This window comes from Shewanella gaetbuli (genome assembly GCF_023284065.1).
Taxonomy (GTDB): domain Bacteria; phylum Pseudomonadota; class Gammaproteobacteria; order Enterobacterales; family Shewanellaceae; genus Shewanella; species Shewanella gaetbuli.
This window is the reverse complement of the sequence record NZ_JAKIKP010000004.1, coordinates 230,685-312,452: the sequence shown is the minus strand read 5'-3', so window position 1 is coordinate 312,452 and position 81,768 is coordinate 230,685. Positions and strand designations below refer to the sequence as shown.

Genomic DNA, 81,768 nt, shown 5'->3' with positions numbered 1-81,768 from the left:
TTGGCTAATGCAAGCAGATTCCGGCCCACAAGCATTGCCGGAATGACGGTTGGCCACATTGAGTAATGACAGTTGGTCTTATACGTCATCCTCGAGATCTTTTGTCGAGGATCTGCAGTTTGGCTAATGCAAGCAGATTCCGGCCCACAAGCATTGCCGGAATGACGGTTGGCCACATTGAGTAATGACAGTTGGTCTTATACGTCATCCTCGAGATCTTTTGTCGAGGACCTGCAGTTTGGCTAATGCAAGCAGATTACGGACTACAAGCATTGCCGGAATGACGGTTGGCCTCATTGAATAATGATGGTTGGTCTCATTGAGTAATGACGGCTGGGCTTATTAGTACTGACGGTTGGTCTTATACGTCATCCTCGAGATCTTTTATCGAGGATCTGCTGTTTGAAACTTAAAAGCCAATCATATGATTGGCTTTTAAGCGTTGAATAAACCGTAAGTTAGTTATTCAACTTATTTTTTAGCATCTAAATAACGTTCTGCATCTAATGCAGACATACAACCTGTGCCCGCTGAAGTAATTGCTTGGCGATAATGTTGGTCCATTACATCACCACAGGCAAAAATACCCTCGATACTGGTTTGGGTAGCATTACCTTGTAACCCACTGTTTACTTTGAGGTAACCGTTATTCATTTCTAATTGGCCTTCAAACATTGAAGTGTTTGGGCTATGACCAATAGCAACGAATACACCTGCAACTTCTAGATCTGTAATAGAGCCGTCTTTGGTGCTTTTCTTCTTCAGACCTGTTACACCCATATCGTTACCAACAACTTCTTCTAAAGTTTGGTCTAAGTGTAGAATAATATTGCCGTTGGCAACTTTATCCATTAAACGATCAATCAAAATTTTCTCAGAGCGGAAAGTGTCGCGACGGTGAATCAAATGCACTTCTGAAGCAATGTTACTTAAATATAATGCCTCTTCAACAGCGGTATTACCACCACCAATAACGGCAACTTTTTGGTTGCGGTAGAAGAAACCATCGCAAGTCGCACATGCTGAAACACCACGGCCCATGAACGCTTCTTCAGAAGGTAAACCTAAGTATTTTGCTGATGCGCCTGTGGCAATGATTAATGCATCACATGTGTATTCTGCATTATCACCTTTTAAGCGGAAAGGGCGCTCAGTAAGCGTCACTTCGTTGATGTGATCAAATAATATTTCAGTTTCAAACTTTTCAGCGTGCTCTTGCATACGAGCCATTAATCCTGGCCCTGTTAGCCCTTCAGCATCACCCGGCCAGTTCTCAACTTCAGTTGTGGTGGTAAGTTGTCCGCCTTGTTGCATGCCCGTGATCATTACAGGCTTTAAATTTGCACGAGCTGCATATACTGCTGCAGTGTAACCCGCTGGGCCTGAGCCTAAAATTAACAGGTTACTATGACGAACTTCACTCATTGTTTCTCTCCAAATATGATTATGCTTGATGCAATTAACGCGATTGTAGGAAATTTCCCATGGCGGGTAAAGTGAATTGCTAGCAATGTTTTCGATTACGCTAATCTGTAGTGTCAATCTTTGTTGTCGACTCTAGGCTACAAAGCCTGTGAATATATTCATGTCACTGAAAACGCTCATTCATTATGTTATTCACAACGGTCAAAATAACTTAATAACTGATATGGCAAGAAGGTAAGTTGTTTTTTTCAAGATAGTTCTGGTGATACTCTTCTGCAATATAGAAGGTTTGTAATGGGACAATTTCAGTAACAATATGTCGTTGGCCCCACTTACCACTTCTAGCCAATGCCAATTTAGAAGCTTCTGCCAGCGCTTTTTGCTGCTTATCATGGAAAAAAATCGTGCTTCGATATTGGTTACCAATGTCTCCGCCTTGCATATTGAGTTGAGTTGGATTGTGGTTTTTCCAAAACACGTCTAGTAACTCTTCATAGCTCACTAATTCAGGATCAAATTCAACTTGTACAACTTCAGCATGTCCAGTTGTGCCTGTTTTAACTTCTGAATAAGTTGTAGCTGAATCTTTGCCCCCCATGTAGCCACAAGTCGCATTAATTACGCCGTTTATTTCACGAAAAAAATATTCAACACCCCAAAAACAACCGGCACCAAAAGTTGCTAACGCCATAACTTACCCTTAATAAACGTATAGAAGTCTAGATGGCCATAATTGTGATGAGTTTATATCTCGATTGCAAGTATTCTTTACGCAAATATTTAGACTTTGTAGCGGATCAATTTATTTTGCCTTTGCTTGTGGTAATATCGCGCCCCAAATAGCTAATGCAGCAATTGGCAATATAATAAGAAGAAGGAGTTCATTTTGAGTTCAGTGCTTATGGACAGCAAAAACTTTTTATCATTTACGTTAGATAATCCACTCTTTATCGACGATACTCAGCATTTCCAATTAAGTGATCATACCCAGGTTGATATACTAGACACCGGCGTTATCGTGTTCACTCCGCTTAATAACCAGCAAGCAGTAAATAAAGATATCGTTTTGTCTTGTGCTGTTCATGGTAATGAAACTGCACCGATTGAAATTTGTAATCAACTGATTACAGCGATTCTTGAACAACAAATTACCGTGACACATAGAGTCCTTTTTCTGATTGGCAACCCTCCAGCCATTATTAATAAAACCCGTTTTGTTGAAGAAAACATGAATCGCTTATTCAGCGGAGCGCACTCAAAAGGTGAAGGGTTGGTTAATCAAGAGCGCAAAAGGGCTCAAGCGTTAGAACAATATGTTGCTGACTTTTTTAATCAAGGTGCAGCAAATAGCCAACGCATTCATTATGATTTACACACGGCAATTCGCCCGTCTAAACATGAGAAGTTTGCTATATATCCTTATCGTCCGGGACGAAGTTATAGTGCCGAGCAAATGATGTTTTTGGCAAAATGCGGTGTAGATACCATACTTTTTCATCACGAACCGACTACCACATTCAGTTATTATTCATCTGAGCAATTCAATGCAGATGCATTTACTGTTGAGTTAGGTAAGGTCATGCCTTTTGGTGAAAATGACATGACACGTTTTCATGATACTAAACAGATGTTGACCCAATTGATTAGTCAAGAAAGTGTAAATTTACCTCAATATGACGCCACTCAACTGAATTTGTATAAAGTGTCACGGTCTATCAATAAACAAGCAGATGACTTTGAGTTTTCCTTTGCCAAAGATGCGCCTAATTTCAGTCGCTTTGTAAAGGGCGAGACGCTTGCTACAGAAAATGGTGCTGACATAAAAGTTGAAGCGGAAGTGGAAGCGATAGTGTTTCCGAACGCAAATGTGCCGATTGGACAAAGAACAGTATTATGCTTGGTGCCAACACAAGATGCGCCAGTTAGCTAATCGTCAAAGTATGGCGTAAAGCAAAATATACAAATAAAGTGACTAAAAATGCATAACTTAAACGAAAAACTATTGAATGGTAGTTTACGTTAACGTAATGTCAGACCGCAATCTATAATTAGAGTGTTGCCATCAGGTAACACACCACAAGAATAAGAGCATAATTATGAGCAACGCAACACTGAACAACGAAACAGTGCATCGTGTCAGCTTTCTAGACAAGGCGTCATTGCACATTCCAATTCTGCGAGTTTTACAAGCAGATGGAACGACCTATGAAAATGCAGTTCTTCCCGTCATTGATAAAGACATTGCAAACAAAATTTACGATACCTGTGTTTTCACCCGTGTTTTAGACGAACGTATGCTAGGTGCACAGCGCCAAGGGCGTATTAGCTTTTATATGACATGTACCGGTGAGGAAGCCGCGATTGTAGGGAGTGTTGCAGCCCTCGATCAAAACGATGTCATTTTGGCCCAGTACCGTGAACATGCGGCAATTCGTTATCGAGGTTTCTCAACTGAACAATTCATGAATCAAATGTTCAGTAATGAAAAAGACTTGGGTAAAGGCCGCCAAATGCCAATTCATTATGGTAGTCAGGCATTAAATTATCATACTATTTCTTCGCCATTAGCCACTCAAATCCCACAAGCTTCAGGTGTTGCCTATGCCCAAAAGCTGAAAGGCGAACGTAATGTTACTGTTTGCTATTTTGGTGAAGGTGCTGCATCAGAAGGGGATTTCCACGCCGGTTTAAATATGGCTGCAGTATTAAAAGCGCCAGTTATATTCTTCTGCAGAAACAATGGTTATGCTATTTCGACGCCTACTGATGAGCAGTTTGCAGGTAATGGTATTGCTAGCCGCGGTGTCGGTTATGGTATGCACACTATTCGAGTGGACGGAAATGACATGCTTGCTGTTTTAGCCGCCACTCAACAAGCAAGAGCTTATGCTTTAGAGCACAATGCGCCAGTATTGATTGAAGCGATGACCTATCGTTTAGGTGCACATTCTTCTTCTGATGATCCATCGGGTTACCGTTCTAAAGATGAAGAAGCAAAATGGCAATTACATGATCCGGTAAAACGTTTCAAACTTTGGTTAATTAATAAAGGTTGGTTAACCGAAGAAGAAGACGCTAAAGCACATGAACGATATCGTGAAGAAGTGTTAGCCGCAGTAAAAGTAGCCGAAAAGCTACCTGTACCACATTTGGATGAAATCATTGAAGATGTGTATGACAAACCTACTCCAGTGCTAAATAAGCAATTAAAAGAGTTGAAACAACACATTAAGAAATATCCAAAAGCCTATCCAAAAAGTGCAGGGAGAATATAAGCCGTGGCTCAAATGAATATGTTACACGCCATTAATGAGGCGTTATCAATTGCCATGAAAGCTGATGAGCGCATGGTTGTTTTTGGTGAAGATGTGGGCCACTTTGGTGGTGTTTTCCGTGCAACTTCCGGTTTACAAGAGCAGTTTGGCCGTGACCGTTGCTTTAATACGCCTTTGACAGAGCAAGGTATTGCAGGTTTTGCTAATGGTTTAGCCTCACACGGTATGACCCCTGTGGCTGAGATTCAGTTTGCTGACTATATCTTTCCAGCTTTTGATCAAATAGTGAATGAATCGGCTAAGTTCCGCTACCGTAGTGGTAATGAATTTAATGTTGGCGGGTTAACCTTCCGTACACCTTATGGTGGCGGTATTGCGGGTGGACATTACCATTCACAATCACCAGAAGCTTATTTTACTCAAACTCCAGGTTTAAAAGTGGTTGTGCCAAGAAACCCAGAGCAAGCTAAAGGACTATTGTTAGCCGCAATTCGTGATCCTAATCCGGTGATCTTCTTTGAGCCTAAACGCTTGTATCGTGCTTCAGTGGGTGAAGTGCCAGAGGGCGATTATGAAATCGAACTGGGTAAAGCTGATGTGGTTAAGCAAGGTACAGATATTACTGTGCTGGCTTGGGGTGCACAAATGGAGATCGTTGAAAAATCCTGTGAAATGGCTGAAAAAGAGGGCATTTCATGTGAAATTATCGATTTACGCACTTTATCACCTTGGGATATCGATACGGTTGCTGCATCTGTTAAAAAGACAGGGCGATTAGTGATTAACCATGAAGCGCCATTAACCGGTGGTTTTGCGGGTGAAATAGCTGCGACGATTCAACAAGAGTGTTTCTTATATCTAGAATCGCCCATTAGCCGAGTTTGTGGTTTAGATACACCGTATCCATTAGTCCACGAAAAAGAATACATGCCAGATGAGCTGAAAACATATGAAGCCATCAAGGCCACAATGGCATTTTAGGAGTGGTCATGATTAAAGATTTTATTTTACCCGACATCGGTGAAGGTGTTGTTGAGTGTGAATTGGTTGAATGGTTAGTCGCCGAAGGTGATACGGTTGTTGAAGACCAACCTATTGCAGATGTAATGACTGATAAAGCCTTAGTGCAAATTCCAGCGCCCAATGCAGGTGTGATTGCTAAGCTATATTATGCTAAAGGTGATATCGCTAAAGTACATGCGCCTTTATATGCTGTAGACATTTCTGATAGCAACGAGCCATCTGTACCAACTCAAGAAACGGTGCAAGTTGAACAACAGACACCAGCATCACCTGTAAGTGAATCTGTAGCCTCTAATGCCACTGAAGACTTTTTATTACCTGATATCGGCGAAGGTATTGTTGAATGTGAATTAGTCGAGTGGTTAGTTGCTGAAGGCGAAACAGTGGTTGAAGATCAGCCAATTGCTGATGTGATGACAGATAAAGCGCTGGTACAAATTCCTGCCATGAAAGCGGGTAAAATTGTTAAGCATTATTACCGAAAAGGTCAACTAGCTAAAGTACATAGCCCTTTATACGCTATTGAAGTGGAAGGCACTGCTAACCAATCTAGTGCAGTTGAAGCTCCCGTACAACAAACTGCCACCGTTAGCCAGCCTGTAGTTGCAGAACCTATTCCACAAGGTAAAGCGTTAGCAAGCCCAGCGGTTAGACGTATGGCTCGTAGTTTAGATATTAATATTGCTGATGTGAAAGGTTCTGGAAAGAATGGCCGCGTTTACAAGCAGGATATCGAGCTACATCAGCAAGGTGCAGTTACTTCAACAGCAAGCGCTTCAGACAAGGGTACAGCAAGCACTAATACCAGCGTTGCAGTCGTTAATCATTCTATAGCAGACCGAGTTGAGCCTATTAAAGGTGTTAAAGCGGTTATGGCTAAAATGATGGTTGAGTCAGTCTCTTCTATTCCTCACTTTACCTATTGTGAAGAGTTTGATTTAACTGAGTTAGTTGCCTTACGTGAAAGCATGAAAAAACGTTATTCAACTGAAGAAGTTAAGTTGACGATGATGCCATTTTTCATGAAAGCCATGTCTTTAGCCATCAATGAGTTCCCAATCTTAAACAGTCAAGTTAATGCTGATTGTACTGAGTTAACGTATAAGTCACGCCACAATATTGGTATGGCTGTTGATTCAAAAGTGGGCCTATTAGTTCCCAATGTAAAAGACGTGCACTTAAAATCTATTCTAGAAGTGGCCGCTGAAATTACTCGTTTAACCACAGATGCCAGAAGTGGCCGAGTGTCACCGGCTGATTTGAAAGAAGGGACTATCTCTATTTCAAATATCGGTGCCTTAGGTGGAACAGTGGCAACGCCAATTATCAATAAGCCAGAAGTGGCGATTGTGGCACTAGGCAAATTGCAAAACTTACCAAGATTTAATGAAAATGGTGACGTTGAAGCACGTAAAATAATGCAGGTAAGCTGGTCAGGCGATCACCGAGTAATTGACGGTGGCACCATTGCGCGCTTCTGTAATTTGTGGAAACACTACCTAGAAAATCCACAAGAAATGTTAATGGCAATGCGTTAATTTTGTTATGACATAAACAGGGTTAATAATATCTAAAGGACGCGTAATGCGTCCTTTTGTTTTACAGCTAGTTTTCGTATAATTCGCAGCAATAGTCACATTATTGGAACCGTTATGAGCTTGTCGGCACCTCAAATCGAAACGATTGATTATCCTTTTCCGCCAAAACCTGCTGTGTTATCTGATTCAGAGAAACAAGCCTATAAGGCACGAATCAAACAGTTATTAATAGATCAAAATGCGGTACTGGTTGCGCATTATTATACAGACCCTGAAATTCAAGCATTAGCAGAAGAAACAGGCGGCTGTGTATCAGATTCACTAGAAATGGCACGCTTTGGTCGCGATCACCCAGCTAAAACGTTAATCGTTGCTGGAGTTAAATTTATGGGTGAAACTGCAAAAATTTTAAGCCCAGAAAAAACCATCTTAATGCCAACACTAGAAGCAACTTGTTCATTAGATTTGGGTTGTCCAATTGAGCAATTTAGTGCGTTTTGCGATGCTCACCCTGATCATACTGTTGTAGTATATGCTAATACTTCTGCGGCGGTGAAAGCCCGAGCTGATTGGGTAGTTACATCAAGTATTGCATTAGAAATTGTGGAACATTTAGATTCTCAGGATAAAAAAATTATCTGGGGGCCAGACCGTCATTTAGGCTCTTATATTGCCAAGCAAACCGGTGCTGAAATGCTGATGTGGCAGGGCGATTGTATTGTTCATGACGAGTTTAAATCAAACGCCCTTAAAGAACTCAAGAAACAATACCCAGATGCAGCTGTATTAGTTCACCCTGAGTCTCCAGCAAGTGTGGTTGCTATGGCTGATGCTGTTGGCTCTACTAGTCAGCTAATTAAAGCGGCGCAAACGATGGAGCACGATACGTTTATTGTTGCGACGGATAAAGGCATTTTTTATAAGATGCAACAAGCAGCTCCAGGCAAGAATTTAATTGAAGCCCCTACAGGCGGTAATGGCGCAACTTGTAAAAGTTGTGCACATTGCCCTTGGATGGCAATGAATGGTTTACAAGCCATTGAGGCTTCATTATCAGATACAGATAAAACTGATCATGAAATCTTTGTCGACGATGAATTACGTGAAAAAGCACTGATTCCGTTAACCCGCATGCTCGATTTTGCTAAAACGCTAAATATGAAAGTGAAAGGTAACGCTTAATTCATATATAGCCATTTATAGTTGTTGAATACCAAAGCCCTAAACTCATGTTTAGGGCTTTTTTATTTTTAAGCTCAAACTCTTAGTTTTATAATAAAAAATTATCATAAGCATAAAATATGATAATTTTTAGTTTTAATCATAAGTGCATATACTTTCTCCATCGAAACAAAAACCAGTTTAATTGAATGCGGAGTAAGTTATGAAAATGAATCATGTAGGTATTATGGTTGGTGACATGGATAAAGCTGTTGAGTTTTATACCAAAGCACTGGGTTTAACAATCGTAATGAACAATACAAAAGTGATTGAAGAACGTGAAACGGCCATTGGCCGTATGTGTATTGCAGTATTTGGTGAAGGCTTTAAAGGCTTTAATATCGCTCATTTATTAACGTCTGATGGCATTGGTGTTGAGTTATTTGAAATGAAACAGCGCCAAGAGCGCCATGAAGTTGATTTTACTCGTTTAGGCATTTTCCACTTTTGTTTACAAACTGATGATTTTGCTGGCGCTATTGAGCGCACTGAAAAATATGGCGGAAAAGTGCGCATGGACATTATGCGTTACCACCCCGAAGATGACTCAAAGCCTGCCAAAATGGTTTATTTAGAAGATCCATTTGGTAATTTATTTGAACTTTATTCGCATACTTATGCTGAAACCTACGCAGCCGACTACGAATAAACCTAAAGGCATATAGATCTTGATTAAGTCGATGTTGTTGATAAAAAAGCCCCAATTGGGGCTTTTTGTGTTTTTTAAGCATTAATTTATAATCACTACAACTAATGATAAATTATCGTTATGACAAACTATTAAGGTTGCTAAATGTTAAATCAACAATGGTTATCAACATTTATTGTATTGGTTGAAGAAGGGCACTTTACCCGAACAGCTGAAAAATTGTTTATGACACAACCCGGTGTAAGCCAGCATATAAAAAAACTAGAACAACAAGTGGGTTGCCCGTTGATTATTCGGGTGGGTAAACGGTTTGAGTTAACCGACGCGGGACTGGCTATTTTTGAATACGCTCAATTAATGAAGCAACAGCAACAGGAATTGTTAACGTCGGTCATTAATGATGATGCAACCATAGGGGACTGTAAAATTGGTTGTTCAGGCTCTATGGCATCATTGTTATATCCGCATTTGATTGAGCAACAGCAAGCTTATCCACAACTTAGGATGAGGTTAGAAGCTGGGCCAAATAAAGGGACTATAGCGGGGGTATTGTCAAATCAATTAGATATTGGAATTGTAACCCAGCAGACCGATAAAAATACCTTGTTGAGCAGGCATATTGGCGAGCAATCGCTTTGTGTTGTGATACCTAAAAAAATTGCAAGCGCTACGGTTGAGCCTATTGTTGATTATCATTTTCTTGAACAACTTGGTTTAATTGACCATCCTGATGCACATTTTTATTGGCAACAAATTGCCAGCGAATATTTTAATGATGCGCGCAATAAAGAAATCAAAACTACTGGTTATGTGAATCAATTAAACCAAATATTATTGCCTGTTGCTAAAGGATTAGGTTTTACCGTCTTGCCAGAGTTTGCAATGAGAAGCTTTACCAGACAACAAGATATTCGAATAGCAGAAGTTGCGCCCAATAAACCGCTTACATTATTTGAGCCCTTGTATTTAATTCACAAACGACATAAACCATTAGCTAAACGTTATTCAAAAATAGTCGAACTTATCATGAGGATTGTTTAGTTAAATTATTTACCAACAACCTCATTTAGCGCGGTATTGACATCAGTATAGCTAAATTGGAAGCCTTCATTTAACGCTTTAGCCGGTAACACATACTGACCCTCAATAAGCAATTGAGACATTTCTCCCATTGCTAAAGACAAAGCCAAAGGTGGTGTGGTAATAACGGCAGGGCGGTTTAATGCCTTGCCTAATGCACGTGAAAACTCAGCATTACTAACTGGATTTGGTGCTGTGGCATTATAAACGCCTGTGGCAGAATTGGTGTTTAACATCCATTGAAATAAACCAACAAGATCATCAATATGAATCCAACTCATTCCTTGTTGGCCTTTTCCGATTGGGCCACCTAAGCCTAATTTAAATGGAGGTAACATTTTGGCTAAAGCGCCGCCATTCTTACCCAGAACGATGCCAATTCTTGCGATACAAACTCGGGTTTTATCGCTGTTTGCTTCTAAAGCAAATTCTTCCCATTTAGCACACACTTGATGACAAAACTCATCATGGAATGAACTTTTCTCATCGACAGGATTTTGACCTTGCTTTCCGTAATAGCCAATAGCAGAAGCACTGATGAATACCGCAGGAGGTTGTTGGCTAATTTTGATTAACTGTGTGATTTTCTGGGTAATTCCCCAACGGCTATTACAAATGATTTGTTTTTGTTTTTTGCTCCAACGTTTTGCTACAATAGGTTCGCCTGCTAAATTAATCACCGCATCAAAGTCATTTAAGTTTTGTAGTTGTGAAATATCTTCAATATAACAATGTTTCGAGCCTAAAGTCTTTTGAGCACTTTTTACGTTGCGAGACACAATTGTTAGTTGATGAGCATATAATTGCTTAACCAACTGCTGGCCAACAAATCCTGTTGCGCCGGTTAGTAAAATATTCATAGTGTCCCCCGATGGCACTTCAAATTAGCAAAGTGCTTTAACCATTATGAACGATAAAGTGTATCTTAGTGGTTTATGGCAAAAGCTCTTTGCAGTACGTCAAAAACGAAGGGTTAGATCACTTATTCTTAGTGAGGTTTTTGATAGCACAATTCCATTGATACAGAATCTGCAAACCTTAAAGCATGGGGCTTGTCTATTTCAACACTGGCGAATTCAACCCAGTCATGCTCACTGGCAATACTTAAGGTTTGGTTGGTCAAATTTTCGAGTAATGCAAAGCGATTATTTTCAATTAAAGCAATGATTTTTTTCGTAATAGTGCGATAATTAAGAGCATCAGCTACATTATCACTATTTCGTGCTTTATCTGCGCAGTAATGAATGATGACATTAACGATAACATCTTGTTGATTGTTAATTTCTTCTTCTTTAATACCGATATAAGTACGTAAGCGGAGATTTTTGATTCGAATAATTGCCGTATCTGGTTTCATAACTACTTCTATTGTTTATATTTGTTGTCAGATGATACTAAACATACACACTTTTAGTCTTGGGTTGCAATAAGGATTTATTTTTATGAAAGGTATACAGGAATCATCCATGGCAGTGCGTAGCTTTGTTGTTATGGCCTGCGTCGTGATTATTCTGGCAGGAATAAAAACAGCTAGCCCCATTGTGGTGCCTTTTGTTTTGTCAGCATTTTTAGCCATGATTTGTAATCCTGCCATCAATTTAATGTGCAGGTTTAAAGTACCTAAAGGCCTCGCTGTTCTGCTGTTAATGGTTTTTATCGTGCTGTTAGGTTTATGGTTAGCCAGTTTAGTGGGCAGTTCTATTAATGAGTTTTCTAAACAATTACCACTATATCGGGCACAACTCATTGAACAATTTGCGTGGATACTAGAAAAGCTGCAAGCACTTAATATTCATATTTCGCGAGAAAAAGTACTTGAATATTTTGACCCAGGCATGGCTTTAAGTATGACCACCAATATGTTGTCAGGTGTCGGCAATGTAATGGCCAATTTATTCCTGATCATTTTGACTGTGGTGTTTATGTTATTTGAAGCTCAAGATATGCCTAAGAAGTTTCATTTTGCTTTAGATGATCCTGACATGCGAATGAAGCAAATTGATAAGTTTCTTCACTCAGTTAATCAATACATGATGATCAAAACCTTGGTCAGTTTAGGCACTGGTGTCATCGTTGGGGTGGGGTTATCAATTATTGGTGTTGACTATGCGTTGTTATGGGCGGTTGTCGCATTCTTATTTAATTATATTCCTAATATCGGGTCAATTATTGCGGCTATTCCTGCAGTATTACTGGCTTTTATTCAATTTGGCCCAGGAGCTGCTGGTGCTACTGGTCTGCTGTATTTAGGCACTAATATGGTGATGGGTAATGTCATTGAACCTAAATTTATGGGCAAGGGCCTTGGCTTATCAACTTTAGTGGTGTTTTTATCATTAATTTTTTGGGGGTGGTTATTAGGCTCAGTGGGTATGTTGTTATCTGTTCCATTAACGATGGTGGTTAAAATAGGCTTAGAGTCAAGTCAGTCAGGGATGTGGCTTGCCATTTTATTAGCCGATGAAGTAGATGACAAAAGTGAAGGAGAAACTCAAGTGCTCACTGTTGAAAGTCACGATGAAATCGAAACATCTTCGGCTCAGGATAACGAAACGGTCAAATAACAAATTATTTTAGAATACTTTATAGAGAAACAAAGCAAATATGTCAGCACTGATCACTGCCCTAAACCTATTTAACATCACGCCTGAAGTGCAACGAGTTTTCCATGGTCGTGGAGGCTTATACGCTGGCGAAGAGCATTTATGTTTAGACTGGTATCCACCAGTTTTGTTATTAACCAGCTTTAAACAACTTGAAGAATCGCAACAGCAACTGTTGTTGAGCCAAATTCAGCAATCTTTTGCACAGAATCACCCGGACACTGAATGTAATTTAGTTTTTCAGTATCGCAACATGGGGCAAACACACACTCAGATCATTGCAGGCGAAGTGCCTGAAAACCATGTGGTAACTGAAAATGGGGCGCGTTTTCAAGTGCATTTGTTACGAGGTCAAAATCATGGCTTGTTTTTAGATATGGCCAATGGTCGCCAGTGGGTAAGACAGCATGCCAAGCATAAAAAAGTGCTCAATTTATTTGCCTATACTTGTGGTTTTTCCGTTGCAGCCTTACAAGGCGGCGCAGATGAAGTGGTCAATATGGATATGAGCAAAGGGGCACTAAGTATCGGTAAACAAAATCATTTATTAAATGAACTTCCCACTGGAGCGCGTTATTTAGGTCATGATATTTTTAAATCGTGGGGCAAACTAACAAAGTTAGGTCCTTACGATTTAATTATTGCGGATCCCCCAAGCAATCAAAAGGGCAGTTTTGTCGCAACTAAAGACTATCAGCGTTTACTAAAACGTTTACCTAGCTTGCTTGCAGACGAAGGCCAAGTGCTATTGTGCTTAAATGCACCTGAATTAGGTTGTGATTTTTTAATGCAACAAGTTGAAAGCACCACCAATGAAATAACTTTTGTTGAGCGATTAAATAATCCAGCCATATTTGCAGACGTTGATGAGCAAAAGTCGTTAAAGGTTTTGCTATATCGTAAAGCCTAACGCCTCATTAGATATTAAAACATGAATTGAGAGCCTGCTTGAGTTAATCTCGCAGGTTTTTTTATATCTACAACGTGATCTGTGTCACATATGATTTTTAATCTCATTCATAAAACAACAACAAATGTGAATGACTTGTTAAAGTGGGTTATGCTGTATCTAAGAAATTTTTGAATGGTTGGTCAAATTTAAATCATTTTCTTGTTGTGAAAGCGTGATTTAGGAATAAGTTTTACTGAATAGATGATCTAGATCAATTAAACACTTGTTTACCAATTTGTGAGTATATAGTTTGCAAATTGTTTAGCGATAAAATTCAATTAATCCGAAATGGTGATATATAACAGCACCATATTCGCAATCCTAACCACTCTTGGAGGTTCCATGAGTCAAGAAACAAAAGATGAAAAAAGTTTAGAGCTTAAAATATTTATCTTCTTAACTGTTTTTCTAGCCCCCATTTTATCCGCAGCATTAGTTAGCGCATTAGGTTTTACAATCTGGTTTAGTCAAATTTTAACTGGCCCTCCAGGTGTAGGTTAAATTAAAAAATTTTATTTTAATAAGAGTGTATTAGATGAGTAATGAACTTCACGTAACCAGTTTGATTGTCCAAGTAAAGCCGGAAAAAATGGCAGAAGTCAGACAACAAATTATGGAAATAAAAAATGCTGAGTTATCAGCAAATAATGAAGTCAAACTTGTTGTAGTAATAGAAGGCCCGAGTCAAAAGTCGTTAATGGATGATATTTCAACAATTAATGCATTGCCAGGCGTGCTATCTGCAACCATGGTTTACCACCAAAGTGAAGAGCTTGAAGAGGGTGAGAAATGAAAATGAACAGACGTGATTTTATGAAAGCCAATGCTGCAATGGCGGCCGCAAGTGTTGCGGGTCTTGCACTACCGGCTTCGGCAAGTAACCTGATTACTAGCTCAGAACAAACAAAGTTAGAATGGAACAAAGCACCTTGTCGTTTTTGTGGTACAGGCTGCTCGGTCATTGTTGCTACTCGTGATGGTAAAGTGGTTGCGACTCATGGTGATGCGAAATCTGAAGTTAATAAAGGCCTAAATTGTATTAAGGGTTACTTCTTATCGAAAATTATGTATGGCCGCGACCGTATTCAAACACCAATGCTGCGTATGACCAATGGTAAATACGACAAGCATGGTGAATTTACGCCGATCAGCTGGGATCAAGCTTTTGACACCATGGCTGAAAAATGGAAAGAAACCATCAAGAAAAAAGGCCCAACTGCCGTCGGTATGTTTGGTTCTGGTCAGTGGACTGTTTTTGAAGGTTATGCCGCCGTTAAGCTAATGAAAGCAGGTTTTGGCTCAAACAATATTGACCCTAATGCACGTCATTGTATGGCATCTGCAGTAGTTGGCTTTATGCGTACCTTTGGTATGGATGAGCCTATGGGCTGTTATGATGATATGGAAGCGGCAGACGCTTTTGTATTATGGGGCTCAAATATGGCTGAAATGCATCCAATCTTATGGACTCGCGTTACCGACCGTCGTTTAAGTGCACCACATGTTAAGGTTTCGGTATTGTCTACGTTTGAACATCGTTCATTTGATTTAGCAGACTTACCGATTATTTTTGAGCCTCAAACTGACTTAGCGATTCTTAACTTTATTGCTAACTACATTATTCAAAACGATAAAGTAAACAAAGACTTTGTTAATAAACATGTGAACTTCCGTAAAGGTACTACGGATATCGGTTATGGTTTACGTGCGACTCATCCACTACAGAAAAAAGCTAAAAATGTAGCAACTGCCGGTGATTCAACACCTATTGATTTTGAAGAGTTTAAAAAATTCGTTGCCGACTATGATGTTAAATCGGTCAGTAAGCTATCAGGTGTTTCAGAAGATAAACTAATAGCCCTCGCTGAGCTGTATGCTGACCCAGATAAGAAAGTCACCTCATTCTGGACCATGGGCTTTAATCAACATACTCGTGGTGTGTGGTGTAATAACCTAATTTATAACATTCACTTATTAGTCGGTAAAATTGCAACTCCAGGTAACAGTCCATTCTCATTAACAGGCCAGCCATCTGCATGTGGTACAGCCCGTGAAGTGGGGACATTCTCACACCGTTTACCTGCAGACATGGTTGTGACTAATCCTAAGCACAGAAAACTCGCTGAAGATATTTGGAAAATTCCAAGTGGGATTATTCCACCAAAACCAGGCTATCATGCAGTAGAGCAGCATCGTAGATTGAAAGATGGTGATTTAAATTGTTATTGGGTTCAAGTTAATAACAATATGCAAGCTGCACCAAATATGAATGAGGAAGGCCTACCTGGTTATCGTAATCCAGACAACTTTATCGTTGTGTCTGACGCTTATCCAACGGTTACCACTCAAGCCGCTGACCTTATTTTACCTGCGGCAATGTGGGTTGAAAAAGAGGGCGCTTACGGTAATGCAGAACGTCGTACTCAGTTCTGGCATCAATTAGTTCGTGCACCGGGCGAATCTAAATCTGATATGTGGCAATTAATGGAGTTTTCAAAACGCTTCACTACTGATGAAGTGTGGCCAGCAGAAGTGTTGAAAGCTAACCCAGAATACAAAGGCAAAACCTTATATCAAGTACTCTATCAAAATGGCAATGTTGATAAATTCCCATTAAGTGATTCAGACCCTAAACACTTAAATGATGACGGTAAACATTTCGGTTTTTATGTCCAAAAAGGCTTATTTGAAGAGTACGCTACCTTTGGCCGTGGTCATGCGCATGACCTAGCTGACTTTGATACTTATCATAAAGAGCATGGTTTACGTTGGCCTGTGGTGGATGGCGTTGAAACTAAATGGCGTTATCGTGAAGGTTCTGACCCGTATGTCAAAGCTGGTAAAGGTTTTGATTTTTATGGTAAGCCAGACGGCAAAGCAGTTATTTTTGCTCTGCCATATGAAGCACCAGCTGAGTCACCAGATGAAGAGTTTGATTTATGGTTGTCAACTGGACGTGTACTAGAACACTGGCATTCAGGTTCTATGACACAAAGGGTTCCAGAGCTTTATAAAGCGTTTCCTGATGCAGTATGTTTTATGCACCCTGATGATGCTAAAAAGCGTGGATTACGTCGCGGTGATGAAGTGAAAGTTATTTCACGACGTGGCGAAATTAAAACCCGTATCGAAACAAGAGGACGTAATAAGCCACCTGTAGGATTAGTATTCGTACCTTGGTTTGATGCTAGTCAGCTGATTAATAAGGTCACCCTTGATGCGACAGATCCTTTGTCGAAACAAACTGACTTTAAGAAATGTGCAATCAAAGTCGTTAAAGCCTAAGGAGTGTAAAATTATGAAAGTATCTACATTTTTATCTGCAATTGCGCTCCTTGGTATGTCTTTATCGGTTGTTGCTGCAAGTGTACCCGATGATCAAGTTGCGACATTACGTAAAGCGCCTTTGAATGTTGAGCCTACACCGCCGATAATGCAAAAGGTGATTAACTCAGACGTAAAACAAGTGCGTAATTACCCAATGCAACCGCCAGTTATTCCGCATAAGATTGATGGCTATCAAATTGATCTTAAAGTGAATAAATGTATGCAATGTCATGCTAGAAATAGCACTGGTCATTCTCAAGCGCCAATGGTGAGTGTGACTCACTTTATGGACCGTGATAATAACTTTTTAGCAGAGTTATCTCCGCGTCGTTATTTTTGTACTCAATGTCATGCGCCACAGTTAGATGCAAAACTACAAGTTGAAAATGACTTTGTAGATATTGACCATCTAATGAAAGCTAAATCAACTGACAAGCAATAGGAGCAATTATGTTGGCTAAATTGTTTGCAAAATTAAAGTTAATTTGGCGTGTTGTAAATAGACCTAGTGTGCATTATAGCCTTGGATTTCTCACGCTTGGAGGCTTTGTTGCTGGAGTGATATTTTGGGGTGGATTTAATACTGTTTTAGAGGCGACTAACCAAGAGCAATTTTGTATTGGTTGCCATGAAATGGAAAATAATGTCTATCAGGAATTGCAAAGCACGATTCACTTTACTAACCGAAGTGGTGTACGTGCAACCTGTCCAGATTGTCATGTTCCTCATAATTGGACTGATAAAATTGCCCGTAAAATGCAAGCTTCCAAAGAGGTTTGGGGAAAAGTATTCGGCACCATTAATACCCGTGAGAAGTTCGAAGCAAAACGTCGCGAGTTGGCAGAACATGAATGGGATCGTTTAAAAGCGAATGATTCTCTTGAGTGTCGTAACTGTCACAACTTTGATTACATGGACTTTACTCGACAATCTCAGCGTGCGGCACAAATGCATTCAACATCTCTAGCAAGTGGAGAGAAAACCTGTATTGATTGCCACAAAGGTATTGCTCACCAATTACCTGACATGGCAGGCGTAGAAGGTTTCTAACTTCTTGGCAAATAATAAAAAAGACCAGCTTGCTGGTCTTTTTTATTGGCAAAAAATAATTGACTTTTTTTCTTGTAATAACAGTTGTTTATACTATGATTAATCAATAACAATTATAATTTTATTACATTAGGAGTCATCTCATCAGTGAAGACTTTTATTGCTCCCACGTGGTTAATTTTTACGTCTCTGTTGCTGTCATCATCTGCAACTTCAGCTGACTTATTTTTAAAAGCGGCTGATAATACATCGGTTGATAGTATTCAACTCAATGCAGAAGATGAGAAAAAAATTACCACTTTGATATCGCTATTGCAGCCCACCTCATTGACCTCTTTAGAACAACAACAAGAATTACGTTGGTTTGCGCAACAGTCTAAACCTTTCAAAGGTTTAACGATAAGAGTGGTATCTGAAAGTATTAAAACCCATGTTTACGAGTCTGAAGTTTTGGCAAGGCTGTTTTATGAGTTAACAGGCATTCATGTGATACATGAAATTACTGAAGAAGATGATGTAATAAAAAAAATCACGGCTCAAATAGAGACTGGTTTAAATCTATATGATGCTTATATCAATGATAGTGATTTAATTGGCAGCCATTTTCGTAATGGCAATATCACCAGTATTACAGAGTTAGTTAGCTTTGATGATGGCAAATTGACTCTGCCAACACTTGATATAAATGATTTTATTGGCATAAAGTTTACAACAGGGCCTGACGGCATCATTTATCAGTTACCTGATCAACAATTTGCTAATCTGTACTGGTACCGCAGTGATTGGTTTGAAGATGTAACATTTAAACGTCAGTTCAAATCAAAATATGGCTATGAGTTAGGCGTACCTCAAAATTGGCAAGCTTATGAGGATATAGCTCACTTTTTTTCTAATGATATTAAACATATTAATGGCGTTAGAGTTTATGGTCATATGGATTATGCTGCCACAGACCCTTCTTTAGGTTGGCGAATATCTGATGCGTGGCTTTCTATGGCGGGCGTTGGAGATGTAGGTTTACCCAATGGGCTTCCAGTAGATGAGTGGGGAATTAGAGTTGAACAGTGCCACCCAGTTGGTGCAAGTGTGAGTCGGGGAGGCGAATTAAACGGTCCTGCCGCAGTATATGCTATTGATAAATTTGTATCTTGGTTAGATTTAGCTCCGCAAGAAGCGAGAAAACTCACCTTTAATCAAGCCAGTAAATGGCCGAAAACAGGCCAAATAGCGCAACAAATATTTTGGTATAGCGCGTTTGTTGGCGAATTTATTGACCCCGAGTTAGCCATTGTCAATGAGGATGGCACCCCTAAGTGGAAAGTCGCGCCTTCACCAGTTGGTAAATATTGGCAAACTGGTATGAAATCAGGGTATCAAGATACCGGCGCATGGACTTTTATAAATAACACGCCTAAAGAAAGGCAACTAGCCGCATGGCTTTATGCCCAATTCCTTGTTTCTAAATCAGTGTCGTTACACAAAACGTTAGTGGGCTATACGCCAATTCGTTTGTCAGATATTGAATCAGAGGCAATGAGCCAGAAAGCGCCATATTTAGGTGGTTTAGTTGAGTTTTATCGAAGTGAAGCCCGAAATGTTTGGACGCCAACAGGAACCAATGTGCCTGATTATCGGAATATGTCGGGGCATTGGTGGCACTATATCGGCAAAATAGTAGAGGGAAAATTATCAACTCAGCAGGGCTTAGATGCCATCGCTGATGAGTTTGACCGCCATTTAACTGAGTTAAGTCAATCAAGCTCCAATACAAAATGTGTACCAAAGGTTAATAGTCCTAAGCCAAGCGATTATTGGTTTAAACAACCTGGAGCCCCCAAAGCTGCACTAGAAAACTCAGTTAAGGGAAAAACACTACCCTATAAGGAGGCTATCCTTGTTTGGGAATAAATGGTTTGTAAATAAGCGGTTAAAAAATGAACGGCACTTATCCATTATAAGTGTACTGATGTGTATGTTTTTTAGCCCTATGGTATTTGCTGATAAGTTAACTATTTATACTTATTCTGAAGTCCCTTTTGCTACACAAGTTAATAACACTAAACAAGGTTTAGTCATTGAGTTTTTAGAGGCATTATTAACTCATGCAAAAATTGACTATCAAGTACAGTTGCTACCTCTAAAACGTGGCATGGCCTTGGCTGAGTCGAAAAAGAATACTTGTGTATTACCAATAGAAAGAAATCAACAGCGTGAATCACAATTTAAATGGTTTGCGCCCGTGATGATTTCTCGTTATGGATTATTTAGCGATAAATCAATAAACACTCCACTTATTACCCTCAGTGATGTTAAATCCAATAGTATTGGCAGTTTTTTGGGCAGTGGCATAGGTGAGTATTTATCGAATGCAGGCTATAAAGTACAGCTTACGACCAATGATGCATTGAACCTTAGAAAGTTACAGCGAAAACGAATTGATTTTTGGGCGGCTGACATCGTAACCGCTAAAGCATTGATGGCAGAACAAAAAATTGATTTTGGTGAGCCAGAGTTAATATTTTTTACTTCGATCAGAGCAATGGCGTGTAATAGTGAATTGGATACAGAGGTTGAAAACCGGCTACAGAATGCCCTTATTCATTTATATAAAACTGGCTACATGTCAGATTTAAATAAAAAATATGGTTTAACCATTGGGTAATTTGAAGGAGATTCAATTTTTAGAATCTCCTTTTACAATCACGATTTTTGTGGTTTATTCAGCTAATTGCGACACAATAATATTAGATAAATAATCAACAAAGTTATGGCCATTATGAGCCAACATCTTCGGGAACATTGAAATAGGAGTCAACCCGGGGAAAGTGTTAATTTCATTGAGCAAAATTTCATTATTTGCCGTTAAAAAGAAATCAATTCTCGATAGGTGACGTAACTTCATACCTTTGAAAACTTTGAGTGCATACTGCCTAATTGTATCGCTCAATTCATCAGAAATATTAATCGCTTCAACATAGGTTTTGGCTTTGCTATTAGAGTCATACTTTTCATCAAAGGTGTAAAAACTATTCGAGTCACAAACAATCTCCCCTGGTTTAGTGGCAATTAATTGTCCTTGATACTCGTAAACAGCTACTTCAAGTTCTCTGGCAACCACGGTTTGCTCAATAATCACATAAGGAGAGTATTCAAAAGCTTGTGTCAAGGTATCGACAATTTTGTCTTTATCGTCGACTTTGTAACAACCGACAGATGAACCTTGAGACGCGGCTTTAATAAATAAAGACCCCCATTGGTCAAATGCATTCTGTGCTTGAGAGATTGCTGCATCATCAAGTTGATGTAAGAAAATATATGGTGTATTTGGAATACCCAAGGCACTAAACCACATTTTAGCGGTAATTTTGTTAAAACAATTGCTCGATGCTTCAGACTCACAACCGAAATACGGTAGTTTAATGAGGTTAAAGTAAGACTGAATATCGCCTGTTTCAGCTGGGTAGCCATGAATACAAGGGATGACATAATCTACCGGCCATGGAGAGATAGCCTCATTTTCAAAGCGCACCTCACGGCGGTTTGTTAATTCACATAGCTGGCCATCAGTAGATTTATATTGACCATTTTTGTCTAATTCTATTCGTAATACCGAGAATTTATCTGACTGGGCAAGCGATGTTTCAAAAAATTTAACTGACATAAGAGAAATATCATGTTCAGCACCGCCGCCGCCGCATATTAGTAGCAGATTAATTTTGGGCATGTGAGCTCCTAAAAAGATTGGGTTATGAATTCCCCTAAAAAGACCGCCTAATGATAAAGATTTACTACAGATAATGGCAAGTTAGCTATGCAATTATTTACCTTAATTAACGTACTTAAGTTCAGGTTTTGAATAACTGGAGTAATTTTATTCAATTTGTCAAAGTTAAAACGATTGTGGCATGGTCTACACAAAAAAAGCCAGCAATGCAGAGCTGACTTTTCATCATTTATAGAGAGTTAAACGATTAACTTATTTAGCCGTTAATTTTTGCTTTCTGTCCCTTGAAGCTTGAGCTAAATCCCGTAATAACTTTTCAGAATCTTCCCAATGTAAACAAGCATCAGTAATACTTTGACCATAGGTTAATGGTTGGCCCTCAACGACTTTTTGGTTGCCTTCTATCATAAAGCTTTCAGCCATAATACCTGCAATAGCTGTTGAGCCATTGCGCATTTGCTGCATAATGCTGTCTGCCACTTTAAGCTGATTTTTATGCTGTTTTTGGCTGTTGCCATGACTAAAGTCAACAACAATTCTTTCGCTTACGCCTACGTCAGCTAATTGTGCACGTACACTTTCAATATCAGCCGCTTCATAGTTAGGTTGTTTACCACCACGAAGAATAATATGGCCAAAAGGATTACCGTGAGTACGATAAACGGCCATAGCACCGTCTTTATCTGGTGAATAAAAAATGTGTGGAACCTGTGCTGCTCGAACGGCATCGACGGCTATATTGATATTGCCATCAGTGCCGTTTTTAAATCCAACGGGACATGAAAGGGCTGAAGCCATTTCACGGTGAATTTGACTTTCTGTGGTACGCGCACCAATAGCACCCCAAGTAATAAGGTCAGCAATATATTGGCCATTAACCATATCTAAAAACTCGGTGGCAATAGGCAGCTTTAATTCAGTGATCTGCTGTAGTAACTGCCTAGCTAATCTTAAGCCTTTATTAGGACTAAAGCTGCCGTCTAGATCGGGATCAGATATTAAGCCTTTCCAACCGACAATAGTGCGCGGTTTTTCAAAGTAAACGCGCATAACAATACATAGGTCTTGTTTTAATTCATGGTGTAATGCTGATAAGCGTTTAGCATAATCTAATGCCGCTTCGGTATCATGAATTGAGCAAGGGCCAATGATCACCAGTAGTCGCTGATCTTCACCAGAAATGATTGCTTCAACTTCACGACGTTGCTGAACCAAATAATCAGCAGCATCTTGTGTAAGAGGAAATTCAGACGCAAGTTGTGCGGGTGAAATTACTTTACATAAAAGGGAGGTTCGTAGTTCGTCTGTTTTAATGGTCATTCATCTTACCGCTAAATCGTGAGATGCTTGAATTATTTAGCATCATAATGAACAAGATTATAACCTCAATTGATAATTAGATGCGAGTTTAGCGGTTAACTTGTCGGTGAAATTACATCATGTTAATGCTACTTAGTTAACAATCTAGATGTTAATTGATTATCTTAATAAAAAAGCGGCTAAAAGCGAATGGAATGTAATCGTCTTATAGCCACTTGTTAGTAGTGTGCACTATTGTTTTGATAAGGAAACAAGCAATACAATAATGATTAAAACATATGTCGTTCTAAGCCAGTTATATCAAGTATTTTAGTGGCAATCTCTTCTACCGAATGATTAGTCGTGTTGACATAGGGAATCCGTTCTTTCTTATAGAGCATTTCAACTTCTTTAACTTCTAAACGGCACTGTCTTAAAGATGAATATCGACTGTTTTCCATTCTACTTTGACGTATTTCATGTAAACGAGCAGGGTCAATAGTCAACCCAAAGAGTTTTGACTTATTACGTTTAAGTGCTTCAGGCAACTTAAGATTATCCATATCATCTTCAACAAAAGGATAGTTTGCCGCTTTAATACCAAACTGCATTGATAGATAAAGGCTTGATGGGGTTTTACCACAGCGTGAAACCCCTAATAATATGATGTCGGCTTTGTCCATATGTTTCATGGTTTGTCCGTCATCATTATCCAATGAATAATTAATCGCCTCAATTCGGGCTTCATAACCGTGATTAGACTTACCATGTGTCCGATGTGATACCGGCTGTGCTTTCACCCCTAAATGTTGTTCTAATGGCGCAACAAAGGTATTCAAAAAATCATAATCCACTCCTTCAGATGAATAAATCACGTTGCGAATTTCTGGATTTACGATGGAATGGAACACTAACGGTCGCTCGCCTGTTGTAATAAAACAATCATTTATTTGTTGCTTCACTTTCTCGGCTCTTTGTAAGCTTTCAACAAATGGAATGGTAAGTGCTTCAAATTTAATAGGAAACTGCGAAAGCACCGCGTGACCAAAAACCTCTGCTGTGATCGCGGTCCCATCTGAGATATAAAATACTTTTGGTGTCATTATGACCTCTTGTAGTAATAAAATTACAAATAAAATTAAACATTTACGCGTGTTGTGGCTGAGTGTAAAATGCATTCGCCCTCATGTGAAGTGGCCACTGAAATAAAAACTTGCGGAGATAAAACTGTGCAGCAATACGTACTCTGGTATCAAGAATTAGGCATGGGTGATGTGAACAAGGTCGGCGGTAAAAACGCATCCCTTGGTGAAATGATAAGTAATCTTTCCAATGCAGGCGTTCAAGTACCTGGTGGTTTTGCAACTACCTCTCATGCGTTTAATGAGTTCCTTGAACAAAGTGGTGTTAATCAAAAGATTTACGACATTTTAGAGACTTTAGATGTAGACGATGTAACAGCACTAGCGAAAGTGGGTGCACAGATCAGACAGTGGGTTATTGAAACCCCATTCCAACCAGAATTTGAAGCGGCAGTGCGTGAAGCTTATGAGCAACTAGCAAGTGAAACGTTAGATGCTTCTTTTGCTGTTCGTTCTTCTGCTACTGCTGAAGATATGCCAGATGCTTCATTTGCTGGCCAGCAAGAAACTTTCTTAAACGTTAAAGGCTATGACGCTGTTATTTTGGCTATTAAGCATGTATTTGCTTCGCTATTTAACGACCGTGCAATTTCTTACCGTGTCCATCAAGGCTATGAGCACCAAGGTGTCGCGTTATCTGCTGGTATTCAGCGTATGGTGCGTTCAGATAAAGCTGCCTCTGGTGTAATGTTCACCATGGATACTGAGTCAGGTAACAATGACGTTGTATTTATCACTTCATCTTTTGGTTTAGGTGAAATGGTTGTACAAGGTGCAGTAAACCCTGATGAATTTTATGTGCACAAGCCAATTTTAACCCAAGGCCATGACGCGGTTGTTCGCCGTAATATTGGTAGCAAGCTTATCCAAATGGTGTATTCAGATGATGCATCACACGGCAAGCAAGTTAAAATTGAAGATGTTGATGCTGCTCAACGTCGTTCGTTTTCAATTAATGACGCCGAAGTGATGGAACTGGCTAAACAAGCCATGGTGATCGAAAAGCATTATGGTCGCCCAATGGATATTGAGTGGGCTAAAGATGGCAATGACGGTAAACTTTATATTGTTCAAGCTCGTCCAGAAACCGTTCGCAGCCGTGAAGATGTTCAATTAATTGAACGTTACCACTTAAAAACCAAAGGCGATGTGATTTGTGAAGGTCGCGCAATTGGTCATAAAATTGGTACCGGTGTAGCTAAAGTTTTAGCTTCGATTGATGACATGGACCAAATTCAGCCAGGTGATGTATTAATCACAGACATGACAGACCCAGATTGGGAGCCTATCATGAAACGCGCCAGTGCGATTGTGACTAACCGTGGTGGACGTACTTGTCATGCTGCAATTATTGCTCGTGAGTTGGGTGTTCCAGCGGTTGTAGGCTGTGGCAATGTTACTGACTTAGTTAAAAATGGTGAAGTGGTTACCGTTTCTTGTGCTGAAGGTGATACTGGCTTAATTTACTCTGGTAAACAAGAGTTTGAAGTGGTTACCAATCGCGTTGATTCTTTACCAGAATTACCAATGAAAATTATGATGAACGTGGGTAACCCAGATCGTGCATTCGATTTTGCGCGTTTACCTAATGAAGGCGTTGGCTTAGCACGTCTTGAGTTCATTATTAACCGAATGATTGGTATTCACCCTAAAGCACTGCTTGAGTTCAATCAGCAAGATGCTGCATTACAAGCTGAAATCAATGAAATGATTGCTGGCTATGAGTCTCCGGTTGAATATTACATTGCTCGTTTAGCTGAAGGTATTGCTACTATTGCGTCTGCTTTCTACCCTAAAAAAGTGATTGTACGTATGTCAGACTTTAAGTCTAACGAGTACGCAAACTTAGTTGGTGGTGAGCATTATGAGCCAGAAGAAGAAAACCCAATGTTGGGCTTCCGTGGTGCAAGCCGTTATATCTCAGAATCGTTCCGTGACTGCTTTGCATTAGAATGTGAAGCGATCAAACGCGTTCGCAATCAAATGGGCTTAACCAATGTAGAAGTGATGATTCCATTTGTTCGCACCTTAGGTGAAGCGTCACAAGTGATTGAATTACTGAAAGAGCAGGGGCTAGAACGTGGTAAAGATGGCTTACGTGTAATTATGATGTGTGAGCTTCCTTCAAACGCAATTTTGGCCGATCAATTCTTAGAGTATTTTGACGGATTCTCAATTGGTTCTAACGACTTAACGCAGCTTACTTTAGGCTTAGACCGTGACTCAGGTATTATCAGTCACTTGTTTGATGAGCGTAACGAAGCCGTTAAAGCGTTGCTTGCCATGGCAATTAAAGCCGCCAAAGCAAAAGGCGCTTACGTTGGAATTTGTGGCCAAGGTCCATCTGACCATGCAGATTTTGCCCAGTGGTTAGTAGAGCAAGGTATTGATACAGTTTCATTAAACCCTGATACCGTTATTGACACTTGGTTATACTTAGCTGAAGAACATGCATAACTGACCCACTTATGAATATGCATTATAAAGGGTTAAATTTTATCAATAGTTAACCTTAATATGCATTTTTATCAAGTTGATTAAAAAGCCGCTTTTTAGCGGCTTTTTTTTGTTTATAATGGACTCAATTAAAATAACTATGAAGTCTGCCATGTTACCTCTACTTTCACATCAACAAACTTTAGAACCTGTTTATCTCGCCTATTTAGAGGCTTTGGAACAAAGTGATTTTAATGGTGAAATCGACAAAAGATACAGTGCCAGACTTGTACAAGCCACCGATAATTCTGTTTATCAGTTTTTACCTCAAGCCGTAATCTACCCTAAAGCGCAGAAAGACGTTGAGTTGGTTTTACGACTTGCTAACCAACCCGAGTTTAAAGCGGTTACTTTTAGTGCGCGTGGCGGCGGTACTGGTACTAATGGTCAGTCATTGACCCATGGGTTAATTTTGGATGTGTCGCGTTATCTTAACCAAGTAATAGAAGTTAATGCCGAAGAAGGTTGGGTTAAAGTACAAGCAGGTGTAGTGAAAGATGCGTTAAATGATGCACTTAGACCGCATGGCTTTTTCTTCAGCCCTGACTTATCAACTTCAAACCGTGCCACTATTGGCGGCATGATCAATACTGATGCATCAGGTGCTGGTTCATTGGTTTACGGTAAAACATCAGACCATGTATTAGGGTTAACCAGTGTGTTAGTAGACGGCAGTGTGCTGCAATCTTCACCACTAACGAAACAATCTGTCGACCATTCACCCACTGAAAATGCATTTGCAGACAAAATCATAAGTGAAATTGCCAAAGTTTGTTTTGACAAGCGTGCCAGCATTGAATCCCGCTTTCCAAAACTAAACCGATTTTTAACGGGTTATGACTTAAAACATGCTTGGAATGATGCATTAACCGAGTTTGATCTTTCTCGTATTTTAACGGGGTCAGAAGGCACACTTGCAGTAATTACTGAAGCTAAATTAAATATTACGCCACTGCCTAAAACACGCATGATGGTTAATATTAAATATGACTCTTTTGAGTCGGCACTTCGTCATGCACCGTCATTAGTTGAAGCCAATGCAACCGTGGTGGAAACAGTTGATTCTAAGGTTCTTAATTTAGCTAGAGAAGATATTATTTGGCATAGTGTTGCTGACTTAATCACAGATGTACCTAACAAGACCATTGAAGGATTAAATATGGTTGAGTTTGCGGGTGAAGATGATGAAGTCAAAGCTAAACTCGCCAAATTAGAAGCCACACTTTCAGAGCAGTTGGCTAATAAACAATACGGTCTAGTGGGTTTTCAAATTACCGCTGACAAATCAAGTATCAACCAAATTTATGCCATGCGCAAAAAAGCAGTGGGGTTGTTAGGAGCAACTAAAGGTACTCGAAAACCGTTGGCCTTTGCTGAGGATACTGCGGTTCCACCAGAGAACTTAGCCGACTTTATTATGGAATTTAGGGCGTTACTTGACGGCCACAATTTACAATACGGTATGTTTGGTCATGTTGATGCCGGTGTGCTTCATGTACGTCCAGCGTTAGATATGTGCGATGAAGCCGATGAAAAATTACTAAAAGTTATTTCGGACCAAGTTGCTGCGCTAACGCTAAAATACGGTGGTTTAATGTGGGGTGAGCATGGTAAGGGAGTTCGAGGCGAGTACGGCCCTGATGTATTTGGTGAAGAGCTTTATAGCGTACTAGAGCAGGTAAAGGGTTTATTTGACCCAGACAACCGTCTTAACCCTGGAAAATTAGTTTCACCTCCAAACAGTGGTGCACTGCAGTTTAATGTCGACAGTGTTAAGCGTGGCAGTTTTGATAGACAAATCCCGGTTGAAGTCAGAACAAACTTTCCTGACGTAATGAACTGTAATGGTAACGGGTTATGTTTTAATTACAGTGCATACTCACCTATGTGTCCATCCTTTAAGGCGACAGGTGATCGTATTCAATCGCCAAAAGGTCGTGCAGGGTTAATGCGTGAGTGGTTAAGGTTACTTGAAGCTGAAGGTGTGAATGTTAATGAACTGGCTATAGCAAAATCAGCTAGCTTTTTGCAGCGAGCTCAAAACACCTTAAACGCCAAACGAGACTATGATTACTCCCATGAAGTGATGGAGTCTCTAAAAGGGTGCTTAGCTTGTAAAGCTTGTTCGAGTCAGTGTCCTGTTAAGGTTGATGTCCCCAAGTTTAGAGCGCAATTTTTTGATATTTACTACAAGCGCTATCTTCGCCCAGTAAAAGATTACTTAGTGGCTGGTATTGAAGACTCACTCCCCCTAATGGCTGCAATGCCAAAAGTAACCAACTTTGCTTCGCAAAACCCGCTGAGCCAATGGGTGATCAAAAAAGCTATTGGATATGTTGACTCGCCAAAATTATCAGTGCCTACGTTAAAGCAGCGTCTTGATGGCCACCCGAGTCGAGGTTATGAGTTAGAGGATTTGTATGCGATTCCAACAGATCAACGGGATCAATATGTATTAGTGGTGCAAGATCCTTTTAACTCATTTTATGACGCAAATATTGTTTACCGCTTTATTCAATTAATCGAAAAGCTGGGCTTTAAACCAGTGTTACTACCGTTCAAACCAAATGGTAAGCCTAGTCACATTAAAGGCTTTTTAAACAAATTTGCTAAAACTGCTCAAGACAGTGCCGACTTTTTGAATAAAATACATTCTTTGGGAATGCCATTAGTGGGGTTAGATCCTGCGCTGGTACTTTGCTATCGCGATGAATATCAAGTGGCTTTAGGCCATAAACGTGGCCATTTTGAAGTGCAACTTGCAAATGAATGGTTAATGACGGTACTAGACAAAACTCCAGCCATCGAACAGCAAAATAGTGCCGAATTTACTTGGTTCAGCCATTGTACTGAATCAACCGCTAAACCGAATACGGCCAAAGAGTGGCAAGCTATTTTTGCTCACTTTGGTGCAAAACTTCACAGTCTAAACTTGGGGTGCTGCGGTATGGCTGGCACTTATGGACACGAGTTAGATAACCTTGAGAGATCAAAATCATTATTTGAATTGTCGTGGCAGCAGAGTATTGACAGCATTTCAGATAAAAACCGTATTTTAGTGTCTGGCTATTCATGTCGAAGCCAAGTTAAACGCTTCGCAAAATTTAGCCCTCAACATCCTATTGAAGGTTTATTGAGCTTATTAAACAATCAATAATCAGACTAAATAATGAAACCAACGCATGAAAAAAATATCGCTTCAGTAACAGAAGCCGTTAAGCAACTAACGGGACACTCGACTGCCGAACTGTGTAGTGATGAAGTATTGTTTACCATTGTTTCTAATGGCAATTGGTTATATCAAAACAGCCCCTTGCCACAGAAGTTTGCCCGAATGTTTAGCGGCATTTTACATTGTATTCAAGGCGAATACTTTTTAATTACTCCAGTAGAGAAGGTTAAAGTAGTCGTAGAAAGTTGGCCGATGGTATTGGTGGAGGTTGATGCCACTGCAAGTGGTTTTTGTTTTCGCTCCACCCTTGATACAGAGTTTAACGTGGATAAATCTGCTATCGAGCTACAAGACAGTCAGATTTTAGTTCACTTAAGCCGAGGCTTAGTCGGGGTGTTAAATCGCGCTTGTTATTATCGATATATTAATGATTTTTTATCAGTTGACTAAAACACTCATATCTAGCGTATGCTAGTAATATACAGTCTGAAAATACATTACAGTAATTTAAGACATCTGAACCTAAGAGTGATTTGTGGAGGTATCATTTGAAACGTTATGAAAGTTTAAATTATTTGGTATCACATCTTAATCTGAGTTTACAGCAGTCGTTAGATGGTAGGCTAAAGCGTTATGATTTGGATATAAAACTTTGGCCGGTTTTGTTTACTTTGTGGCAAGAAGAGGGCTTGAGCCAAACTGAGCTATCTAAACGTTGTGATGTTGCCAATTACACCATGACTCGATTACTTGATCAGTTACAGGTTCAAGGGTTTGTGACTCGCCACCAAGAAGCCGATAACCGTCGTGCTTTTCAAATTTTCTTAACTGATGAAGGTAAGGCTTTAGAGCATGATCTTATTCATGAAGCCGAATGGGTAAACGAGCAATTTTTGGCATTACTCACTGAACCAGAGCAAGCTGAATTAATGAGACTTCTAAATAAAATCAATAAAATATAATTAGTCTGTCTGTTTTTTATATTATCAGTGTTAACATGTTTTTGCTTAAACGAACTGAGATTCGTTATACACTTGAAAGGAAGCAAAGTCATGGCTACAACTCACGACATTATCACTGAAACTGATAGACTTATTTTACGCCCTTTTACGGCGGCGGATATTCAGGCATTGTTTTTAATGAACAGCATCCCTGAAATGCTAAAATATATTATTCCCTCCACACCCTTGACTGATTTATCACAAGCCGCTGATATTTATCATAATGTCATCAAGGCAGACTATACTAAACATGGCTTCGGTCGCTGGGCTGTTCATCATAAAGCGGATAATAAAGTTATTGGATTTTGTGGTCCAAAATTTTTACCTGAATATAATAAAGTTGAATTAGGTTATCGATATTTCCCTCAGTATTGGGGCAAAGGTATTGGTTATGAAGCTGCACAAGCGGCCGTTGATACCTTTGACCAATTCAATATCGAATTATTTATTGCTTTGATAATAGATGGCAACCTTGGTTCAGAAAAGGTGGCAAAAAAAGTGGGCATGACGCTTTTTGATCAAGATGAATATCAAGGCCATAAAGTACATGTGTATCAGCGTATACTTTAACAGTGCTTAACTGCACAATTTAAAGCCATAAAAAAACCAGCAATGATGCTGGTTTTATGTTTAAAGTTATTGTGGGTCAGTAAATTAACCCAAGTGCTTAACTGAGAGACTTATTCGTCAGCGTGGTCACAAGTGTCATTAGTACAATGACCGTAAAGATATAAACTGTGGTGTGTCAGTTTAATGTTATGACGCATAGCAATCTCATCTTGACGGCGTTCAATCACTTCATCAGAAAACTCAATCACTTTATCACATGTTAGACATACTAAATGGTCATGGTGTTTTTGAGTCGACATTTCAAAAACTGCTTTACCCGATTCAAAGTGATGACGGTTAAGAATGCCTGCATCATCGAATTGGTTAAGAACGCGGTAAACGGTTGCTAAACCAATTTCTTCACCGATATCTAATAATTTTTTGTATAAGTCTTCAGCGCTGATATGTTGATTATCAGGATCTTGCATAAGCTCTAGAATTTTTACTCGAGGTAGGGTAATTTTCAAACCGGCTTTTTTAAGCGCTTGATTTCCATCTGTCATTGCTAATCTCTTGATTGCAGAACCTATCAGGTTCGTCCGTGGATAATATCTTCATTATAAGTGTTGAATATAAAAACATAAACCACTTAAATGGTTTAATCTAGTTTAAATAACAATTTATCTGCTTCAAAATGGTTAGCGGGTGAAAATTGTGATAATAAACTTACTTCTACTAAGGGATTATTGCCATTTGTTATCTGTCGAGCAACACTGTTTTTATACAGCACATAGATCAGAACTTAACAGTATAAATTACCTTACACTGCAAAAATAAATAAAAATAAGGAAGCATTATGTACCGGAATATTGTGGTATTAACCGGCGCGGGAATATCAGCAGAATCAGGCATTAAAACATTTAGAGATCAAAATGGTTTATGGGAACAACACCATATTGAGGATGTTGCGACACCTGAGGGTTATGCTCGAGATATTGATTTGGTTGAACGCTTCTACAATAATCGATGGACACAATTACATTCTGGTGATGTACAAGTGAATGCGGCTCATGTAGCACTTGCTGAATTAGAGCAACAGTTTAGCGGTAACCTGTTACTTATTACTCAAAATGTTGACGATTTACATGAACGAGCTGGTTCAAAACGTTTACTACATATGCATGGTGAGTTATCCAAAGGTCGTTGTCCAAAGTCGTTACAAACGTTTGCGCTACGTGAACCTTTTGGGCCTGATAATTGCTGTACATGTTGTATCCCAGCAATACGGCTACGTCCTCATATTGTTTGGTTTGGCGAAATGCCTTACGGCATGGATAGAATTCATGATGCGTTAGATAACTGTGATTTGTTTATTGCCATAGGTACGTCGGGCACGGTTTATCCAGCGGCTGGTTTTGTAGATAGTGCCAATCATCATGGTGCTCAAACTGTTGAGGTGAACTTACAGCAACCCGATAGACACAGTCAGTTTCAATATCACTTTACGGGTAAAGCGGGGGATATTGTGCCTAAACTCGTTGCTGATATTCTAGCGGGAAAAACAATAGGCAGTGAGTCAGTCGCATAATGAAAGCTGAAGTTGATAGTAACAAAAATGTTCGATTCAAAAACGCTATTAAACAAGCCATTATCATGCGCGGTTTACCGGGTAGTGGTAAGTCTTATTGGGTAGAGCAGTTTATTGCTTCGCAGCCTTTGGATAGAAGATTGAACATTAAACGCATGGGTTATTTTTCAACTGATGCTTTATTCATTCAACAGGGAAAATACCATTTTGATGCCAGAAAGCTGTCTGAGTATCACCAAATTAATTTAAGCCTGTTTATTGCTGCTTTGGCTAGGGAAGAGCCAATAGTTATTTGTGATAATACTAATGTGTGTCATTGGGAATATATCGCCTATAAAACGGCAGCAGAAGCATTAGGCTATAGAGTTAAGGTTATTATAGTTGGCGATCCTAAATCTCCGGAACATCAATTATTATGTTCGCAACGTAATCAGCACAATGTCAGCCATAGTCAGATTATAAAAATGGCTAAAAATTTTGAGATAGATTAGCTTCTTAAAGAAATAAAAAACCACCATTATTTTGGTGGTTTTTTTGAGTGTTTTTAAGTAGCTACTTTATCCCGCACCAATTCTCTAGGCAGATTATTTTTAAGCCTATGACCTAAATGCTTAACAACCCCGAGTGGAATGAAATGATAACTAACGAGCATCTCTCCATGACTTTGTTGTGCAAGCCATTGTTGTAATGCAGACGAAAAGCTACTGAACTCGATATCTCTACCCATTAAAAATTGCTGAGCTTGTGATTCATTTAATTCAATACTTCTAGAGTCTGTTTTTTTGTCAGATTTAACTCCAACCGTCAATGCAATAATCGCTTCGTGACGAACTTTAAAGCCTTTTTTAAGTGCGTCTGCAAGTTTTAATCCTATTCGTTGAAAGCGCATTTTTCCAATCAGTGGTAAGAATTGATTTGGGAATAACCAAAACTCATCATCTCGTTGCATAACAGTAGTATTGTCGGGTAATTCAATAGCAAAATTTTGGCTTAAATATTGTGTTAATGCAGCAAGTTGATTGGCTGGTGTTTGTTGAAAAGGGAAGTTTTTTTGTAACTTAGGTTGCTTTTTTATTCGTTCAACCGATGATGTTTTACGAATCTTAGCAACAAAAAAACCTTCACTATCGTATATTTGCGGCCATACATGTAAAAAACCTTCTGAGGTACAGGCTTTATCAGCATCATCAAACAAATTAATTAATGGTATAAACTCAACTGCGTGCGGGTAAGCTTGTTGTAAGTGATAACAAATTTGCTGGTTTTCAATTTGGCTCAATGTACAGGTTGAGTAGACTAAGGTTCCACCAGGCTTAAGTGCTAAAAAAGCAGACTCAATAAGATCTTTTTGGGTATCAGCGATAGCTTCAACATCTTCAATTTGCCAGTTTTTAAGTGCATTGGGGTCTTTTCTAACAGTACCTTCACCACCGCAAGGAGCATCTAATAATATTGCGTCAAAAGTTTCATATAAGTACTCACCAAATACGCGCCCATCAAAATGCGTTAGTGCGACATTTTTAGCCCCCATACGAAGCACATTAGCGTGTAAAATTTTAACTCTACTTGCTGAATACTCGTTGGCAACAAGTAAGGCTTTGTTATCCATCAATGCTGATATTTGAGTGGTTTTTGACCCCGGTGCGGAGGCAACATCTAGAATAGTTTCTGCATTGGTGAGTTTGTCAAATAATGCTGTTGGTGGCAGCATCGAACTCGCTTCTTGAATATAAAAAAGCCCCTGAATATGTTCAATAGAATTACCTAATTGTGCCTCATCAGTTACGTCAATCCAAAATCCATCTTTACACCATGGGATGGGGTCAAAGTGCCAGCCCTTGTTAGACATTAATTGAATAAAGTCAGCTGAAGAAATTTTAAGGGTATTCACTCGAATGGACTTTCTTAATGGGGTATTGCAACTTTCAATAAATTCATTAAGTGACAAGTGAGAGGGCAATTCGCGAGCGATATGTTTGATAAAATTGGGATTTAATTGAACCATAATACAGACATTGTTTACTCATGTGACAGAATGATCCTCATTACCTAAATAAAAGGCCTATGAGAGCGATATAGTAATGTCCTTGCGAAATTTGAATTTTTGCAGAAATATTGAACTCTACCCAAAAGCAAAAACCCGCATAATTTATAATTTTTCGAGCCAAATGTCGATGAGTTTTTGAGGATAGTCTTTTGCAATAAGCGATAAAAAACGGCTAAGTCTTCGGATGAGTGCTAGCTTATCTTAACTGATATAAGTAACGAGAAAAGTGTAGTGAATATAGTATCTATCTTGAGCAATGCCACTTAACATAGTCGTTGTTATGAAATATTGCCTAAAAATATTTTAAAATGCTATCGAGTTTTAGGCAATATAATTAACTAAGATATAGAGTTATTTTATTAATTAAATGTTACTTACTCCATTACACTAAATCGATAAACAATTTGATTGGAGTAGGTGGTTCCTGGCTCCAAAATGGTTGACGGAAAATTGGCTTTGTTTGGAGAGTCTGGGAAAAACTGAGGCTCTAGACATAACCCTTCTCTATATTGATATTGAGTACTATCTTTACCTATAGTTGTTCCATCTAAAAAATTACCTGAATAGAATTGTAAACCAGGTTGGTCTGAAAGTATTTCCATTATTCTTCCACTATGAGGATCTGATAATGTAGCAATAGTTCTGACTGTGCCGGCTTTATAATCATCTAATACAAAATTATGATCATAGCCTAATCCATAAACAAGTTGTTGGTTCTTGTCATTAATATTTAAACCAATTTCTTTTGTTTCTCTAAAGTCAAAAGGAGTGCCTTTTACTTCAGCAATCTCACCTGTTGGTATTAGTGTTGCATCAACTGGTGTATAGTTTTGTGCATTAATTTTTAATTTGTGGTTTGTAATAGTACCATTTACTGCCAAATTGAAATAACTATGACCAGTTAAATTAACGGGTGTAGCTTTATCCGTTTCAGCTTCAAATTTTAACGATAATTGATCATCATCATCTAAAGTATATATAGCCGTTGTTGATAATGTACCCGGGTATCCTCCAGCACCATCAGGACTTACCAGCGTTAATTTCACACCGACCTCATCATTTTCAGTAAAACTTTCAGATTTCCATACTTGCTTATTGAAGCCTTTAAGCCCACCATGAAGGTGGTTAACACCATTATTAATTTCTAATTGATAGTCAACATCATTTAATGAAAACTGTCCTTTAGCTATACGGTTACCATAGCGACCAATTAATGCGCCAATATAGCTGGTATTATCAATATAGCCTTGTAAATCGTCAAATCCTAATACCACATCTTCAAATACGCCTTCACGATCAGGTACTTTCAATGAAGTGATCATTCCACCATAATTAATAATTTCTACTTCTATTCCTTTAGAGTTTCGTAATGTATATTTAGTAATTTTTTCACCACTTGGTGTAGTGCCAAAACTTTCATCTTTAATCGTTAATGAACTAGTGTTGTCGTTACTGTTGTCGTTATTATTTGTGTTGTCATCTTTATTGTCAGAGCAACCAGCTAACGTTAAAAATAATGATATTACTCCAACTTTACAAATATAATCATTGAACTTTTTCTTTTTATGCATATTTATAACTCCTGAATATTATATTAAGTATCTTCCATGGGGACTGTTTGTTACTAATAGTTAGAATAGTTAACAATTAAGTCTTCCTGAATATCGCAACAACTTTTTTAGTTATAACATTAAGTTTAAGTCAATATTCGATTAAAAGTTATACACCTATTTTGTTGTTGTAAAGAATTATAAAATACGAAAAAATGGGATGGTTTTAATTGTGCTACTTCAATCGATAAAGTCGATGTTTAATACAAATTACGTTAGCTATTAAGTGTTTAAAACGAATGTTTATTAATTTTATGGTTATTTGAAAATAAATATTTCTTGAAGTCCAAAAGTTAAATTTCGAAATTTTTTATTTCATATTGATTTTCTTTGAGTGTTCGGACTTTTATGCCATGCACTAACAATATTCTGATTTCTATAAAATTTTGATTAATTTTACTTGACCATAAAAGCAGAGTTTGAGCTAATGCTTGTTGCATCAATTATGGCTAAATCAATTACAAAGGAGTGGATGTGCTGAATAGGGTGTGGTTTGTTTTTTTTATATGTTCTGCAATTGCCATAGTATTACAACTTTTTCATGGCAACTATGCCATTTTGAACGACTCTGTAGCGGGATTATTTTCAAGTGCCAAATTAGCTGCTGAAATATCTATCGGTTTAATTGGGGTATTAGCCTTGTGGATGGGGCTGATGCAAGTGGGGGAGAAAGCAGGTGTTGTCGGAGTGTTTGCAAAAGTTTTCGAGCCTCTATTATGTAAATTGATGCCAGAAGTGCCACGTGGCCACCCAGCATATGGCAGTATTACTATGAACCTTACGGCGAATATGCTCGGTCTGGATAATGCGGCAACACCATTAGGCTTAAAAGCGATGCAGGACTTGCAAAGCTTAAACCCTGATAAAACGACGGCTACCAATGCGCAAATCTTGTTCTTAGTGTTAAATACATCTTCTGTTACCTTAGTACCTGTGACCGTTTTTTTGTACCGTGCGCAACAAGGTGCAGTTTCTCCTGCCGAAATCTTTTTACCTATTTTATTAGCTACTTGTGCATCAACTTTTGTCGGGTTAACGGTTGTCGCGATTGTACAACGTATCTCATTATTGAATAGCGTAGTATTGGCTTATGCGGCGGGATTATTGTCTATCATTGTCGCATCAATGTTTTACTTAATTACATTAAGTGCCGAGGCCATTGGCCAAGTATCAAGTGTTTTAGGCAATGGAATTTTATTATTGTTAGTAATGAGTTTTGTGATTGTGGCGGGGCTCAAAAAAGTGGCGATTTACGATGAGTTTATTGAAGGGGCCAAAGGAGGGTTTGAACAGGCAATTAAGCTAATACCATACTTATTAGCCATGTTATTAGCTATTGGTTTGTTACGATCATCTGGTGCTTTAGACTATGTGTTACAGGGGCTAGCGAGTTTTGTAGCATTCTTAGGCTTTGATACTAGATTTATTGATGCCATGTCTACGGCAATTATGAAACCCTTTAGTGGGTCTGGCGCTCGGGCTATGATGTTGGAAACCATGGATCATCATGGAGTCGATTCGTTTGCTGGTAGATTGGCCGCCATTTTTCAAGGCAGCACTGAAACCACGTTTTATGTATTAGCGGTATATTTTGGTTCTGTCGGCATTAGAAACGGACGTCATGCCTTAGGTTGTGGTTTAGCGGCTGATATAGGCGGCATAATCGCCGCCATTGGGGTGTGTTATTGGTTTTATGGTTAAAAAACCATAACCTTGTGTTATTGCTATTTACTTGACCGAACCTAAAAACTGGCTAAGCAAAGTATTTAATGCTTCAGGCTGTTCTATCATGGTTAAATGGCCCGCATTAGAAATATGATGTAGGCAAGCACCATCAATTTCATCGCTCATTAAATAGCTTTCTAGTACCGTTCTTAATTGATTCTCTACACCTACAATGACCATGGTTGGCAAAGTGAGCTGTTCTACAAGTTCAAAAGTGTCTCGTTTATAAATAGCTTGATGGGCAAATTGGCTTATTGCAACCGCTTGTGTATCTGAATAACCACTCAGTTGTTTAGCAAAGCCCTCAATAATATGCTGATGATTAGAGCCTTTAGCCACCATTAACTGGCTGATAGTAGTAGCAAGCTGATGGTTTATTTTTTGGGTTTGATTGATTTCATCTAACCATAATTGATATTTAGCACAATTCACTTGTGGTTCATAACCAATAAAGCCATTCAGCAGAGTTAACGATTTTGTTTTAACTGGGTACTTTAACGCTATTTCTGCTGCGATGGTCGCACCACAGCCATGTCCTATTAGATGATATTGATCGATTTTTAATGATGAGACTAATTGATCAATATGGTCGGCAACATCAACTAAACTTTGACAATTTTCATTGAAAGTCGTGCTATTACCGTGTCCCCAGAGATCAATGGTGATACAACGGTAATGTTTTGATAATTCCTGACATTGTGCCTGCCAAATTTGACTATTAGCAAATAGTCCATGTAAAAAAATTATCGCTTCACCATTACCTATATCTGCAAAATGTAAAGGGTGATTATCGATGGAATACTGTAAGTCAGTGGTTAACATATTGGGCTCTAAAACGGTAAATTAAAATTATTGATTCGGGCGGGCGACATATTTTACATAGTGTTGAACCAATGCATTGAGTCTTGGTAAAACATCTTGTTTTAAGTGTATCTCAATTGGAGTTAATAGCGTTAAAAGAGTGTCGCTACAAAAGTCTTCAGTATATTGCTGTGCAACAGGGAAGTAGCTTAAATGCCATTCTTCTGGGCTAACTCCGCTTTTACCCTGTTGAAATGGAAAGTAAAAACCAAACTTGAAAGCGTTACTTTTTAGCCATGAATATAATTCATGGCAAGGGCCGCTATGTTGATATTCTGCTGAGACTAATTGGAGGTTGTCACGGCTTATCTTACGTGGATCAAAAACATCTATATCTGTTCCCCAGTGGTGCCTTGAGGTGCCAGGAAGCGCTGACCAAATTAAAATTGTATCGACTATTTCTGTTTGATTAAGAGTTTTGATATCAACTGGTTTGCTATGTTTATCTAACAACACTCTTTGACCACTGGCTTTAGCATTCCAAATGGCTAATTGTTTGTCAAAAGACCTGTAGCCTGAACAAATATCAATGTCTAAGCCATCAGCTTGAATACTGTGTTTCATTTGTTCATAAGCGATTAATGCATCTGGGTGCAACAGAGTGGTTTGATAGGGAACTAACGCCGACGCATCACAGCCATAAAGGTGTGGTTGCGTCAGTTTTGGTTTTGCTACTAGCACAGTAGTTTTTCCAATATACGTTCATAACACAAGGCCAGTTGTTCAAGATCTGCTGTGCTGACACATTCATTCACTTTATGAATCGTTGCATTAACTGGACCTAATTCAATTACCTGCGCGCCAGTAGGTGCGATAAAACGACCATCTGATGTACCACCTGTGGTTTGTGGATCAGTATCGTAACCAGTAACCTCGCGAATACTTTCCTTAGTTGCTTCAAGTAGCGGGCCGTCACCGGTTAAAAAGGGTAAGCCATTAAATACCCAGTCAATATCGTAATTTAAGCCATGAGCATCCAGTATATTTAGAACTCTTTTGATTAGCTCTTCTGCGGTTACTTCAGTTGAGTAACGGAAGTTAAACATCACTTTAAGCTCACCTGGAATAACATTTGAAGCGCCGGTTCCACCATTAATATTCGCTATTTGAAAGCTGGTTGGCGGAAAGAACTCATTACCATTGTCCCAGTGCATTTGGGCAAGTTCTGCTAAAGCTGCTGAGGCTTCATGAATTGGGTTTTCAGCTAAATGAGGGTAGGCTACATGACCTTGAATACCGTTTACGGTTAAGTTTCCTGTTAAACTGCCTCTACGGCCGTTTTTAACTACATCACCCAGTTTATGGGTAGATGAAGGCTCGCCAACTAAAGCCCAGGTAATCTTCTCGTCACGTGCTTCTAATGTTTCAATAACTTTAGGCGTGCCATTAATGAATGGACCTTCTTCATCACTAGTGATCAAATAGGCAATGGATCCCTTATGATCAGGATGTTTAGCCACAAAGCGTTCAGTGGCAATCACCATGGCGGCCAATGAGCCTTTCATATCTGCTGCACCACGCCCATGTAAATAATCATCAATGATAGTTGGCTCAAAAGGAGGGGTATGCCATCGGTTTAAATCACCGGTAGGGACAACGTCTGTATGGCCCGCAAAGCAAAAGACAGGTGACTCTGTGCCGCGTCTTGCCCACATATTTGTGGTGTCATGAAACACCATTGATTCAATGTTAAAACCAATCTTACTCAAGTGTTCAGCCATTAGCGGTTGACAACCTTCATCTAATGGTGTGATGGATTGTCTTGAAAGTAAATCTTTTGCTAATTCAATTACTTCGCTCATAGTTGAAACCACGCTTTATATTCTGCTTCTTTAAAACCGACCATGACTTGGGTGCCATTGTCTAATACTGGACGCTTAACTAACGTCGGTTGTTCGACCATGAGTTTGATAGCAGTTTGTTGGTTCAAATCCGTTTTTTGTGCGTCGTCTAGGGCCCTGAAACTGGTACTACGTTTATTGAATACCACTTCCCAGCCTAGTTTTTCACACCAGTTGCTGACAACGTCTTCAGTTAAATCCTGTTCGCGAAAATCATGAAATTGATATTCTATGGTGTTATTTTCTAACCACTTTCTGGCTTTACGAACGGTATCGCAATTTTTTATGCCATATAATTTCAAACTAAGGCTCCCTAAATCTCATTATTATTCATTGTTTAATGGTGGAATTGTGCTTCAAAGTTGACAATATAATGGTCCGTAAATGAAGTATCTTCAAGCGGCTTACTCTGGGGGATTACATTTTTAAACCACAATATGTAAACCACAAATGCAGGATAGCATTTCTGCATTTATGGTTTTATTTCAGAGTATTACATTATAAAAGCTTTGTTGTACTGAATTTGTTTATGATAATTGCACGGTAAAAATAGTGTCTTTACCCGCGACAACAAAACCCTCAGGAGATTTATCTAAGCCTTTAATGTCTTCCATATTGGCAAGCACCACAGGGGTTAATAAACTATCAACTTGGCCTTGTAGAAATTCTAAATCAAATGCCAATATACGCTCACCCGCTTTGACTTGTTGCCCTTCTTCTACTAACCGCTTGAAACCGTTACCACGCAACTCCACGGTGCCAACACCAAAATGCACAAATAATTCGAGCCCTTGAGCAGACTCAATACTAAAAGCATGATTAGTTTCAAAAATTTTACCGATTGTACCTTCAATAGGAGAGAGGATAAATTCTCCTTCAGGCTGAATGGCAATACCGTCACCGACAATTTTTTCAGCAAATACGACATCGGGTACTTTTTCAATAGGTACAATTGTGCCTGATACTGGGGCTAAAATAGCAATTCCCCCTGAAAGTTCAGGTTGTCCTGACATAAGACGTCTAATACGGCTTAAAAATCCCATTTGAGCAAGCCTCTTATTTTATTGTGTAATGGCATTTAACTAAATTTATATTTAACGATAAATCATACCACTGCGCTGTGATTTTTGTGTCTATTTATATGACAAATCTTATTAATTTTCATCAATAATTTTAAGCCGCCATGAATAAAGGCTAAAATTGATTGATTGCTTGGTCTATCGAGTCAATTGTTGACAAAGATTTAATCTGATCTGCATGTTGGCAAAACGCACGGTAATTTCCTTTTACTAACCTTGCTTTAACCGCCAATAAGTTACTTGGGTTTAAGCTGAGTTCATCAATTCCCATGCCCACTAATAACGGCAGCACTTTATTGTTTCCGCCTAATTCGCCACATAGACAAACTTTGACATCGAGCAATTTACATTGTTCTATCGTCATTGAAATCAACTTAATGACTGCAGGAGACAAGGGAGGATAATCGCTGACTAGCTGAGGGTTGGTTCTATCGGCTGCCAAGGTATATTGTGTTAAGTCATTACTGCCAATACTGACAAAATCTAACTGAGCCAACATACTTGATAAATTTAATACCGCGGCAGGTGTTTCAACAACAATGCCGTACTCTACAATACCAAACACGATATTGCCTTGCTGTAATTGTGTTTTAGCTTGATCAATTAACTTAAAAACTTGATTAAGTTCTTCTAACTGACAAATCATCGGAAACATTAAGCGTATATTGCCATGTGCAGCGGCACGTAATATCGCTTTTATTTGCTGAATGAACATCTTTGGATGCAACAAACTATAGCGAATGCCACGTACCCCTAACGCAGGGTTTTCTTCTAGGGCTTGGTTTAAGAATGGAATGTCTTTATCGGCACCAATATCGAAAGTTCTAATGGTGAGTTGTTGGCCATTCAGTGAATGTAATGCATCACAGTATATTTGATATTGCTGTTCTTCATTAGGAATAGTGTCGGTATTGATTAATAAAAACTCGGTTCTAAATAAGCCAATCCCGTCAGCACCAACTTCCATTAAGCTGCTTATTTCATTTAAATTACCAACATTAGCTCTTAGGGTAATTTTGTGTCCGTCTAGCGTTTCACTGGGTAAGTTTTTATAGGCTTGAAGTGCCTCTAAATGAGCAAGATATTCTGATTGCTGTTGTTTTAACTGTGTTAATTGTTGCTCAGTTGGAGCGGTAATCAGTTGGCCATCAATACTATTGAGTGCAAGATTTTGACCATTGCTGATTTTAATTTTTTTCGCTCGCCACTGGCAGTTTAATAGGGCAGGTATTCTTGCTGAACGAGCTAAAATCGCAGTATGACTTGTAAGCCCACCAGACTCTAATACAATGCCTTTAATATAATTTAACGGTAAAATGGCAAAGTCAGCAGGGGTCAATTCATCTGCTAGTAAAATAGTGTCTTGGGTAATTTGGGTTAAATCTAATTGACTGTTACCTTGCAATGTCGTGATTAAACGTTTGCCTAAAACACGAATATCCTTACCGCGATTAGCTAAGTATGGGTCGTCAATATTTTCTAAGGCTTGTGCTTGCTCGGTAAATACTCGGTCAATAGCGACACCTGCCGTAACGCGATATTGACGGATGTGAGATAACATTTCATCTATCAGCTCATCATCTTGTAAAAGCAAAATGTCAGCATCAATTAACTGAAAATTATCGCAGTCTGGGCTGACTTTACTCTGACAGTTGGTTAAATAGGTGATGAGTTTTTGAATGGCTTGATGGAGATGGTTTGCTTCACTTTCTATGCTTGAAACGGGCAATAAACGCAGGTCTAGATTTTGTGGTTGAGTGGTCAATTTCAACGCTTTGCCTAAGGCAATGCCTGTTGATACCACAATGCCGTTTACCTGCATAATACCTCCAGCAATTAACTGTTAATTCAGTTTAGAATAGTTAACTTAACGTGATAAGCAGCTCAGCGACTTTTTCAACCGCCTGTTGAGCTTGCTCTCCTTCAGAAATAACCGTGACTTCAACACCTTGATATAAGCCTAATGTTTGTAATTTAAACAAACTTTTAGCGCTTGCTTGTTTGCCATTACACTCAACAATAACATCGCAGTCAAAGCTTTTCGCTTCTTTAACTAATAACGCTGCAGGTCTGGTGTGAATCCCATGTGGAGCCGTAATGGTTACGGTTTTTTTATACATACTGCTTAAACTCTATAAAATTTGAAGGGGGCTTGGTGCAGGGCTAACTATACATTAATGAACATTCTCATCAAAGCTTGTATTCCTATTGGGGGACAGGAAGCCTTTTATGCGCTTATTTTTACCGCATATTCACAGCTAATGATGATAAGTGTGTCTTGAATACCCTGAAAACAGGGTATTCAACTGAAATAGCGGCTTGTCAATTTGCCTAGTTAAATTTTGAATTGTTTTAAAGTGTTATCCATTGTTTGGCTAATACTTTCGAGTTGTATCGCTTCATTTTCATTGGTTTGGTTTGTTAAAACAACTTGTTGAGTTAACTCGGTTATAGAGGTGATGTTTTTGTTGATCTCCTCGGTCACCATAGCTTGTTGCTCTGTGGCACTGGCTAGTTGAGTTGTCATGTCATTAATGTTCGCTACCAAGGTCAAAATCGCTTCCATTGCATCACTTGTTTCTACCGCTTTAGTTTGTAATTCATCAGATTGTTGCAAGGTTTGATGGTTACTTTGGCTTAAAGATTCAATGCCTTTATGTATTTTGGCAACAATTTGGCTAATCTCGTTGGTCGAATCTTGTGTTCTATTGGCTAAGGCTCTTACTTCATCAGCGACCACTGCAAAACCGCGACCATGTGCGCCCGCTCTGGCGGCTTCGATAGCAGCGTTTAATGCTAATAAATTGGTCTGCTCGGCAATGCTTTTGATCACTTCTAAAATCGAGCTTATTTCATTGGATGATTGATATAAGGTTTTACTGACCTCTACGTTATGTTGTAACTCTTTACCTAATGAAACACTTTGAACAACAGTTGACTCCATTAATAATTGGCCGTGTTTTGCTTGTTCAGTAACGTCATTCGCGCTTTCTGCCGTTTGTTGGGTATTACGCGCCATATCTTGAGTTGTCGTCAACATTTCATGTATTGCTGCTGCAACACTTTGAGTTTCTTGGTTGACATTATTGCTACTGTTTTGAGAAGTAGAAACGGCCTTTAGTAACTGAGCTGAATTATCATTAAGCTTATTCACAATAGGATTTAGCTCGGCTACAACGTTAGCAATTTTTATCACAAACATATTAAAAGCTTTTGCAAGTTCTGACACTTCATCATTACCATTTTCATCTAGTCGATGGCGTAAATCTCCTTCACCTGCTGCAATATCTTTCATGGTAGCGATGACGGTATTAATAGGTTGTGTAATTGAATGATTCAGCAGTAAAAAGAAAAGAAATATAGGGGCTGAAATGAGTAACATGATGATCAGATAATTGTAAATCACCTGATTCAAGGTGCTATTTAAGTCTTCCGAATCAGCACTAGCTAAAATATAAAATTGATGAGTCGGGTTATATAAAGCGGCAAATAATTGCTGTGAACCATTGGTAAACGTGATGTCAGCAGTAGCAATGTTGGCCGATTTACTCTGTTCTAACAGGTTGTCTATACTTAATTTACCGTCATTGTCTTTAATGGTGTTGATAGTAGATTGCGGCAGGTTGATTTGTTCATTAAGGGTTAATATCTGTTTGTTTGCGTCTACAATAACAATAGGATATTGGCTCTGTTCAGTCAGGCTATTAGCCAAGTTTATGATGTCTGATAAGCTAAAGTGATGATTGTTTAGATGCTTAACGGTGGCATTAAATTGAGTGAGTATTGATTCTAGCTGATGAAATTTCTCTGTCTTTAGGTTGTCATACTGCTCTTTAATCGAAAAGCTACCAAAGGTAACCGTTCCTATTGCAGCAAGAATGAGAATAATAAAAAGTCGTTTCAGAATAGTTAACTGCCGCAGTATTGCAATCATTGTAGTCCTTAAGTGATCATCGCAAGAGGGTATTATAAGGATCTTAGGCCGATAAATAGAGTAACGATTATTAAATCTGTGAGCCAACCATATTTTTTAACGATAACTTAACGCTTGTAGCGATCAGATTAACTCTTTGTGAATCAGCTCGTTATGGTTTTCGGGGGTGTAAAGTGCAATATATATGGCTAAAGAGTTGTTTTAGTTTTGATTTTTTTTCAATTTACCCGCAAGATTAATAACAATAAATAGAGAAGGTCACAAACAATGAATACATATCAAACAGTTAACAACGACGATATTTTATTAAAGTTATGCCATTCAGTTTCCCATGTGCTTTCAAGCACCACAGCGACCCATGTCACTCATGCCGGTATGGTTCAAACTATTTCTCGTACTAGATTAAAACCAGATTTAGGCTGCTTTTCTATATTTGATGGTGGCTTTTCAGGCTTGGTAGTCATTAATTTTTCAGCTGATTCTGCCATAGAAATTTATCGTAAGTATATGATTAACATGGGTATGCCAGAGTCGGAGCTTGCTTTTTCTCATACTTCGGATGATGTGGGAAATGTAATGGGTGAGTTGATGAATCAAATTTTGGGCGACTTTATCAGTAAGATTTCTAAAGAACTGCAAACCTCTATTAGCCAAAGTCAGCCAAAAATGTTGACAATTAATAAAGAGTTAACGATTTCGGTAGATACTAACCTAGACAATGCCGTCGCTAGACGAGTGTCATTTAAAACTGAAAATAATCACATTTTTTATCTTGAATTTGCCATGGATAAAACCGAGTTTATGCGATCTGCTGATTTTGAAATGGATGAAGAAGTTGATCCTGATTCATTGATTGAATCTCATCGAATGAAAAATGTAGCGGTGCCAGCTTCTGCAAATGTTGGCGTAAAAGGGATCGTCGCTGATGACTCTGACGAGTTGTTGAGCGAGCTTGGTTTATAGTCATTTCCTATAAAATTGTATATTGAAACATATTGATAAGAGTAAGGTAAAACAACCACTATGCCCTCTAAAGCTACATCAATTGACATTGCTTATCGTGCAGGTGTATCGCAATCAACGGTATCGCGCGCGCTAAGAAATAGCCCATTGGTCAATCTAGAAACTCGACAACGTATTCAAGCCATAGCCAAAGAGTTAAATTATAAAGTCGATAAAAATGCCAGTAATCTGAGAACTCAAAACAGTCATACATTGGCATTATTGATCTGTGAAGACCCGACTAATGATGATTCGATGATCAATCCTTTCTTTTTGTCTATGTTAGGTTCAATTACCCGTGCTACCGCTAGACAGGGCTATGATTTATTGGTGTCTTTTCAACAACTATCAAGTGATTGGCATGCTGATTATGAAGACAGTAATAAAGCCGATGGCATTATTTTATTAGGCTATGGTGACTATGTAGATTATGCCCATAAGCTAGAAAAGCTACTGCAGCAAAATACCCACTTTGTTATCTGGGGAGCAGAGCATAATAACAAGTCTGTGTTGTCTATTGGATGTGATAACCATCAAGGCGGCATGCTTGCGACACAGCATCTGCTAAATCAAAATAGAAAAACAATTGCATTTTTAGGGGATTCATCTAGCCATAGTCCTGAATTTAGGGATCGTTACTTCGGTCATTGCGAAGCGATCAAAGCCAAAGGGTTCTTGGTTAATAAGGCATTGCAAATTGATGCGATAAGTACAGAAAGTTCTGGTTTTGATGCGGCTAACGCGTTACTGGATAAAAATATACCATTTGATGCCATTTTTGCTGCTAGTGACTTGATTGCTATTGGTGCTTTACGTGCCTTGAAAAAACGTGGTGTTCAAGTACCAGAAGATGTTGCCATTATGGGATACGATGATATTCCTATTGCCAGCTTTGCTAATCCATCATTGACGACAGTAAAACAAAATACTCAATTGGCGGGTGAAATTTTAGTTGAATGTTTGTTGAAGTTGATAAGAGGTCAAGAAGTGTCACCTATGTTAATCCCAACTAACTTAGTTGTACGCCAATCTTGTGGTAGCCAATTAAAAAGTTAAACATTCTGAGCTGCACAAAATTAATTTATCAATGCTAAACGCATGAGTTATCCATTAAGGGAGTAGCGATACTATGCCAAGTAAAATGTTAGCCAGTAGTGTGTTATCCAGTAGTTTGTTAATGGTGGCATCATCAGTGTGTTACCAAGTAAATGCACAAGATCTTGAACCAAGAAGCTACAGTAACATACCTATTGATATGCACTTTATTGTGGCTGGGTATAATCGCTCTCAAGGCAGTTTGTCTCCTGCGCCTGAAGTTCCCATTAAAGATTCTGATTTACAAATTGATGCTGGGCTTTTGGGTTATGCAACGACTTTTGATGTAGCGGGAAGCTCATCAAAATTTGATATTGTTGCAAGCCGAGTATGTATTGCCGGCTCTGCAATATATCAAGGTGACTACGTTGAAGGGCAACAATGTGGTTATTCTGATCCCACGTTAAAATTCACTTGGAACTTTTATGGTGCGCCAGCATTAACACGTCAGGAGTTTGCTAAATACCAACAAGGCTTGGTCATGGGAGTGAGTATGCAACTCAGTGTTCCCGTAGGCAGTTATGATAGCGATAAGCTTATTAATGTTGGCGCCAACCAATGGGTATTCCGCCCAGGTTTTGGCATGTCATACCGTAGTGGTAATTGGTTTTATGGTGTTAATACAACCATTCGCTTATATGCTGATAACGACGATTTTTTTAATGACGCATATTTAGAAAAAGATCCACAATATAATTTACAAGCTCACCTAATATATAACTTAACGCCACGGCAATGGATTTCATTAAGTGGTAATTATTTTATAGGTGGTGAAACCGTTAAAAACGGCGTTGAATCAGATGATGAACAAAGTAATTCACGATTTGGGATCAATTATTCATGGGCGTTAAATCAACATCATAGTGTCAAACTCTATGCGAACACAGGGGTTATCACCCGAATTGGTAATGACTTTGATTCTTATGGTGCTATATGGATGTATGCATTTTAATTTAAAGGAATAAAGAGATGGCCGGTGCCAGTTTATTAACCTTGTTGGATGATATTGCCACTATTTTGGATGATGTTGCCGCCATGAGTAAAGTTGCGGCAAAGAAAACGGCGGGTGTTTTAGGTGATGATTTAGCCTTAAATGCCCAGCAAGTATCTGGGGTATCTTCTGAGCGCGAATTACCTGTGGTTTACGCGGTGGCAAAAGGTTCTTTTAAAAACAAATTAATTTTAGTTCCAGCCGCTATGCTAATTAGTGCATTTATACCGTGGGCTATAACCCCTTTATTAATGTTTGGTGGGCTATTTTTGTGCTTTGAAGGCTTTGAGAAAATTTATCATAGTTATTTAATGCGCCGCTCTGGTAATCATCACACAACTGAATCTGAGCAAACACAAGCCCAACAGAAGTTATCAACTGATGTGGCGGATTTGGCGTTTTATGAAAAGCAAAAAATTGCAGGGGCTATTCGAACAGACTTTGTCTTATCGGCTGAAATCATCGCCATTAGTTTAGGTGTTGTTGCAACTACAGGCTTACTGAATCAATTTTTAACCTTATCTGTAATCGCAATCGTCATGACAATAGGTGTTTATGGTTTAGTGGCCGCCATTGTAAAAATAGACGATCTAGGCTTGTATTTACATCAACGCAACGGGCAGGGCTTATCAACACGTGTAGGCAGACGTGTGGGCTTGAAATTAGTTACCAGCGCCCCCTATCTGATGAAGATGTTAACTATAGTCGGCACCATAGCCATGTTTATGGTAGGCGGAGGAATACTTACCCACGGTATTCACCCCGTTTACTTAGCCATTGAACATACTGCAGGTTTGATGCATGAAATTGAATACATTGGCACCTTTATTTCGCTTATTACGCCATCAATACTTAATTCAATTTTTGGCGTGCTTGCCGGTGCACTAGCGGTTGGGTTAATGAGTGTGCTGGAAAAGTTTAAACCGACTAAATAGGCAAAATCTTCAGTGGCATTAACGGTTTCATCAAGCCAATATTTGCTCATTAAAAAGCACATTCACTTTTTAGGTCATGTGCTTTTTATAGTATTTCTGTCTAGCAATTAGCTAAATTGAGCTGACAATTAGTGAATTTATGCTTCAATCTCAGCGTTATCGTCAGGAATAGCTTTAGGGTTAGGTCCGTATTGATTATCTTCTTTACTGTCGAAACAAAATACAATCAGTAAGAATAGTGCCCCAAGAAATGGAATTAATACGATGAGTAACCACCATGCTGAATGATTAGTATCGTGTAATCGACGAAATGACACCGCTATAGTCGGAATTAACACTGCTAAACCGTAAATTGTTGATAATAACCCTGAGCCCGTTTCTTCATCAAAGGTGCCGATCCCTAAATCAACAAGGGATAATACGATGCTAATTACTGTAGAAATAAGCACAAACATCCAATACTCTTTTCTGCGAGCACGGCCACTAAAACCAAAATAATTCTTTAATACTTTTAAATACCATTCCATTGAGTTTTTCCTACATTATTTATGTGTAAATTTTTTTAAAACGAGCCTCTGTGATAGTACAGAAGTTAACTCATTGATTTATTATATTGACCTTAAATCTAGCACTTTAGCTATCAAGTTATTTATTATGATTGCTATTACATAGTATTAACGATTTAGCCTTGTTGATACAATAAAAAATGCCGTCAATTACAAAAACTGACGGCATTAGATTAAATTAATATGTTAACTAATCGTTTGCTTTATATAGTTATTTCACTTTATCTACAACGATAGGGTAGTGATCCCAAACAGTTTCATCTGTCATTGAACGCACCAATTTAACGTATTCAGCGTGAGTCCAGGCTAACGGTGTAGCCGAGTTAGTACCTTGGCCAAGTTGATAGTTGTAACGAGTAGGATTACCTACACCATCCCATGCTTGCTCTGGCAGCATTAAGCCTACATTGGCAAAGGTTTCCATGCCTTTAACGTAGGTATTAACTAAATTTGTTTTAGTTTCTGCAGATAAAGCCCCTGTTGATTTAGCTAACGCTAACTCGTAATGACCACGTTCGCCGGTGAAGAAAGGCCAAACACGACCACGTTGATCTGCAGTATTACCTTTTTCAGCATAACTTAACCCAGTAGTGACATCTTCCCCATAACCATCGTTACCATAACGGCGATATCCAGGAATGGTTGAGCCGTCTTTAGCCTTGAATTCATACTTTACTCGTAAGTTATGTTCCAATTGCATATTGTCGATTAACTTAACGCTGTTTTGAATTATTGGGTCTTGGGCATCTTTAACCCCGTAACGAACTAACTCTAAAAATCCACCATCTAAAATTTGACGTTGGTCTAGGCCTGGTTTGCCATTGTTATCTAGCAGTTTGGTGTCAGTATTTGGGTTACCCTTTGGGCTAATACGAACATAATACGGCGCAACTTCACCTTGACTATTTTTGGCAAATTCGCCGGTATTAGTCACCATGGTTGTTTCTAAACTGGCTGATAATTTATTGGCCGCAGCAAGATATTTGTCACTGTCTTTATCATTCGCCAATGTTGCTAGTTCAGATGCGGCTACTAAGCCAGAAATAATTGCTGCGGTGGTTGAAGGAGAGAAACCAGCTTGCTCTTCCCAACGCTCTTGCTGAGTGCTTGGCGGTGTTATTGAAGTGTCGTTCCAATCTAGTTTCACCTTGCCACCGGTGATCAAAAAGTCAGCCGCTGGTTTTAACATCTCTTGGTACCATTTAACGGCCTCTGCATCAGTTAATACTTTAGCTTGCCAAAGTTTCCAGCCCAGCATAATTGGCATTGCTGTTTGATCTAGCTGTACGCCAACCCATTCAATTTGACCATCTACATGGGTTTTTTGTAAGAACCAACCAGGCGTGCCTTCATAACCAGGAGTGCTGTCAGTCACTTGGACTTTTTTCAAGTATTCAAACGCCACTTTAGGGGTTTCGGTATCGCCCATAGCAAGAAACGCCATGGCACACTGGTAAAAATCACGTGGCCATACTGCTTTGTAGCCAGTACTGCCCACTTTTGCTGAAACTGAATCACCCCAAGGGTTAGAAAGCGAGGCAATTAATGCACCAGCGTGGGTTTTGTCTTCTTGGGCTTTTAGCACTAAGGCACTGGCGTATAATAGTTTGCCATTGTCAGTCGTATTGTTAACCATGGTTTCTAACGGGGCTAACGAAGATAAATAATCTTTCCAACCAAGATGTTTTTCATCACCTAAATAAGCGCTTAACACGGCATCGTAACCTGTGGTTAACGTTGCATCTGCAGTGGCTAGGCTGCTGGCTTTATCTGCGCCAAAGCCAATACTGAAGTTTACTGTGTAGCTATTGCTATTTAGGGTAGGGTATTGTGCCGTTAGCGCAACGTTACCCGCATTAGTAGAGTCTGTGCTGGTAGTACTATAAATGGCGTCAAGTTTACCGTTGTCTGCTAGGTCGACTAAGCCATCCGATTGCCCGACAAAACCTGCAGAGGCTTGAACAAAATCGATATCTGACTTGATGGTCATTACTGAAGATTGTTGTTCATTGGTGTAGGCAACTAAGGCGTTGTTTTCTACGCTAGCGATATCATTAGCGCCACTATTATCAATATGTGGATTTGCGTACAGGTAAGGAGTAATACCATCTTCAAAGGCAGTGAAAATGACTTTCATCATTAAACTGTCACGATTTGGATCAGTGAAAATATGTTTTTCTATTTGGTATTTACCTTGCTTATCTTTATTTACGATTTTATAAGCCAAAGATAGTGGGCGGCCCGCTTCATCTTGATGTAAATATTCAATGGTTGAAATAGTGTCGTTCTTTTCAGTGTCGACAAAGTCATTACCAGCAATAACAAATTGAAGTTCTTTTAATTGAGCGTTATGGATCATGCCGTACATGGTTTCAGTTAGAATGCCTTGTGCAACCGAAAACCACACTTTGCTAATAGGGTTATTATCAGCATCTTGATATTGCCCTTGAGTATATGGCTCATAGGATGTGCCAATGCCCGTTTTACCTGAAAACGCCCAAACCGGATCGGCACCCGGTGCGCCCGGTGCAACACTGACTTTAGTTGGCTCAACTTGTTGTAATGGCTCTTGTGTCACTTGTTCACTTGAACAAGCACTTAAACCCAGTAAGGCGATGGCAACTGCACTTGATAATGTTGTTTGTTTTATCTGTAGTTTACGCTTTAACATTATGTTCCCCAATTTGTTCTATTTTTTAGAATTTTAAAGTCATTGTTTTATGTTTACTGACAGTCTGATTAACGTTTTATTACTGAGTTTGTTTATTTTGCTCAACAAACAACACCGCGATACCAGAAAGCATCATAAATAAGCCTCCCAGCATAAGTGCGTATATGGCTTCGCCGTTGAAAAATACCTTAAGCAATAAGCCTAAAATACTGGCAGCCAATAGCTGTGGAATAACAATGAAGAAGTTAAATATTCCCATATACACGCCCATTTTATGTGGCGGTAAAACCCCTGAAAGCATGGCATAAGGCACTGAAAGTATAGATGCCCAGGCAAAACCGACACCAATCATGGGTAGCCATAGCATGCTGGGATCTTGAATGAAGTAGAAACTGATCAAACCTAAACCACCAATAAACATATTAATGGTGTGGGTTAGTTTAATGCCGACTAATTTGGCTAAAAACGGGATGATTATGGCTGCAATGGCGGCAAAACCATTATATGAAGCAAATAACATTCCCACCCAGTCGGCACCATCGTTATAAGCTTGAGTTACTACATCTGTGGTGCCGTAGTGATGAGAGGTTACTGCTGCGGTGGTGTATATCCACATGGCAAATAACGCAAACCAAGCAAAAAACTGTACTACAGCTAATTGACGCATGGCTTTAGGCATGTGAAATAAATCATCAACCACATTAAAGGTTAGCCCTAAGCTTGAACGTTCAGTTGGGTTATTGGTTAATTTGATAGAGCATAATAGCTGTAATGGCCCAAAGGCAAAGATACCTAAACTAAGAATATACAGCTGCTTATCTAAATCTTGGCTAAAGATTGCCGCGGTAAATATAGCACCAATTAACATCCATAATATTGCACCATTACGATATTGTTTTGCGCTGCGATTATGGGTTGAAGTTTCTGTGTTTTGCTGGCTTTCTTGTTGATGAAATGCAGCCAGTTGTTCAGGTGAGTATTCTTTACTGGAAATGACTGTCCAGCCAACGGCTAAAAATAATACCGCACCACCAAAATAAAATGCATAACGCACAGAATCGGCAATTTCGCCTGCTGGGGCGGTATTGGCCACGTCAAAATAATTAGTCAGCATATAAGGCAGAGCTGAAGCGATTACCGCACCGACACCAATAAAAAAGCTCTGCATGGCATAGCCTTGAGTACGCTGATTTTGAGGCAAGTTGTCACCTACAAAAGCACGAAATGGCTCCATGGCAATATTAATCGACGCATCCATGATCCATAACATACCTGCTGCAATCCACAGAGTAGGAGAGTGCGGCATGATAAATAATGATAACGTAGTGAAAATAGCGCCGATGAGAAAGTAAGGGCGGCGTCGACCTAAGCGATTCCAAGTGTTGTCACTTAGGTAACCAATAATGGGTTGAACGATTAAACCGGTCAGTGGTGCTGCAATCCAAAGAATTGGAATTTCTTCAATATCGGCACCTAAGGTTTGAAATATACGACTGACATTGGCGTTTTGTAGGGCGAAACCAAATTGGATGCCTAAAAAGCCGAAACACATATTGAAAATTTGCCAAAAATTGAGTTGCGGTTGGCTTTGTTGATTTTGATTATTTGCCGACATGTATCTTCCTTAGTGATGTAATACCAATCGAAATAAATAACTCATCACTTACTTATTGTGATTGGCATAAAGCGCGTTTTATTGCTTTGTTGTTCCTTTAGATAAAAAAATGGCGAATATACATCTCCCTAAGACGGATATTCGCCAATGACCTAATATCCTTATTCGGCAAACACGCCACCAAATAAAGTTAATCGAGGTACTACAAAGCTGATACTTGGCACTGAGTGTTCAGTATCAGAAACGACCTAGCCTTTATCATCTCCACAAGCAGAGAGTGAAATTAGCAGGTTTTATAGTAGCCTCGGAGCCGCTATTTGCACAACTCAATACATACGTATTCATGATTTTGCAGCAACTTGATACATACATTTCCGTCACATTGGTGCTTTGGCGAAATCTTGAAAACATATTGCATTAACTTGTTGTTATTTAATCTCTTTAAATTTAATGGCCACACCACCGCTGGTAGCCATTTTTAACATAAGTTTATCTTGTGAGGTTACAGTTTGTTGCTCAATAACGTAGTCATATGGATTAGTTTGCCAATTCGCTTTGTCACCGTCACGGTAGATTTGTGCAATATAACGTTTGTCGGCATCTAAAAAGTCGAGTTTTACGGTTACATCTCTGGCGTCTTGGTTAGTTAAACCACCTAAATACCAATTTTCGCTGTGGCGATCTTTACGGGCAAAAACCACAAATTCACCCACTTCACCGTCTAAGGCTATGGACTCACTCCAGTCTGTCGGCACATCTAAAATAAACTGGAAAGCATCTAAGCGTTCAACATAGTTGCGAGGGAGATCAGCCGCCATTTGAATTGGGCTGTATAACACTACATATAAAGCTAATTGCTTCATTAACGTCGTTTGCACACGGTTAACAGCGTCTAATCCTTCTGGGGCAAGGTTAAATATGCCCGGAGTAAAGTCCATTGGCCCTGATAACATACGGGTATAAGGTAAAATTGCCGTGTGTTCCGGATTATTAGGTGGTGTTCCCCAAGCATTAAACTCTTGGCCTCGTGCTCCTTCACGTGAAATCCAGTTGGGGTAGGTACGACGTAAGCCTGTGTCTTTTACAGGCTCGTGAGTGTTTATACTAATGCCACGTTTAGCCGCTTCTTTAACGCTATGAAGGTATTCGTTGACCATAAACTGGCCGTCATGCCATTCATGGCGAGTAATACCGTTTTCATCTACGCGTTTAATGTCTCCGCCATCTGCTACATAGCCGGTTTTAATTTGGCTAACGTTATGCTGTTGGTACAAGTCATAGGCAGCACTCATTTGATTTCGGTAATTGGTGACCGAACCTGATGTTTCATGATGGCCAATAAGTCTAACGCCTTTGCTTTTTCCGTAGCGACTTACAGCATCAATATCAAAATCAGCATATGGTTGAGTAAAACTAAATACGTCGCCATTATGGAACCAGCTGCCATCCCAACCCTCGTTCCAGCCTTCAACTAATACGCCGTCAAAGTTATATTTAGCGGCGAAGTCCATATAGCGTTTCGTTTCTTCAGTGGTTGCGCCGTGTTTTTCGCCTGAGCCCCAGGTTTTTTCATTTACATGCATTGCCCACCAAATACCAATGTATTTACCTGGTTTAACCCAAGATACATCGCCAAGTTTATTGGGTTCATTGAGGTTTAATATTAAGTCAGAGTTAAGGAGGTCAGTGGCTTTTGAACCTATTTGAATAGTACGCCATGGGGTATGAAACCCTGGTTGAGTTTTAACTAATATGCCATCTGACCAAGGGGTTAGGTCGGCGCGTAATGTGCCGTCTCGACGTTGGTCAATTACCATTGCGGCATAATTAGTTAATGCAGCTTCGTGAATACTTAAATGGGTTCCTGTGGCTAATTTCATGGTGAATGGAGTATGAGCCCGATCCACTTTGTTCAAAGAGGTGGTTTGGTACAAGTATTCATATCTATTCCAACCACGCCCCGGAATCCACCATGCCGTGGTGTTGTGGGCATCTGGTATGGCGAACTCGGTTAACTCTTTGGTGATATCAAGTTGAGGGTGGGCTTGTAAACTGGTTTGTTTTGGCACTATGTAGCGAAAACCTATACCGTCATTAAAGGCTTTAAATTCAACATCAATATTGATGTTACCGTTACTAAAATGTGTGGTTAATGCCTTATGCTGATCGGTTATTGTTTCACGTTCGCCCCAAGGTTGTTGCCATTGGCTGTTGACCTGATTACGTTTGGTATCGGTAATTTTTAACCCTTCACCCAATTCCCCAACTTGGTTAAAAACAATGCCTAATCGACTGTTATTGATTACGGTTTCGTTGTTATAGGTCACGTAATATTCGGCTTTACCATTATCATCAGTCACAAAAATATTAATCTTGTTGTCGGGTGATGACACTTGCACGGTTTTAGCCATGATAGATGGCGATATTGCTATACTTGCCAATCCGATCGCACAGGCTAGGGCGACCTTATTAGGTTGAGTGAAATAGGTTTGTAAATGGTTGTGGCTCATGAAAATCCCTTTGTTATTATTTTGAATTGTTATGCTGGAATAATACCAATCACGATAAGTAAGTGATCATAATTAGCGTAGGAAAAATACTTGATAGCAAGGCAGGTTTTTTCGATAAGTAGTTATTCTACAATCAAAAAACCTAACGCTGTTATCGAGTGTTTTAACAAGCTTGGGTGAGCAATTATTTATCACGATTGGTATAATATACGGGCATTTAATGGTCAGCCTCAAAGTAATGCATACGTATTCAACGCATTTTATGATGTTTTACCGCAACATAACGATACAACAGAGAAAAGCCCCAGAAGCGTTAAACACGTTATTGGGGCTTTAAATGAGTTAATTAACTGATTAGTTAAATGGTGAGATAGCGGGTTAGTTAACTAACACCATTGATTGCAGTGGTGCGAGAGATATTGCTAAGCGCGCACTGCCGTCTTCTTGGGTTTCTATGCTATATACCATCTGAGTTTGACTGAGCTTATCATTGAAGAATTGATGTTGCTTACTGTCATATTGCCACGCCTCAAGCAATGTTTTTGGAATCAGTAACTCAAAACGCTTTGGCTGAGTTTTATCAAAATTACTGACCACCAGCATGCGTTGTTGCTCATTGTAGCGGCTGAAAGCAAATACTTTGTTGTCGTAACCTGCGACGTTATTTTCACGTTGTACAGTGTCTAACTCAGCGTAATTACCTAATAAAGCTGGCTCAGTATGGCTTAAGTTTAATAATTGTTGGTAATAATGCCTCAATTGCTTTTCGGCTGGGGTGGATTGTCCACCGTCGAATTTGCCACCATTCATCCAGCGTTGATGGGCTGGTACGCCAATATAATCAAATATACTGGTTCGAGTGGCTTGACCGAAACCGGCATTTTCAACAGCTGGCTCGCCGACGTCTTGCCCAAAATATATAAGTGTTGGTGATCGGCTAATTAAGGTTGATACCACCATGGCAGGCAACCCAGCTTCTGCAGAACCGGCAAAGTCAGCGGTGTTAATACGTTGTTCATCATGGTTTTCAAGAAAATGCAGCATGTGAGATTCAATATCGCTAACTTGCTGCTGAACTTTAGCAATTTCAGCAGTCGATTGTTTGTCGCGAATAATATCTTTTAAGGTGTCGTATAAATCTACCTTATCGTAAAGGTAATCCATTTTGCCTAAGTGAATATAGTCTCTAAATAACGCTGGGTTATAAACCTCTGCTAACAGAAATGCCTGCGGGTTAGTGTGTTTTATGTGACTATTTAAATAACTCCAAAACTCAACCGGCACCATTTCAGCCATGTCGTAACGGAAACCGTCGACACCTTTTGCTAACCAATACTGGGTGATTTGTTGAAACTTTTTCCATGAATCAGGAATATCTGTTGCGGCTTGTTGTTGCCAAAACTCATAATGAGTTTGAACGTCTTTGTTGGCAAAGTCTGCCGGTAAAGTGGGGAAGTCATAGCTGCCGTCTGGTTTAACACCATAGTTTATTTTAACGGTTTCGTACCAGTCATTAGCATCTGGTTGAGCAAGGCGCGAGCCGTTACCTGTCCATTTAGCAGGGGATTCAGCAAACTTACCATCACTTAATGGGTTTGATTCTCCACCCAACGGTTGATACCCATTGGTAGCGTTAGGTACTTTGAAATCTTCACCAATCACATAATAAAAATTATTGTTTTTAGCATAAACCACGCTGGTATCGTCATTGGCACCAAAATCGCTAATGCCTTCAGGTGCAGATAAAGATTGATAATTGCGGGCAACATGATTTGGCACAATATCGATTAACACTCGCATGCCGTGTTTATGAGTACGGGCAATGAGTGATTCAAATTCGGCTAAACGATTAGCTGGGTTGTCGGCTAAATCAGGGTTAACATTGTAATAGTCTTTAACCGCATAGGGCGATCCGGCGCGACCTTTTACTACGTCAGGATCATCATGACTAATACCATATTCAGTGTAGTCATTAATTACCGCATGATGCGGCACACCGGTATACCAAATATGGCTAACCCCCAACGACTTAATGTCTTGTAAAGCGGTGTCGGTAAAGTCACTAAACTTGCCAATACCATTTTGATCTATGGTTCCCCATGGGACATTGGCAGTTTGAGTATTACCATATAAGCGGGTGAATACTTGGTACACCACCGCCTTTTCTTGCTGTGAGGCAGGTTGTGATTTTACTTCATGGTTAACAGATGCTTGAGCTTTTGCAGTTGGTTGGCCATCTGAGCCACAAGCTGCCACTAAAACACTGGCGCTAATGGTGGCGGCTAATAAGCTTCTGCTGGGTAATTTGATATTCATTATTGTTGGTTACCTAGTTGCTAAATTGTTTACTTACTGCGAAATATTTAAAATCAACACGCCTTTCTGCTTTAAGTTAAGTGTATCTTTTAACTGATATTCAGCGGAGGTGATCACGTCTACAGCCTTGGTATTAATATTTGTGCCATTGGCTAATGATTGCTTGAATCGATTAAGATCCAACTCTTTGGGTTGGTCGTTCTTGTTATAAATGACCATTAACTGCTGGTTGTCAGATTGTCTAAACTGGACATAAACACCGTCTTTAGGAACGTAGTGGGTTAAAGCGCCCTCGGTAATCGCCGTGGAAGTTTTACGGAAGTTCAGTAAAGATTTGGTAAACGCTAACGCCTGTTTTTGTCGCTTTGTTACCCCTTGTTGATTGAACACATTCACTTGGTCATTTGGCCAACCGCCAGGGAAGTCTGCTCTAACCGCACCGTCATTGCGATCTTTTGTCGGGCTGGTCATTAGCACTTCAGTGCCATAAAAAATTTGCGGTATACGATTACTGGTTAATACATAGGCCATAGCCATTTTATATAATGCTAAGTCTTCATTTAACAAGCTATATAGGCGGTTAGTGTCATGGTTACCTTCAAATAGCACCAGTTGGGTGGGATCAGCATAAACAACATCGTTGGCTAGCATTTCATATAAATTAATTAACCCTGACCCCATTTTTTCTTTTTCGGTGAGGCTAGAGATTAATGTTTCATATAATGGGAAATCCATCATGCTAGGGGTATATGATACATAGCCATCATTATTCTGTTTACCCGCTTGCCAATAACTGACTGTAATTGGGTTAGATGTCCATTCTTCACCAACAATATTGAAATTGGGGTATTCATCCATAATGGCTTTAGACCAATGGGTTAAAAAGGTTTTATTCGCGTAAGAGTACGTGTCCTCGCGAATGCCGCTTAAACCAGCGTATTCTATCCACCAAATGCTATTTTGAATCAGATATGTAGCCATTAACGGATCAACTTGATTCATATCAGGCATGGTGTCGGTAAACCAACCTTGGGCAAATTCTTTGGTGTCTATGTTACTGGTATAAGGGTCTTGAACCGTAGTTCGACGGTGTGTAGTAAACAGAATATCTTTAGGATTTTGCTGCCAAGCTTGTTGACCATTAACCCAAGTAGATGAAGGAAAATCTGCCATCCACTGATGGCCTGAACCAAAGTGATTCACAATGACATCTTTAATAATACCAATGCCATAGTTTTTCGCCTCATCTACCAGCGCTTTATATTCTTCATTACTGCCAAAGCGAGGGTCAATTTTGTAAAAGTTAGTGGTTGAGTAACCATGGTAAGAATAATGTTGCTGGTTGTTCTCTAAAAGCGGATTAATCCATAGTTGGGTAACACCTAAGTCCTGCAAATAGGGCAGTGCTTTACGAATTCCCATAATGTCACCACCGTGGCGACCACCGTCGTTGGCACGATCTACTGTTTCAAGCATATCTGGGTGATTATCGTTACTGGTGTCGCCGTTAACAAAACGATCTGGGGTAATTAAATAAATTACGTCTTTATTACTAAAACCCTGTCGATCACTTGAGCCTGTATCACGGGGTTTGATTTGATAATCTATTTGGCTTGTTTGTCCGTTAGCCTGGGTAAAATTAAGCTTGATAGTTTGTGGGCTGGCTTGTGCTAAATCAAGATTAATAAAAAGATGGTTTTGACTATCGGTTTGCTCAACGCTAACAAGTTTGATGTTGTTAGCGTTTGTTAATGTGACTTTTTGATCGCGTATACCTTGGCCATAAACCAAAATCTGTAACTGACTGTTGTGCATACCCGCCCACCAGAATTGCGGTTCTGCGGTGAGGTTTACGGCATTGGCACTCATTGTTGCAGGTGAGAAACAAGCGGCTAATAAGCTTATTGCTACTGTCGCAAGTGCGGTTTTTTTATAAGGATTAAATATAGTCATTACGCTTCCTTGTGATGAGTTGTTGTCTTTAGAAAGTCTTGATGGGTACTTAATGGCGCTAAATAATGCTGATATATGGCTTTTAGGTTTGTTAAAAACTCCTGCCTGTCTTGCTCACTAATGCAATTGGCTAGTGGGTTATAGTCTTTTGGCGTTACACCTTGGCCAATTAATACTTGAAGCCAAGCATCTTGGGTAAACAGTTCGTCTTGTTCACGGAATAAATTGCCAGTTTCAGCAAATAATTGAATCTTTTGTTTTAACGAGGCTGGAATGTCCATGGTTTGGCAATATTGCCAAAGTGGTTCAGTGCGCTGATTAAGGTGATAGTGGAGGATGATAAAATCTCGAATTTGTTCAAACTCAAGTTTGGATTGCCGATTGTACTCATCAATTGCCACCTGTGTAATGCGCATGTTGGGCATTAATTTGGTTAAACGAATGATGGCAGTTTGCACTAAATGTAAGCTGGTGGACTCTAGTGGTTCTAAAAAGCCAGATGACAAGCCAATGGCAACACAGTTTTTATGCCATTGCTTTACACGTCGACCGGGGGTGAACTGTATTAGCTTAGGCTCGGCTAGAGGTTCGCCATCTAAGTTGGCTAGTAATGCCTGTTTAGCATTTTCTTTTGAAATATATTCACTAGAAAAAACGATGCCATTACCTGTTCTGTGCTGTAGCGGAATCAGCCATTGCCAGCCAAATTCATGGGCGATAGAACGCGTATAAGGAATTGTATTTGCTATTTTTGATGAGTTTAATTCATCGGTGGGTAGGGCGCTAGGGACTGCCCATGCGCTGTCACATTTAAGCCATTGCTTATAGCTTTCATAACCTACGGCTAACGCTTTCCCTATCAATAAAGCACTAAAGCCTGAGCAATCTATAAATAGATCCGCACCTAATCTTTGGCCATTTTGTAATATCACCGCTTGAATATCACCATTATTGGTTAGGGTGACATCCGTTATTTTGCCTTCTATGCGAGTGACTTGTTTTTGTTGGCAATACTGTTGTAGTAATTGCGCGTACAGGCCAGCATCAAAATGATAGGCGTGAGTTAATCCCGATAACTGATTATTATGAATACGCGGTTTAGGTTCAAACTTACCGGCGATAGCTGCTTGGTAATTAAATGAGTATTGCCATAACGATTGTGGATCAACAGGTTTGTCTGCTAACCAATAGTGGTGAAAGCTGGTATAGCCGATACTTTTGCCAATATCGCCAAAAGCATGCATGTAGCTGTCTTGCTTATTTGCCCAATGTTCAAATTGAATACCGAGTTTAATGGTGGCTTGTGTTTGGTTAATAAAGTCTTGTTCGCTAATGCCCAACACGTTATTAAAAATTTGCAGTGGTGGAATCGTGGCTTCACCTACGCCTATGGTGCCTATGGCGTCAGATTCAACCAAGGTTATATGCAGTTGAGAAGGGTATAGTTTTGCTAGCATTGCGGCGGTCATCCAACCTGATGAACCACCTCCAACAATAACAATCTTATTAATTTTATTATTCATACCAACCTCTGATAGAAAAAAGCCCCTGGTGAACAGGGGCTATTTACAGGGGACATCACTGAGGGATGGTTCCCAAGTTTAGAACTTGTAGTTAGCACCTAGCATGAAGTTACGACCATAGTTTTGGTAGTCGCGAACATGGCGAGCGTCATCACCGGTATAAGAGGTAAATGGCTCATTTGTTAGGTTATTAACTTGGAATAATACTGATAAACCATATAGTGCATCAATACCGCTTTCGCTGAAGTCATAACCAATTTGTGCATCAACAACCGTTTCAGCTTTAACATTAACATTTTGACGAGTTAAGCTGATAGCGGTTACTTCACCTAAGAAATCGCTACGGTAGCGTGAGCTAACGCGCGCTTCAAAGCCTGAGTTTTCATAGTAAACAGTGGCGTTGAATGTTTTCTCAGAAAGACCTGGTAAGGTTGTTGGCTCGCTGTCAGCAGTTTCTTTCACTTCACTTTCGTTATATGAACCACTTAATACAGTACCAAAGCCTTCTAACACACTAGCCCACATACCGAAGTCCATTGAGAATGAAGCTTCAATACCTTGTACATAACCGCCTTGACCATTTTGCCATTGCTCAAAGCTACCAATTGGGTTATCAGTTGGGTTTTGTGGTGGCACAATATCAGTGAAGTCAATGAAAGAAGTTTGCTTATAGGTATAGTTTTCTAAGTCTTTATAGAAAACGGCTAGGGCAAAGTAACCTTGATCGCTGAAGTAGTTTTCATAGCTAATATCATACTGGCGTGCTAACCATGGACGTAATTGCGTGTTACCTGCATTACCTGTCCAGTTAACACCGGTAGTTGGGTTTTCTTCGTAGTTATAACCAATGTTTGCGTTCATTTGGTCCATACGTGAACGAGTTAACGTACGGGCAGCAGAAACACGTAGTATTTGGCTTTCTGCAACTTCAAAACCTAAGTTGAAGCTGGGCAACCATTCTGTATACGATGCGCTGTCGAAGTTAGCATTAGTCACTAACTGGCCATTTTCTAAAGTAGACGCAGTACCATTAGAGCTTTGGTCTGTTTGAACCGCTTGAATACCAAAGTTACCTGTTAATGGAATATCATAAACGTCGGTATCAAGTGTCGCCATAACAAAAGCGGTAGTAACGTCTTCTGATACATCCCATGAGTTAACGGCACGGCTAGCATCTACGTCAGCAACGTCAGTTTCAATGTAGTTACCATCATTGTAGAAAGCTAATGAGTCATAACTTAGCACGTTGCCCATACCAAAGAAGTCTAACGATGTTGCTCCTAGGATATATTGCTCTGGAACGGTCATAACATAGTTAGGATCACTACCGTCGTAACCTTTAAGGGTTAAGAAGTAACCTTTATCTAACTTAGTTTTTTCACGCTCAGTGTAGTTAACACCAAACTTGATGCTACGAATTGCGCTTGAATCAAATACATATTCAGCTGCTAAGCGGAAAGATTTTAGCTCATCTTCAATTTCAGGCTTGTTAATGAAACCATCTTGAGTGTTAGCATCAATTGGGCTACCCCAGCCTAGTGGATCACCTAATTTGATCACATTTGGATCAGAATAATCTAGGTTGTGGGTGAAGTTATAGCTACCGTCACCGTTGTATTTGAAGCCTAGGTCATCAACCGCACCAACACCTGTTCCACGGCCTGTACCACTGTAGCTTTCCATACCAATGTCAGTACGTTCAGCTTTAGATAAACCGATATCAGCTTCTACATTCCAGTTATCATTAATTTGGAACTTGTTGTTCCAACCTACTGATAATGATTCTGCATCACGTTTGTTGACGTCGTTACGTACCACAACTTCTGCACCGCGAATCACGCCCTCAGTGACTAAACCATTTTCAATTTTAGTGGCCTCAACACCGCCATTAGCGCCCCAAGCGGCTGGGATTTCAATACCGCGTAAGCGTTGGTCGTCGGTGAATTTTGAATAATATAAGTCAACTTTTGTTTGGTAAAAGTCATTAGGTGCATATTCAAATACGGCTAATACACCATCACGCTCTAATTCACTAGAACGCACAAACGGCTTAGCACCACCTAATACACTGTTACCTGCTGAATCTTCAGGGTAACCCCATGCTTGCCAGCGCTCTTCTTGGTTAGGAGACATCATACGGGCATAACCTAAAGCGATACCAATAGTGTCGTCAGCAAATTGATCAATATAAGAAATACTGCCGCGGTAGCCTGAGTCTGAAGAGCCTGCGTTTAATGCGCCAAGGTCGTTCATTTCACCACGAACGCCAACAGCAAACGTTTGTTCGCCATGGGTTAATGGGCTGATTGTTTGCATATCAACTGTACCACCAATGGCTTGTGCCATAACGGTAGCATCGGGTGTTTTGTATACAACAACACGGTTTAATAGCTCAGAAGGGTATTGGTCAAATTCAACACCACGGTTGTCATTGACAGAAGCCTGTTCACGACCATTTAAAGTAGCGGTTGTAAAGTCTGGGCCCATACCACGAATAGAAATTACGTTGGCACGGCCATCTAAACGTTGTGCAGAAACACCAGGTAAACGGGCTAATGACTCTGCAATTGAAACATCTGGTAATTTACCAATATCTTCAGCTGAAATAGCTTCAACAATTGAAGATGATGACATTTTTAAAGATTGTGACTCTTGTAAACTACGGCGAATACCGGTGACTTGAATAACTTCAATATTTTCATCGGCAGTGGCAGTAGTATCAACTTCATCAGCAGCATAAGCGCTAACGCTTGCCCCAGCTGCTGCTAATGCTAATGAAAGTAGGCTCGGTTTAAATAACAACATTCATCTTTCCCCTTTTTTGAATGCTTTGCTTGATATGTCCAGAATCAAGTATTAGCAGTCCTTTTGATTTTTTATTTCAGTCTTATTTTGTAATACCTCAACGGCTTTAAATGACTGCAAAAGCGTGGAGGTTATTGCTAAATTGTTGTGGAACAGTTGCGATACTACTCCTTGCTTTGTTTTCTCTACAATATTATGCATACGTATTCAAAAGCCAGTTGCGGTTGAAAAACCCCGTTTATGACAATTATTTAACAAGTGTCGACCTTTGGGCTTTTTCATTAAATCATTGTATTTAAAGTCTATTTCTTTGAATGAGTTCAAGTGCTTTTCAAATAAGGCTTATGCATACGTATGCAGATGTATTGAACCTGATTTCCCTAATCACGTATCCTCGCTATAACAATAAAACAGCCATGACATGTTAAGTTACTGTAAAAGGTGGTTAACATTTATTCGATGCTCAATGGTTGGTCATAATTTAGAGGGAATAAAATGGGTCAGGTAACCTGGTGGCGCGGCGGTATTATTTACCAAGTATATCCACGCAGTTTGATGGATTCGAACAATGATGGGGTGGGTGATTTACAAGGTATCATCAGCAAACTTGACTATATTGCCAGTTTAAATGTCGATGCTATATGGATTTCGCCTTTCTTTAAATCACCAATGAAAGACTTTGGTTATGATATTAGCGACTATCTTGCCATTGACCCTATGTTTGGTTCGATGGAAGATTTTGATGTGCTGATAGCTAAAGCACATAAACTTAATATCAAAATTATTATTGACCAAGTGCTAAGCCATACATCAGATCAACATGCTTGGTTTGAAGAGAGTCGCCAAAGCCGTGATAACCCAAAAGCAGATTGGTATGTTTGGGCTGATCCTAAAGATGATGGCAGCGCGCCTAACAACTGGTTAGCTATTTTTGGTGGTTGTGCTTGGGAATGGGAGCCACGTCGTCAACAGTACTATCTACATAACTTCCTTAAAAGCCAGCCTGATTTGAATTTCCACTGCGATGAGTTACGTCAGGCAGTGCTTGATAATGTCGAGTTTTGGCTGAAAAAAGGCGTTGATGGTTTTAGGCTTGATGCAATTACCTTCTGTTATCACGATGAACAATTACGCGATAACCCCGCAAAACCAAAAGATCAACGTCAAGGGCGAGGGTTTAGTGAAGATAACCCGTATGCTTATCAATACCATTATTACAATAATACTCGTCCGCAAACGGTAGGGTTTATTGAAGACCTACGAGCTTTGATTAACCGTTATCCTGGCGCGGTAACTCTGGGCGAAGTGTCGTCAGAAGACTCGCTGGCGACAATGGCTGAATATACTCAGGGCGATGACCGTTTACATATGGCATATAGCTTTGAGTTACTTACTGACGATTTTAGCCCTGCTTATATTAGACAAACCGTTGAAGAACTTGAAGCGAGCATTGGTGATGGTTGGCCTTGTTGGGCCATTGGTAACCACGATGTTCAGCGTGTTGCCAGTCGATGGGGTAAAGGTATAAGCGATCCCAATTTAGTTAAAATGCTTAACGCAATGTTGTTCTCACTAAGGGGCAGTATTTGCAGTTATCAAGGTGAAGAACTTGGGCTAGAAGAAGCGACAATTGAATATGAACAATTGCAAGATCCTTTCGGCATTGCGTTCTGGCCAATGTTTAAAGGTCGTGATGGCTGTAGAACACCTATGCCGTGGAGCAGTAATTCAATAAATGCTGGTTTCAGCGATAATAAACCTTGGTTGCCTGTGCCACAAAGTCATATTAATAAAGCGGTTGATATACAAGAGCAAGATAACCAATCCACCTTGAATAGTTTTCGTCACTTTTTAGCATGGCGTAAAAATCATAGTGTGCTGATTAATGGTGATATTGAGTTTATTGACTCAGATGCCGCTGTTTTAGCTTTTGTGCGCCAAGAAGGCACTAGTAAAATGTTAGCACTATTCAATTTTACTGATAAGCCTGCACAGTTTGTTTTACACGGAAAAGAGTTAGGCAAGGTTTATGAAGATCATGGCCTGCTTAGTGGCACGTTGAGTGATGGTAAAGTGACCCTTGCTCCGTTTGCTAGCTTTTATGCACAAGTTAACTAGTTTTATATAACGCCAATAATTTTATTATTGGCGTTTTTATTATCTGCTGCCTATAAAGCAGTAGGGTTATTACAACTATAAAGAGAGCTTAAATATGGCTTCAACCATTTCAACCGGGGCAAATACAGTATCTAGTGGAGGTAACGGCAGTTACCGCTTTGCGCTAGTATCGTTAACTTCATTATTCTTTATGTGGGGGTTTATTACCTGCTTAAACGATATTCTGATTCCACATCTTAAAGCGGTATTTTCATTAAGTTACGCTGAAGCTATGCTGATTCAGTTTTGTTTCTTTGGTGCTTATTTTCTGGTGTCTTTACCTGCGGGTAAATTAGTCAAAAAACTAGGCTACCAAAAAGGGATCGTGACCGGACTAGTAATTGCCAGTATTGGCTGTTTACTGTTTTATCCAGCCGCAGCGTTGGCCGTTTATGGTTTATTTTTGGGGGCATTATTTGTACTTGCCTCTGGCATTACTATCCTACAGGTAGCGGCTAATCCTTATGTTAATGCATTAGGTAGCAGCGAAACTGCATCAAGCCGTTTAAATTTAACTCAAGCATTTAATGCGTTAGGCACAACCGTTGCACCATTTTTTGGTGCGGTGTTGATTTTATCTGTTGCCAGTGGTGCGACTGCAGAGTTAAGCCATGCACAGGCTGAAGCTGAAGTGGTTAAACTGCCATACTTGTTATTAGCGGGAATGCTGGCATTACTGGCGGCTATTTTCGCTAAGTTATCATTACCTACTATTACTGAACATGCAGAGCCAACAGAGGCTGGTGGTGCTGTTACCCATAATGGCAAAACCAGTGCAATGCAGTCTTTGCACTTAGTGTTAGGTGCTGTTGGAATTTTTGTTTATGTGGGTGCTGAAGTTGCCATAGGCAGTTTTTTGGTTAACTTTTTAGGTGAGGCGCATATTGCTGGTTTACCCGAAGCTGAAGCCGCTAACTACATTGCTTATTATTGGGGTGGTGCCATGGTAGGGCGCTTTATTGGCTCTGCAGTGATGCAAAAAGTTCCAGCGGGTACTGTGTTGGCATTTAACGCGACAATGGCTGCATTGTTAGTGTTAATTGCGATTAATACAGACGGGATGGTGGCTATGTGGTCTATTTTAGCGGTGGGTTTATTTAACTCAATTATGTTTCCAACTATCTTTAGTTTGGCATTACGTGATCTTGGTCCTCACACGTCGCAGGGCTCAGGCATTTTGTGTTTAGCTATTGTAGGTGGGGCAATTTTACCGTTAATTCAAGGGTTATTTGCTGACTCTATAGGTTTGCAAATGTCATTTATGTTACCGGTTGTGTGTTATGGCTTTATTTTATTCTATGGGGCTAAAGGCTCAAAAATGTAAGATGTCTTATATGTAAGATGTCTAATACACCTTAATGAGTTTGCACAAAAACGGCGATAACCTAAGTTATCGCCGTTTTTATTATTGTAATGGATTAATCAAAGTTATAGATCTTGATACAGAGTGTTAATCCATTTTTCTTCAGTTATAAAACGCCAGCCCCAGTCTTTATATTTGGCAGGTACGCCCGCTTTTAGAATCTCTTCCAGAGACTTATTTTGCTCTTTTTCAGCTCTCATCCAATTAATATTGTCATCAAGCATATGTTTGAACTTCAGCAATTCTGATTTGTTGGCTAGATCACCATGGCCTGGAATGACTTTGGTGTCATCATTAATTAAGTCTAATATTGCTGACACATTGTCTCGATAACCCATAACAGAACCGCCACCTTTTAAATCAACATAAGGGAAACGATCTTTAAAAAATAAATCGCCCATATGAATCACGTTAGCTTGTTGCCAATGCACCACACTGTCACCGTCTGTATGACCTGGGCCTAAGTGAATCAGCTCTAAGGTGTCTTGATTAAAATGAATCGAGATATTTTTTGAATAGGTAATTACAGGCAGTGCAGATGCTGGTGTATCAGCATTGGCCGATAAACGTTTAAGCACATTATGGTGGGCTAATATGGTGCCATGCTGACCGAAGTGAGCATTGCCGCCAGTATGATCACCGTGGTAATGGGTGTTGACAATGTACTTAGGCACTCCGGCTTGTATAGTATTGAGCTTAGCGGTAATTTTATCTGCCAGAGGTGCAAATTGATCGTCAATAATCAATATACCGTCACTGCCAGCCGATACACCTATATTGCCCCCAGAACCGCTAAACATATAGGTGTTCTCAGTCAATTGGGTTGAGGTAATGGTGACGTCTTTAAATCTATCATCATTGGCTGTTACCGCTGAGCTAAATAACAGTCCAGACAGCACAGTAGTAATAGCGGTTCGTTTAACTAATTTGTAATTAATTTGGTGTTGTTTGAAAACCATTCGATCCTTCTTATCTTATATTTTTAGTCAAATTACAGGGATACTAATTAGTTTTAGACGATAATGTCCAAGGTAGCAATTTTTTAGCAAATTCATTAGCTAAGCCAAATCTTACTGCACTATTATGTCTCATTCTATATAAGCCTTGATAACATAAAGGGACAAGGTACAAACTGGTTACGGTTGAAAATAATAGCCCACCAATAATGGCGATAGCCATTGGTGAGTAAGGTGGTCCACCTCCGCCAATTTGTGTGTCACCTAAAGCCAGAGGTACTAAACCTAATACAGTAGTCGCCACTGTCATTAACACCGGTCTTAACCGGGTTATACAAACCGATAAAATGGTGTCAGACAGTTTATCTAGCTTGGGTGTCATTTGGTTAATTTGGTCAACTAACACAATGCCGTTGTTTACTACGATGCCCATTAAGATAAGGATCCCTATCATTGCCATAACTGACATTGGCGTTGCGGTTATCCATAAAGCCCAAAACACCCCCGTTATAGAATAGAGAATAGAAGTGATAATGGCTGTAGGCAGTAACAGTGACTCAAATAATGCTGCCATGACGATGTAAATCATCATGATTGCCAGTAGCATATTAACCGCCATGATATTTTGATCTTCATCTTGTCGCTCAAATCCGCCTCGCAATGAATATTGATAACCAAACGGAAAATTAACTGACTCCATAACTCGGTTTATCGCTTTTTGCGCCTCTTCTGTTGTCATGTCATCTAAATTCGCACCAATGGAAAGTGCTGTTTGGCGGTTAAAATGACGAATAGCATCAAACCTTGGCACAATGTTAATTTGAGCAAGATTATCAAGTGTATAAACCTGATCGGACTTTCTGACGATAGGCAATTGCTTTAAGCGTTCTAATGAATATTGCCAGTCTTTGTCATAAGCCATCTCAATGCGTAATTCACCTGATGGGTCGTGTCTGAATGAACGCAGAGGTGTACCTCTTAACGCAAGTGCTATGCTTGACGCGACGTCGCTCAGTTTAATATCCAGTCTAGCGGCCATATCTCGGTCTATAACGACTAACACCTCTTGTTGTGCGCTGTTAACCTCAGAACGCACATCAACCAGACCTTCAATGCTGTTTAATAAAGGAACCACTTGCTCACTGATACGTATTAATTCAGACGTTGAACGCCCAGTGAGGGTTAACCTAATGCCATTATTATCACCACCCCAACCAAATTGCGGTGTGGCAATGGAATATTTGGGAAAGCCTTCACGGATCATGCGTTTTAATTCTGCGGTGTCGATATCAATATCTTTTTGCAGAATAATGGTCGATTGCACATCTTGAGGTGAGTAGTAACTATAAACCGCATCAATGTAGAATTTTTCTTTGTTGGCATAAAGATAATCTTCCATTTTTGTAATTACCGCTTTGGTGACTTGCAGTGCATGACGCCCCTCTAACTGGTAATTAATGTATAAGCGATCGTTACCTTCACCGTCACCTTGATCTTGTTGAACCATTGAAAGTGGTAAAGCGGTTGATACTAATAATAAAATAGCTATAACCCCAGAGCGCTTAGGACGATGTAGTATCCACGCTAAACTTGATTGATAGAACTGATTCAACTTATTGCTTTTAGGCTTAGTATCAATATCAAAGTCAAAGGTGTTCAACATAAGTGGAATTAAGGTTTTAGCCACTAATAATGATGCCGCTAATGAAATACAGATAGCCACTGCAACATGTTCTAAAAAGATCGTTAATTGCACTTTTACGCCAAAAATATTCGGTAAAAATACGATAGCGGTGGTCATGGTGCCCGCTAATACCGCTAAAGCGACTTTTTCTACTCCAGTAAGCACAGCTTGTTGGTTACTTAGTGAGGGAGTTGTCCCATTATTGCCAGCTTGCTTTTGTTGCAATACGCTTTCGGTAACCACCACCGCGTTATCAATTAACATTCCAACGGCGAGTAATAACCCCATCATAGATAAAATATTAAGACTGTAGCCCAGGAAGTACATTCCCGCTAAGGTCATACACAGTGAAATAGGCACAGACGACACTACAACTAAAGTCATTTTTAAATTGCGTAAAAATAGATACAACACACCAAATGAAAGTAGGGCGCCCAGTAAACCAGACAGTAATAAATCTTGCAGTGATGACTTAACACCAAAAGCCTGATCTTCCATGATAAATAGCTTAACGCCGTTAAACTGCTTATCTTGCTTGGTTTTTTCTATTACCGCCATGACTCGATCAGACACTGCGACTAAGTTGGCACCAGACTCTTTAAAAACATCAATACCCACGGCGTATTTTTGGTCTAAATGACGTCCTTCTTGTTTTTCTGGTAGGGCAAACTTAACTTGAGCTATATCGCCTAAAGTAATACCCGGTTGAAGTTGTAATGACTTAATATCATCTAAATTGGTGAACTCACCTTTAGGAGTAACCTGATATATCTTACCTTGATTACGTAAACTACCAGCGTTAATGACAAAGTTTTGCGCTAACAATAAGCTTTGTAGGCGTTGATTGCTGATACCTGAAGCGATCAACTTATCGGCATTAATTCTGATGTCGATTTGTTTTTGTTCTACCCCATATAAAGTGACCTTAGAGACACCATCAACACGCTCAAGTGGTTTTCTAAGTTGTTTATCTAACAGATCAAAAGCATTAGATAATTCGCGCTCGCTAGAAATACGTATTGTTAACACCGGCATATCAGCTGTTGAAAACTGTTGAATCATCACTCGCTCGACATCTTTAGGTAACAAGTGTCTAACTGAATCAATTTTCTCACGGGCTTCTAGGCTTTTGGTGGCAACATCTTGTCCCCATTTCATATTAAGGCGAATGAAGGCACCATCTTGGGTTGAGTCAGAGTGGACTTCTTCTATGCCGCTCATTGTTGCTAAAGCTTCTTCCAGTACCTTAGTAATGTCGCGCTCGACTTCCGCAGGGCTTGAGCCTTTATAGGGCACTTGAACCATTATCTGCGGAATATCTATGCCAGGAAACATTTCTAGCGGTAATAACCGGCTAGCGGCTAAGCCAAATAGCATAATGGCCACAAAAAACATGCTGGTGGTAACAGGGCGCTTTAACGCCAGTTTAGTGATACTCATTGTGCTACCTCTGATGTTGAATGATGAGTGGTAGACGTTGTGTCACTTTTGCTCAATTTGCTTGGGGTTGAGTCATTTTGTTTGGAATAATCTTTTCTATCGAATAATGCATACAAACATGGAATAACGAATAAGGTTAACAAGGTTGATAATAGTAGACCGAAGATCACCGTTATCGCCATGGGAGCGCGAACCTCACTACCATCGCCCATGCCAATAGCCATAGGTAATAACCCTAAGGTTGTGGTTAAAGTGGTCATTAAGATTGGACGTAAACGTGACTCAGCAGAATCAATAATTGCTTGCATCTTGTTAAGCCCTTGTTTACGTAACTGATTGATTCGGTCGACGAGTACAATGGCATTATTCACCACAATACCCGCTAACATGATCAAACCAATAAATACCACCACACTGATATGAGTGTTAGTGATGTATAAGCCTAATATACTGCCAGCGACAGCCATGGGGACGGCAATTAGTATTAATAATGGGTGTAGTAATGACTCGAACTGACTGGCCATAACTAGATAGACTAAAAATATGGCTAGTACTAAGGCAATTTTTAATGAGTTAAATGAATGTTCCATTTCTTCATTTTGGCCGCCAAAATTGGCATTAATCGAGGTGGGGATTTGTTGTTGCGCTAAAATCTGTTTGGCTTCAGTTACCGCATCTGCCAAGTCACCGTACCCTAAGTTAGCTGATACAATGGCTACTCGCTGCTGGCTGACTCTATTAATAGCAGAAGGCCCAACTTGTAGATGAATATTGGCAACTGCACTCAGCGGAATGGGGGCTGCGCTGTTGGGATTAATAATCAAGTTATTAATATCGCTAACTTGGTCACGTTCAGCTATATCACTACGTACAATAATATCAATTTTTCTATCGCGCACGGTGTACTGGCTAGCAATTGTACCGCCAACGCGTTGGGCAATTCGGGTTGCAACTGTTGGCGCATCTAGCCCAAGTGCGGCAAGCCTTGCATGATTAAACTCAATACTGATTTCAGGTTGACCATCACGCAAACTACTATTGATATCGGTAAATCGGCTAGATTCTCCCAATGCATCGACTAGTGACTCGGCAGTTTGTTTTAATGACTTAAGATCATACCCAGCAAGCTCAATTTCAAGTGGGGTTTTAAAACTAAACAATTCAGGCTGTTTAATATTGGTATCGAGCTCTGGGATCAATTTAGCTTGGCTGCGGATAACACTGGTGACAGAGTTAAAAGCTTGTGGGTTGGCAAGTACTACTTGTAGACGTCCCCAGTTCTCACCGCCACGCGCGGTATCTGATGTCATTAATCCACCACTGCCTGCTTGGCTGAAAGTATGTTTTACATCGGTATTTTCACTTAATGACAATGCTAGTTGGTTTAATACGCGGTCTGTTTGGCTAACCTCTGTGCCTGGTGGCAGTAATACTTCAACATAAAACTCACCTTGATTCATTGTGGGGATAAGCTCCATGCCTAGCTTAGGAATAACACTTGCTGCACCTACGGTAATAAGTAAAGCAACAACTAAGGTTAAGGCTTTTTTTGCTAATACCTTAGGTAATAAGGCAGCGTAAACTTTGGCTATCACCTCATAAATAAAATTAAACCCTTGGGCTAAAGGCCGGGTGACTAAGCCAATTAACCAACTGAAAAATCGTACTAATGTTACTGCTACGGTAAGTAACGCAGCGGGGAGATATTGAAACACCAATTTAAATGGCCAACTAATGACAGCTAATATAATACTGCCCAATTTGGCGAGTTTAGATTTTGTTACCACACTAACATTAGCACTCTCGTCAGCAATGTTTGAATTGTTATTAGAGTCAGTTTGATTGTTGGTTGTAGTAACAGGGGTGAATCCTTTTCTTGATGCCAGCATTGGAATGGCTGTTAAGGCCACAAATAAAGATGCCAGTAGGGCGAATGTCACTGTTAATGCTTGATCGGCAAATAGAGCGCCTGCTATACCATCAACAAAAACCAGTGGCACAAACACCGCTAAAGTTGTTAGCGTAGAGGCAAATATGGCTCCAGAGACTTCTTGGCAACCTGCGATGGCGGCTTGCTTTTTAGACATGCCTTGTGCTTGATAACGGTCAATGTTTTCTAGCACCACAATGGCATTGTCGACTAACAGCCCGATGGCTAATGCGATACCGCCAAGAGACATAATGTTTAGGCTGATTTGGGCAAAATACATCATGTTGAATGTCGCAATAACTGAAAACGGGATTGAAATAGAAATAATTAATGTGGCGACAATATTTTTTAAGAATAGATAAATCACAATCATGGCAAAAATACTGCCAATCAATGCTGCAGAGGTGACTTCATTAACCGCGCTTTCAATAAACTCTGATTGGTTGTAAATCACACTGAGTTGATTACTCTCATCAGCTTGATTGATTTTATCTATCTCTGCTTGCAATTTTTGTGCAACACTAACGGTGTTAGCATCTCCTTCTTTATAAATTGCCAGCTCAATAGATTCAGTTTGACCAATCCTTGTTATATCAGTACGTTCCTTAAATGCATCACGAATCTCAGCCACTTCGTTGAGTCTGACTAAGGTTTGCCCGTCACGATAAATAATGATGTTTTCAAGCTCTTGAAGTGAATTAAATTGATTCAATGTACGGACTAAATACTCTTTATCACTTTGAATGACTTTACCCGCAGAGAGGTTAATGTTTTCTTGATTTATGCGTTGTTTAATATCGTCTGCATTGAGATTAAGTTGAGACAACTTTTGCTGATTTAGCAGAATATGGACTTCTTGCTCTAAACCACCAGACAGCCTTACCGCGGCAACACCACTTAGCGCTTCTAATCGTCTTTTAAGCTCTTCTTCAGCAAAAGTACGCATATTTTTGAGGTTTTTATCTGACGCCTGTGGAACCGAGTAGGCTAAGCGCATTATTGGGTCTAAATTGGGGTTAAATCGAAGTAACAAGGGTTTATTAATGTCGAGTGGTAGCTCGATAGTGTCTAATTTTTCACGGACTTCAAGGCTGGCCATGTCCATGTCAGTTCCCCATTCAAATTCTAATACCACATCTGACAAACCTGAACGAGAGATAGAGCTAATTTTACGTAACCCTTTTACTACACCTACCGCCTCTTCAATGGGTTTAGAGATTAACTGCTCAATTTCAACGGGCGCAGCACCATCGTAATTAGTTCTAATGGTTACACTTGGGTAGCTTAAATCAGGTAATAACATTACTGCTAGACGGCTGAAACCAACAAGCCCAAATATCATTACAGCAAGCATGAACATCCAAACCGCAACAGGGCGGTTGACCGAAGTTTTGATGATTGACATGAACGTGCTCCGTTATTGAACTGCTGCAATACTAAGTGGGTTAATCACTTCAACGAGTGATTGATCTTTCAAGTTTTGCTGGCCTCGAATAACAATTTGTTCGCCTTCAATCACACCTGATGTCACTTCAACAGTATTATTTTGGCGATAACCTATTTGCACTTCACGTCGTTGAGCTTTGTCATCTTCAATAACATAAATAGCTTGGGTGTCGTCTTGGTTTATTAATGCGTTGTAAGGAACGGTTACCACATTATTGTGGGTGTCGTATTTCAGCTCTACGCGTGTAAACATACCTGCTTTAAGCTTTTTGTTTTGATTAGGAATTTTTAAGGTCACTTTAAAGGTGCCTGATTGGGCATCTACAATTGGGCTTATTCTTAATACACTGGCATCAAATTCATTGGCGTTAGTTTGTGCTTGAATAACACTGGCATGTTGACCTAATTGTAAGTTAGGTAATTGCTGCTCGGGTAAGTGAACAATACCGTAAAGTTCATCTTGATTGAGGACATAGAATAATTTATCAAACTCTTGCACCATGTTGCCTTGCTTAACATGTCGTTTGGCAACCACGCCATCGATAGGGGACACAATTTGACTTTCTTTAACTTGTAACTCAGCCAGATCACGTTTAGCCATAGCAGCCTGTAAATTGAACTCTAATTTAGCCATAGTATCTTGGCTAATAAATTCTTTATTGGTCATTTTGCGCAGGCGATTAAGCTCTTGCTCGATAATTTGAACTTCTGCTTGAGCACGGTTGAAATCATATTGTTGTCTTTTGGCATCAATGGTAGCTAACACTTGTCCTTTAGTGACTTGATCACCTTCTTCTACATTAATGGTTTCAATTAACCCTGATACACGCGTCATAACATGTGCTTCTAACGGTGCTTCTAGAGTTGCTGTGGTGCTGTAAAAAGAGGAAACGTTTCCTGTTTGTACCCTAGTCGTTTCAACAGGAACTGCAAATTCTTGTTGTTCTTGTTGTTGTTCTTCTTCTGCGGTACAGCCAAATAAAATGGTTATGCAGCTTAATGCTACTGCGGTGCGTTTGATATTTTTGAACCTGTCCATGGGTGCCTGCCTTGAATATAAACCAAATAATGAAACAATCTATAATTTGGCATAGGTAAAGCTAAAATCATGCCAATTATTAATATTGTTTATAAACAGGTGGTTATAGCATTTTGGGGTGTAAGGGGATTGTTGGAGTTAATTAATTTGTAGTGTGATTGTTAATTATTTGGTGAAATTTACAAAAGCATTAACCTTGAATTTAGTCAGAGGTTAATGCTGTTGTGAGCTAAACATTGCTGGTGGCTGCGTTAATGCCGTGGTTAAACAGTTTTGTGGATTAAGGCTGTTCATTATTATTTGTTTCAGGGCAGGTGGCTAAAGTGACGATGTTATCGTTTTCGTCTAACTGCTCTAGGGTCACTTTAAAGCCCCATAACCGATGTAGATGCTTAAGCACTTCGCTGAAATTGTCTGCAAGGGGAATATTGTTATGTGGGGTGTAGCGTAGTGTAAGTGAGCGATCTCCGTTAATATCAACCTTTTGAACCTGAATATTGGGTTCTAAATTTGATAGATTGTATTGTTGCGACAAGATATTGCGTATTTCTTGGTAACCTTGTTCATTGTGAATTGCGCTAACGTGTAAATGATTTTGTTTTTCATCATCTAGGATGCCAAAAAGTTTAAAGTCTCTGATTACTTTAGGTGATAAATACTGGCTTATAAAGCTTTCATCTTTAAAGTTTTCCATGGCAAAGTGCACGGTTGTAAGCCAGTCACTGCCTGCAATATCAGGAAACCAAAGTTTATCTTCCTCGGTTGGGTTTTCACAAATTCGTCGAATATCAACAAACATATTAAACCCTAGCGCATAAGGGTTAATACCGCTGTAATAAGGGCTGTTGTACGCGGGTTGTGCCACCACAGCCGTGTGGCTTTGTAAAAACTCTAACATGAATCTATCAGTGACTTTACCTGTGTCGTACAATCGGTTCAATATGGTGTAATGCCAAAACGTTGCCCAGCCTTCATTCATCACTTGGGTTTGTTTTTGTGGGTAAAAGTATTGCGCCATTTTACGTACAATTCTGACAATTTCACGTTGCCAAGGCTCTAAAAGAGGCGCATTTTTTTCAATAAAATATAAAATATTTTCTTGGGGTTCACTGGGGAAGTTTGGTTTGTTTTGTTGCGTTTCTGAACTTATGCTTTTAGGTACGGTACGCCACAGGTCATTTACCTGACTTTGCAAATATGCCTCACGTTCTGCTTGTCTGTTCTGTTCGTCACTAAAAGAGATTTCGGCAGGGCGTTTATATCTATCAACACCGTAATTCATTAGTGCATGGCAAGAATCGACAGTTAACTCTACTTGTTCAATACCATATTTTAGTTCACATTTGTGAATGTAATTTTTGGCGAATACAAGGTAGTCGATAATTGAACTGGCATCGGTCCACGTTTTAAATAAGTAGTTATTTTTGAAAAAACTATTGTGACCAAAACTGGCGTGAGCCATCACCAACGCTTGCATAGTGATGGTATTTTCTTCCATTAAATACGCAATACAGGGGTCTGAATTAATCACAATTTCATAGGCTAAGCCCATTTGTCCGCGGCGGTATCCTTGTTCAGTTTCAATAAAACGTTTACCAAATGACCAATGGGTATAACCAATAGGCATACCGATCCCCGCATAAGCATCCATCATCTGTTCTGCAGTAATAATTTCAATTTGATTTGGATATGCGTCAATTTTGAAATGTTTAGCGGCCGCTTCAATTTCTATTAGGTATTGATCAAGCAGCTCAAATGTCCATTCAGGACCATCACTTAACGGTGTTGTTTTTTTATCCATAGTGACTCCTAAACCGCTTGTTTCTTGAAGAGTTCTCTAAACACAGGGTAGATATCATCGACTTGTTTTATGTGTTGAACTGCGATGTTGTCAAAGCGTTGTTGTAATTGTTCATATTCATTCCACAGGGTTTGGTGCGACCGTTGTGTAATTTCTATGTAACTAAAGTAACGAACTAAAGGTAAAATCTTCTCCGTCAATAAATCACGACAGATGGGTGAGTCATCTGACCAATTATCACCATCTGAGGCTTGGGCAGCGTAAATATTCCATTCATTTGCAGGGTATCTTTCTTGTTGTATTTGATGCATTAATTTCAATGCACTTGACACAATGGTGCCGCCAGTTTCTTGTGAATAGAAAAACTCTTGTTCATCCACTTCTTTGGCTTGGGTGTGATGTCTGATATACACCACTTCTAAGTTTTTATATGTGCGTGTTAAAAACAGATATAACAGAATATAAAAGCGTTTTGCCATATCTTTTGTGGCCTGATCCATCGAGCCCGATACGTCCATTAAGCAGAACATGACAGCCTGACTGGAGGGCTTTTCGCGTTTAGCATAATTGTTATAACGTAAATCAAAAGTGTCGATAAAGGGCACGCTGGCAATCTTGCGTTTTAGTTGCTCAATTTGTTGCTCAAGCTCAATGATACGTTCAGCACTTGAACCAGGTGTTTGCGTAAGCTGCTCATATTCTTGCTCTAATAATGCCAGAGCCTTTTTCTTGTCGGCGCTCATGGCAATTCTTCGCGCTAATGATGAGCGTAACGACCGAACAATGTTAATATTGGCGGGAACACCATCATTAGTAAATCCAGCTCTATAGGTTTGATACTCAACTAACTTATTAAGATTATTATTTTGTAGGTTAGGTAACTCTAGATCCTCAAATAATAGCTCTAAATATTCGTCCTTTGATATTTGAAATACAAATTCATCTGTACCTTCACCAGAGTCTGAAGCGTCACCTTGGCCACTGCCACCAGAACCTTGGCCTCCTTTAGGGCGCTCAATTTTGTCACCTTGGCTGAATTGATCATTGCCCGGATGTATTTGTTCACGCTTACCGCCTTTTCCTTGGCGAAATAGGGGTTCACTAATATCCCGTGTTGGAATACTAATTTGCTCACCTTTATCAATGTCTGTAACACTGCGTTTGGTCACTGCATCACTGACTGATTGTTTAATTTGTTTTTTATAACGTTCTATAAACCGTTGTCTGTTAACGGTACTTTTGCCTTTTGCGTTCAATCTTCTATCAATAAAGTTGGCCATACGCACCTCCCAAGCCACTTCTAAGGCTTTACTCAAATAACTAAGTAAAGCCTTAGGTTTGTTATGATGATTTACGCACGCGTAAGTACCATTCTGATAGTAATCTGACTTGTTTTTTGGTGTAGCCTTTCTCCATCATTCTATTGACGAAGTCATCATGTTTGCGTTGATCGTCATTAGACGTTTTAGTGTTAAACGAAATTACTGGTAATAGGTCCTCTGTATTTGAGAACATTTTCTTTTCAATAACGGTTCTTAATTTTTCGTAACTTGTCCAAAGTGGGTTGTTACCTTCATTGTTGGCACGAGCTCGAAGTACAAAATTGACGATTTCATTTCGGAAATCTTTCGGGTTACTAATTCCGGCAGGCTTTTCAATTTTTTCCAATTCGGCATTTAACGCACTGCGATCGAATAACTGGCCTGTTTCAGGATCACGATACTCTTGGTCTTGAATCCAAAAGTCAGCATAGGTGACA

63 protein-coding genes (1 of these 63 cut by a window edge) are annotated in these 81,768 nt (G+C 39.6%); 30 read left to right on the top strand and 33 right to left on the bottom strand.

Annotation, left to right across the window (positions count from 1 at the left end; translation table 11 throughout):
- Positions 1 to 471: 471 nt before the first annotated feature.
- A complete protein-coding gene (gene trxB / locus L2672_RS08235; RefSeq protein WP_248995348.1) occupies positions 472 to 1,425 on the bottom strand; it encodes a thioredoxin-disulfide reductase in 954 nt (317 codons plus the stop codon).
- Between the two features lie 211 nt (positions 1,426 to 1,636).
- Complete coding sequence (gene msrA, locus L2672_RS08230; RefSeq protein WP_248995347.1) at positions 1,637 to 2,116, bottom strand: peptide-methionine (S)-S-oxide reductase MsrA; 480 nt, start codon at positions 2,114 to 2,116, stop codon at positions 1,637 to 1,639.
- Between the two features lie 195 nt (positions 2,117 to 2,311).
- Between msrA and astE the strand changes: the two genes are divergently transcribed.
- The 7 genes from astE to L2672_RS08195 all read left to right on the top strand — a co-directional run bounded on the left by astE (position 2,312) and on the right by L2672_RS08195 (position 10,172).
- A complete protein-coding gene (gene astE / locus L2672_RS08225; RefSeq protein ID WP_248995346.1) occupies positions 2,312 to 3,355 on the top strand; it encodes a succinylglutamate desuccinylase in 1,044 nt (347 codons plus the stop codon).
- Positions 3,356 to 3,521: 166 nt separating this feature from the next.
- Positions 3,522 to 4,700: a thiamine pyrophosphate-dependent dehydrogenase E1 component subunit alpha gene (locus L2672_RS08220; protein ID WP_248995345.1), complete on the top strand. Its 1,179-nt coding sequence runs from the start codon at positions 3,522 to 3,524 to the stop codon at positions 4,698 to 4,700.
- Positions 4,701 to 4,703: 3 nt separating this feature from the next.
- Complete coding sequence (locus L2672_RS08215) at positions 4,704 to 5,681, top strand: alpha-ketoacid dehydrogenase subunit beta (protein WP_248995344.1); 978 nt, start codon at positions 4,704 to 4,706, stop codon at positions 5,679 to 5,681.
- Between the two features lie 8 nt (positions 5,682 to 5,689).
- Complete coding sequence (locus tag L2672_RS08210) at positions 5,690 to 7,261, top strand: dihydrolipoyllysine-residue acetyltransferase (protein WP_248995343.1); 1,572 nt, start codon at positions 5,690 to 5,692, stop codon at positions 7,259 to 7,261.
- Between the two features lie 114 nt (positions 7,262 to 7,375).
- Positions 7,376 to 8,443 carry a quinolinate synthase NadA gene (gene nadA / locus L2672_RS08205; protein ID WP_248995342.1) on the top strand — a complete coding sequence of 356 codons (1,068 nt, stop codon included), beginning with the start codon at positions 7,376 to 7,378 and terminating at the stop codon, positions 8,441 to 8,443.
- 202 nt (positions 8,444 to 8,645) lie between these two features.
- A complete protein-coding gene (locus L2672_RS08200) occupies positions 8,646 to 9,131 on the top strand; it encodes a VOC family protein (RefSeq protein ID WP_248995341.1) in 486 nt (161 codons plus the stop codon).
- Positions 9,132 to 9,275: 144 nt separating this feature from the next.
- Positions 9,276 to 10,172 carry a LysR family transcriptional regulator gene (locus L2672_RS08195; RefSeq protein ID WP_248995340.1) on the top strand — a complete coding sequence of 299 codons (897 nt, stop codon included), beginning with the start codon at positions 9,276 to 9,278 and terminating at the stop codon, positions 10,170 to 10,172.
- A gap of 5 nt (positions 10,173 to 10,177) precedes the next feature.
- Here L2672_RS08195 and L2672_RS08190 read toward each other — a convergent pair whose 3' ends face one another.
- Both L2672_RS08190 and folX read right to left on the bottom strand, forming a co-directional pair.
- Complete coding sequence (locus L2672_RS08190) at positions 10,178 to 11,071, bottom strand: TIGR01777 family oxidoreductase (protein ID WP_248995339.1); 894 nt, start codon at positions 11,069 to 11,071, stop codon at positions 10,178 to 10,180.
- 128 nt (positions 11,072 to 11,199) lie between these two features.
- The gene (gene folX / locus L2672_RS08185) at positions 11,200 to 11,568 is read right to left on the bottom strand and encodes a dihydroneopterin triphosphate 2'-epimerase (protein ID WP_248995338.1); all 369 of its coding nucleotides are present in this window, start codon (positions 11,566 to 11,568) and stop codon (positions 11,200 to 11,202) included.
- Positions 11,569 to 11,653: 85 nt separating this feature from the next.
- Here folX and L2672_RS08180 point away from each other — a divergent pair, with 85 nt between their 5' ends.
- From L2672_RS08180 to L2672_RS08140, 9 genes are all read left to right on the top strand, one after another.
- Positions 11,654 to 12,775, top strand: coding sequence for an AI-2E family transporter (locus L2672_RS08180; protein ID WP_248995337.1), 1,122 nt, complete (start codon positions 11,654 to 11,656; stop codon positions 12,773 to 12,775).
- Positions 12,776 to 12,815: 40 nt separating this feature from the next.
- Positions 12,816 to 13,724, top strand: coding sequence for a class I SAM-dependent methyltransferase (locus L2672_RS08175; protein ID WP_248995336.1), 909 nt, complete (start codon positions 12,816 to 12,818; stop codon positions 13,722 to 13,724).
- Positions 13,725 to 14,108: 384 nt separating this feature from the next.
- Entirely contained in the window at positions 14,109 to 14,267 is a 159-nt protein-coding gene (locus tag L2672_RS08170) for a periplasmic nitrate reductase, NapE protein (protein WP_248995335.1), read from the top strand.
- 34 nt (positions 14,268 to 14,301) lie between these two features.
- Positions 14,302 to 14,559: a chaperone NapD gene (locus tag L2672_RS08165; RefSeq protein ID WP_248995334.1), complete on the top strand. Its 258-nt coding sequence runs from the start codon at positions 14,302 to 14,304 to the stop codon at positions 14,557 to 14,559.
- 2 nt (positions 14,560 to 14,561) lie between these two features.
- Positions 14,562 to 17,051: a nitrate reductase catalytic subunit NapA gene (napA, locus tag L2672_RS08160; protein ID WP_248995333.1), complete on the top strand. Its 2,490-nt coding sequence runs from the start codon at positions 14,562 to 14,564 to the stop codon at positions 17,049 to 17,051.
- A 13-nt stretch (positions 17,052 to 17,064) separates the two neighbouring features.
- Positions 17,065 to 17,535 carry a nitrate reductase cytochrome c-type subunit gene (locus L2672_RS08155; RefSeq protein ID WP_248995332.1) on the top strand — a complete coding sequence of 157 codons (471 nt, stop codon included), beginning with the start codon at positions 17,065 to 17,067 and terminating at the stop codon, positions 17,533 to 17,535.
- A 20-nt stretch (positions 17,536 to 17,555) separates the two neighbouring features.
- Positions 17,556 to 18,143 (top strand): cytochrome c3 family protein, encoded by a 588-nt coding sequence (locus tag L2672_RS08150; protein WP_248995362.1) that lies wholly within the window; start codon positions 17,556 to 17,558, stop codon positions 18,141 to 18,143.
- A gap of 147 nt (positions 18,144 to 18,290) precedes the next feature.
- Positions 18,291 to 20,051: an ABC transporter substrate-binding protein gene (locus L2672_RS08145; protein WP_248995331.1), complete on the top strand. Its 1,761-nt coding sequence runs from the start codon at positions 18,291 to 18,293 to the stop codon at positions 20,049 to 20,051.
- A 58-nt stretch (positions 20,052 to 20,109) separates the two neighbouring features.
- Entirely contained in the window at positions 20,110 to 20,805 is a 696-nt protein-coding gene (locus L2672_RS08140) for a substrate-binding periplasmic protein (RefSeq protein WP_248995330.1), read from the top strand.
- Positions 20,806 to 20,859: 54 nt separating this feature from the next.
- On the opposite strand, the gene L2672_RS08135 is transcribed toward L2672_RS08140, so the two are convergent.
- From L2672_RS08135 to ppsR, 3 genes are all read right to left on the bottom strand, one after another.
- On the bottom strand, positions 20,860 to 21,867 hold the full coding sequence (locus L2672_RS08135) for a D-alanine--D-alanine ligase (RefSeq protein WP_248995329.1): 1,008 nt from the start codon (positions 21,865 to 21,867) through the stop codon (positions 20,860 to 20,862).
- Between the two features lie 252 nt (positions 21,868 to 22,119).
- Positions 22,120 to 23,187 carry a 3-deoxy-7-phosphoheptulonate synthase gene (locus L2672_RS08130; protein WP_248995328.1) on the bottom strand — a complete coding sequence of 356 codons (1,068 nt, stop codon included), beginning with the start codon at positions 23,185 to 23,187 and terminating at the stop codon, positions 22,120 to 22,122.
- 269 nt (positions 23,188 to 23,456) lie between these two features.
- Positions 23,457 to 24,269 carry a posphoenolpyruvate synthetase regulatory kinase/phosphorylase PpsR gene (ppsR, locus tag L2672_RS08125; RefSeq protein ID WP_248995327.1) on the bottom strand — a complete coding sequence of 271 codons (813 nt, stop codon included), beginning with the start codon at positions 24,267 to 24,269 and terminating at the stop codon, positions 23,457 to 23,459.
- A gap of 126 nt (positions 24,270 to 24,395) precedes the next feature.
- On the opposite strand from ppsR, the gene ppsA reads away from it, so the two are divergent.
- From ppsA to L2672_RS08100, 5 genes are all read left to right on the top strand, one after another.
- Positions 24,396 to 26,765, top strand: a complete 2,370-nt coding sequence (gene ppsA / locus L2672_RS08120) for a phosphoenolpyruvate synthase (protein WP_248995361.1) — start codon at positions 24,396 to 24,398, stop codon at positions 26,763 to 26,765.
- A 151-nt stretch (positions 26,766 to 26,916) separates the two neighbouring features.
- Positions 26,917 to 29,961, top strand: a complete 3,045-nt coding sequence (gene ydiJ, locus L2672_RS08115) for a D-2-hydroxyglutarate dehydrogenase YdiJ (RefSeq protein WP_248995326.1) — start codon at positions 26,917 to 26,919, stop codon at positions 29,959 to 29,961.
- A gap of 12 nt (positions 29,962 to 29,973) precedes the next feature.
- Positions 29,974 to 30,426, top strand: coding sequence for a DUF1285 domain-containing protein (locus L2672_RS08110; protein WP_248995325.1), 453 nt, complete (start codon positions 29,974 to 29,976; stop codon positions 30,424 to 30,426).
- A 98-nt stretch (positions 30,427 to 30,524) separates the two neighbouring features.
- Positions 30,525 to 30,938: a MarR family winged helix-turn-helix transcriptional regulator gene (locus L2672_RS08105; protein WP_248995324.1), complete on the top strand. Its 414-nt coding sequence runs from the start codon at positions 30,525 to 30,527 to the stop codon at positions 30,936 to 30,938.
- Between the two features lie 108 nt (positions 30,939 to 31,046).
- Entirely contained in the window at positions 31,047 to 31,547 is a 501-nt protein-coding gene (locus L2672_RS08100; RefSeq protein WP_248995360.1) for a GNAT family N-acetyltransferase, read from the top strand.
- A 110-nt stretch (positions 31,548 to 31,657) separates the two neighbouring features.
- Here the strand turns inward: L2672_RS08100 and fur are convergent, their stop codons facing one another.
- Entirely contained in the window at positions 31,658 to 32,089 is a 432-nt protein-coding gene (gene fur / locus L2672_RS08095; RefSeq protein WP_248995323.1) for a ferric iron uptake transcriptional regulator, read from the bottom strand.
- A gap of 293 nt (positions 32,090 to 32,382) precedes the next feature.
- On the opposite strand from fur, the gene cobB reads away from it, so the two are divergent.
- Both cobB and L2672_RS08085 read left to right on the top strand, forming a co-directional pair.
- Positions 32,383 to 33,114 carry a Sir2 family NAD+-dependent deacetylase gene (gene cobB / locus L2672_RS08090; RefSeq protein ID WP_248995322.1) on the top strand — a complete coding sequence of 244 codons (732 nt, stop codon included), beginning with the start codon at positions 32,383 to 32,385 and terminating at the stop codon, positions 33,112 to 33,114.
- Positions 33,114 to 33,605: an AAA family ATPase gene (locus L2672_RS08085; RefSeq protein WP_248995321.1), complete on the top strand. Its 492-nt coding sequence runs from the start codon at positions 33,114 to 33,116 to the stop codon at positions 33,603 to 33,605. Before cobB ends, L2672_RS08085 begins: the two co-directional genes overlap by 1 nt.
- A 53-nt stretch (positions 33,606 to 33,658) precedes the next feature.
- Here the strand turns inward: L2672_RS08085 and rsmF are convergent, their stop codons facing one another.
- Both rsmF and L2672_RS08075 read right to left on the bottom strand, forming a co-directional pair.
- Positions 33,659 to 35,119, bottom strand: coding sequence for a 16S rRNA (cytosine(1407)-C(5))-methyltransferase RsmF (gene rsmF / locus L2672_RS08080; protein WP_248995320.1), 1,461 nt, complete (start codon positions 35,117 to 35,119; stop codon positions 33,659 to 33,661).
- A 416-nt stretch (positions 35,120 to 35,535) separates the two neighbouring features.
- A complete protein-coding gene (locus L2672_RS08075) occupies positions 35,536 to 36,732 on the bottom strand; it encodes an aldose epimerase family protein (protein WP_248995319.1) in 1,197 nt (398 codons plus the stop codon).
- A 513-nt stretch (positions 36,733 to 37,245) separates the two neighbouring features.
- On the opposite strand from L2672_RS08075, the gene L2672_RS08070 reads away from it, so the two are divergent.
- Positions 37,246 to 38,472, top strand: a complete 1,227-nt coding sequence (locus L2672_RS08070; RefSeq protein ID WP_248995318.1) for a nucleoside recognition domain-containing protein — start codon at positions 37,246 to 37,248, stop codon at positions 38,470 to 38,472.
- Positions 38,473 to 38,499: 27 nt separating this feature from the next.
- On the opposite strand, the gene L2672_RS08065 is transcribed toward L2672_RS08070, so the two are convergent.
- The 8 genes from L2672_RS08065 to L2672_RS08030 form a co-directional block, all read right to left on the bottom strand.
- Entirely contained in the window at positions 38,500 to 39,318 is an 819-nt protein-coding gene (locus tag L2672_RS08065) for an alpha/beta fold hydrolase (RefSeq protein WP_248995317.1), read from the bottom strand.
- A gap of 27 nt (positions 39,319 to 39,345) precedes the next feature.
- A complete protein-coding gene (locus L2672_RS08060) occupies positions 39,346 to 40,038 on the bottom strand; it encodes a M15 family metallopeptidase (protein WP_248995316.1) in 693 nt (230 codons plus the stop codon).
- Entirely contained in the window at positions 40,032 to 41,159 is a 1,128-nt protein-coding gene (gene dapE / locus L2672_RS08055; RefSeq protein WP_248995315.1) for a succinyl-diaminopimelate desuccinylase, read from the bottom strand. Before dapE ends, L2672_RS08060 begins: the two co-directional genes overlap by 7 nt.
- Positions 41,156 to 41,500 carry an ArsC family reductase gene (locus L2672_RS08050; RefSeq protein WP_248995314.1) on the bottom strand — a complete coding sequence of 115 codons (345 nt, stop codon included), beginning with the start codon at positions 41,498 to 41,500 and terminating at the stop codon, positions 41,156 to 41,158. The genes dapE and L2672_RS08050 overlap by 4 nt, the downstream gene beginning before the upstream one ends.
- A 225-nt stretch (positions 41,501 to 41,725) precedes the next feature.
- Positions 41,726 to 42,241: a PTS glucose transporter subunit IIA gene (gene crr / locus L2672_RS08045; RefSeq protein WP_248995313.1), complete on the bottom strand. Its 516-nt coding sequence runs from the start codon at positions 42,239 to 42,241 to the stop codon at positions 41,726 to 41,728.
- A gap of 151 nt (positions 42,242 to 42,392) precedes the next feature.
- A complete protein-coding gene (gene ptsP, locus L2672_RS08040) occupies positions 42,393 to 44,099 on the bottom strand; it encodes a phosphoenolpyruvate--protein phosphotransferase (RefSeq protein ID WP_248995312.1) in 1,707 nt (568 codons plus the stop codon).
- Between the two features lie 40 nt (positions 44,100 to 44,139).
- The gene (locus L2672_RS08035) at positions 44,140 to 44,397 is read right to left on the bottom strand and encodes an HPr family phosphocarrier protein (protein ID WP_248995311.1); all 258 of its coding nucleotides are present in this window, start codon (positions 44,395 to 44,397) and stop codon (positions 44,140 to 44,142) included.
- Positions 44,398 to 44,612: 215 nt separating this feature from the next.
- Positions 44,613 to 46,211 carry a methyl-accepting chemotaxis protein gene (locus tag L2672_RS08030; RefSeq protein ID WP_248995310.1) on the bottom strand — a complete coding sequence of 533 codons (1,599 nt, stop codon included), beginning with the start codon at positions 46,209 to 46,211 and terminating at the stop codon, positions 44,613 to 44,615.
- Between the two features lie 267 nt (positions 46,212 to 46,478).
- Between L2672_RS08030 and L2672_RS08025 the strand changes: the two genes are divergently transcribed.
- The 4 genes from L2672_RS08025 (at position 46,479) to L2672_RS08010 (ending at position 50,234) form a co-directional block, all read left to right on the top strand.
- Entirely contained in the window at positions 46,479 to 47,174 is a 696-nt protein-coding gene (locus L2672_RS08025; protein ID WP_248995309.1) for a DUF3334 family protein, read from the top strand.
- 60 nt (positions 47,175 to 47,234) lie between these two features.
- Positions 47,235 to 48,269, top strand: a complete 1,035-nt coding sequence (locus L2672_RS08020) for a LacI family DNA-binding transcriptional regulator (RefSeq protein ID WP_248995308.1) — start codon at positions 47,235 to 47,237, stop codon at positions 48,267 to 48,269.
- A gap of 73 nt (positions 48,270 to 48,342) precedes the next feature.
- On the top strand, positions 48,343 to 49,260 hold the full coding sequence (locus L2672_RS08015; RefSeq protein ID WP_248995307.1) for a transporter: 918 nt from the start codon (positions 48,343 to 48,345) through the stop codon (positions 49,258 to 49,260).
- A 17-nt stretch (positions 49,261 to 49,277) separates the two neighbouring features.
- Positions 49,278 to 50,234, top strand: coding sequence for a DUF808 domain-containing protein (locus L2672_RS08010; protein WP_248995306.1), 957 nt, complete (start codon positions 49,278 to 49,280; stop codon positions 50,232 to 50,234).
- 137 nt (positions 50,235 to 50,371) lie between these two features.
- Here L2672_RS08010 and L2672_RS08005 read toward each other — a convergent pair whose 3' ends face one another.
- The 8 genes from L2672_RS08005 to L2672_RS07970 all read right to left on the bottom strand — a co-directional run bounded on the left by L2672_RS08005 (position 50,372) and on the right by L2672_RS07970 (position 66,193).
- Positions 50,372 to 50,761 carry a DUF805 domain-containing protein gene (locus L2672_RS08005; RefSeq protein ID WP_248995305.1) on the bottom strand — a complete coding sequence of 130 codons (390 nt, stop codon included), beginning with the start codon at positions 50,759 to 50,761 and terminating at the stop codon, positions 50,372 to 50,374.
- Positions 50,762 to 51,011: 250 nt separating this feature from the next.
- Entirely contained in the window at positions 51,012 to 53,471 is a 2,460-nt protein-coding gene (locus L2672_RS08000) for a glycoside hydrolase family 15 protein (protein WP_248995304.1), read from the bottom strand.
- A gap of 79 nt (positions 53,472 to 53,550) precedes the next feature.
- Positions 53,551 to 55,086, bottom strand: a complete 1,536-nt coding sequence (locus L2672_RS07995) for an MFS transporter (protein WP_248995303.1) — start codon at positions 55,084 to 55,086, stop codon at positions 53,551 to 53,553.
- A gap of 428 nt (positions 55,087 to 55,514) precedes the next feature.
- On the bottom strand, positions 55,515 to 57,596 hold the full coding sequence (locus L2672_RS07990; protein ID WP_248995302.1) for a glycoside hydrolase family 97 protein: 2,082 nt from the start codon (positions 57,594 to 57,596) through the stop codon (positions 55,515 to 55,517).
- Positions 57,597 to 57,974: 378 nt separating this feature from the next.
- Positions 57,975 to 59,912: an alpha-amylase family protein gene (locus tag L2672_RS07985; protein ID WP_248995301.1), complete on the bottom strand. Its 1,938-nt coding sequence runs from the start codon at positions 59,910 to 59,912 to the stop codon at positions 57,975 to 57,977.
- Between the two features lie 33 nt (positions 59,913 to 59,945).
- Positions 59,946 to 61,865 carry a glycoside hydrolase family 13 protein gene (locus L2672_RS07980; protein ID WP_420833140.1) on the bottom strand — a complete coding sequence of 640 codons (1,920 nt, stop codon included), beginning with the start codon at positions 61,863 to 61,865 and terminating at the stop codon, positions 59,946 to 59,948.
- On the bottom strand, positions 61,865 to 63,388 hold the full coding sequence (locus L2672_RS07975; protein ID WP_248995300.1) for a tryptophan halogenase family protein: 1,524 nt from the start codon (positions 63,386 to 63,388) through the stop codon (positions 61,865 to 61,867). Before L2672_RS07975 ends, L2672_RS07980 begins: the two co-directional genes overlap by 1 nt.
- A gap of 78 nt (positions 63,389 to 63,466) precedes the next feature.
- Entirely contained in the window at positions 63,467 to 66,193 is a 2,727-nt protein-coding gene (locus L2672_RS07970) for a TonB-dependent receptor (protein WP_248995299.1), read from the bottom strand.
- A gap of 495 nt (positions 66,194 to 66,688) precedes the next feature.
- Between L2672_RS07970 and L2672_RS07965 the strand changes: the two genes are divergently transcribed.
- Together L2672_RS07965 and L2672_RS07960 are read left to right on the top strand one after the other, a co-directional pair.
- Complete coding sequence (locus L2672_RS07965; protein ID WP_248995298.1) at positions 66,689 to 68,311, top strand: alpha-glucosidase; 1,623 nt, start codon at positions 66,689 to 66,691, stop codon at positions 68,309 to 68,311.
- 94 nt (positions 68,312 to 68,405) lie between these two features.
- Positions 68,406 to 69,674 carry a sugar MFS transporter gene (locus tag L2672_RS07960; RefSeq protein WP_248995297.1) on the top strand — a complete coding sequence of 423 codons (1,269 nt, stop codon included), beginning with the start codon at positions 68,406 to 68,408 and terminating at the stop codon, positions 69,672 to 69,674.
- Positions 69,675 to 69,778: 104 nt separating this feature from the next.
- Here the strand turns inward: L2672_RS07960 and L2672_RS07955 are convergent, their stop codons facing one another.
- The 7 genes from L2672_RS07955 to L2672_RS07925 all read right to left on the bottom strand — a co-directional run.
- Positions 69,779 to 70,672, bottom strand: a complete 894-nt coding sequence (locus tag L2672_RS07955) for an MBL fold metallo-hydrolase (protein ID WP_248995296.1) — start codon at positions 70,670 to 70,672, stop codon at positions 69,779 to 69,781.
- 43 nt (positions 70,673 to 70,715) lie between these two features.
- Positions 70,716 to 73,793, bottom strand: coding sequence for an efflux RND transporter permease subunit (locus L2672_RS07950; protein WP_248995295.1), 3,078 nt, complete (start codon positions 73,791 to 73,793; stop codon positions 70,716 to 70,718).
- Positions 73,790 to 77,128, bottom strand: coding sequence for an efflux RND transporter permease subunit (locus L2672_RS07945; protein ID WP_248995294.1), 3,339 nt, complete (start codon positions 77,126 to 77,128; stop codon positions 73,790 to 73,792). Before L2672_RS07945 ends, L2672_RS07950 begins: the two co-directional genes overlap by 4 nt.
- Before the next feature lie 12 nt (positions 77,129 to 77,140).
- A complete protein-coding gene (locus L2672_RS07940; protein ID WP_248995293.1) occupies positions 77,141 to 78,208 on the bottom strand; it encodes an efflux RND transporter periplasmic adaptor subunit in 1,068 nt (355 codons plus the stop codon).
- Between the two features lie 280 nt (positions 78,209 to 78,488).
- Complete coding sequence (locus L2672_RS07935) at positions 78,489 to 80,009, bottom strand: SpoVR family protein (protein WP_248995292.1); 1,521 nt, start codon at positions 80,007 to 80,009, stop codon at positions 78,489 to 78,491.
- Between the two features lie 8 nt (positions 80,010 to 80,017).
- On the bottom strand, positions 80,018 to 81,289 hold the full coding sequence (locus L2672_RS07930) for a YeaH/YhbH family protein (protein ID WP_248995291.1): 1,272 nt from the start codon (positions 81,287 to 81,289) through the stop codon (positions 80,018 to 80,020).
- 61 nt (positions 81,290 to 81,350) lie between these two features.
- On the bottom strand, positions 81,351 to 81,768 hold the end of the coding sequence (locus L2672_RS07925; RefSeq protein WP_248995290.1) for a PrkA family serine protein kinase. Its footprint extends 1,517 nt past the window's final position; 418 of the gene's 1,935 nt are visible here — the last part of the coding sequence; its start codon lies off the right edge, out of view — the gene reads right to left on this strand; the stop codon is at positions 81,351 to 81,353.

What these genes read in the sequence shown, in the direction of transcription:
- L2672_RS08130 (WP_248995328.1), bottom strand. Translation starts at nt 23,187, where the DNA reads ATGACCATTAAAACAGACGAACTACGAACCTCCCTTTTATGTAAAGTA.
- L2672_RS07995 (WP_248995303.1), bottom strand. Translation starts at nt 55,086, where the DNA reads ATGTCGGCAAATAATCAAAATCAACAAAGCCAACCGCAACTCAATTTT.
- L2672_RS08030 (WP_248995310.1), bottom strand. Translation starts at nt 46,211, where the DNA reads ATGATTGCAATACTGCGGCAGTTAACTATTCTGAAACGACTTTTTATT.
- ydiJ (WP_248995326.1), top strand. Translation starts at nt 26,917, where the DNA reads ATGTTACCTCTACTTTCACATCAACAAACTTTAGAACCTGTTTATCTC.
- L2672_RS08085 (WP_248995321.1), top strand. Translation starts at nt 33,114, where the DNA reads ATGAAAGCTGAAGTTGATAGTAACAAAAATGTTCGATTCAAAAACGCT.
- L2672_RS07965 (WP_248995298.1), top strand. Translation starts at nt 66,689, where the DNA reads ATGGGTCAGGTAACCTGGTGGCGCGGCGGTATTATTTACCAAGTATAT.
- L2672_RS07930 (WP_248995291.1), bottom strand. Translation starts at nt 81,289, where the DNA reads ATGGCCAACTTTATTGATAGAAGATTGAACGCAAAAGGCAAAAGTACC.
- L2672_RS07970 (WP_248995299.1), bottom strand. Translation starts at nt 66,193, where the DNA reads ATGTTGTTATTTAAACCGAGCCTACTTTCATTAGCATTAGCAGCAGCT.
- L2672_RS07960 (WP_248995297.1), top strand. Translation starts at nt 68,406, where the DNA reads ATGGCTTCAACCATTTCAACCGGGGCAAATACAGTATCTAGTGGAGGT.
- napA (WP_248995333.1), top strand. Translation starts at nt 14,562, where the DNA reads ATGAACAGACGTGATTTTATGAAAGCCAATGCTGCAATGGCGGCCGCA.
- L2672_RS07990 (WP_248995302.1), bottom strand. Translation starts at nt 57,596, where the DNA reads ATGAGCCACAACCATTTACAAACCTATTTCACTCAACCTAATAAGGTC.
- L2672_RS07980 (WP_420833140.1), bottom strand. Translation starts at nt 61,865, where the DNA reads ATGACTATATTTAATCCTTATAAAAAAACCGCACTTGCGACAGTAGCA.
- L2672_RS08180 (WP_248995337.1), top strand. Translation starts at nt 11,654, where the DNA reads ATGAAAGGTATACAGGAATCATCCATGGCAGTGCGTAGCTTTGTTGTT.
- L2672_RS07935 (WP_248995292.1), bottom strand. Translation starts at nt 80,009, where the DNA reads ATGGATAAAAAAACAACACCGTTAAGTGATGGTCCTGAATGGACATTT.
- L2672_RS08175 (WP_248995336.1), top strand. Translation starts at nt 12,816, where the DNA reads ATGTCAGCACTGATCACTGCCCTAAACCTATTTAACATCACGCCTGAA.
- L2672_RS08110 (WP_248995325.1), top strand. Translation starts at nt 29,974, where the DNA reads ATGAAACCAACGCATGAAAAAAATATCGCTTCAGTAACAGAAGCCGTT.
- L2672_RS08210 (WP_248995343.1), top strand. Translation starts at nt 5,690, where the DNA reads ATGATTAAAGATTTTATTTTACCCGACATCGGTGAAGGTGTTGTTGAG.
- L2672_RS08035 (WP_248995311.1), bottom strand. Translation starts at nt 44,397, where the DNA reads ATGTATAAAAAAACCGTAACCATTACGGCTCCACATGGGATTCACACC.
- L2672_RS08075 (WP_248995319.1), bottom strand. Translation starts at nt 36,732, where the DNA reads ATGCATAAAAAGAAAAAGTTCAATGATTATATTTGTAAAGTTGGAGTA.
- L2672_RS08015 (WP_248995307.1), top strand. Translation starts at nt 48,343, where the DNA reads ATGCCAAGTAAAATGTTAGCCAGTAGTGTGTTATCCAGTAGTTTGTTA.
- L2672_RS08000 (WP_248995304.1), bottom strand. Translation starts at nt 53,471, where the DNA reads ATGTTAAAGCGTAAACTACAGATAAAACAAACAACATTATCAAGTGCA.
- crr (WP_248995313.1), bottom strand. Translation starts at nt 42,241, where the DNA reads ATGGGATTTTTAAGCCGTATTAGACGTCTTATGTCAGGACAACCTGAA.
- L2672_RS08010 (WP_248995306.1), top strand. Translation starts at nt 49,278, where the DNA reads ATGGCCGGTGCCAGTTTATTAACCTTGTTGGATGATATTGCCACTATT.
- rsmF (WP_248995320.1), bottom strand. Translation starts at nt 35,119, where the DNA reads ATGGTTCAATTAAATCCCAATTTTATCAAACATATCGCTCGCGAATTG.
- L2672_RS08190 (WP_248995339.1), bottom strand. Translation starts at nt 11,071, where the DNA reads ATGAATATTTTACTAACCGGCGCAACAGGATTTGTTGGCCAGCAGTTG.
- ptsP (WP_248995312.1), bottom strand. Translation starts at nt 44,099, where the DNA reads ATGCAGGTAAACGGCATTGTGGTATCAACAGGCATTGCCTTAGGCAAA.
- L2672_RS07950 (WP_248995295.1), bottom strand. Translation starts at nt 73,793, where the DNA reads ATGAGTATCACTAAACTGGCGTTAAAGCGCCCTGTTACCACCAGCATG.
- L2672_RS08065 (WP_248995317.1), bottom strand. Translation starts at nt 39,318, where the DNA reads ATGTTAACCACTGACTTACAGTATTCCATCGATAATCACCCTTTACAT.
- L2672_RS07945 (WP_248995294.1), bottom strand. Translation starts at nt 77,128, where the DNA reads ATGTCAATCATCAAAACTTCGGTCAACCGCCCTGTTGCGGTTTGGATG.
- L2672_RS08140 (WP_248995330.1), top strand. Translation starts at nt 20,110, where the DNA reads ATGTGTATGTTTTTTAGCCCTATGGTATTTGCTGATAAGTTAACTATT.
- cobB (WP_248995322.1), top strand. Translation starts at nt 32,383, where the DNA reads ATGTACCGGAATATTGTGGTATTAACCGGCGCGGGAATATCAGCAGAA.
- nadA (WP_248995342.1), top strand. Translation starts at nt 7,376, where the DNA reads ATGAGCTTGTCGGCACCTCAAATCGAAACGATTGATTATCCTTTTCCG.
- L2672_RS08170 (WP_248995335.1), top strand. Translation starts at nt 14,109, where the DNA reads ATGAGTCAAGAAACAAAAGATGAAAAAAGTTTAGAGCTTAAAATATTT.
- L2672_RS08025 (WP_248995309.1), top strand. Translation starts at nt 46,479, where the DNA reads ATGAATACATATCAAACAGTTAACAACGACGATATTTTATTAAAGTTA.
- L2672_RS08005 (WP_248995305.1), bottom strand. Translation starts at nt 50,761, where the DNA reads ATGGAATGGTATTTAAAAGTATTAAAGAATTATTTTGGTTTTAGTGGC.
- L2672_RS08220 (WP_248995345.1), top strand. Translation starts at nt 3,522, where the DNA reads ATGAGCAACGCAACACTGAACAACGAAACAGTGCATCGTGTCAGCTTT.
- L2672_RS08200 (WP_248995341.1), top strand. Translation starts at nt 8,646, where the DNA reads ATGAAAATGAATCATGTAGGTATTATGGTTGGTGACATGGATAAAGCT.
- L2672_RS07975 (WP_248995300.1), bottom strand. Translation starts at nt 63,388, where the DNA reads ATGAATAATAAAATTAATAAGATTGTTATTGTTGGAGGTGGTTCATCA.
- dapE (WP_248995315.1), bottom strand. Translation starts at nt 41,159, where the DNA reads ATGAGCGAAGTAATTGAATTAGCAAAAGATTTACTTTCAAGACAATCC.
- msrA (WP_248995347.1), bottom strand. Translation starts at nt 2,116, where the DNA reads ATGGCGTTAGCAACTTTTGGTGCCGGTTGTTTTTGGGGTGTTGAATAT.
- L2672_RS08195 (WP_248995340.1), top strand. Translation starts at nt 9,276, where the DNA reads ATGTTAAATCAACAATGGTTATCAACATTTATTGTATTGGTTGAAGAA.
- folX (WP_248995338.1), bottom strand. Translation starts at nt 11,568, where the DNA reads ATGAAACCAGATACGGCAATTATTCGAATCAAAAATCTCCGCTTACGT.
- trxB (WP_248995348.1), bottom strand. Translation starts at nt 1,425, where the DNA reads ATGAGTGAAGTTCGTCATAGTAACCTGTTAATTTTAGGCTCAGGCCCA.
- L2672_RS08135 (WP_248995329.1), bottom strand. Translation starts at nt 21,867, where the DNA reads ATGCCCAAAATTAATCTGCTACTAATATGCGGCGGCGGCGGTGCTGAA.
- L2672_RS07985 (WP_248995301.1), bottom strand. Translation starts at nt 59,912, where the DNA reads ATGAATATCAAATTACCCAGCAGAAGCTTATTAGCCGCCACCATTAGC.
- L2672_RS07955 (WP_248995296.1), bottom strand. Translation starts at nt 70,672, where the DNA reads ATGGTTTTCAAACAACACCAAATTAATTACAAATTAGTTAAACGAACC.
- L2672_RS08020 (WP_248995308.1), top strand. Translation starts at nt 47,235, where the DNA reads ATGCCCTCTAAAGCTACATCAATTGACATTGCTTATCGTGCAGGTGTA.
- L2672_RS08155 (WP_248995332.1), top strand. Translation starts at nt 17,065, where the DNA reads ATGAAAGTATCTACATTTTTATCTGCAATTGCGCTCCTTGGTATGTCT.
- L2672_RS07940 (WP_248995293.1), bottom strand. Translation starts at nt 78,208, where the DNA reads ATGGACAGGTTCAAAAATATCAAACGCACCGCAGTAGCATTAAGCTGC.
- fur (WP_248995323.1), bottom strand. Translation starts at nt 32,089, where the DNA reads ATGACAGATGGAAATCAAGCGCTTAAAAAAGCCGGTTTGAAAATTACC.
- ppsR (WP_248995327.1), bottom strand. Translation starts at nt 24,269, where the DNA reads ATGACACCAAAAGTATTTTATATCTCAGATGGGACCGCGATCACAGCA.
- L2672_RS08165 (WP_248995334.1), top strand. Translation starts at nt 14,302, where the DNA reads ATGAGTAATGAACTTCACGTAACCAGTTTGATTGTCCAAGTAAAGCCG.